General features: G+C 68.4%; 101 protein-coding genes (2 of these 101 running past the window's edge). 50 read left to right on the top strand and 51 right to left on the bottom strand.

What is annotated here, in order from left to right:
* Positions 1-499, bottom strand: partial view of a response regulator transcription factor gene (locus tag PYV00_RS06395; RefSeq protein WP_275227445.1) — the 5' portion only. Its footprint begins 104 nt before the window's first position; 499 of the gene's 603 nt are visible here — the first part of the coding sequence; it begins with the start codon at positions 497-499; its stop codon lies beyond the left edge, outside the window.
* A gap of 219 nt (positions 500-718) precedes the next feature.
* On the opposite strand from PYV00_RS06395, the gene PYV00_RS06390 reads away from it, so the two are divergent.
* The 3 genes from PYV00_RS06390 (at position 719) to PYV00_RS06380 (ending at position 2981) form a co-directional block, all read left to right on the top strand.
* Positions 719-1093, top strand: coding sequence for a hypothetical protein (locus tag PYV00_RS06390; protein ID WP_275227444.1), 375 nt, complete (start codon positions 719-721; stop codon positions 1091-1093).
* 2 nt (positions 1094-1095) lie between these two features.
* Entirely contained in the window at positions 1096-2424 is a 1329-nt protein-coding gene (locus tag PYV00_RS06385; protein ID WP_275227443.1) for a FecR family protein, read from the top strand.
* 104 nt (positions 2425-2528) lie between these two features.
* Positions 2529-2981 carry a hypothetical protein gene (locus PYV00_RS06380; RefSeq protein ID WP_275227442.1) on the top strand — a complete coding sequence of 151 codons (453 nt, stop codon included), beginning with the start codon at positions 2529-2531 and terminating at the stop codon, positions 2979-2981.
* Between the two features lie 106 nt (positions 2982-3087).
* Here PYV00_RS06380 and PYV00_RS06375 read toward each other — a convergent pair whose 3' ends face one another.
* The 3 genes from PYV00_RS06375 to PYV00_RS06365 all read right to left on the bottom strand — a co-directional run bounded on the left by PYV00_RS06375 (position 3088) and on the right by PYV00_RS06365 (position 7952).
* The gene (locus tag PYV00_RS06375) at positions 3088-5565 is read right to left on the bottom strand and encodes a PhoX family protein (protein WP_275227441.1); all 2478 of its coding nucleotides are present in this window, start codon (positions 5563-5565) and stop codon (positions 3088-3090) included.
* Between the two features lie 147 nt (positions 5566-5712).
* Complete coding sequence (locus PYV00_RS06370) at positions 5713-7068, bottom strand: aromatic ring-hydroxylating oxygenase subunit alpha (RefSeq protein ID WP_428981610.1); 1356 nt, start codon at positions 7066-7068, stop codon at positions 5713-5715.
* A gap of 188 nt (positions 7069-7256) precedes the next feature.
* Complete coding sequence (locus PYV00_RS06365) at positions 7257-7952, bottom strand: Crp/Fnr family transcriptional regulator (protein ID WP_275227439.1); 696 nt, start codon at positions 7950-7952, stop codon at positions 7257-7259.
* Positions 7953-8159: 207 nt separating this feature from the next.
* Between PYV00_RS06365 and PYV00_RS06360 the strand changes: the two genes are divergently transcribed.
* Positions 8160-8642 (top strand): hemerythrin domain-containing protein, encoded by a 483-nt coding sequence (locus tag PYV00_RS06360; protein WP_275227438.1) that lies wholly within the window; start codon positions 8160-8162, stop codon positions 8640-8642.
* A gap of 37 nt (positions 8643-8679) precedes the next feature.
* On the opposite strand, the gene PYV00_RS06355 is transcribed toward PYV00_RS06360, so the two are convergent.
* From PYV00_RS06355 to PYV00_RS06345, 3 genes are all read right to left on the bottom strand, one after another.
* Positions 8680-8949, bottom strand: coding sequence for a hypothetical protein (locus PYV00_RS06355; protein WP_275227437.1), 270 nt, complete (start codon positions 8947-8949; stop codon positions 8680-8682).
* Between the two features lie 97 nt (positions 8950-9046).
* Entirely contained in the window at positions 9047-9466 is a 420-nt protein-coding gene (locus tag PYV00_RS06350) for a response regulator (RefSeq protein WP_275227436.1), read from the bottom strand.
* A gap of 18 nt (positions 9467-9484) precedes the next feature.
* Complete coding sequence (locus PYV00_RS06345) at positions 9485-10123, bottom strand: sigma-70 family RNA polymerase sigma factor (RefSeq protein ID WP_275227435.1); 639 nt, start codon at positions 10121-10123, stop codon at positions 9485-9487.
* Between the two features lie 433 nt (positions 10124-10556).
* On the opposite strand from PYV00_RS06345, the gene PYV00_RS06340 reads away from it, so the two are divergent.
* On the top strand, positions 10557-11348 hold the full coding sequence (locus PYV00_RS06340) for a response regulator (protein WP_275227434.1): 792 nt from the start codon (positions 10557-10559) through the stop codon (positions 11346-11348).
* Positions 11349-11354: 6 nt separating this feature from the next.
* Here the strand turns inward: PYV00_RS06340 and PYV00_RS06335 are convergent, their stop codons facing one another.
* Positions 11355-13016 (bottom strand): CHASE domain-containing protein, encoded by a 1662-nt coding sequence (locus tag PYV00_RS06335; protein ID WP_275227433.1) that lies wholly within the window; start codon positions 13014-13016, stop codon positions 11355-11357.
* Between the two features lie 152 nt (positions 13017-13168).
* Between PYV00_RS06335 and PYV00_RS06330 the strand changes: the two genes are divergently transcribed.
* Positions 13169-13408, top strand: coding sequence for a NepR family anti-sigma factor (locus tag PYV00_RS06330; protein ID WP_275227432.1), 240 nt, complete (start codon positions 13169-13171; stop codon positions 13406-13408).
* On the top strand, positions 13398-13925 hold the full coding sequence (locus tag PYV00_RS06325; RefSeq protein ID WP_275227431.1) for a sigma-70 family RNA polymerase sigma factor: 528 nt from the start codon (positions 13398-13400) through the stop codon (positions 13923-13925). The genes PYV00_RS06330 and PYV00_RS06325 overlap by 11 nt, the downstream gene beginning before the upstream one ends.
* Positions 13926-13945: 20 nt before the next feature.
* On the opposite strand, the gene PYV00_RS06320 is transcribed toward PYV00_RS06325, so the two are convergent.
* The 3 genes from PYV00_RS06320 to PYV00_RS06310 all read right to left on the bottom strand — a co-directional run bounded on the left by PYV00_RS06320 (position 13946) and on the right by PYV00_RS06310 (position 17493).
* Entirely contained in the window at positions 13946-16159 is a 2214-nt protein-coding gene (locus PYV00_RS06320; protein ID WP_275227430.1) for an EAL domain-containing protein, read from the bottom strand.
* A gap of 221 nt (positions 16160-16380) precedes the next feature.
* Positions 16381-16983: a superoxide dismutase gene (locus PYV00_RS06315; protein ID WP_275227429.1), complete on the bottom strand. Its 603-nt coding sequence runs from the start codon at positions 16981-16983 to the stop codon at positions 16381-16383.
* 240 nt (positions 16984-17223) lie between these two features.
* Positions 17224-17493, bottom strand: coding sequence for a GlsB/YeaQ/YmgE family stress response membrane protein (locus PYV00_RS06310; protein WP_275227428.1), 270 nt, complete (start codon positions 17491-17493; stop codon positions 17224-17226).
* 195 nt (positions 17494-17688) lie between these two features.
* On the opposite strand from PYV00_RS06310, the gene PYV00_RS06305 reads away from it, so the two are divergent.
* Both PYV00_RS06305 and PYV00_RS06300 read left to right on the top strand, forming a co-directional pair.
* Positions 17689-18228: a CoxG family protein gene (locus PYV00_RS06305; protein WP_275227427.1), complete on the top strand. Its 540-nt coding sequence runs from the start codon at positions 17689-17691 to the stop codon at positions 18226-18228.
* A 233-nt stretch (positions 18229-18461) separates the two neighbouring features.
* Positions 18462-19349: a TauD/TfdA dioxygenase family protein gene (locus PYV00_RS06300; RefSeq protein WP_275227426.1), complete on the top strand. Its 888-nt coding sequence runs from the start codon at positions 18462-18464 to the stop codon at positions 19347-19349.
* Between the two features lie 284 nt (positions 19350-19633).
* Here the strand turns inward: PYV00_RS06300 and PYV00_RS06295 are convergent, their stop codons facing one another.
* The 3 genes from PYV00_RS06295 to putA form a co-directional block, all read right to left on the bottom strand.
* Positions 19634-20233: a hypothetical protein gene (locus PYV00_RS06295; protein ID WP_275227425.1), complete on the bottom strand. Its 600-nt coding sequence runs from the start codon at positions 20231-20233 to the stop codon at positions 19634-19636.
* Positions 20234-20399: 166 nt separating this feature from the next.
* The gene (locus tag PYV00_RS06290; RefSeq protein ID WP_275227424.1) at positions 20400-21173 is read right to left on the bottom strand and encodes an SDR family NAD(P)-dependent oxidoreductase; all 774 of its coding nucleotides are present in this window, start codon (positions 21171-21173) and stop codon (positions 20400-20402) included.
* 14 nt (positions 21174-21187) lie between these two features.
* The gene (gene putA / locus PYV00_RS06285) at positions 21188-24790 is read right to left on the bottom strand and encodes a trifunctional transcriptional regulator/proline dehydrogenase/L-glutamate gamma-semialdehyde dehydrogenase (protein WP_275227423.1); all 3603 of its coding nucleotides are present in this window, start codon (positions 24788-24790) and stop codon (positions 21188-21190) included.
* Between the two features lie 98 nt (positions 24791-24888).
* Here putA and PYV00_RS06280 point away from each other — a divergent pair, with 98 nt between their 5' ends.
* Complete coding sequence (locus PYV00_RS06280) at positions 24889-25362, top strand: Lrp/AsnC family transcriptional regulator (RefSeq protein ID WP_275227422.1); 474 nt, start codon at positions 24889-24891, stop codon at positions 25360-25362.
* Positions 25363-25416: 54 nt separating this feature from the next.
* Here the strand turns inward: PYV00_RS06280 and PYV00_RS06275 are convergent, their stop codons facing one another.
* The 17 genes from PYV00_RS06275 to PYV00_RS06195 all read right to left on the bottom strand — a co-directional run bounded on the left by PYV00_RS06275 (position 25417) and on the right by PYV00_RS06195 (position 44715).
* On the bottom strand, positions 25417-26430 hold the full coding sequence (locus PYV00_RS06275; protein ID WP_275227421.1) for an adenosine deaminase: 1014 nt from the start codon (positions 26428-26430) through the stop codon (positions 25417-25419).
* 30 nt (positions 26431-26460) lie between these two features.
* The gene (gene guaD, locus PYV00_RS06270) at positions 26461-27759 is read right to left on the bottom strand and encodes a guanine deaminase (RefSeq protein WP_275227420.1); all 1299 of its coding nucleotides are present in this window, start codon (positions 27757-27759) and stop codon (positions 26461-26463) included.
* Positions 27756-28676, bottom strand: coding sequence for a xanthine dehydrogenase accessory protein XdhC (gene xdhC / locus PYV00_RS06265; protein ID WP_275227419.1), 921 nt, complete (start codon positions 28674-28676; stop codon positions 27756-27758). Before xdhC ends, guaD begins: the two co-directional genes overlap by 4 nt.
* On the bottom strand, positions 28673-30982 hold the full coding sequence (gene xdhB / locus PYV00_RS06260; RefSeq protein ID WP_275227418.1) for a xanthine dehydrogenase molybdopterin binding subunit: 2310 nt from the start codon (positions 30980-30982) through the stop codon (positions 28673-28675). The genes xdhC and xdhB overlap by 4 nt, the downstream gene beginning before the upstream one ends.
* Positions 30975-32408 (bottom strand): xanthine dehydrogenase small subunit, encoded by a 1434-nt coding sequence (gene xdhA, locus PYV00_RS06255; RefSeq protein ID WP_275227417.1) that lies wholly within the window; start codon positions 32406-32408, stop codon positions 30975-30977. Before xdhA ends, xdhB begins: the two co-directional genes overlap by 8 nt.
* Positions 32405-33598 carry a urate hydroxylase PuuD gene (locus PYV00_RS06250; RefSeq protein ID WP_275227416.1) on the bottom strand — a complete coding sequence of 398 codons (1194 nt, stop codon included), beginning with the start codon at positions 33596-33598 and terminating at the stop codon, positions 32405-32407. The genes xdhA and PYV00_RS06250 overlap by 4 nt, the downstream gene beginning before the upstream one ends.
* The gene (gene uraH / locus PYV00_RS06245; protein ID WP_275227415.1) at positions 33598-33933 is read right to left on the bottom strand and encodes a hydroxyisourate hydrolase; all 336 of its coding nucleotides are present in this window, start codon (positions 33931-33933) and stop codon (positions 33598-33600) included. Before uraH ends, PYV00_RS06250 begins: the two co-directional genes overlap by 1 nt.
* Complete coding sequence (uraD, locus tag PYV00_RS06240; protein ID WP_275227414.1) at positions 33930-34373, bottom strand: 2-oxo-4-hydroxy-4-carboxy-5-ureidoimidazoline decarboxylase; 444 nt, start codon at positions 34371-34373, stop codon at positions 33930-33932. Before uraD ends, uraH begins: the two co-directional genes overlap by 4 nt.
* Positions 34370-34762: an oxalurate catabolism protein HpxZ gene (gene hpxZ, locus PYV00_RS06235; RefSeq protein WP_275227538.1), complete on the bottom strand. Its 393-nt coding sequence runs from the start codon at positions 34760-34762 to the stop codon at positions 34370-34372. Before hpxZ ends, uraD begins: the two co-directional genes overlap by 4 nt.
* 8 nt (positions 34763-34770) lie before the next feature.
* Positions 34771-35658 (bottom strand): allantoinase PuuE, encoded by an 888-nt coding sequence (puuE, locus tag PYV00_RS06230; protein ID WP_275227413.1) that lies wholly within the window; start codon positions 35656-35658, stop codon positions 34771-34773.
* On the bottom strand, positions 35655-36893 hold the full coding sequence (locus PYV00_RS06225) for a pyridoxal-phosphate-dependent aminotransferase family protein (protein WP_275227412.1): 1239 nt from the start codon (positions 36891-36893) through the stop codon (positions 35655-35657). Before PYV00_RS06225 ends, puuE begins: the two co-directional genes overlap by 4 nt.
* A complete protein-coding gene (locus PYV00_RS06220) occupies positions 36893-38128 on the bottom strand; it encodes an allantoate amidohydrolase (protein ID WP_275227411.1) in 1236 nt (411 codons plus the stop codon). The genes PYV00_RS06225 and PYV00_RS06220 overlap by 1 nt, the downstream gene beginning before the upstream one ends.
* Before the next feature lie 145 nt (positions 38129-38273).
* Complete coding sequence (locus PYV00_RS06215; protein WP_275227410.1) at positions 38274-39857, bottom strand: gamma-glutamyltransferase family protein; 1584 nt, start codon at positions 39855-39857, stop codon at positions 38274-38276.
* A gap of 4 nt (positions 39858-39861) precedes the next feature.
* Positions 39862-40806 (bottom strand): 5'-methylthioadenosine/S-adenosylhomocysteine nucleosidase, encoded by a 945-nt coding sequence (locus PYV00_RS06210; protein WP_275227409.1) that lies wholly within the window; start codon positions 40804-40806, stop codon positions 39862-39864.
* A complete protein-coding gene (locus PYV00_RS06205; protein WP_275227408.1) occupies positions 40806-42215 on the bottom strand; it encodes an NCS2 family permease in 1410 nt (469 codons plus the stop codon). The genes PYV00_RS06210 and PYV00_RS06205 overlap by 1 nt, the downstream gene beginning before the upstream one ends.
* On the bottom strand, positions 42215-43552 hold the full coding sequence (locus PYV00_RS06200; protein WP_275227407.1) for an AtzE family amidohydrolase: 1338 nt from the start codon (positions 43550-43552) through the stop codon (positions 42215-42217). The genes PYV00_RS06205 and PYV00_RS06200 overlap by 1 nt, the downstream gene beginning before the upstream one ends.
* Positions 43549-44715 (bottom strand): bile acid:sodium symporter family protein, encoded by a 1167-nt coding sequence (locus PYV00_RS06195; RefSeq protein ID WP_275227406.1) that lies wholly within the window; start codon positions 44713-44715, stop codon positions 43549-43551. Before PYV00_RS06195 ends, PYV00_RS06200 begins: the two co-directional genes overlap by 4 nt.
* 188 nt (positions 44716-44903) lie before the next feature.
* Between PYV00_RS06195 and PYV00_RS06190 the strand changes: the two genes are divergently transcribed.
* Together PYV00_RS06190 and PYV00_RS06185 are read left to right on the top strand one after the other, a co-directional pair.
* A complete protein-coding gene (locus tag PYV00_RS06190; protein WP_275227405.1) occupies positions 44904-45185 on the top strand; it encodes a DUF6916 family protein in 282 nt (93 codons plus the stop codon).
* A gap of 163 nt (positions 45186-45348) precedes the next feature.
* On the top strand, positions 45349-45669 hold the full coding sequence (locus tag PYV00_RS06185; RefSeq protein ID WP_275227404.1) for a DMT family transporter: 321 nt from the start codon (positions 45349-45351) through the stop codon (positions 45667-45669).
* On the opposite strand, the gene PYV00_RS06180 is transcribed toward PYV00_RS06185, so the two are convergent.
* The 5 genes from PYV00_RS06180 to PYV00_RS06160 all read right to left on the bottom strand — a co-directional run bounded on the left by PYV00_RS06180 (position 45644) and on the right by PYV00_RS06160 (position 48425).
* Positions 45644-46165: a GNAT family N-acetyltransferase gene (locus PYV00_RS06180; RefSeq protein ID WP_275227403.1), complete on the bottom strand. Its 522-nt coding sequence runs from the start codon at positions 46163-46165 to the stop codon at positions 45644-45646. The two genes, PYV00_RS06185 and PYV00_RS06180, sit on opposite strands and share 26 nt — an antisense overlap.
* Positions 46166-46170: 5 nt before the next feature.
* Positions 46171-46647, bottom strand: coding sequence for a hypothetical protein (locus PYV00_RS06175; RefSeq protein WP_275227402.1), 477 nt, complete (start codon positions 46645-46647; stop codon positions 46171-46173).
* A gap of 95 nt (positions 46648-46742) precedes the next feature.
* A complete protein-coding gene (locus PYV00_RS06170; protein WP_275227401.1) occupies positions 46743-47285 on the bottom strand; it encodes a phage tail protein in 543 nt (180 codons plus the stop codon).
* Positions 47286-47327: 42 nt separating this feature from the next.
* Positions 47328-47870 (bottom strand): phage tail protein, encoded by a 543-nt coding sequence (locus tag PYV00_RS06165; RefSeq protein WP_275227400.1) that lies wholly within the window; start codon positions 47868-47870, stop codon positions 47328-47330.
* 39 nt (positions 47871-47909) lie between these two features.
* Positions 47910-48425, bottom strand: a complete 516-nt coding sequence (locus PYV00_RS06160; protein WP_275227399.1) for a phage tail protein — start codon at positions 48423-48425, stop codon at positions 47910-47912.
* Between the two features lie 397 nt (positions 48426-48822).
* On the opposite strand from PYV00_RS06160, the gene PYV00_RS06155 reads away from it, so the two are divergent.
* From PYV00_RS06155 to PYV00_RS06135, 5 genes are all read left to right on the top strand, one after another.
* Positions 48823-57201 carry a cadherin domain-containing protein gene (locus PYV00_RS06155; RefSeq protein ID WP_275227398.1) on the top strand — a complete coding sequence of 2793 codons (8379 nt, stop codon included), beginning with the start codon at positions 48823-48825 and terminating at the stop codon, positions 57199-57201.
* A 146-nt stretch (positions 57202-57347) separates the two neighbouring features.
* Positions 57348-59012, top strand: a complete 1665-nt coding sequence (locus tag PYV00_RS06150; protein WP_275227397.1) for a glycine--tRNA ligase — start codon at positions 57348-57350, stop codon at positions 59010-59012.
* A gap of 419 nt (positions 59013-59431) precedes the next feature.
* Positions 59432-61381 (top strand): TadE/TadG family type IV pilus assembly protein, encoded by a 1950-nt coding sequence (locus PYV00_RS06145; RefSeq protein ID WP_275227396.1) that lies wholly within the window; start codon positions 59432-59434, stop codon positions 61379-61381.
* Complete coding sequence (locus PYV00_RS06140; protein WP_275227395.1) at positions 61378-61995, top strand: TadE/TadG family type IV pilus assembly protein; 618 nt, start codon at positions 61378-61380, stop codon at positions 61993-61995. The genes PYV00_RS06145 and PYV00_RS06140 overlap by 4 nt, the downstream gene beginning before the upstream one ends.
* Positions 61995-62681, top strand: a complete 687-nt coding sequence (locus PYV00_RS06135; protein WP_275227394.1) for a TadE/TadG family type IV pilus assembly protein — start codon at positions 61995-61997, stop codon at positions 62679-62681. Before PYV00_RS06140 ends, PYV00_RS06135 begins: the two co-directional genes overlap by 1 nt.
* 42 nt (positions 62682-62723) lie before the next feature.
* Here the strand turns inward: PYV00_RS06135 and PYV00_RS06130 are convergent, their stop codons facing one another.
* The 4 genes from PYV00_RS06130 to PYV00_RS06115 form a co-directional block, all read right to left on the bottom strand.
* A complete protein-coding gene (locus PYV00_RS06130; RefSeq protein WP_275227393.1) occupies positions 62724-63314 on the bottom strand; it encodes a hypothetical protein in 591 nt (196 codons plus the stop codon).
* 210 nt (positions 63315-63524) lie between these two features.
* Positions 63525-64796: a spinster family MFS transporter gene (locus tag PYV00_RS06125; protein WP_275227392.1), complete on the bottom strand. Its 1272-nt coding sequence runs from the start codon at positions 64794-64796 to the stop codon at positions 63525-63527.
* Between the two features lie 13 nt (positions 64797-64809).
* Positions 64810-65670: an alpha/beta fold hydrolase gene (locus PYV00_RS06120; RefSeq protein WP_275227391.1), complete on the bottom strand. Its 861-nt coding sequence runs from the start codon at positions 65668-65670 to the stop codon at positions 64810-64812.
* Positions 65671-65723: 53 nt separating this feature from the next.
* Positions 65724-68057 carry a TonB-dependent receptor gene (locus PYV00_RS06115; protein WP_275227390.1) on the bottom strand — a complete coding sequence of 778 codons (2334 nt, stop codon included), beginning with the start codon at positions 68055-68057 and terminating at the stop codon, positions 65724-65726.
* A gap of 110 nt (positions 68058-68167) precedes the next feature.
* On the opposite strand from PYV00_RS06115, the gene PYV00_RS06110 reads away from it, so the two are divergent.
* A complete protein-coding gene (locus PYV00_RS06110) occupies positions 68168-68791 on the top strand; it encodes a TetR/AcrR family transcriptional regulator (protein WP_275227389.1) in 624 nt (207 codons plus the stop codon).
* A 194-nt stretch (positions 68792-68985) separates the two neighbouring features.
* On the opposite strand, the gene PYV00_RS06105 is transcribed toward PYV00_RS06110, so the two are convergent.
* From PYV00_RS06105 to PYV00_RS06090, 4 genes are all read right to left on the bottom strand, one after another.
* A complete protein-coding gene (locus PYV00_RS06105; protein WP_275227388.1) occupies positions 68986-70401 on the bottom strand; it encodes an aromatic ring-hydroxylating oxygenase subunit alpha in 1416 nt (471 codons plus the stop codon).
* 43 nt (positions 70402-70444) lie between these two features.
* Positions 70445-71287 (bottom strand): TauD/TfdA dioxygenase family protein, encoded by an 843-nt coding sequence (locus PYV00_RS06100; RefSeq protein ID WP_275227387.1) that lies wholly within the window; start codon positions 71285-71287, stop codon positions 70445-70447.
* A gap of 135 nt (positions 71288-71422) precedes the next feature.
* A complete protein-coding gene (locus PYV00_RS06095; RefSeq protein WP_275227386.1) occupies positions 71423-72835 on the bottom strand; it encodes an aromatic ring-hydroxylating oxygenase subunit alpha in 1413 nt (470 codons plus the stop codon).
* Between the two features lie 72 nt (positions 72836-72907).
* Complete coding sequence (locus tag PYV00_RS06090; RefSeq protein WP_275227385.1) at positions 72908-74764, bottom strand: flavin-containing monooxygenase; 1857 nt, start codon at positions 74762-74764, stop codon at positions 72908-72910.
* Between the two features lie 240 nt (positions 74765-75004).
* Between PYV00_RS06090 and PYV00_RS06085 the strand changes: the two genes are divergently transcribed.
* A complete protein-coding gene (locus PYV00_RS06085; protein WP_275227384.1) occupies positions 75005-75148 on the top strand; it encodes a hypothetical protein in 144 nt (47 codons plus the stop codon).
* 203 nt (positions 75149-75351) lie between these two features.
* Here the strand turns inward: PYV00_RS06085 and PYV00_RS06080 are convergent, their stop codons facing one another.
* Complete coding sequence (locus tag PYV00_RS06080) at positions 75352-75495, bottom strand: hypothetical protein (RefSeq protein WP_275227383.1); 144 nt, start codon at positions 75493-75495, stop codon at positions 75352-75354.
* Between PYV00_RS06080 and PYV00_RS06075 the strand changes: the two genes are divergently transcribed.
* Together PYV00_RS06075 and PYV00_RS06070 are read left to right on the top strand one after the other, a co-directional pair.
* Positions 75476-76798, top strand: coding sequence for an amidohydrolase family protein (locus PYV00_RS06075; protein ID WP_275227382.1), 1323 nt, complete (start codon positions 75476-75478; stop codon positions 76796-76798). The genes PYV00_RS06080 and PYV00_RS06075 overlap by 20 nt on opposite strands.
* Before the next feature lie 158 nt (positions 76799-76956).
* The gene (locus PYV00_RS06070) at positions 76957-77655 is read left to right on the top strand and encodes a Crp/Fnr family transcriptional regulator (protein WP_275227381.1); all 699 of its coding nucleotides are present in this window, start codon (positions 76957-76959) and stop codon (positions 77653-77655) included.
* A 295-nt stretch (positions 77656-77950) separates the two neighbouring features.
* Here the strand turns inward: PYV00_RS06070 and PYV00_RS06065 are convergent, their stop codons facing one another.
* A complete protein-coding gene (locus PYV00_RS06065) occupies positions 77951-78625 on the bottom strand; it encodes an OmpW/AlkL family protein (protein ID WP_275227380.1) in 675 nt (224 codons plus the stop codon).
* A gap of 246 nt (positions 78626-78871) precedes the next feature.
* Here PYV00_RS06065 and ccoN point away from each other — a divergent pair, with 246 nt between their 5' ends.
* From ccoN to PYV00_RS05990, 15 genes are all read left to right on the top strand, one after another.
* Positions 78872-80524: a cytochrome-c oxidase, cbb3-type subunit I gene (ccoN, locus tag PYV00_RS06060; RefSeq protein ID WP_275227379.1), complete on the top strand. Its 1653-nt coding sequence runs from the start codon at positions 78872-78874 to the stop codon at positions 80522-80524.
* 26 nt (positions 80525-80550) lie between these two features.
* The gene (gene ccoO / locus PYV00_RS06055) at positions 80551-81300 is read left to right on the top strand and encodes a cytochrome-c oxidase, cbb3-type subunit II (protein WP_275227378.1); all 750 of its coding nucleotides are present in this window, start codon (positions 80551-80553) and stop codon (positions 81298-81300) included.
* Positions 81297-81470: a cbb3-type cytochrome c oxidase subunit 3 gene (locus tag PYV00_RS06050; RefSeq protein WP_275227377.1), complete on the top strand. Its 174-nt coding sequence runs from the start codon at positions 81297-81299 to the stop codon at positions 81468-81470. Before ccoO ends, PYV00_RS06050 begins: the two co-directional genes overlap by 4 nt.
* On the top strand, positions 81460-82434 hold the full coding sequence (gene ccoP / locus PYV00_RS06045; protein ID WP_275227376.1) for a cytochrome-c oxidase, cbb3-type subunit III: 975 nt from the start codon (positions 81460-81462) through the stop codon (positions 82432-82434). Before PYV00_RS06050 ends, ccoP begins: the two co-directional genes overlap by 11 nt.
* 36 nt (positions 82435-82470) lie before the next feature.
* Positions 82471-83931 carry a cytochrome c oxidase accessory protein CcoG gene (ccoG, locus tag PYV00_RS06040; RefSeq protein WP_275227375.1) on the top strand — a complete coding sequence of 487 codons (1461 nt, stop codon included), beginning with the start codon at positions 82471-82473 and terminating at the stop codon, positions 83929-83931.
* Positions 83931-84377, top strand: a complete 447-nt coding sequence (locus tag PYV00_RS06035) for a FixH family protein (RefSeq protein WP_275227374.1) — start codon at positions 83931-83933, stop codon at positions 84375-84377. Before ccoG ends, PYV00_RS06035 begins: the two co-directional genes overlap by 1 nt.
* Positions 84374-86500, top strand: coding sequence for a heavy metal translocating P-type ATPase (locus PYV00_RS06030; protein WP_275227373.1), 2127 nt, complete (start codon positions 84374-84376; stop codon positions 86498-86500). The genes PYV00_RS06035 and PYV00_RS06030 overlap by 4 nt, the downstream gene beginning before the upstream one ends.
* Complete coding sequence (gene ccoS, locus PYV00_RS06025) at positions 86497-86652, top strand: cbb3-type cytochrome oxidase assembly protein CcoS (RefSeq protein ID WP_275227372.1); 156 nt, start codon at positions 86497-86499, stop codon at positions 86650-86652. Before PYV00_RS06030 ends, ccoS begins: the two co-directional genes overlap by 4 nt.
* Positions 86649-86870, top strand: coding sequence for a hypothetical protein (locus tag PYV00_RS06020; RefSeq protein ID WP_275227371.1), 222 nt, complete (start codon positions 86649-86651; stop codon positions 86868-86870). Before ccoS ends, PYV00_RS06020 begins: the two co-directional genes overlap by 4 nt.
* 31 nt (positions 86871-86901) lie before the next feature.
* The gene (locus tag PYV00_RS06015; RefSeq protein ID WP_275227370.1) at positions 86902-88215 is read left to right on the top strand and encodes a radical SAM protein; all 1314 of its coding nucleotides are present in this window, start codon (positions 86902-86904) and stop codon (positions 88213-88215) included.
* Positions 88216-88338: 123 nt separating this feature from the next.
* Positions 88339-89373 carry a 2-oxoadipate dioxygenase/decarboxylase family protein gene (locus PYV00_RS06010; RefSeq protein WP_275227369.1) on the top strand — a complete coding sequence of 345 codons (1035 nt, stop codon included), beginning with the start codon at positions 88339-88341 and terminating at the stop codon, positions 89371-89373.
* Positions 89370-90788 carry a succinylglutamate-semialdehyde dehydrogenase gene (astD, locus tag PYV00_RS06005; protein WP_275227368.1) on the top strand — a complete coding sequence of 473 codons (1419 nt, stop codon included), beginning with the start codon at positions 89370-89372 and terminating at the stop codon, positions 90786-90788. Before PYV00_RS06010 ends, astD begins: the two co-directional genes overlap by 4 nt.
* Positions 90785-91990, top strand: a complete 1206-nt coding sequence (locus tag PYV00_RS06000) for a hydrolase (protein WP_275227367.1) — start codon at positions 90785-90787, stop codon at positions 91988-91990. Before astD ends, PYV00_RS06000 begins: the two co-directional genes overlap by 4 nt.
* On the top strand, positions 91987-93003 hold the full coding sequence (locus PYV00_RS05995; protein WP_275227366.1) for an arginine N-succinyltransferase: 1017 nt from the start codon (positions 91987-91989) through the stop codon (positions 93001-93003). The genes PYV00_RS06000 and PYV00_RS05995 overlap by 4 nt, the downstream gene beginning before the upstream one ends.
* A 14-nt stretch (positions 93004-93017) precedes the next feature.
* Positions 93018-94280, top strand: a complete 1263-nt coding sequence (locus PYV00_RS05990; protein ID WP_275227365.1) for an N-succinylarginine dihydrolase — start codon at positions 93018-93020, stop codon at positions 94278-94280.
* 18 nt (positions 94281-94298) lie between these two features.
* On the opposite strand, the gene PYV00_RS05985 is transcribed toward PYV00_RS05990, so the two are convergent.
* A complete protein-coding gene (locus PYV00_RS05985; RefSeq protein WP_275227364.1) occupies positions 94299-95165 on the bottom strand; it encodes an alpha/beta fold hydrolase in 867 nt (288 codons plus the stop codon).
* A gap of 126 nt (positions 95166-95291) precedes the next feature.
* Here PYV00_RS05985 and malQ point away from each other — a divergent pair, with 126 nt between their 5' ends.
* Positions 95292-97301 carry a 4-alpha-glucanotransferase gene (malQ, locus tag PYV00_RS05980; protein WP_275227363.1) on the top strand — a complete coding sequence of 670 codons (2010 nt, stop codon included), beginning with the start codon at positions 95292-95294 and terminating at the stop codon, positions 97299-97301.
* A gap of 10 nt (positions 97302-97311) precedes the next feature.
* Entirely contained in the window at positions 97312-98064 is a 753-nt protein-coding gene (locus PYV00_RS05975) for a dienelactone hydrolase family protein (protein ID WP_275227362.1), read from the top strand.
* A 4-nt stretch (positions 98065-98068) separates the two neighbouring features.
* Here PYV00_RS05975 and PYV00_RS05970 read toward each other — a convergent pair whose 3' ends face one another.
* The gene (locus PYV00_RS05970; protein ID WP_275227361.1) at positions 98069-102799 is read right to left on the bottom strand and encodes an NAD-glutamate dehydrogenase; all 4731 of its coding nucleotides are present in this window, start codon (positions 102797-102799) and stop codon (positions 98069-98071) included.
* A gap of 333 nt (positions 102800-103132) precedes the next feature.
* On the opposite strand from PYV00_RS05970, the gene PYV00_RS05965 reads away from it, so the two are divergent.
* From PYV00_RS05965 to PYV00_RS05950, 4 genes are all read left to right on the top strand, one after another.
* Positions 103133-103558, top strand: coding sequence for a DoxX family protein (locus tag PYV00_RS05965; RefSeq protein WP_275227360.1), 426 nt, complete (start codon positions 103133-103135; stop codon positions 103556-103558).
* Positions 103559-103653: 95 nt separating this feature from the next.
* A complete protein-coding gene (gene fumC, locus PYV00_RS05960; RefSeq protein WP_275227359.1) occupies positions 103654-105054 on the top strand; it encodes a class II fumarate hydratase in 1401 nt (466 codons plus the stop codon).
* A gap of 14 nt (positions 105055-105068) precedes the next feature.
* Complete coding sequence (locus PYV00_RS05955; RefSeq protein WP_275227358.1) at positions 105069-105314, top strand: DUF4169 family protein; 246 nt, start codon at positions 105069-105071, stop codon at positions 105312-105314.
* Positions 105314-105517, top strand: a complete 204-nt coding sequence (locus PYV00_RS05950; RefSeq protein WP_275227357.1) for a hypothetical protein — start codon at positions 105314-105316, stop codon at positions 105515-105517. Before PYV00_RS05955 ends, PYV00_RS05950 begins: the two co-directional genes overlap by 1 nt.
* Before the next feature lie 44 nt (positions 105518-105561).
* Here the strand turns inward: PYV00_RS05950 and PYV00_RS05945 are convergent, their stop codons facing one another.
* Both PYV00_RS05945 and PYV00_RS05940 read right to left on the bottom strand, forming a co-directional pair.
* Positions 105562-106842 (bottom strand): ATP-binding protein, encoded by a 1281-nt coding sequence (locus tag PYV00_RS05945; protein ID WP_275227356.1) that lies wholly within the window; start codon positions 106840-106842, stop codon positions 105562-105564.
* Entirely contained in the window at positions 106835-107545 is a 711-nt protein-coding gene (locus tag PYV00_RS05940; RefSeq protein WP_275227355.1) for a response regulator, read from the bottom strand. The genes PYV00_RS05945 and PYV00_RS05940 overlap by 8 nt, the downstream gene beginning before the upstream one ends.
* A gap of 204 nt (positions 107546-107749) precedes the next feature.
* Between PYV00_RS05940 and PYV00_RS05935 the strand changes: the two genes are divergently transcribed.
* The 8 genes from PYV00_RS05935 (at position 107750) to PYV00_RS05900 (ending at position 114111) form a co-directional block, all read left to right on the top strand.
* A complete protein-coding gene (locus PYV00_RS05935; RefSeq protein WP_275227354.1) occupies positions 107750-108256 on the top strand; it encodes a hypothetical protein in 507 nt (168 codons plus the stop codon).
* A 92-nt stretch (positions 108257-108348) separates the two neighbouring features.
* Positions 108349-108792, top strand: a complete 444-nt coding sequence (locus PYV00_RS05930; RefSeq protein WP_275227353.1) for an EF-hand domain-containing protein — start codon at positions 108349-108351, stop codon at positions 108790-108792.
* Positions 108793-108797: 5 nt separating this feature from the next.
* A complete protein-coding gene (locus PYV00_RS05925; RefSeq protein WP_275227352.1) occupies positions 108798-109610 on the top strand; it encodes a sterol desaturase family protein in 813 nt (270 codons plus the stop codon).
* Positions 109611-109661: 51 nt separating this feature from the next.
* Positions 109662-110825, top strand: a complete 1164-nt coding sequence (locus PYV00_RS05920) for an aminotransferase class I/II-fold pyridoxal phosphate-dependent enzyme (RefSeq protein WP_275227351.1) — start codon at positions 109662-109664, stop codon at positions 110823-110825.
* Positions 110822-111457: an alpha/beta fold hydrolase gene (locus PYV00_RS05915; protein WP_275227350.1), complete on the top strand. Its 636-nt coding sequence runs from the start codon at positions 110822-110824 to the stop codon at positions 111455-111457. The genes PYV00_RS05920 and PYV00_RS05915 overlap by 4 nt, the downstream gene beginning before the upstream one ends.
* Positions 111454-112224 (top strand): methyltransferase domain-containing protein, encoded by a 771-nt coding sequence (locus PYV00_RS05910; protein ID WP_275227349.1) that lies wholly within the window; start codon positions 111454-111456, stop codon positions 112222-112224. The genes PYV00_RS05915 and PYV00_RS05910 overlap by 4 nt, the downstream gene beginning before the upstream one ends.
* Before the next feature lie 7 nt (positions 112225-112231).
* On the top strand, positions 112232-112867 hold the full coding sequence (gene bioD / locus PYV00_RS05905; protein WP_275227348.1) for a dethiobiotin synthase: 636 nt from the start codon (positions 112232-112234) through the stop codon (positions 112865-112867).
* Entirely contained in the window at positions 112864-114111 is a 1248-nt protein-coding gene (locus PYV00_RS05900; RefSeq protein ID WP_275227347.1) for an adenosylmethionine--8-amino-7-oxononanoate transaminase, read from the top strand. The genes bioD and PYV00_RS05900 overlap by 4 nt, the downstream gene beginning before the upstream one ends.
* A 36-nt stretch (positions 114112-114147) precedes the next feature.
* Here PYV00_RS05900 and PYV00_RS05895 read toward each other — a convergent pair whose 3' ends face one another.
* Positions 114148-114327, bottom strand: the 3' portion of a protein-coding gene (locus PYV00_RS05895) for a fumarylacetoacetate hydrolase family protein (protein WP_275227346.1). 828 nt of this gene lie beyond the right edge of the window; 180 of the gene's 1008 nt are visible here — the last part of the coding sequence; the start codon falls outside the window, past its right edge; it ends in the stop codon at positions 114148-114150.

Below are 114327 nucleotides of genomic sequence, written 5' to 3'. Positions count from 1 at the left end.
GGCTGATGCCCAGGCGATCGGCGATGGCCTTGTTGGTCAGCCCTTCGGCAACGCCCGAAAGCACTTCGGCCTCGCGCCGGGTCAGGCCGCTGAGGCGCGCCCGGGCGGCGGCGGCGCGGTTCTTGCGCCGGGTGAGCGCGGCCAGTTCCTGCGCGGTGGACGAGAGGAACGCGTCCACCAGATCGCGCGAGACCGGCGCCGGGATATAGGCCACCAGCCCATCGAACATGACGCGGGCGCTGCGCAGCGGGTCCACCACATCGGAAAAGCCGATGATCGGCAGCCAGGCGCCGCGCGCGCGCAGCCCTTCCAGCACGCTGGCGATGCAATCGTCGTTATCGGCGACCAGCAACACGCTGTCGAACGGCCAGTCGGCGAAGAATTCGGCCGGACTTTCATAGGGTTCGACGTGAAAGCGGCCTTGCGCGAAAGACATCGTCGTTTCCGCGCGGCGGCGCGTGTCGGGATCGATCAGCGAGAGGGTTCGGAATCGTTCCATGGCTAATGGGTAAAGCGCGACTACCTAGGTTATAACCCCTAGTCTGGTCCAAATAGACGCATAAATCGAGCCGATTTGACGCGATCTTGCGTCACTCCGTCGTGCGCCAGCCACGGCTGGTCGTGTGATTTAAATCACAGGCCGCGCATTTCCTTGGGTGCGATCCGGCCGCCATGCTATTTCTCCTGCATTAATTCCCGAGGGGGTGGAGGGAAGCACATGGGATGGATTCCGCAGGCAGGAAGCATGGCGCTCGCCGCGCTCGCGCTGGGCACGGCCCCGGCCGCGCCGGCCGAGACGCCGGCCCAGCTCGACGCGCTGTCGCGCGCGGGCGAAAGCGAGACCGCGGGCCTGGCGCTGGCGCGGCGGCAGGCCGATGCCGGCGATCTGCTCGATGCCCTGGCGACGCTGGAACGCGTCATCCTCAACCAGCCCGAACACTCGTATGCGGCGCGGCTCTATCACGCCGCGCTGCTGTGCCGGGTGGACGACCGGCGCGGCGCGCTGATCGAGCTGGACGGGCTGCGCGGCCATGACATCGATCCGGGCCTGCGCGACGAAGTGCAGGATGCCTGTTCGGGACCGGGGAATTGACCATGCCCCGCTCGCTCCGCCTGCGCGCGCTTGCGCTGGTGCCGCCGGCGCTGGCCATGGCGACGTCGCCGCTGGCCTGGGCCGCACCCGCGCCCGCCGTGGGCATCGCCGCCGTGGTGGTGCGCGACGTGCGCATCCGCCCGACCGGCGGCGGCTTCGGCCCGGCCAAGGTCCGGCAGCGCGTGGCGCTGGCCGATCAGGTGCGCACCGGCACCGGCAGCGGCCTGCAGATCCTGCTGCTGGACAAGACCAAGTTCACCGTGGGCGCCAATGCACAGCTCACCATCGACAAGTTCGTCTATGATCCGGCCGGCGGCACGGTATCGGCCACCGTGGCCAAGGGCGCGTTCCGCTTCATGTCCGGCGGCGGCCGCGCCAAGACGGCATCGGTGCGCACCCCGGCCGCGACGATCGGCATCCGCGGCACGATCTTCGATGGCGCGGTGGGCGAACTGGCCGCCGCCATCGCCGTGGGCGAACGCGCGATCCCGCGCGACGTGCAATCCGATCCGGCCACCGCGACGCTGATCGTGCTGCGCGGCCCCGGCCCGCGCACGCAAGGCCGGGTCAATGCCGGCGCGGTCGATGTCACCGGGGTGAACGAGACGGTGACGCTCGACCGGCCGATGCTCGCCGCCTACGTGCCTTACGCGGGCGCCGAGCCGATCGGCCCGTTCGAGATCTCGTCCAGCGGGCTGGTGCGGCTGGATGACTTCATCCTGCCGCCCGTGGCCCCCATCGCGACCGATTCGGCGCCGCTGCCCGTGCCCCGGCGCGATCGCGATCGCCCGCCTCCGCCTTATTACGGCGGCGGCTATCCGGGCGGCGGAGACCCCGGCGGCGGGCCGGTTCCCGGCGGCAGCTATATCCCCGATCTGGGCGGCCTGCCCCGCCCGACGCGCGAGCAGCCGAACAGCGATGCCCCGCGCCCGCGCCAGTCGGCGCCCAATGCCACCCCGACGCCGACCGGCGGAACCAGCGTGCCGATCGGCCGGGGCACGGGAACACCGGCGCCCACGCCCACGCCGACGCCGACCTCCACGCCGCGCGGCACGCGCCTGCCGATCAGCCAGCCGACGTCGACGCCCTCCCCCGCCCCTTCGCCACCGCCGAGCCATGCGCCCACGCCGACACCGACGTATTCGCCCACGCCCAACGGCACGCCGCCCGGCACCCGAGGGCCCGGCCAGACACCGACGCCGTCGCCTGCACCAACGCGCGCGCCCCGGCCGACCGTGCAGCCCGTGGGCACCGTTAACCCGAACACGGTCCAGCTCCCGCCCAAAGACCCCGCGCAGGTTTCCGATCCGCCGCCCAAGATCCCACGCTGAGCCCGCCCGCTTACGTAACACTACACAAGCGGTCGTTCGTCGATCGTCAGCCCATTCCGGTTAGCCTGCTGGCACTGATAGTCGTTAGCAACGAGGCGGACACGATGGCGGACAGGTTCCACGACGGTATGACGCGCGGGGAGTGGCGACGACGTCTGCACGATGTAGCCATGGCCTGCGCGGGCTCACGCCCCGGCGAACAGGCCGAGCGGCTGCGCGAGATACGCGCGCTCATCGCGTATGTCCCCGGAGACACCCTGATCGACGGGCTGGCCACTTACAGCGCGGCCCGGCTGGAAATGCTGATCGAGGCGCGCGCTTATGAAACCGCCGCGCTCAGCCTGATCGACGATGCCGGCTACATGATGTCGCGCGGCAGCGACGGGCATTTCCTCGTCTCGGTGGTGCTGCCGGGGCAGACTTCGGAGCGGATGGCCGGCGGCCCCACGCTGGCGCTGGCGATGGTCGGCGCGCTGGCGATGGCGCTGATCGAGCTGGCCGGCGGCAAGGCAGCCGTCCTGCCGCATACGATGCAGCACGCGGCGCTGCTGCATTAACGGTTCGATCCGGCGCGGCTGAATCGCGCCGGCGCCGCATCCACGCCAGTGGATTGAAATAAAAAACGGAGAGGCGCCATCGCGCCTCTCCGCCTTTCCTTGCCGATCAGAGGGCGATGATGCCGCCGTCGTTCTTGGTGACCGCCACGACCGCCGAACGCGGGCGGGTGGTCGCCGGAGTCGCGCCCGCCTGGCTGGCCGGCCAGTGGCTGCTGGGCGCGGCCGGCGTGCCTTCCTCGCCGGGGTGCTGGATGCCGACGAACAGCGTGCGACCGTCCGGCGTGCTGTCGATGCCGGTGATCTCGCACTGGACCGGGCCGATCAGGAAGCGGCGCAGGCTGGCGGCGGTCGCCTTGGCGCCGGCGATGGTCGCCTGCGTGGCAGAGCCGTTCTGGCCGACATTGGTGATCGTCACCGGGCCACCGTCGCCCACCGTGCCCGGGATCGCCGCGAGCATCTGGTTGTTGGTGCGATCGGTGAAGGCGCCATCGTCGGTCTGGATCCAGAGCACCGGGTGCACCTTGCCGGCGGCGTTCTCGGTGCGCGAGAACCACAGGCCGTCAGGGCTCGACAGGTCGTTGTCGGCGGTCAGGCCCGAGATGTTGACGTTGGTCGGATCGGCGTCGATCGAGTCGGCGGCGAACAGGTAGATGTCCCAGGTGAACGTGGTCGCGGCGGTATCGTCGCCGGCTTCGCGCAGGCGGATGATGTGGCCGTTGGGGTTGCCGTAGCTGGCGGTGCCGTTCTTGGGATCGTTGTAATGGCGCGGGTTGGCCGCGTCGGTGCCGTTCAGCGGGCGGACCGAGGCGCTGTTGTTGGTCAGCGTCAGGTAGACCTCGCCATTGACCGGGTTGACCGCGGTCCATTCCGGGCGATCCATCGGCGTCGCGCCGACCGCGTCGGCGGCCAGGCGCGTGTTCACCAGGATGTCGGCCTGATCGGCGAAGGCATAGGCCGGCGCCGAGCCGGTGGCGGCGCGGTTGGGCACCTGGTCGAAGACCAGCGGCAGCCACTGGCCCGAACCGTTGGCATTGAACCTGGCCACATAGAGCGTGCCGGCATCGAGGTACTTGTCGCCCATCGCCAGGCGGTTGGCCGCCTGCGCATCGGCCGGCGCCCAGTTCGCGCTCGACACGAACTTGTAGAGGTATTCGCCGCGCGAATCGTCGCCCATGTAGACGGCCACCTTCTTGCCATCGGCCAGGCGGCCAAAGCACGCGCCTTCATGGCCGAAGCGGCCCAGCGCGGTGCGCTTGCGCGGGGTCGAGGCCGGATCGTAGGGGTCGATCTCGACCACCCAGCCCAGCTGGTTGGGCTCGTTGCGATAGTCGGTCGTCGCGGTGCCGCCCACGGTCGCGCGCGCGTCCCAGCGGCGGAACACCGGGTTGCTGGTGCTGGCGCTCGACCAGGCATAGCTGCCGGTATTGCTGGTCACGCCATAGCGGCGCAGCGCGGTCAGCTCCCGGTCGGTGCGCTGCGCGTTGTCGGCGCCCGCGCCGGAATCGTCGCGGCGGAAGTAGCCGGCCCAGTTCTCCTCGCACGTCAGGTTGGTCGCCCAGCCCGAGATGCCGTTGGCGCAGTTGTTGATCGTGCCGCGGCCCTGGGTGCCGTCCGTGGAGAAGACGGTGCGCAGCAGCGCCGATCCGCGCGCCGGGCCGCTGAAGGCCATCGGCGTGTTCGGCGTGATGCGGCGGTTGAACGTGCTGTCCTGCACATAGCTCCAGTTGCGGCCGCCCGCGTCCTTGTATTCGGCGACGCTGACGCCGTGGGCCTCGATCTCCTTGAGCGCTTCGGCTTCGGGGCGCGGGCCGGTGCTGGCGTTGGTCGGGCCGTTGGGGTGCAGGTACTGGATATTGATGTTCTCGTGGTTCTGCACGAGCAGGCCGCGCGTCGAGCTGGCATCGTCGCGCGCGCCCGCGGCGCTGAGCCCGAAGAAGTGCAGCGCATCACCATGATCGCCGATACGCTGGGCGAAATTGGTGTCGGTGCCGTCGTTGGCATAGGCGGCGACGCCGGCGGCGATCGGATCGCCCAGCCGCGTCATGACCTTGACCGAATAGCCATCGGGCACGGTGACGACGTCGTTCTTGTTCTTCGGCACGGCGGTGAAGCCGAGCGCGGCCGGCGCCACGGTGATCACCGTGCGCGCGGTGGCCTTTTCGCCCTTGGCGTCGCTGGCCGAGAATTCGAAGGTCAGATCGGTGTTGCTGGCGACGCTGGGGGCCAGGAACGTGATGGTGTTGTTGGTGCCTTCGGCCAGCTGGACGGTCGGGCCACTGACCTGGGTCCAGCCGGCCTGGGTCACTTCCTTGTCGTCGGTGGCGGTGGCGGTGAGCGTGACCACGCGGCCCGAATTGGTGCTGGCATTGGCGCCGGCGGTGACGACGGGCGCTTCGTTGTCATCGCCGCAGGCGGCGAGCAGGCTGGTGCCGAAAAAGGCCAGCGCGGTGGCGCCCAGGCCGCCGAACAGCGTCTGACGGCGCGAGTAGCGCTCGTCGATGATGCTGCCCAGAGTGCGCGCACCCGAATCGTTGGTGTCGATGTCGCCGTCGGTGTAGCCGTAGCTGGCCTTGATGTCGCCCATGATGGTCCCCGCATGGTTTGTTGTTGCGAGGGCTTGCTAGGGGGCGGCTATGGCATTCCCGTGCCAAATCAATGACAATTCAGTGAATTATACGCGACAGTTTCGCGACAGGCTCCCCGCCGGGGCGGCAAAGCCCGTCGCGGCCGGTCAGACGTCGAGCAGGTTGGGCGCGCCGCGCCCTTCCATGAATTCGGCCAGGTTGCGATGCAGGTTGATGACCTTCTGTTCCTGGTGCGGATTGGGCAGCGGGCCGCGGAACCCGCTGGACTTCATGCCCTTCTGAACAAACTCCATATTGGAGAAGTCCTGCGCCAGCACCGAGCCCCAGTTCTCGCCCGTGGGATCGGCATAGACCCATTCGGTCTCGGGCACTTCGCCTTCGGGAAAGCGCTCCAGCGCATAGCTTTCGAACACGCACTTGTCGGGATCGTCCTTGTACGGGCGCACGCGGTAGCACAGCGCGAAAGTGACGCCGTGGAGGATGTTCTGGTTGGGGAACAGGCCCCAGGCCAGCCCCGCCTCGGCCATGATCTCGGGCGGCACCTCGGGCCAGATCACGCCGCGCGCGGCATCGTCGCGCTTGGCCGAGGCCATCCAGTGGGCGATCACTTCCTGCGGCGGCGTGCCTTCGGGCAATTCGTCGACCAGGCGGCTGGCGGCGGCGACCAGCGTTTCGGTGGAGGCCGAATAGTTCACCGTCTCATAGTTCTCGCGGATCAGCTCGTAGGTCGATCGGCGGGCATCGTCGCCCTTGCCCGCGCGCGTCGTGCCCGAGCTTTCGCTCATCTGGAATTCGGGCGCGCGCGTGTCGTAGCTGCTGACGCTGTGCAGCCCGTACTGCCGGGAAAGCGCGTAGTAGTTGCCATAGGCCAGCAGCTGGGTATGCGTGCCGGCGACGTGATAGGGTTCCAGGAACGCCTCGATCGCGGTCTTCCAGTTGCAGTTGTAGATCGCCCACTGGCGCCACTTGTAGTGCATCTTCGCCAGTTCGAAGTGATCGAGGATCTCGCCCGCGCGGCCCATCCATTCCTTCAGCGAGACGCTGTCCGGGTCCATGTTGATGTAGATGTAGCCGCCCCAGGTATCGACCTTGACGTCGGACAGGCAGGTCATCTCCGGGGTCAGCTTGCCGTGCCAGTCCTGCGGATCGAGGATGTAGATGTTCTGGCCGTCAAGATCGAAGGTCCAGCCGTGGAAGCCGCAGATGAAGGTCTTGCGATTGTTGCCGCGCACCGAATGCACGCCGTCCGGCACCGAGACGAGCTGGCGGCCGCGATGCGGGCAGACATTGTGGAAAGCCCTGAGCGTGCCGTCATCCTTGCGCAGGACGATGATCGATTCGTCGGCCACGTTGTAGGTCATCCAGTCGCCGGGGTTCGGCAGGTCGCTCTCGCGCTCGACCATCTGCCACACCCTGGGCCACAGCAGCCGCTTTTCCGCTTCCAGGTATTCCTTCGAAAGGAAAGCCTCGGTCGGGTACGTGACGAGCCGTTCGGCGTCCATATCCGCCGGAGTGATGTTCGCGGGCGCGAATTTCTCGGGCTTGTTCACCAGCATTTCTCCCTTGGACCGGCGGCGCCTCCTCATCGGGGAGACTCGGGCCGCGACGGCACCGTTATCCAACACATGTGTTTACTACGCGAGCTTAACGCAATTCGCCAGTGCCGCAAGCCGGACCGGGCACGCGAAATTCAGGTCGCGGCGGAGTAGAGCCCGCCCAGCACCGCCTCGCGGTGACGGCTGACCCGCGCGTTGCAGCCGCAGGCGCGCGCGGCAAGGCCATCGGCATCGAGCACGTCCACCCCGCCGCGCCGGGTGCGCAGCAGCCCGTCGCGCTTGAAGCGCTGGATCACGCGGCTGGCATAACTGCGGCCGATGCCCATCATCGCAGCCAGCTGCTCCTGCGTCATGGCGATATCGCACTCGCCCGTGCGCGCGACGGCGGCGTCCAGCCAGCGCGCGGCGCGCTGCTCGATGGTGTGGGTGGCGTTGCAGGCGATCGACTGGAACACTTGCGCCATCAGGCAATCGGCATAGCGCGCGAACAGATCGCGGATCGCGGGCGAGGCCTGTTTGGCGCGCTCCAGATCGGCCAATGCGATGCGCTGGAAGGCGCCCCGGTGCATCACCCGCGAGCCGGCGAAGGCAGGCAGGCCGCCCTCGCTGACGATCCCGCCCAGCGCGCCTTCGCAGCCGACCATCATCACATCCACCGCCTTGCCATCTTCCAGCATGACGGCGAACGCGGCGACCGCGCGACCGCGCGGGAAATAGCAATATTCCATCGTCTCGCCCGGCCGGTGCAGGACATGCCCGCCCCGGAACTGGCAATCGGCGATCAGTGGAGCGAGCAGTGCCAGATCATCGGGCTTCAGATAGTCCAGCAAAGCGCTTCCTTCAGGCATCGGCCACCTCGATCGCGGACAGGGCTCCGCGTTGGAGCGGAAAACGAAGCGGCCGGGATTAGGTTCCGCGCGGGGCATTGCAAATGGACGCCCTGGTCCGTTTCCTGCGCCGGCCATGGTCCCGGGCATCGCGCCGGCAACCTTCCGGGCGGTCCGCTCGTTGCAACCGGCAGCGAAGGAGAGTTCACCATGACGGACGCACGTATCTTCAAGGATCTCAAGACCGATCACGACCGCCATCGCAAGATGCTGGCGCAGCTTGGCGAGACGCAGGGCGACAGCGAAGAGCGCCGCGCGCTGTTCGAGGCGCTGCGCAAGGAATTGCAGGCCCATGCCGCCGCCGAGGAAGAATCGCTCTATGCCGCGATGCTCGCCTGCCCGGACTTGCGCGACGAGGCGCGCCATTCGGTGTCGGAGCACAAGGAGATCGACGATTTCCTGGGCGAGCTGGTCGAGACCGACATGGCCTCGGGCGCATGGCTGACCCGGTTCAAGGCAATGCGCCACCGCTACCTGCACCATATCGACGAGGAGGAGGAAGAGATGTTCCCTTCCGCCGCCAAGTCGCTCAGCGCCGAGGCCGAGAAGCGGATCGCCGGGGTGTTCGAAAAGCGCAAGCCGCAGGAGCTGGAGCTGGCCAGGAAGGAATTGCCGGGCGACGCGCGCGAATAAGCCGGGCCGCAAGGCCGCGATCTGGGCAGGTGAACCCTCAGCTGCCCATTTCGCGGCGGTGGCGCGACAGCAGGTAGCGGTAGACGCCGACGCAGTTGATCACCAGCAGCACCACGTTCTGCACGCCGATCCCCTCGGCATTCTCGTCCAGGAAGCCCCAGGCGATCAGCGAAAGCGAGCTGGTGACGAAGATGACGAAAGCCCAGCCGCTCCACCGCCGCCCCAGATCGAGCGAGAGGATCAGCGCGGCCAGAGCCGCCGCGCCTGCGCCGTAATATTGCAATGCCTGGAGAATGATGGGGTTCATACCCAAGGCAATGCGTCAGTGCGCGCGAGGTTCCGAGTGGCGGGCCGGGCCGGTGCCGCAACGAAATGCGCGCTTGCGCGCATTGCGACAAAGACTCTCAGTGCGGCGGCGTGATGGCTTCGAGTTCGGGCGGGCGCGATGCCTCCGGGCAGCCCAGCATCGCATACTGGATCGCGGCAAGGATCGTCGCGCGCGAGAAAGGCTTGTGCACCACGCCGATCGCGGTCTCGGCCGGGCAGCCGATCTGGCCGGGATTGGCGGTGACGTAGATCACCCGCGCGGCATAGTCGCTGGCGAGGCGGCGCGCGATCTCGGGCCCGGTCAAGCCGTCGCGCAAGTTGAGATCGACCAGCGCGACATCGGGCCGCTCACCCAGCGTGCCGAGCGAGGCCCGGTCGCACACGGTGCCGACGACGGCATGGCCGCCATCGGCGATGATTTCCTCAAGCTGCAGGGCAAGGAGGAATTCATCCTCCACGATCAGCACCTTGGCGACATTATCCTGCTGGACCCACACAGCCGGGAACCCCCATGTTCACGCGGCGATCGCCGCATTGTCCGAAGTGTTGGCGATCTTGGTGAATTCGGCGAAGAAGGCGTCGATCGCCTCGCCGGTCAGCACGAAGTTGTGCCGGAAGTCGGGCAGCTGCCCGGATTCGATGATCTTGCTCAGCATCGCGCGAGCGCGGCAGATGCGGCTTTTCACCGTGCCCAGCGCGATCCCGCAGATATCGGCGATCTCTTCGTAGGAGAGGTTGCCGGCGGCCAGCAGGATCAGCGCCTCGCGGTAGCTGGCCGGGATCGCGGTGAGCGCGCGCAGCACGTCGGCCAGTTCGAGCGCGCCTTCCTGGCTGGCGGGCGCGCACAGGATGCGCTCGGCGGCGACTTCATCGTACTCGCCGTGGAAGCGGGCGCGGCGCGCCTCGCTGTAGAAATGGTTGCGCAGGATCGTGAACGTCCAGGCCTTGAAATTGGTGCCGGCGGCATAGCGGTCCCGCGCGGCCCAGGCGCGCAGCATGGCTTCCTGGGCCAGATCGTCGGCGCGGTCACGGCAACCGCACAGGCCGCGCGCGAAGGCGCGCAAGTGGGGGGCAACTTCGGTAAGGGCACGCTTGAAGTCCCGATCGCCGAGGGTGCGGAACTGCTCGGCTTCGTTGGCTGCTGCTGCCGTCATGTGCTGGCCTCCATTGTGCAACTGGTAGCAAGACAACGAAACCAGAACGCAAATGGTTCCCGGCCACCGGCACGAGCGCGGGCGGGGCATGGATCGCGGCGATTTCGCAAGGGGCCCATTCCTGAGATGCCCATTCGCAAGGGCCCCAAAACCATTGAGGCCTCCGCGCCCTGTTGAGCGTGCGGAGGCCTCGGGGATCGGATCACCACCGGGTTCGCGGGGGGGTGGGAGGGCCAGTGGTGATATTGGGAAAACACGGTCCATCGAAAAGCGTTCCCGCGACTCGCGATTTTTTTTGATCGGCCACGCGGCGTGACCGGATCGCGACGGCGGACGGCGCGCCAGGCTCCGCAATCGGTGGTTGGCACGCGTGCCGAAATCGTTCAGATCAGGAGGGAGCCAGCCCCCCAGCCGAGCCTAACCCGAGGTTTCCATGTCCCTTTCCGACCAGATCAGCGCCCAGTTGCCCTATCTCCGGCGATATGCCCGCGCGCTTACCGGATCGCAGCAGTCGGGCGATGCCTATGTCCGCGCCACGCTGGAGGCCGCGCTGGCCGACCGGGCGCTGCGCGCCGAGATCGCCGGCAGCCGCACCGCGCTTTACGGCGCCTTCACCCGGATCTGGTCGTCGGGCCAGGTGCCGCAGACGCAGGCCGAGGATGCCGCCAGCCTGCCCGAGCAGGCCGCGCGCACCCGCCTCGCCACGATCGCGCCGGCGCATCGCCAGGCCCTGCTGCTGACCACGGTGGAGGAATTCTCCCGCGCCGATACCGCCGCGATCCTTGGCCTCGACGAAGCCGAGGTGGACCAGCTCGTCGCCCAGGCCTTCGCCGAGATCGAGAACGAGACATCGACCGACGTGCTCATCATCGAGGACGAGCCGCTGATCTCGATGCAGCTCGAAGGGCTGGTGAGCGAGCTGGGCCACACCGTGACCGGCACGGCCGCGACGCACACGCAGGCGGTCGAGCTGTTCGCGCGGCATCCGGCGGGGCTGGTCCTGGCCGATATCCAGCTTGCCGACGGCAGCTCGGGCATCGACGCGGTGGAGGACCTGCTCAAGTTCGGCAGCGTGCCGGTGATCTTCATCACCGCCTATCCCGAACGCCTGCTGACCGGCGAGCGGCCCGAGCCGACGTACCTTGTCACCAAGCCGTTCCGCGAGGCCACGGTGCGCGCCGCGATCAGCCAGGCGCTGTTCTTCCACCCGCACGGCCAGGGCTAAGCGCCCTCAGGCCCGCCGTTCGCCGCGCAGAGCGAAAGCGGCGCGCAAGGCGCGGACCGGGACTTGCAGGCGGCATTCGACACCGCCGGGCAGGAAGCGCAAGTCCACTTGCGAACGCAGTTCGTGCGCCACGATCTTCTCGATCAGGTCGCGCCCGAAGCCGCGCTTGGTCGGCTCGACCACGGGTGGCCCGCCCTCCTCGCGCCAGTCGATCTGGGCCAGGCCCGAACGCAGCAGCTTCCAGGTGACGTGGATGCGCCCCTCTGCCGTGCTGAGCGCGCCATACTTGGCCGCGTTGGTCGCCAGTTCGTGAATGGCCAGGCCCAGCGACATGGCATCGTTGGGCGCCAGCTTGATCTCCGGCCCGGCCAGCACGACGTGCGCCTCGCTGCCTTCCATGTATGGCGCCAGCTCGCTGCGCACGACATCGCCCAGCGGGGCATCGGTCCAGTTGCTTTGCGACAGCAGGTCGTGCGTCGCCGAAAGCGCGCGGATGCGCGCGGTCAGGCTTTCGGTGAAATCGTCGATATCGGTGGCGCGCCGCCGGGTCAGCGCCGCGATCGACAGGACATTGGCCAGCGTGTTCTTCACCCGGTGGTTCAGCTCGCGCGTCAGCGAATTGCGGATCGAGGCTTCGCTGGTCAGCCATTCGAGCACGCGCCGGTCCTCGGCGGCGCGCCGGGTGATGAGCCGGCCGATGGCCATGACCATCAGCGAGGCGACCGCGCCGAAGAACAGCGTGATGCGCGACAAGGTGGAAAGCACCCCGGCCTTCTTGTCGCTGACGCGGATCACCCAGCCGTGATTGCCCACGTCGATCCGGCGTTCCATGGTCGTGCCGCTGACCCCTTCGACGCGGCGCTCGACCAGCAGGTTGTCGGGATTGTCGTCCTCGTCGAAGACTTCCACCTCGATATCGTCGTTGCGGTAAAGCTCGGCGGCCGAATCGAGGAAATCGGAGGCGCGGAACGGGCTGTAGACGAAGCCCTTGACGATGCGCCGCCCGCCACGGTTGTTGATCACCGGCATGTAGATGATGAAGCCCGCCTCGCCCGCATCCGGCTCGTCCTGGATCAGATGGAGCTTGCCCGTCGCCACCGGCTTGCCCAGCTGGATCGCCAGGTTCATCGCGCGGCGGCGCACGCTTTCGGAATACATGTCATAGCCGATCGCCTCGCGGTTGCGGCGCGAAAGCGGCTCCAGATAGACCACCGGCGTGGCGAAGCGCTGGTCGCTGGGCGCGGGGCGGATGTAATAGTTCTCCTCGCCATTGTCGCGCATCCACACTTCGAACGAAGGCACCCTGCTGGCCGCCAGCAGCGGCGCCCAGCCCATGCCGAGCGAGCCGTAGAGGTTGCCGTTGGCCTGGAGATCGGCCGCGAATTCGGCGAACTGGCGCCCCGATACGCCATCCTGCATGGCGAACAGCGCGCTGCCGGCGCGCAGCAGGGCAATGTTCTCGGTCACGCGGCGCTGGAGCGCGGAGGCGATCTCGGTCAGGTTGCGGTCCAGCTCGATCTCGCGGGTCTGCCGGTCGGCCCGCTCGATGGCGATCACGCTCACCGCCGTGCCCAGGCTGGCGATCAGAAACAGCAGGAACGGCCAGCCACGCGGATACTTGTGGAACCATGCCTGCTTCTGCACTCTGCCCAGCAGAGCCTCATCCATTACCCCTGAACCTTTCGGCTGGCCTTGCGGCCTTTGCTGGCCCCGCCGCATCGGTGTGCGGATTTCTCCGTTTTGGCAACCGATTGCGGGAAAGGGAACCATGGCGCCCACCAAATGTTCCACCGCAAGACAGGTAAAAATCGCCTTGACGCTTGACCCGCGATCCGTCTCGCGCGCATGGCTTTTCCGCAGAAAGGGAGTTCGTGTTGTCTCAGCCGAATGGATCAGGGGGCGGCGGGCACAAGCCCGGTTTGCCGCCGGCTGTCCGCAGGAATGGCGAGCCCGGCTGGGCCGACGGGCTGAGAAAGCTGTACAACTCCGTCGTGGACGAACCACTGCCGAACAGCTTTGAGGATCTGCTCAAGAAGCTGGACGACGGTGATGACGACTGACAGCAGCGCGACGACCTATGCCGACGAGGATTTCAAGCGGGAACTGGTGGCGACGCTGCCGCACTTGCGCGCCTTCGCGCGCGGGCTGTGCGGGCGCCCCGATCTGGCCGACGATCTGACGCAGGAAGCGGCGATGAAGGCCTGGGCCGCGCGTGACCGCTTCACCCCCGGCACCAGTATGCGCGCCTGGACTTTCGCGATCCTGCGCAACCACTACCTCAGCGAGCTGCGCCGGGGCCGGCGCCACACCGATATCGACGACGAGGCGATCGAGCGGATGCTGGTGATGGAGGCCGGGCAGGAAGGCGGCCTGCACCTGGCCGACATGAACACGGCGCTGCAGAAGCTTTCGCCCGAACGGCGCGAAGCGGTGATGCTGGTGGGCGCGGGCGGCTTTACGTATGAGCAGGCGGCCGAGATCGCCGATTGCGCCGTAGGCACGATGAAAAGCCGCGTCGCCCGCGCGCGTGCCGAACTGGCCCGGCTACTGGACGCCGAGCCTGCTCCACCGCGATAGCGCGCGGCCCGCCACTGGCCTCACGCGTCGGCCAGCGCGCCGGAAATGATCGGGTTCTGGCCGAAGATCGAGGCGAACAGCGGCAGCGAGATGCGCCCGTCCTTCTGGCCGATCAGGCTGGCATCGCCGGTCGCGCCGGGCGCGGTGGGCAGCCCCGCCTCGGCCAGCAGGTAAAGCGAGATGCGGCTGCGCGTGCACAGGCCGCCGCTGCCGTCGTTCACCAGCGTGCGTTCGAATTGCAACCCCTGCTGCGCCTTCATGCTGCGCCGCACGGTCGCCACCTCGATCTGCCCCTGCCCGAAATCGAGCACGAACTGCGTGCCGACGGGCACTTCCAGCAGCCCCTCGATCAGCGCGCCGGTGGCCGAAAGGTTGCGCAGCACCACGGTGTAGTAATGGTTGTCATGGATCGCGCCGATCTTGCGGTACATGGTCACGCGGTCATAACGCTGCCTGGCATAGCCCGAAGGCTCGATCCCCCAGTCCGCCTGCGTCGCATTGGCCAGGAATTCGGCCTCGGGCATCGGCCGGGCATAGATGTAGCCCTGGACGTGGCTGACCTCGAGCCCGCGCACCATGTCGAGCTGGTCGAACGTCTCGACCCCCTCGGCGGTGGTTTCCATGTCGAGCGCCCGCGCCAGCGCGACGATGGCGGTGATGATCGCGCGGTTGCGCGCGCCGTCCACGGTGGCGCCGCGCACGAAGCTCTGGTCGATCTTGATCTTGTCGAACGGCGCGGACTTCAGATAGGCGAGCGAGGAATAGCCGGTGCCGAAATCGTCGAGCGCCAGCCGCACGCCCAGCGACTTCAGCGCGTTGAACGTCGCCTCGGTGGTGGAGCTGCCGGCCAGGAACACGCCTTCGGTGATTTCCAGCTCCAGCCGCTCGGGCGCGAGCCCGCTGGCGGCCAGCGCATTGGCGACGAGCGCGGGAAAGCCCGGCTCGATGAACTGCACCGGCGAGACGTTCACCGCGATGCGCAGCGGGCCGGGCCAGGCGGCCGCGTCCGCGCAGGCCTTGCGCAGCACCCATTCGCCGATCCGGCAGATCAGCTTCGATTCCTCGGCGATGCCGATGAAGCTAGCCGGCGCAACCAGCCCGATCGTCGGGTGGTTCCAGCGCAGCAGCGCTTCGGCGCCCGAGACGGTGTTGGTCCGCGCTTCCACCATCGGCTGGTAATGCAGCGCGAACTGCCCGCGTTCGAGCGCGTCGTGAAGGTCTTCCTCCAGCGTCTTGCGCTGTTCGGCCGCCTGCAACAGCTCGCGCGAGAAGAAGCGGAAGCCGCCCCGGCCGCCGTGCTTGGCCGCGTAGAGCGCCAGATCGGCGTTGCGCACCAGCTGCTCCACGTCCGCGCCGTCGAACGGGCTTACCGCGATGCCCACCGAGGCGCCGATCAGGCAGCGGCTGCCCTCGATCGTATAGGGCTGCGAGATCATGGCGATGATCCGCTCGGCCAGCTCGCCCAGCTCGCCGCGATCTTCCTTGTCGGGCAGTATGACCTGGAATTCGTCGCCGCCGATGCGGCCGACCTTCTCCTTGTCGCCCACGATCCTGACCAACCGCTCGCCCACTTGCCTGAGCAGGGCGTCGCCGGTGGAATGGCCCAGCGTGTCGTTGACCTGCTTGAACCGGTCGAGATCGATCAGCATCGTCGCGCAGGGGCGGTCCTGCAGCTTGTAGGCCGCGATCGTGCGTTCGAGTAGCGCGGTGATCCGCCGCCGGTTGAGCAGGCCGGTGAGCGGATCGCTCATCGCCATCTGCGAATTCTCGTCGGCGACACGGCGATCCTGCGTGATATCGGCGCACAGCCCGCGAAAGCCGGTGAACGTGCCCGAGGCATCGAACTGCGCCTCGCCCGAGATCGCCCACCAGGTGGCGGTATCGCCGGTATTGCCGCGCAGCACCATGCGATCGAACCGCGAACGGCGCGACAGCGCCAGCCGCAGGCTGCGCGAGGCATTGCCTTCGGCATCCGCGCTGAGGAACAGGTCGGCAATCGGCCGGCCCAGACAATCGCCGCCATCGGGCAACAGCCTGGCCGCGGCGTGCGCGGACAGATAGGTCAGCCGCCCTTCGGCATCGGCCGCCCAGAAGCTGCCCTGGCCCAGACCCTCGTAAGTGCGGCAGAACGCGATCGCATGGTCGCCGTCGATCTCACTCCCGCCGCTGCCGGACGCCCGCGCGGCCGGGGCCCGGCGGGCCAACTTCGAGAGCAATCCGGTGCTGGCTGCCATGGGATGTCCGTTCAGGCTCTCGCGGTATGGTTAAGGAGGATCGCGGGCTTTCTCTTAGGGTTAAATCCTTAGCATTTCGTATCGCGCCGCCCGGCCCGCCTTTCGCCACGGGCAAAATCGCCCCGCCCCAAAAGCAAGGCCCCCCGCTTCACCAGGGAAGCGGGGGGCCAGGCCCGTGTGGAGCCGGAGGCGGCGCCCGGACAAGGCCGGGCGCGCCGCAATCAGGCCGGGTAGATCCAGGGCGTGCCGCGATCGAAGTTGTCCGAGGCGAACTTCCAGTTGATCAGATTGTCCAGCACCGCCTTCACATAGGCCGGGCGCTTGTTCTTCTGATCGACGTAATAGGCGTGTTCCCACACGTCGATCGTGACGAGCGGGTTGACGTCCTCGGTCACGGTGGTGCCGGCATCATGGGTGGAGATCACCTTGAGCTTGCCGCCATCGACGACCAGCCAGGCCCAGCCGCTGGCGAAGTGATTGACCGCCTCGTTGGTCAGCGCTTCCAGCAGCGCGTCGAGCGAGCCGAAATCGGCGGTGATCGCGGCGGCCAGGCTTTCGCTCGGCGCGGTCTTCTCGGGGCTCAGCGAGTGCCAGTAGAAACCGTGGTTGTAGACTTGCGCGGCATTGTTGAACTTGGGGCCGCTGGCGCTCTTGATGATGTCCTCAAGCGGCTTGTCGGCATCATCGGTCCCTTCGATGGCCGCGTTCAGCTTGTCGACGTAAGTCTTGTGGTGGGCACCGTGGTGGACTTCGAGCGTGTCCTTGGAGATGTGCGGCGCCAGCGCATCGAGCGCGTAAGGCAACGGCATGAGGGAAATGGTCATGGCATTTTTCCTGTTATGGTTGGCGAAACGGGTGCGGTGGCAACGCCCGAGGGGATTCGGGCGACCAAAGGTCACGCGGTGTTAATGTTTGCCCTCACCCGTGACAATTCAATCCGCGCCGCGTGGCAAATTGATGGCGCCCGACAGGAAACGGGGCGCAAGGCAAAAGGACGGCGGGGGTTTCCGCCGTCCTTCCCTTGGCCTGGCCGCGCCGCCTGGCGGGCGGCCTGCCGGATCGGCCTAGCGCACCGAGCCGCGACGGAACAGGTTGACGATCGCCAGCAGGATCACCGCGCCGAGGAACGACGCCAGCAGCGAGAGGATATCGAACGATCCGCTGGTGACGGGCGCGCCGCCGATCAGGGGCGTCACCACCAGCCCGGCGACGAGCGAGCCGACGACGCCGACGACGATGTTGAGGAAGATGCCCTGCTGCGCGTCAGTGCGCATCACGATGCTTGCCAGCCAGCCGATGACGCCGCCGACCAGAAGAATGAGGATAAGGGTCATGTCACGATCTCCAAATGGCCTGTGTGACTCTAACAACGGGCCGATCGGGCGTTGGTTCCCGCGTCCATCGCCGCGCCGTGCGGCGGCCGGCCGGGACGGTCAGCGCCGATTGCCATTGAAACGAACGAGGTGATAAATTAGGGCTCGCGCTCGGAACCGGCCGGCGCGGGCGGGAAGGCGAGAGGCGATAACGACGTGATCGAAACGACGCAGACGGTGACGATCGCGGCCCCGATCGACCGGGTCTGGGACTATGTCCGGGATGTCGAGCGCTGGGCCACGATCATGCCCGGCTACCAGTCGTGTCAGATCGTCGATGCGGACCATTCGCTCTGGGTGCTCAAGATCGGCGTCGGCGGGCTGGTGCGCACTGTCCGGGTCGAAGTCGATGTCGCGGAATGGGCCGGGCCGGAACGGGTGCGGTTCGCCTTCCGGCTGAAAGGCGATCCGGTGCAGGGAACCGGATCGTACCGCGCGGTGGCACGGGGCCCGGCCGAAACGCGGGTGGAGCTCCACGTCGCGGTTGCCGGCGGCGGCCCGATGGCGCCGATGTGGGAAGCGATGGGCGGGCCGGTCCTGCCCAAATTCGCGGCGAGCTTCGCCGGCGAACTCAAGGCCAGGATCGAGGGGCTTGGCGGTCCCGCCGATCCGACTCCGGCGGCGCAGGCGGCAAGGCCATCGCCGCTGGCCCGCCTGCTGGCCCGCTTGCGGACATGGCTGCGCGGCCTGTTCTGATCGAATCGAGCGCCGCGCGCGGAGCGATTCGGCCAGCCGTGCCGCTGCCCGGATCACTGGCCGGATCGCTGGCCGGATCGCTGGCCGGCCCGCCGCCTGCCCGCGCCCGCCAATGCAAATCCCGCCGTTTCGCGGCATGGGCTGAGCGCGCGTCAAAAAGGCATGGACAGCCTTGCCGGCCTGTGGCCATGCTGCGCGGCAGTTCAGCCAAGAAACGAATGAGGATGCCCGCAATGTCCATCACGGTAGAAGCCGCAAAGCCGCGCATCGGCGGCATTGTCCATGTCGACAAGGACCACCTGCTCGACGATGAAACCATCGAGACCGTCCGCCATGAGCTGGAGCAGCGCGGCGTGCTGGTGTTCCCGCAGATCAACGCCAGCGACGAGCTTCAGCTCGCCTTCACCGACAAGCTGGGCGACCGGGTGAACTTCACCCGGCAAGTGCCCGGTTCGGACGCCAGTTCGCCCGACGTCTACAAGATCACGCTCGACCGCGCGCTCAACAGCGAGCCCGACTATGTGCTGGGCACCTTCTTCTGGCACATCGACGGCATCACCATCGACCAGCCGCTGCCCAAGGCGACCGTGCTTTCGGCGCGCAAGCTGTCCGACAGCGGCGGCGCCACCGAATTCGCCAACCTCTATGCCGCCTGGGATCTGCTGCCCGAGGCCGAGAAGCGCGCGCTGGAGAACCTGACCGTGATCCATTCGGTGGAGGCCGCCGTCCGCCCGGTCCACGGCCATCCCAGCGAGGAACGCCGCGCCCGCTACAAGGCGATGGCTGCGGTGATGGAGCAGCCGCTGGTCTGGACGCACGAGGACGGGCGCAAGTCGCTGCTGCTCGGCACCCATGCCGACGGCATCGTCGGGATGCCCGGCCCGCATGGCCGCGCCCTGCTCACCCGCCTGCAGCAATGGGCCGCCCAGCCCGAACTGGTCTACACGCACAACTGGACGGTGGGCGATCTGGTGATCTGGAATAACCAGGGCGTGATGCACCGCGTGGTGCCCTACACCGACGAAGGCCGCGTGATGCACCGCACGACGATCGCCGGCAAGGAAAAGCCCGGCCACGCGGCGACCGAGGAACATATCCAGCGCATCTTCGAGATCGCGTAAACCGGCGCCTCCTTCTCCCGCGACGGGGGAAGGAGGCAAAGCCCTGGCCGCGCGGACAATGCCGGCCGTGGATGGGCCTCGCGTTTGGGGCGGCGGACCTGTGTGTCGGCGGTTGGGGGGAAGAGGACGTTTGCTTATTTGGACAAACGCGACTTCATTCCGCTCCGATTATAGAAAATCGTGATCTTCCCGGTACTTCTCACGGAGCAATTCAATTGTTCTCCAGAAATCCACGATCGAGTTCTTGAATATGCGGAGTTGATCGAGCGAAAGGTCTAGTTTGTTCACCGAATGAACTTCTTCTCCCCCCCCAACGTGAAGTAGGCAAAGTAACGACTACGAACATCGCAATCTGCAAATAGATCAGGCCGTTGCTTATGAACCCACTCGGCTGCAGGCCCTGTTCCGTGGCGAACGGCCGACGTAACCTTGTGAAGCAATTGTAGCTCCTGACACATCGGGAAGGCGGTCAGCGGAAAACCTCGGATACGCCTAAATGCTTTGCACATTCCCTCCCATTTGCCCGCCCCGCTTAGCTTTTGAACACTAGGACGTTCACTGGCTGGAACGAGGATTGCCGAGTGCCACAGCACTTGGCTGAAATGTCTTTCCCACATACCACCAAGTGCGAGTGCAAATGATCGATGCATCTCCAGTTCCGCCGTGCGGAGACCTTCCCAAATATCAAGCTTCGCATTGGTCCGTTCTTCCGGCGTGGAGGGCTCCGCGCCGACCTTTAGCCTCAGTGCTTGGCACGCAGGTTCTATCGCCTCACGAAAGAAGATTTCGGTAGCGTCTGCAAATCCAGAGCAATGCCCTTCGAAAAGAACCGGTTTCCAAGTTGGCGCCAAAAGTAGCTTCGGAGACAACTCTTCTGCGCTCATCACGGTCAACTCTCTTTACAAACCACTGCATTTTTCGATTTTCGTAAAAACGATGATTGTCCGCAATGTCGGTTCGGCGAAGAAAACGTATGACACAAGGCAGAATCTGCCCAGCGATTTATCCACGTGAAGCTGGATGATCATTAATCAACCGCAAGTGCCGCGCCTATCCGCCCACCAGATGCAGCCCGGCATCGGCCAGCAGCGTCTCGCCGGTGACGTGGCGTGATGCCGGGGAGCCGAGGAACAGCGCGCTGCCGGCGATGTCCTCGGGCGTGGAGGCGACTTGCAGCGGCGTGCGCTGGGCGATGCCCTCGCGGATGCGGGCGCGGGCGCTGCCCAGCTTGTCGAACCACGGGCTGTCCATGAAGCCGGGGCACAGCGCGTTCACCCGGATGCGCGGCGCCAATGCGCGGGCGAGCGCGAACGCCAGGTTGTTGAGCGCGCCCTTCGAGGCTGAATAGGCGATCGACGAGCCGCCGCCGGTCACGCCCGCGATCGAGGAGATCATCACCACCGCCGCCCGGTCAGACGTTTCCAGCAAGGGCCGCGCCGCGCGCGTCATCTGATAGGGGCCGACCACGTTGACCCGGTAGATATCGAGGAAGTCGTCCGCCCCCAGCGCGTCGAGATCGTCATACCTGGCCGCGCGTGTCTTGCCCGCGTTGTTGAACAGCGCGTCGATCCGCCCGAACGGCGCGGCCGCCGCGACGATGCGGCGGCAATCCTCGTCCGTGCCGACATCGCCTTGCACCGTCACCGCCTGGGCACCGTATGCGCGCACCGCCTCGGCGGTCGTTTCCGCGCCCTCGGCATTGCCGGCATAGTTCACGATCACCGCGCGCGCGCCCTGCCCGGCCGCGCCCGTGGCGATCGCCCGCCCCAGCCCCGACGAGGCGCCGGTGACACAGACGATGGCATCTTCGTAAGGCCGCTGCATAAGCTTTTTCTCCCTCAGCCGATCATCATCAGGCTGGCATTGCCGCCGGCGGCGGTGGTGTTGATCGAGGTGGATACTTCCTCGACCAGCCAGCGTGGATCGCAGGTGTCGAGCGTCAGCACCGGCACGATCGCCCCCGGCCATGCCGCAACTTCGCCCAGCACGGCAAGCACTCCTGACGCGTCGCCCTCCACCAGCACGGCGGCGACCGGGTGCTGCCCACGCGGCTGCACCCGCGCGGCGACCAGCGGGGGAAGGCCGGGCAGATCGGGCAGCAGCATCGTATCCTCGACCAGCGCGGTGCAGCCGGCCGCGAGCACGGCGGCAAGCTGGCGGCACAGCCCTGCGCGCGTCATCGGCCGCAGCAGGACATGCCCGCGCGGATGCAGCGCATAGAGATTGCGCTCGCCCACCGGCCCCGCCAGCTCGACCTGCCAGCCGTGGGGCGATGCCGCCGCGCAGCGCCGCGCCTGCTCGGCGCCTTCGGCATTGCCCTGCCTCGCCAGCCATTCGACAAAGGCGGCCAGCGCCGGATCGGGCGCGGCATCGCCCACCGGCAGCGGCAGCGGCGCGTCATGCGCCAGCCGGCCGAGATAAAGCGGCCCGCCCGCCTTGGGTCCGGTGCCCGAAAGCCCCCGCCCCCCGAACGGCTGCACACCCACCACCGCGCCGATGACATTGCGGTTGACATAGACATTGCCCACCGCGACCCGGCTGGTGACATGCGCGATCGTCGCGTCGAGGCGGGTGTGCAGGCCGAACGTCAGGCCATAGCCGGTGGCGTTGATATCGGCGATCAGCGCGTCGAGCGCCTCGCGGCGCCAGCGTATGACGTGGAGCACCGGGCCGAACACCTCGCGCGTCAGCTCGGCCATGCCGGCGATCTCGATGATCGTGGGGGCAACGAACGTGCCGTGCACGGCCTCGGGCGGCAGCGCCAGTTGCTCCACCGGGCACCCGGCGGCGCGCATCGCGGCGATATGCGCCTCGATACTGGCCTGCGCCTCGGCGGTGATCACCGGGCCGATATCGACCGCCAGCCGCACGGGATTGCCCACGCGCAGCTCGGCCAGCGCGCCCTTCAGCATCGCCAGCGTGCGATCGGCGATGTCTTCCTGCAGGCACAGCACGCGCAGCGCCGAGCAGCGCTGCCCGGCGCTGTCGAACGCGGAGGCGAGGACATCGGCCACCACCTGCTCGGCCAGCGCCGAGGAATCGACGATCATCGCGTTCTGCCCGCCGGTCTCGGCGATCAGCGGGATCGGCCGGCCTTCGGGCGAAAGCCGCGCCGCCAGTTGCCGCTGGATCATCCGCGCCACTTCGGTGGAGCCGGTGAACATCACGCCCGCGGTCACCTCCGCGCCGACCAGCGCCGCACCGATCGCGCCATCGCCGGGCAGCAATTGCAGCGCGTGTTCGGGTACGCCCGCTTCGTGCAGCAGCCGCACGCCCTCGGCGGCGATCAGCGGGGTCTCCTCGGCGGGCTTGGCCAGCACCGCGTTGCCGGCGGCCAGCGCGGCGGCGACTTGCCCGGTGAAGATCGCCAGCGGGAAGTTCCATGGGCTGATGCAGACCACCGGGCCCAGCGGCGCGGCCCCGCCCAGGGTGGCGCGCGCCTGCGCGGCGTAATAGCGCAGGAAATCGATCGCCTCGCGCACTTCGGCAATGGCGTTGGCCGCCGATTTGCCCGCCTCGCGGATGATGAGGCCCATCAGCAGCGGCATACGCGCCTGCATCGCATCGGCGGCGGCCTCCAGCATCGCCGCGCGCGTCGCCACGGGCACATCGCGCCAGGGGCTCGCCGCCGCGCGCGCCACCGCCGCGCGCGCATCGGCCGGAGAGACTTCGAACACCGTGCCCACCCGATCGTGGTGATTGGCCGGGTTGCGCAAGTCGCGCGCGGTGCCGGCAAAGCCGGTCGGCCGCGCCTGCCACGCCATGCCCGCGCTTTCGACCAGCGCCGCGCCCAGCCCGGCCAGCGCGCTCTCGTCGGAAAGGTCGATGCCGGCCGAGTTGCGCCGGTCGGGATAGAGCGCCGCTGGCGCCGCGATCCGGTCATGCGGCGCGCCGGGCCGGGCCATGGCGCGCACCACCTCCACCGGATCGGCGATCAGATCCTCGACCGGGACCGCCGCGTCGCCGATGCGGTTGACGAACGAGGAATTCGCCCCGTTCTCCAGCAGCCGGCGCACCAGATAGGCCAGCAGCGTCTCGTGCGTGCCCACCGGCGCATAAACGCGGCACGGCCGGTTCAGCTTGGCCGGATCGACCACTTCCTCGTAAAGCGGCTCACCCATGCCGTGCAGGCACTGAAACTCGTAGTCGCCCACCGCGAAGCCGGGCCCGGCCATCGCCAGCACGCTCGCCAGCGTCTGCGCGTTGTGCGTGGCGAATTGCGGGAACACCGCGTCGCGCGCGCGCAGCAGCTTGCGCGCGCAAGCCACATAGGCGACATCGGTGTGGACCTTGCGGGTATAGACCGGATAGCCGGCCAGCCCGTCGACTTGCGCGCGCTTGATCTCGGCATCCCAGTACGCGCCCTTGACCAGCCGCACCATGATGCGCCGCGCCGCCCGCCGGGCCAGATCGACCAGCCAGTCGATCACCATCGGGCAGCGCTTGCCGTAAGCCTGCACCACGAAGCCAAGCCCGTCCCAGCCGCTCAGCTCGGGATCGAGCGCCAGGCTTTCGAGCAGGTCGAGCGAGAGATCGAGCCGGTCGGCCTCCTCAGCATCAATGTTGAAGCCGATGTCGTATCGCTTGGCGAGCAGCGCCAGCATTTTCACTTGCGGCAGCAGTTCGGCCATCACCCGCTCGGCCTGCGCGCGTGCATAGCGCGGATGCAGCGCCGAAAGCTTGATCGAGATGCCCGGCCCTTGGTAGATCCCGCGCCCGGCGCTGGCCTTGCCGATGGCGTGGATCGCGCTTTCGTAATCCGCGTAATAGCGCGCCGCGTCAGCCATGGTCGTGGCCGCCTCGCCCAGCATGTCGTAGCTGTAGCGAAAGCCCCTGGCTTCCCGCTCCTGCGCCCGCTTCAGCGCTTCGGCGATCGTCTCGCCAGTGACGAACTGCTCGCCCATCAGGCGCATCGCCACTTCCACGCCGCCCCGGATCACCGGCTCGCCCGCGCGCTGGACCAGCCGGGTCAGCGCCGCCCCCAGCCCCCGGTCATCCACGCTGTTCACCAGCTTGCGCGTCACCACCAGCCCCCAGGTAGCGGCGTTGACGAACAGCGAGCGGCCGCCGCCCAGATGCGCCTGCCAGTCGCCCCCGGCGATCTTGTCGCGGATCAGCGCATCGCGCGTGCCATCGTCGGGAATGCGCAGCAACGCTTCGGCCAGGCACATCAGCGCGACGCCTTCCTGCGTCGACAGCGAATATTCCTGCACCAGCGCTTCGACCCCGGTGTGCTGCGCCTTGCCGCGTAGCGCCAGGATCAGCCCGCGCGCCGTCTCGCGCGCTTGCGCGCGGAGCGCGGCGGGCAGGCTGGCGGCAGCGAGCAGCGGCGCGAGGCATTCGGCCTCGTCGCGGCGGCAGGCGGCGGTGATCGCGCGGCGCAAGGGCGTGGGCTCGCGCAGGGCGGGCGCGAAGGCGGCGAAGGGCGTGGAATGTGGCATCCCGCCAATATAGGGCATCACCGCGCGGCAATCCGCCTGTCTTGCCGTTCCTGGCAGGCCGGATTACCCTATTTCATGGGCAACCAAAGGTCACATCGGTGAAAAATCCGCCTTCCGAAGTCCAGCTGGACGAATTCGACCGCAAGATCCTGCGCGAATTGCGCGAGGATGGGCGCATGGCGGTCACGCGGCTGGCCGAGCGGGTCGGCCTGTCGAAAACCCCGTGCCAGATGCGGCTCAGGCGGCTGATCGACAGCGGCGTGATCCGGGGCTTTCGCGCCGTGGTCGATCCCGCGCGGCTGGGCCTCGATCACATCGCCTATGCCGAAGTGAAGCTGTCCGACACGCGCGAGGCGGCGCTGCACGCCTTCAACCAGGCGGTGCGACGCATTCCCGAAGTGGAGGAATGCCACATGATCGCCAGCAGCTTCGACTATCTGCTCAAGGTCCGCACCGCCGATATCCGCCGCTACCGCGTGGTGCTGGGCGAGGCGATCTCCAACCTGCCGCATGTGGCCAGCACCTCCACTTTCGTGGCGATGGAAACGATCAAGGATCTGGGCGGCGGGTGAGCCACGGCCGGATGAGGACCGCGCGCTCCCCCTCGGGCGAGCGCCGCGACCGCATCAATGCGCCGCCACCCATTCGTCGAGACGGTCGATATGCGCGGCGATCACTTCGGGCGGCAGGAACGACCCGGCGAAGCTGTTGCGCGCCAGCGTCGCCAGCTCCGCCTTGCCCAGCCCGCGCGCCCTGGCCACCGCGCGGTAGTTATCGGCGATATAGCCGCCGAAATAGGCCGGATCGTCGGAATTGACCGTGGCCCGCAGGCCCCTGGCCAGCATCGTGTCGATCGGGTGATGCGCCAGGTCGTCCACCACGCAGAGCTTGAGATTGGACAGCGGGCAGACCGTCAGCGTCATGCCCTCGCGCGCCAGCCGATCGACTAGCGCGGCGTCTTCCAGCGCGCGGTTGCCATGGTCGATCCGCTCGACATGCAGCAGGTCGAGCGCTTCGCGGACATATGCGGGTGGCCCTTCCTCGCCGGCATGGGCGGTCAGGCGCAGGCCCTTCGCGGCGGCGGCGGCATAGACCCGGGCGAACTTTGCGGGCGGGTGGCCGACTTCGGAAGAATCGAGGCCGACGGCGGCGATCCGGTCCAGCCAGGGCTCGGCCTCGGCCAGCGTGGCGAAGGCGGCCTCCTCGCTCAGATGGCGCAGGAACGAGAGGATCAGGCGGCTGGACAGGCCATGGCGCGCCTCGGCCTCGGCCATGGCCGAAAGCAGCCCCTCGATCACTTCGGCAAAGGCGATGCCGCGATCGGTGTGCGTCTGCGGATCGAACATGATCTCGGCATGGACCACCCCGTCCGCCGCCGCGCGATCGAAATAGGCGAGCGCGAGGTCGTGGAAATCCTGCCGTTTCAGCAGCACGGCGGCGCCGGCATAGTAGATGTCGAGGAAATCCTGCAGGTTGCCGAAAGCATAGGCGGCGCGCACTTCCTCCACCGAGGCGTAAGGGATCGTCACCCGGTTGCGCCGGGCCAGCGCGAACATCAGCTCGGGCTCAAGACTGCCTTCGATGTGCAGGTGCAGCTCTGCCTTGGGCAGGCCAGTGATGAAGCTGTCAAGGTCGGTCATACCATCACATCCCGTTTGCCGGGCACCCGCTCATGAGTCCCGCGCCCAGGCGCATTGCCCCATGATGTAAGTGCGCGCCACCGCGCGATCATCCCCCAGGATCTGCAATGCGAACAGGCGCTCGGCAAGCCCGGCGCCTTGCGTGCGGCGCGCCAGCAGCGGCGTGGCGGCGCTGTCCAGCACGACGAAATCGGCCTCCTGCCCCGGTTCCAGCGCGCCCACCCGCTCACCGATGTGGAGCAGCGCGGCGCTGCCCGCCGTCGCCAGGTAAAGCGCGCGGAACGGATCGAGCCGGTCCTCGCGCGCCAGCGCCGCCTGATAGGCAAGGCCGGCGGTGTGCAGCAGCGAGAACGAGGTGCCCGCGCCGATATCGGTGCCCAGGCCCAGGCGCAGCCGGTGCCGGTCCGCCTGCCCGAAATGGAAGCAGCCCGAGCCGAGGAACAGGTTCGAGCTGGGGCATACCGCGATGCCCGCGCCGCTTTCGTGCAGGCGCGCGCAGGCCCGGTCCGACAAGTGGATGCCATGCGCGAAGACCGATCGCTTGCCGACCAGGCCGAAGCGATCGTAAGCATCGAGGTAGTCGATCGCCTGGGTGAAGCGCGCCGCCACCGCCTCGCATTCGCGCAGGTTCTCGGCCAGGTGGGTGTGCATCAGCACGTCGGGATGCTCGGCCAGCAGCGCGCCGGCATCGGCCAGCTGCGCGTCGGTGGAGGTGAGCGCGAAACGCGGCGTCACCGCATAGCCCAGCCGTCCGCGCCCGCGCCAGCGGCGGATCAGCGCCTCGCTCTGCGCCCGGCCCGATGCCAGCGTATCGCGCAGGCCCTCGGGCCCCAGGTCCATCAGCACCTTGCCCGAAACGATGCGCATGTCACGCGCCAGCGCCGCCTCGAACAGCACGTCGACCGAATGCTCGTGCACCGTGGGATAGACCAGCGCGCTGGTCGTGCCGTTGCGCAGCAGCTCGTCGAGGAAGGCGGCGGCGACAGCGGCGGCGTAGGCCGGATCGGCAAAGGCCTTTTCCGCCGGGAAGATGTGGCGATCGAGCCAGTCGAGCAATTGCTCCCCGTGCGAGGCGATCTTGTCCATCTGCGGATAGTGGACATGGGCATCGACGAAGCCCGGCACGATCAGTCCCGGCAGCGCTTCCACCGGAACCGCGGCGTAGCGCTCCGCCAGATCGGCATAAGCCCCGCGCGCGATGACCACGCCGTCCTCCACCACGATGAGCCCGTCGGGCTCGTGCCGCACCGCATCGGGATCGTCGCGCGGATCGCGCGCCACCGACAGCAGCTCGCCGCGAAAGGCGCGAATGGTGATGTCCCTGGTCATGCCGCGTCCAGCGCCAGCAATTGCGCAAGCGTGGAGATCGCGATGACATCGGGCTCCTTGCCGCGCACGCCGGCGATGCCGATCGGCGAGGTCAGCCGCGCGAGCCTGTCGGGCGCGATGCCGTCGCGCGCCAGCCGCGAGCGGAAGCGCGCGCCCTTGGTGGCCGATCCGATCAGGCCGACGAAGGCCACCGGATCGCGCCGCAGCGCCGCCAGCGTCAGGTGATAATCCAGCCCATGGTCATGCGTCAGGATCAGGATCGCGGCATTGCCCGGCGCATCGGCGACGCATTGCTCGATATGCTCTTCATCCACCACCGTCACCCCGTCGATCGCTTCCTGCTCGGGCCGGGTATCGAACCAGGCGAGGTGCAGCGGCAACCCGCGCATGTGCCGCGCGATCGCCTGCCCGACATGGCCCGCGCCGAACAGATAGACCGGACGCGGCCGGCGGCCCACCGGCTCGGTGAACACCGCGCCCGCGCCGGGCCGCTCGCCCCGCGCGGAAACCACGCCCGGCGTCGCCTTTTCCAGCACTTCGCGCGCGATCCGATCCTCGCCCAGCCGCGTCACCAGCATCCAGCCGGGCTCGACATCGCGCAGCCAGCCGAGCGCCGAGGGATCGACCCGTTCCACCAGCAGCCGCACCCGCCCGCCGCAGCACTGGCCCAGCAGCGGTCCCAAGGGATAGTCCTGCACGCGCCAGGTGCCGGGCGGATGCGCCAGCAGGGCGCGCGCCTGCTCCACCGCGCGATATTCCAGCGCGCCGCCGCCGATCGTGCCTTCCTGCCCATCGGCCCGCACCAGCATCCGCGTGCCCGCGCCGCGCGGCGCCGATCCCTCGCTGGCCAGCACGCTGACCAGCGCCGCCGGCGCCTCGGCCGAGACCGAGCGCAGCCAACCGACCCATTGGGTCATGTCGCGCGATGCCCGGCGATGGCGCGCAGCACGTTCTCGGGCGTCGCCGGTGCATCGAGCGGGGGCAGCGCGCGCTTGTCCGGCACGGTGGCGGCGATCGCCCGGTTCAGCGCCGAGAACACCGAGATCGCCAGCATGAACGGCGGCTCGCCCACGGCTTTGGAACGGTTGATCGTCGGCTCCACGTTCTCGCCGTCCCACAGGCTGACGGTGAAGCGGGCCGGCCGGTCGGACGCGGTAGGGATCTTGTAGGTCGCGGGCGAATGGGTGAGCAGGCGGCCCTTGTCGTCGAACACCAGTTCCTCGGTGGTCAGCCAGCCCTGCCCCTGGATGAAGCCGCCCTCGATCTGGCCCAGGTCGATCACCGGATTGAGCGAACGGCCCACGTCATGCAGGATATCGACCGCCAGGACCTTGTGCTCGCCGGTCAGCGTGTCGATCGCCACTTCGGCCACCGCCGCGCCATAGGCGAAGTAGTAGAACGGCCGGCCGTGGTGCGCGTCGCGGTCATAGGCGATGTCGGGCGTGGCGTAGAACCCGGTCGAGGACAGCGAGACGCGGCCGATATGCGCCTTGCGGCAGAGCTGGCCGAACGTCAGCCGCTCGCCCCCCGCGATCACGCCTTCGGGAGTGAAGCGCACTTCCCCCTCGTCGCAGCCGAAAGTGCGGGCGGCGAAGGCGGTGAGCCGGTCGCGCACCGCCGTCGCCGCATTGTAGGCCGCCATGCCGTTGAGGTCCGCGCCCGAACTGGCGGCGGTGGCCGAGGTGTTGGGCACCTTGTCGGTGCGGGTGGCGGTGATGCGCACTTGCGTGACCGGCACGGCGAAGACATCGGCCACCACTTGCGCCACCTTGATATAGACGCCCTGCCCCATCTCGGTGCCGCCGTGGTTGATCTGGATCGAGCCGTCGGCATAGACCAGCACCAGCGCGCCGGCCTGGTTGAGGTGGGTGGTGGTGAAGCTGATGCCGAACTTCACCGGGGTGAGCGCGATCCCCTTCTTCAGCACCGGGCTTGCGGCGTTGAACGCCGCGACCGCGCGCCGCCGCGCGTCATAGTCCGAGGTCTGGCGCAGCCGGGCGATCATCTGCGGGGCGATATTGTCGGCCACGGTCATGCCGTATTGCGTCACGTCGCGGCCCGGACCGTAGAGATTGGCGATGCGCACATCGAGCGGATCGAGCCCCAGCCGCGCGGCGACGTCGTCCATGATCCGCTCGATCGCCAACATGCCTTGCGGCCCGCCGAAGCCGCGAAACGCGGTGGCCGAAACGGTGTTGGTGCGCAGCCGTTCGGACAGGATCTCGACATGCGGCAGGAAATAGCAGTTGTCGGCGTGGAACATCGCCCGGTCGCAGATCGCCGGCGACAGGTCCGCCGTCGCGCCGCAGCGCGTGGCGAGGTGGAGCGCCAGCGCGGCGATCCGCCCGGCATCGTCGAAACCGACATCGTAGCGCACTTCGAATTCGTGGCGCTTGCCGGTCATCACCATGTCGTCGTCGCGATCGCAGCGGAACTTGGCCGGGCGGCCGGTCTTTTCCACGACCAGCGCGGCGGCGGCGGCGAACAGCGCGGCCTGCGTCTCCTTGCCGCCGAACGCGCCGCCCATGCGGCGCACTTCCACGGTCACGTCCGAGGACGGCTTGCCGAGCATATGCGCGACGAGATGCTGCACTTCGCTGGGATGCTGGGTGGAACTGAGCAGGTGGATCTGCCCGTCCTCGCCCGGCGTCGCCACCGCGATCTGGCCTTCGAGGTAAAAGTGATCCTGCCCGCCCATCGCGAAAGCGCCCGATGTCCGGTGCGGCGCGCTTGCCAGCGCGCCGGCCGCATCGCCGCGCGCCATGCGCTGGGTCGGCTCGATCAGCGAATCGGCCGCGCGCGCCTGCTCGATCGTGACGAGCGCGGGCAGCGGCTCGTAAGCCACCTTGCCCAGCCGCGCCGCCATCCGCGCCGCGCGCTGGCTGGTCGCGGCGACGAGGAACACCGGCTGGCCCACGCTGATGACCACGCCATCGGCCAGAAGCTGGTCGTCATGCGCCACCGGACCGACGTTGTTCTCGCCGGGAATGTCGGCGGCGGTATAGACCGCGATCACCCCTTCGGCCGCCCGCACCGCCGCCAGATCCATCGCCACGATGCGCGCATGGGCTTCGGCGCTCTGGCCGAAGGCGAGGTGGAGCATGTCCGGTTCTTCCACCCCGTCATCGGCATAGCGCGCGGCGCCGGTGACGTGGAGGTGCGCGCTGTCGTGCGGGTGGGCGGGCTTGGCCAGCACTTTCCAGGCGGGATCGCGCTCAGCCATCGCGGCCGTCCAGTTCCAGCACGCTGACCCGTGTCCCTTGCGCGCGGTGCCACAACCGCAGCAGCAGGTTGGCCGCCGCTTCCAGCCGATAGCCGGCCGACCCGCGCACGTCGCTGAGCGGGGCGTAATCGCGCTTCAGCGCGGCGGCGGCCGCCTCGATCGTGGCCAGCGTTAACGGCTGGCCGACCAGCGCCGCCTCGCACGCCGGCGCGCGTCGGGGGGTTGCCGCCATGCCGCCGAAGGCGACGCGCGCGGCGGTGATCGTGCCGTCCGTCACGGTCAGCGCAAAGGCGCCGCAGACCGCGGAAATGTCGCTGTCGAACCGGCGCGAGAGCTTGGAGATATGCACCATGTCGTCGGAGCCCGGCCGGGGCACGAACAGGCTTTCGACGAATTCGCCCGGCCGCCGGTCCTGCTTGCCGTAATCAAGGAAATAGGCTTCCAGCGGCAGCGTGCGCCGCCCCGCGGCACCGCGAAGAGTCACTTGCGCGCCGAGCGCGATCAGCGCGGGCGGGCCGTCGCCGATCGGCGAGCCATTGGCGATATTGCCGCCCACGGTGCCGGCATTGCGCACTTGCAGCCCACCGATCCGCCGGACCAGTTCGCCCAGCTCGGGATGAAGCCGCGCGAAAGCGGCGTGCGCCTCGGCATAAGTGACGCCCGCGCCGATGGTGAGGCCCTCGGGCCCGTCCTCGATGGCACGCAGCTCGGCGATGTCGCCCAGGAAGATCAGCTTTTCGAGAACGCGCAGGCCCTTCGTGACCCACAGGCCGACATCGGTGGCGCCCGCCACCAGCCGCGCGTCGGGATGCTCGGCCAGCAGTTCGGCCAGTTCCCAGGCGGTGCGCGGGGCGAACCAGCACCGATCGCCGTATCGCCCCGAAGCGCTGCCGCCCGCCGCCAGCTCGCGCAGCACCGCAACCAGCGCCCCGTCATCGCGCGCCAACCCGCCGACCGCTTCGCCCGCTTCTAGAATCGGGCCATAGCCGGTACAGCGGCACAAGTTGCCGGCGATCACATCCGCTACCGGCAAGTCCGCGCCGCTCGCGCCGATCGCCCGGCCATAAAGCGACATCACGAAGCCCGGCGTGCAGAAGCCGCATTGCGAGCTGCCGTTCGCCGCCATGCAGGCCTGCAAGGGGTTGAGCGAATCCGCGCGCGAAAGGCTCTCCACCGTCAGCAGCGCCTTGCCGTGGAGCATCGGCAGGAACTGGATGCAGGCATTGACCGCGCGCCAGCGCACCGCCGCGCCCGCCGCGTCGAGATCGCCGACCAGCACGGTGCAGGCGCCGCAGTCCCCTTCGGCGCAGCCTTCCTTGGTGCCGGTGCGGCCCATGCGGTAGCGCAAGTGATCGAGCAGCGTGCCGGTGGGATCGACATCCGCGAGTTCGACCACCTCGCCATCGAGGACGAACCGCACGCTCATCGCGGCGTTCCCTGCGCGATCCAGTCTCCCAATTTCTGCCGTTCCTCCCTGGTCATGCCGGTGAGATTGCCGAGCGGCATGACCTCGGCATCGACCGCGACCTTCCTGATCCGTTCGGCCACCGCGCGGGCATGGTCGTAGCTGTCCAGATGCACGCCCAGCGGCGGCGCGGTGAAGGCGGGGTTGGTCGGATGATCGCTGTGGCAGGACACGCAATGCCTGGCGAAAATCGGCTGGACGTCGGCGAAGGCGAGCCGGGGCGCGCCCGGCGCGGGCCCGCCGCCGGTCCTTTCCAGCGACACATACGTCACGCTGACCAGCGCCAGCGCCGCCGCGACCGCCATCGCCGCGCCGGTCGGCCGGGCGCGATGGCGCAAGTTGAACACATGGCGCACCGCCACCCCGGTCAGCCCCAGCAACGCCAGCACCAGCCACGGGCGCTGCGCCCCGTAAGTCATCGGGTAATGATGGCTGATCATGATGAACAGCACCGGCAGCGTCATGTAATTGTTGTGCACCGAGCGCTGCTTGGCGGCATAGCCCAGCGCGGGATCGGGTTGCCGCCCGGCGACGAGATCGGCCACCACCTTGCGCTGGTTGGGGATGATGACGAAGAACACGTTGCCCACCATCGCCGTGCCGAGCATCGCGCCGATGTGCAGATAGGCCCCGCGCGCGGTGAACAGATCGTTGAGCCCGATCGCCATGCCGACGAGGAACGCGAACCAGACCGCGCCCAGCAGCAGCGGATGATTGGGCAGCGAGCGGCACAGCAGATCGTAGAAGATCCACCCGCCCGCCAACGCCATCAGCCCGAGCGCGATCGCCTCGGCCGGGCCGAGATCGGACTTGGCCGGATCGATCAGGAAGCTCTGCGCGCCGACGTAGTAGACCAGCACCAGCAGCGAAAAGCCGCTGAGCCAGGTGAAATAGGCTTCCCATTTGAACCAGTGCAGCTCGTCCGGCATGTGGCCGGGCGCGACCTGGAACTTCTCGTTGTGATAGAAGCCGCCGCCATGGACCGACCACAGCTCCCCCGAGGGCGTATCCGGCCCCGGCTCGCGCGCTGGCGGCTTCAGGTGGTTGTCCAGCCAGACGAAATAGAACGAAGAGCCGATCCAGGCGATGCCGGCGGTCAGGTGCAGCCAGCGCAGCGCAAGGTTGAGCCATTCGGAGAAGTCGAAATTCATCAGCTTCCCCGGTACGTCGAATAGGACCAGGGCGAGACGAGCAGCGGCACGTGATAATGCCCGCCGCCCTCGGCCATGCCGAACGCGATCGTCACCACGTCGAGGAACGGCGGATCGGGCAGCATCACGCCCGCCGCGCGAAAATAGTCCGCCACCATGAAACGCAAGGTATAGGCACCCGGCGCGAGCGGGCCGGGCACAAGATCGGGACAGCGCCCGTCGCTGTTGGTCATGCCGACCGCGATCTCGCCGTCGGGCCCGGCCAGCGCCAGCGCGAGGCCGGCGGCGGGCCGCCCGTGCATGGTATCGAGCACATGGGTCGAAAGCGTGTTCATGCCGCCTGATCCTCCAGGCGCAGGCGAACGATCTCGCCGATCTGTTCCAGCGCGGCAGCGACTTCCTCGTCGCGCCCGTTCGCGAGCCGACGTTCCATGGCGGCGAGAATACCAGCCTTGTCGGTGAGGCGCACGCAGATGATGAACGGAAAGCCGAACCGCTCGCGATAGGCCGCGTTGAGCGCGTGGAAGCGCGCGAATTCCTCGGGCGTCAGCCGGTCGAGCCCGGCGCTGGCCTGTTCGGCGGCGGAAGCCTCGGTCAGCGTCTTGTCGATCGCCGCCTTGCCCGCGAGTTCGGGATGCGCGCGGATCAACGCGAGCTGTTCCTCCGGGCTGGCTTCATGGAGCACGGCGATCAGGTCGGCGAGCCGGTCGCCCGAGGACGGACGCGCGTCGGCCCGCTCCTCCACCCAGGGGCTGTGTTCGAACAGCGCGGTCAATGGCTGCTCCCTTCGAGGCTGACATGGGCGGAGACGACTTTCCAGCCATCCGGGAATTTCACCCAGCTCTGGGTCTGGCGGCCGCGCCGGTCGACGTTGTCGCGGAAGAATTCGGCATCGGCAGTGGCGAAGGCCGGTCCATCGGGCGCGCCGTAGACGGTGATCGCCACTTTCCCCAGCCTACGCCGCGGCGATCCGCCGCGCCCCTTGCGGAATGCGCGGATCGCCTCGATGCCATAGAGCACTTCGCCCACGCCGAAGCGGTTGGTGGTCGGCGCATGATGGAACAGCGCGTCCATCGCCGGGATGTCGTCGGCCATCAGCGCGCGCTCGTATTCGCGAAAGGCGGCGGTCACTTCCGCAAGCAGCGTGGGATCGTCGATGACGATTTCGGACGTCATGCCGGATGCGCCTCCAGCCAATGGCGGGCGATGTCGATCCGGCGGGCGATCCAGGCATCGCCGCTGGCGAGGACATGATCGAGGAACCGCGCGACCGCGCGGGCGCGCGCCGGCCTGCCGGCGATGCGGCCATGAAGGCCCACCGACATCATCCGCCCGCCTTCCTCACGCAACTGGTCAAAAGTGTCGCGCAAGTAGCGGAAGAACTGCTCGCCCTCGGTAAAGCCGTTAAGCGCGACGATCTTCATGTCATTGGCATCGAGAGTGTAGGGCACGATCAGTTGCAGCTTGCCGTGCCTCCTGTCCCAATAGGGCAGGTCATCGGCGTAACTATCCGCATCGTAAAGGAATCCGCCCTCTTCGACGACGAGCCGCGCAGTGTTGGGCGAGGTGCGCCCCTGATACCACCCGAGCGGACGGCTGCCGGTCAGCCGGGTGTGCAGCGCCACGGCCTCGGCAATGTGGGCGCGTTCCACCTCTTCGGGCACATACTGGTAATCGATCCAGCGCAATCCGTGGCTGGCGATCTCCCAACCGGCCGCGAGCATCGCCGCGACCGCTTGCGGGTTCATCTCCATGGCCTTGGCTACGCCGAACACCGTCACCGGGACGCCGCGCGCGGTGAAAATACGATGCAGCCGCCAGAACCCGGCGCGGCTGCCGTATTCGTAGAGGCTTTCCATCGCCATCGCCCGATCGGGATGACTGCCCGCGCCGACCATCTCGGACAGGAACGCCTCGGAGCCCTTGTCGCCATTGAGCACCGAATTCTCCGCGCCCTCCTCGTAGTTCACCACGAACTGCACGGCGATGCGCGCTCCGCCCGGCCAGCGCGGATCGGGCGGATGCGCGCCGTAGCCGACAAGGTCGCGCGGCAGGCTCATGCCTCCCACGCCTCCAGCGCGGCCGGGACCGCCTCGCCCAGCGGCAGCGCGAACCCTTCGGCGCGCAGGCAGGCTTCCAGCGCGGCGAGCGTGAGCAGCACCTTGTGCTTCATGGCGTTGTAGCCCATCGCGCCGATCCGCCAGATCTGGCCTTGCAACGGGCCGAAGGCGGTGCCGATCTCGATCTCGAACTGGTCGCGCATCGCCTGGCGTACCGCCTCGCCATCGACGCCGCTCGGAATGTAGACGCCGGTGACATTGGTCATGCGGTGGGCATCGTCGCCGAACACGGTGAGGCCCATGGCGCGCAGGCCGGCGGTCATCGCCCGGCCGGCGCTGGCATGGCGGCCATAGCGCGCCGCCAGCCCCTCGCCGAGCGCGATGCGGGCGCATTCGCGCGCGGCATAGAGCATCGAGGTCGCCTCGGTATGGTGGTTCAGCCGCTTCTCGGACCAATAGTCCATGATCATCGCGAGATCGAAATAGTTGGAGCCGATGCGCGGCCCCGCCCCGTCGGCGATATCGTCGCGGCGGATGCCTTTCTCGACATGCCGGCGCTTGCCGATATGCGCGGCGGCGGCATCGGAAATGGTGATCGGCGCCGAGCCCGAAGGGCCGCCGAGGCATTTCTGCAGGCCGCCGGTGACGATGTCCGCGCCCCAGCGGTCGGCGGCGATCTCCATGCCGCCGATCGTCGCGGTGGCATCGACATAGAGCAGCGCGCCCGCCGCGTGGGCGAGGTCGCCCAGCCCTTCGAGCGGCTGCGCCATGGTGGTCGAGGTATCGCCGTGGATCGTCGCGACAAGGCGAGGCGAGGTCCGTTCGATGGCGGTGGCGATCGCCTCCATCGGCACGACCTCGCCCCAGTTCGCGTCGACCGTCTCGATGACGGCGCCGACGCGGGTGAGGATCTCGGTAAGCAAGAGGCCGAAGCGGCCGAAATTGACCACCAGCACGCGCTCGCCCGGCGCGACGAGGCTGACCAGCGCCGCCTCGATGCCGGCCCTTGCAGTGCCGTCGATCAGCATGGTCCATGGGTTGGCGGTGCCGAAGATCGGCCGGTACAGCGCCATCACCTGGTTCATGAACGCGGTCATCTCGGGATCGAACTGGCCCAGCAGGTCGGCCGACATCGCCCGCAGCACGCGCGGATGGGCGTTGATCGGGCCCGGCCCCATCAGGAGGCGCTGCGGCGGGTCGATCTCGCCGAACAGCAGGGGATCGAGTTCAGGCATCACGCGGCGGCTCCCAGACGTTCGATGAAGCCGAGCATGACCCTGAGCGCCACTTCGGCATCGGCGGGATCGACATGCTCGGCGGGATTGTGGCTCACCCCGCCCTTGCAGCGGATGAACAGCATGGCGGTGGGGCACAGCGCGGCCATCACCATGGCATCGTGCCCCGCGCCCGAGACGAGCCGGCGCACCGGCTGGCCGGCATCGGCGAGCGCATCGTCCATCAGGTCCATCAGCGCCGGATCGCAGGGGCTGGCGGGCAGATCGTGGATCAGCTCGGTCGCGAGTTCGAGGTCGCGCGCCTCGGCGATCTCGCGCAGGCGGTCAAGAATGGCGCGCGCCGCCCGGTCGCGGCGCGCCGCGTCGCCCGAGCGCACGTCGATGGTGAAGCGCACTTCGCCGGGAATGACATTGGCCGCGCCCGGCAGTGCCTCGATCCGGCCGACCGTGGCGACAAGATCGGAATTATCGCAGCGCGCCACCTGCTCGATCGCCAGCACCATCGCCGCCGCCCCGGCCAGCGCATCGCGGCGCAGGCGCATCGCGGTGGTTCCCGCGTGCCCGGCCATGCCGCGCACGGTGACTTCGTAGCGCAATTGCGCGGCGATGCCCGTGACCGTGCCCACCGCGAGGCCGTCCGCCTCCAGCACCGGCCCCTGCTCGATATGCGCTTCCAGATAGGCCATGGCCGATCCGGGCGCGCGCGCGGCATCCAGATAGGCGGCCACATCCACCCCGGCATCGGCCAGCGCCACCCCCTCGCCATCGGCCAGGTCGAGCGCGGCGGGATCGAGCGTGCCGGCGACCGCGCGGCTGGTCAGCATCGCGGCGGGAAAGCGCGATCCTTCCTCGTCGCCAAAGGCATAGACCTCGATCGGAAACGCCATACGCCGCCCGCGCGTGCGCAGGGCATCGACGCACTCGATCCCCAGCATCACGCCAAGCGGCCCGTCATAGCGGCCGGCATCGCGCACGCTGTCGATATGGCTGCCGATCAGCAGCGCGGGCGCATCGGCCACCTCGCCGGGATAACGGCCCACGAGATTGGCGGCGGGATCGCGCCGCACGGCCATTCCCGCCGCTTCCATCCAGCCGGCCAGCGCCTGCTGCGCCGCCGTGTAGGCCGGTGTCAGATAACCGCGATAGAGCCCGCCCGCCATGTCGCTGTAAGGCGCCACGCCCAGCGCATCGCAGCGCGCCACCGCGCGAGCGCCGCCGGGAGGGAGATCGTTCATTGCTCTCTCCCCTTGAGGGGAGAGATACGCAGGCTTGCTCGCTGGCGAGCTAGCCGGAGTTGAGAGGGGAGTGCGCGGCGCCCCCCTCTCCCCACCCTCTCGCCTGAAGGGGAGAGGGCTCGTCCCGGCGTGCGAGGTGACACGATCACCATGCCACCGCCGCGCCGTCGCTGCGCGGATCGGTGGCACCTTCGCAGTGGCCGTCGGCATGGCGCACCACCGCGCCGGCGTGGCCCATGGTCGCCGTCAAGGGCCCGACCCGCTCGACATCGTGCCCGGCCTCGGCAAGCCGCGCGTACAGCGCTTCGGCGAACCCGTCCTCCAGCTTGAGCGTGGTCGATTGCTCGCCCCAGGTGCGCCCCAGCAGCCAGCGCGGCGCGCTGATCGCCGCCTGCAAGTCCATGCCGAAACGGGCGTAGCGGCTGAACAGCGCGGCCTGCGTTTGCGGCTGGCCCTCGCCGCCCATCGTGCCATAGGCCATCACGCGCCCGTCAGCGAACCTGGCCAGCGCGGGGTTGAGCGTGTGGAACGGCTTGCGCCCCGGCTTCAGCGCATTCCAGCCGGCTTCGGCCAAGCGGAACGAACTGCCCCGGTTCTGCCAGGTGATGCCGGTGCGCGGCAGCACCAGCCCCGATCCGAACTCGAAATAGGTCGACTGGATCGCGCTGACCACCCGGCCCTCGCCATCGGCCGCGCCGAACCAGCAGGTATCGCCCCATTGCGGCGGCTGCGGCCAGGGCAGTGCCTTGGCCGGGTCGATCCGCGCGGCGATTTCGTCAAGCGCGGCGGCATCGTCCAGCAGGCGCTGGAAATCGAACCCGGTGTAGGCCGGATCGCCGACATGGACATCGCGCAGCAGGAACGCCTGCTTGGTCGCCTCGACCAGCCCGTGGACGTGTTCGAAACCCTCCGGCGCGTCGGCCGCCAGCCGGTCGAACAGCGCGAGGATCATCAGCGAGGCGAAGCCCTGCGTCGGCGGCGTGCTGTTGTAGAGTGTGGCCCCGGCGATCGCGGTGGAGAGCGGCGCGGGCCGCGTCGCCCGATGCGCCGCAAGGTCGGCCAGCGCCACCGGGCTGCCCAGCATTGCCAGATCGGCCGCGATGAGGGCGGCCAGATCGCCGCGATAGAAGCTGTCGAGGCCATCGGCCACAAGCTGGCGCAGCGTCGCGGCGAGCGCGGGCTGGCGCAGCATATCGCCTTGCGCCAGCGGCCTGCCATCGGGCTCGAAGATCGTGCCGTAAGCGCCGGGCTGGCCGCGCAATTCGCCGCCCTTGGCCGCCGCGATGCCGGCGCCGCCCGCCGTCACGGCCACGCCGTCCTCGCCATGCCGGATCGCATCGCGCAGCAGGCGTGCGAGCGGCAGCGCGCCGCCAGCGCTGGCCAGCGCCGCCGCCCAGCCCGAGATCGTGCCCGCCACGGTGTTCGCCGCCAGCGGCCCGCGCGTCGGCACGGCGTCGAGCCCGGCGTAGAGCGAAAGGTCGGCCTTCGCCGCCGCGCCGCCGCAACCGTGGATCGAATGGACCCGGCCATCGGGCTCGGCAATCACCCAGAAGCCGTCGCCGCCGATCGCGGTCATGTGCGGATAGACCACCGCCAGCGTCGCAGCGACCGCGACGGTCGCCTCCACGGCATTGCCGCCATCCGCCAGCACATCGCGGCCCGCCTTCGCCGCGAGGTGGTGCGGCGCCGTGACCATGCCCTTGCCGCCCGTGACGGTGCGCAGCGTCATCGGCTCAGTCCGGCAGCGCCGCGAGGAAGGCGCGCACGACATGCGCCGAATTGACCGAGGCGAGATGTTCGAACGTGTCCTCCATGTTCTTTTCCCGGTCGCCGCCGGCCAGATCGGACAGGCTGCGAAAGACGATCGCCGGCACCTGGTTGGCAAAGGCGACTTGCGCCACGGCGGCGCTTTCCATGTCCAGAACGCGCGCTTTCCATTGCGAATGCAAGTATTTGCGGAACCGGGCGTTGTCGGCGAAGACTCCCGCGCTCACCCCGGTGCCGCCGACCACCACCCTGGGATCGCGCGGCAGGCACAGTTCCGATCCGGGCAGCGCGGTGGCCGATGGCGGCACGCAGCGCGCCATGGCGATCGTCGGCGCGAGCTTGCGGGCCAGCGCCAGCAAGTCCGGGTCCATCGCGAATGTGTAGTGCCGGCCGGGCGGCGTGGCGGCATTGCCCACGCGCACGCCGCGCGGGAACATGAATTCCCAGTTGCCCGGCGCCCCGGGATCGACCGGCTCGGGCGGGAGCCAGCCCTTCCGGGTCTTGCGCGCGAAGGAGACTTCCAGATACTGCGCCCAGTCCTCGGCCACGATCACGTCGCCGATCGACAGGCCGGGATCGACCCCGCCGGCAATGCCCGAAAAGACGATGCGCTTGACGGTGAAGCGATCGAGCACGAGCTGCGTGTTCATCGCCGCGTTGACCATGGAAACGCCGCTCTGCATCAGCAGCACGGGTTTGCCCTCCAGCACGCCGGCGGTGTAGGTCATGCCGTTGATCCGGTATTCCCGTGGCTGCTGCACCGCGTGGGCCAGCGCGTTCCATTCGGGCTCGTACGCCGTCATCACCAGCGTGCGCGGCGTCGTATCGAGCCGTTCGGCATGGGCCCGGGCCGGCCCCGGCACGCAGGCCAGCGCCAGCACCGCCCAGAACAGCGCGCGCAAACGGCCCATCAGGCGGCCCCCATCCACACGAACCGGGCCACGAACAGCAGCGCCAGCACCAGCAGGAACCAGTCGCTTTTCCTGATCGTGCCGCGCACCAGCTTGAGCGCGGCATGGGCGGTGATGCCAAAGGCCAGGCCATTGGCGATCGAGAAGGTGAGCGGGATCATCGCCACGGTGAGGAAGGCGGGGATCGCCGAAAGCGGATCTTCCCATTCCACCTCGGTCAGCGGCAGCAGCATCAGCCCGCCCACGATGATCAGCGCGGGCGCGGTGGCGGCCAGCGGGATCACTTGCGCGTAAGGCGCCACGAACATCATCGCCAGGAACAGCAGCCCGGTGACGATCGCGGTCAGCCCGGTGCGCCCGCCCGCCTGCACGCCGGCCGCGCTTTCGACATAGCTGGTGACAGTGCTGGTGCCCGCCATCGAGCCGATAATGGTAGCGGTGGCATCGGTGATGAGGATGCGGTTGAGCGCGGGAATGCGTCCTTGCGCGTCCATCAGCCCGGCCCGCTTGGTGACGGCGACGAGGGTGCCGATATTGTCGAACAGATCGACGAAGAGGAAGACGAACAGGATTTCCAGCAGGCCCAGGCCATGGCTGCCGGTAAGGCCGAAGACGCCCGGCAGGTCCAGCTTGAAGGCGGTCCCGGTCAGCGCCGAAAGCTCATAGGGTTCGGGCTTGATCTGCACTTGCCCGGTCAGCCAGCCGACCAGCGTGGTCACGACGATGCCCACCAGCATCGCCCCGCGCACGTTCCACACGCTGAGCGCGCCGATCAGCGCCAGCCCGAACAGCGCCAGCGCCGCGCCCGGCGCCTTGAGATCGCCCAGCGCCACGAAGGTCGCCGGATTGGCCACGACGATGCCCGCGTCCTTGAAGCCGATGAAGCCGATGAACAGGCCGATCCCGCCCGCCACGGCCGCGAACAGGTAATGCGGGATCGAAGCGACGATAAGCTGGCGCACGCCGGTGAGCGTCAGGAACAGGAAAGCCACGCCAGAGATGAACACGCAGCCCAGCGCCACCGGCCAGGGCACGCCCATCTGCTGCACCACGGTGAAGCTGAAATAGGCGTTGAGCCCCATGCCCGGCGCCAGCGCCAGCGGCGTGTTGGCGACCAGCCCCATCATGATCGAGGCGAAAGCGGCGGCAAAGCACGTCGCCGCCGCCACCGATGCCACCGGCAGCCCGGCCGTGCCCAGGATCGCGGGATTGACCAGCACGATATAGGCCATCGTCAGGAACGTGGTCATGCCCGCCAGCACTTCGGTGCGCGCGGTGGTGCCGCGCGCGGTCAGCGAGAAATAGCGATCGAGCGCGCCCGAAGGCGGCGGCGGGGGCGATGGCGGCGGCGGCGGCGGGGCTCCGGTAGCATCCGCCCCCGGATCGATCGGTATTGCCTGTGTCTGCATCACGCTTGTGCCCCCTGTGTCGCCCCGAACGGCGTACTCGCCCCGATTACGCCCCGTTCCTCCAGCCCGGCGGCGAAGCGGAACAGCGCCGGCTCCCCATCCGGCCCGCCGATCAGCTGCAACCCCAGCGGCAATCGTCCCGGCCGGTGCAGCGGGACCGAAAGCGCCGGCAGGCCGGTGAAGCTGATCGGCTGGGTATGAATGCCAAGGTCCGCGCGGGCGGGCACCATCGCGCCGTCGATCAGAATGCGCGGATCGGCGATGGGCGGCGCGACGCAAGGGGTCGCCGGCGCCAGCAGCACGTCGAACTCGGCGACCAGCGCGGCGATGCGTTCGCGAAAGGCGCGGCGGAAGGCCTGCGCTTCCTGGTAAAGCGCATCGGGCAGCAGCGCACCCGCCAGCAGCCGGTCGCGCGTCGCCGGATCGAAGGCCATGGCATCGCGGGCCAGCGCGGCCCGGTGCAGCCGGCCGCCTTCATAAGCTGTGATGAGGAACGCGGCCGAGCGGGCGCGGGCGATATCGGGCAAATCCACCAGAGGCGCGCCGGGGGCGATGGCGTCGATCGCGGCGATCTGGTCGGGATCGGCATTCTCGCGGAAACGCCCGCCCAGCCGGCCGACGCGGAACGGCCCGGCCGCCGCCACCGTCCGGCCGGCGAGCACTTCCCAGCAGGCCTGCAAATCCGCGACCGAGCGCGCGAACGGCCCGACATCGTCGAAGCTTTCGGCGAAGGGGAACACGCCCCCCATCGGCAAGCCGCCATGCGTGGGCTTGAGGCCATAGACGCCGGTCAGGCTGGCGGGAACGCGCACCGATCCATTAGTGTCCGACCCCAGCGAGAGCGGCAACAGCCCGGCCGCCACCACCGCTGCCGAGCCGCCCGAGGAACCGCCGGCCAGCCGCGCGATATCGTGCGGGTTGCGCGTGGTGCCGTGCGTCGCGTTGATCGTCGCGAAGCCATAGGCGAACTCATCCATGTTGAGCGTGGCGACCAGCACCGCGCCCGCCGCGCGCAGCCGCGCGATCGCCTCGGCATCGTGGGCGGCGGGCGGCGCCTGCGCATGGATCGCCGATCCCGCCGTGGTCGGCAGGCCGGCGACATCGAACAGGTCCTTGACGCCGTAAGGCACGCCCGCCAGCGGGCCGGGATCGCGCCCGGCGGCGATCGCGGCATCAACCTGGGCGGCCTCTTGCCGGGCGCGATCGGCCAGCAGCCGCGTCACCGCCAGCAGCGGGCGATCGCCTTGCGCCAGCTCCGCCAGGCATTGCTCGATCGCGTGCGCGGCGCTGATCCGGCCGGTCCGCACCGCCGCCGCGATCTCCAGCGCGGACATCATGCGCCGTCCGCCTCCGGCGCGGCGCGCAGGCGCTCGGCATGGCGCGCCAGCAGGTCCAGATTGGCCGCCACCCCCGGCGCGCAGGCATCGGGGACCGCCAGCCCCTGCACCGCCGCAGCCGCCGCGATCGCCGCAGGGGTGCGCGGGATCGCGGCATCGGGCCCGGCCGGCGCGGCGGCGGCCTGCGCCAGATCGTATTGCCGGGCGAAACGCGCCGCCAGCCAGGCGCAGACGAACAGCTGGAGCTGGTGGAAGATCATCAGCGGCAGCACGATCATGCCCACTTGCGCCGGCGCGAACAGCGCGCCCGCCATCGGCACGCCCGAGACCAGGCTCTTCTTAGAACCGCAGAACAGCAGCACCACCGCATCCTCGCGCGACAGCCCGGCCAGCCGCGCCGCCGCGACGTTGACCGCCATGATCACCGCGAGGATCGCCGCGCTGAGCACCAGCAGCACGACAAGGTCCGACAGGTCCAGGATATGCCAGATGCCGTTCACCACCGCCGCGCTGAAGGCGGAATAGACCACCAGCAGGATCGAGCCGCGATCGACCGGCATCAGGATCTTCTTGTTGCGATCGACAAAGCCGCCGATCAGCGGGCGCAGGAAATGCCCCGCCAGGAACGGCAGCAGCAACTGCGTGACGATGCTTTGCACCGCCTGCCAGTCAGACCCGGCGCCGCCCTTGCCGGTCTGCAGGAACAGGCCCACCAGCAGCGGCGTCAGCAGGATGCCCAGCAGGTTGGACAGCGAGGCGCTGCACACCGCCGCCGCGACATTGCCGCGCGCCATCGCGGTAAACGCGATCGACGATTGCACGGTGGACGGCAGCAGCGTGAGGAACAGCAGCCCGGACACCAGCAGCGGATTGATCCAGCCCGCCGCCAGCCGCGCGGTCGCCAGGCCGGCGGCGGGAAACAGCAGGTAAGTCGATGCCAGCACCAGCCCATGCAGCCGCCAGTTGCCGATCCCCTGCACGATCGCCTGCCGCGAAAGCTTGGCGCCATGGAGGAAGAACAGCAGCGCGATCGCCAGATCGGCGAGAAGGCCGAACGCTTCCGCCGCGGCGCCGCGCACGGGCAGCAGCGACGCCGCCGCCACGACCGAGATCAGCCACAGCAGGAACGGGTCGACGGACGGGAGGAACGACGGGCGTCGCATGGGCCCAGTACCTGCCCGTTAATCCCCTACCGATCAAACGCAATCAACCGCACGGATCATTGCAAAAATGAGCGTACATCACGCAAAAGGGCCACTTGCCGCCGGCTGGCCGCCGCACGCGCCCGATTGAGGCGCTGGCGCTTTGCCCCTAAGGATCGGGACGGAACGGCTTTTTGGGGAGCAATGCGATGCGCGCGCTGACGTGGGAAGACTTCGCCGGGGGCAGCGGCCGCAGCTATCGCCTGCGGCTGGGCGAGGAGGCGTGCGAACTGCAACTCGCCAAGGCCGAGGAACTCGCCGGCGCGGGCCGCTCGGGCGGGTCGTTCCGGCTCGAATTCGTCGGGCCGCAACAGCCGATCCTGCCGCAAGCGATCTACGCGCTGGAGCGGGACGGCGAAAGCTTCGACATCTTCATCGTCCCCGTCGCCAGCGGGCCACGGGGGACCACCTACGAGGCGATCTTCAACTAGGCGGCGCCCCCCGGCGGCGAACCGATGGACCGTGCCTGAAGAGGCCGGCGGCAGTTGAACGCGCGGCCGATCCGGCCTAGATCATCCGAGCGGAGATCACGTTCCCGCCCCCCGCTCAGGGTATCAAGACCGGGACGGCCCGGCAGTTCTCGGGGAGGCTGCCGTGGCCTGGATCTATCTTGCGATTGCCGGTGTGCTGGAAGTCGTCTGGGCCTTCTACATGAAGCAGTCCCAGGGCTTCTCCCGGATTGTGCCGTCGGTCATCACGATCGTCGCGATGATCGCCAGCTTCGCGCTGCTGTCGATTGCCATGCGCTCGCTTCCGCTTGGCACGTCCTATACCATCTGGACCGGGATAGGGGCGGTTGGCGCGTTCCTGGCCGGCGTGATCGTGCTTGGCGAGCAGGCGAGCCCCCTGCGGATCGGCGCGGCCCTGCTGATCGTGAGCGGGCTGGCGCTCATGAAGCTGTCAAGTCCGGGCTAGCCGGCGCGGCGGTCCGCATCAGGTCGTGCACGCCGCGGTCCGCGATCATCGCGAAGCCCAGCCGCGCATAGAGCCGGCGGGCCGGATTGGTCTTTTCGACATGGATCGACACGGTCTGGCCCGCCGCGCCGGCCATGGCGATCACGTCCGCCAGGATCGCGCCGCCCAGCCCCGCCCCGCGATGGACCGGGAGCAGCGAGATATCGACGATGTGCAGGTTGCTCGCCCCCGGCAGCAGGTAGAGCCGCCCGATCGGCTCCCCCCGCGCCTCGATCACCAGCCACTCGGCATCGGTGTAATGCTGCGTGTAATGGCGATGCTGCGCTTCGTGCTGCTGCCTGAGGAACGCTTCGCGCATGGCTTCGGGCCAGCCGGTCCGCGCGACTTCCTCGCGCCGGGTGGAGGCATAGAGTTCGGCGATGAACGGCAAGTCTGCATCGGCCAGGGCGCGATAGGATATGCCGAAGCCGGCCGCGCTCGCGATCGGCGGCGGCATCGCGCTTAGCCGAAGACCGCGAGCTTCTGCCTCGGGTTGGCGATATCGCCCGCGCTCAGGAAGATGCTGAAGGTTCCGCCCTGGGGGTGCGACACGCGATAGATGCGGTCCGCCTCGGGCACGCCGCGCGACAGGAGCGTGGACACCTGATCGAAGCGCGCGACGAACGCCTTCTTGCGCAGGCCCTGCGGCGGCGGGCCATCGGAATCGGCGAATTCGGCAACGCTGCCCAGCTTCAGGACATGGCCGGTTTCCAGCGTGAACAGCGTGCCGATCTGCGCCCGCCAGTCCGCCACTTCGGCCGTATCCAGCTTCACCGCGCGGCCGCTGCTGACCTTGCCCTTGCTGAAGAAGGCATCGACCGCGTCGGTGGAAAACCCGCTGCCGCCGTTGGTTGCGGCATAGGTTCCCACCGTCGCGGCGCCGCCGGCCATGGTTGCCAGGATGCTGCGGCGCGAGAGGAGCGACACGAGGTCAGCCATGAACTTTCCTTCCAATCGACCCGCGAGGTCCGCCATGGCCCCGCTCTCTTGTTATCGTTTGCGCCCCTGGCGGGCGCCCGGCAATAGGCCTGTGATCAATTCTGCGACGGGAAAATACCCTGAAGCGCGATGCAGAAGCTGAGCGTGACGAACGGCTGCATGTTCTGGTGGGGCTGGCTGCCGCCGATCCCGCCGATCGCCGCGGCATTGAGCGCGCCGTTGGGCGATGCGTTGCTGAAGCGCGAAACCGGGGTGGTCGCGCCGCCGGGCTGGACCGCATAGGCCTGCGCCAGGCTGTTGCCGGTCGGCGGCGTCGCCGCGGCGCCCGGCGTCGCGGTGCCGCCATAGGCACTGAGCGTGTGCATGTGGACCGGCAGTTCCTGGATGGTCAGCGTGTGCGCCTGCTCGCCCGCCCGCTCGCCCAGGGTATGCCCTGACCCCGTGTGCATCGGCACGCGACCGCGCAAGTCGGGCAGCGCGAAATTGACCCGGCCGTCACCGCCGTAAGTCGTCCCCAGCAGCGAGAACAAGGCCTGGTTCTGATTGATCGACAGAAGCTGCCCGTTGCACAGCGCCCAGCCCTTGGGCGCAAAGACGAACGAGAACAGCGTGATTTGTCCGAGGAACGGTTCAGCCATGTTCGTGGACTCCCAGGCGGGGCGAGAGATGTGGCGGTTGCATCACGGCCGCGGCGGAAACACGCCTTGCAGCGCGATGCAGAAGCTGATCGTGAGGTAAGGCATCATGTTGTTGTGCGGCAGGTTTCCACCAGCGGAAGCGATCGCCTGCGGATTCATCGCGGTATCGGGCGCGTTGGTGGCGTAGGCTTGCACCACGCCGAACTGGGCGCCCTGCACCCAGCTTGCGTTGGACGGCAGGTTGTTGGTCACCGCCGGCGTCGATCCCGCCGCGACCCTGGCATTCAGGCCATGGTTGTGATTGGGCATTTCCGTCTGGAGCAGCGTGACGTTGTCCACGCCCTCCACCTGGCCCAGATCCCACAGTTGCAGCCCCGGCCCCTGCCCCTGGTGGACCGCCACGGAGCCTTGCAGGTTGGGCAGCGCGAAAGTGGACCTGCCGTCCCCGCCGTATGTCGTGCCCAGCAACGAGAACAATGCCGTGTTCTGCGACAGGGGCAGAAGCTGGCCATCGCAGAAAGCCCAGCCGGTCGGCGCGAAATTGAAGCAGAACATGCGAATTTCCGCAACGAAGGGATCAGCCATGGGCGTTCTCCATAGTATTCATGCCATCTTCTCCCCCGCTCAGGTCGGGCTCGGGAAGATACCGAACAGCGAAATGATGTAGGAAACGGCCAGCGTGGGCTGGATATTGCTATGCGGCTGGCTGCCGCCCGTCGTACTTACCGAGGCGGGGTTCATCGCCGAAAGCGGCGTCGTCGTGGCGTTGTACGTCCTCACGCCGGCCTGCGCGCTGGTGGCATCGGCCAGAATCGCGCCGCCCGGCGCGGCGACTTGTCCCGTGGTCGTCGAAAGCAGCGCGTGGGAATGCACGGGAATCTGGTTGACGATCAGCGTCACCGATTCGGCGCCGCCGGTTTCCGCCAGGATGAAGCCGTTCCCTTGATGGAGCGGCACGCGCCCGCGCAGATCCGGCAGGGCGAACGTGCTTTCCCCATCGCCGCCATACGTCGTGCCGATAAGCTGGAACAGCGTCTCGTTCTCGCTGATGGGCATGAGCTGGCCTTCGCAGAACATCCAGCCAGCGGGCGCGAAGTTGCCCGCGAACAGGCGGATTTCGCCAACATAAGGTTGTGCCATCGCTTCAGGCTCCCGTCAGCGCAGATGCTGGAAGAAGACGCCCGTGGCGCCGCGCGCGTGACTGGACCAGGCGTGAATCGGCCGAAAATGCCCAGGCCGCCCCTACGGCCAGACCGCGTTCGATGCGCAAGGCAACGTCCCCCCTTTGCTTACATGCTTAACTGAACCACTGGCCATGCCCTGTCAAAGCAAAACCACGCACAATTCCGCCAAAGCGCGGCCAGAATGGCAGCCAAGTCGAGGCCTTGTGAATTAAGCCTCAGTTGTTCTACGTGCTTTGACAAAAAAGGGCTGGTTTAACTTTTGGTCTTGGGTACTTCTCACGTGGGCGAATCGCATTGATGCGGAGCGCATTTTGCCGGGCGGACGCGCCGATGGCAGTCTGGGGAGAAATTCGATGCCAAGCACCACTCTCCGAGCAGGTGAAGCCGCGCTCATTTCCTACGAGACCGATGCGACAACCGGCGGCAGCCCCGATGCGCTGCGCTTCGTGCTTCTGGCCGATATCGTCGCGGGCACGACGATCTACATCACCGATCGCGCCTGGAACGGTTCGGCCTTCACCACCGCCGCCAACGACGGCACCTATACTTATACCGCCGGGGCCGATCTTGCCGCCGGCGCGGTGATCACGCTGTCCGCCAGCCAGCTTTCCGGCGTGGGCATCACGCTGTCGGACCTGGGCGAGACGATCTATCTCTATCAGGGCACCGACGCGAACACGCCCACGCAGTTCCTGTTCGCCGCCGACGTGGCCGATGGCAATGCCACTTTCAACGGCACGCTCACCGGAACCGGGCTGACCAACGGCGTCAACGCCGTGGCGCTGGGTGGCGACAACGCGGTCTACAGCGGGATGCCGACGCAGATCCAGCAGTCGCAGATCCTCGATATCGCCAATTCCGGGCACTGGTTCGGCTCGAACACGGACGACAACCCCGGCACGCCCTATTCCGAAGTCCTCGACACCGCGAGCGACAACGCCTTCGTCAATCCCGACATGGTCATGATCGCGGCGATGGCCGGCGGCGGCCAGTCGGACGCGATCCTGCGCGTGGGCAATGACGAGGCGTCGAACGTCGGCTCGGGCCTGGCGCGCCTGTTCCGTGACAACCCGGCGTTCAACCACCTGTCGGACATGGCCTTCGATCTTGAGAACGGCTATTTCTTCGCCGTCGATTCCGATGGCAACGACATCAACCGGATCATCCGGGGCGACATCGCCGATCTGGCCAGCGGCAATCCCAATCCCACGTTCACGCAAGTCTTCGCCACGGACAACCTGAGCAACGGCGGCGGCTCGGCGACGCCGGGCGAAATCATCGTCAACATGGAGATCGATAAGGCCGCCAACAAAATCTACTGGATGGATGGCGACATCTTCGGAACCTACGAAGGCGGGTTCCAGCTTTGGGAAGCCAATTACGACGGCTCCGGCATGAGGCTGGTGCAGACCATCGATGCCGAGAATGTCGATCCCAACTTCAGCTTCCCCGGCGGCGTCGGCGATTTCGCGGTGGCGGGCGGCTTTGCCTATGTCGTCGCCTCGACTTCGAGCATCGACGGCCTGGGCAATGCCAACGTGCTGCAGAACCACATCCTCAAGATCAATCTCACCAGTGGCGCGGTGCAATGGCTCGATCTGGGCGACGGTGTGGGCGAAGGCTATCACGATGGCCGGCTCGATCCCACCCAGGGCCAGATCATCGGCATCGACGTCGATACCGCCACGGGCAATGTCTGGTTCGTCACCCAGCCGATCTCGCCGACCGACCACGGCGGCATCTTCCGCTTCGCGCAAGGCGGCGCGGTAGGCGATACGGTGGGCGGCGTGCTGACCGAGATGTGGGACCAGCCGGCCGAAAGCGCCTATTCCTCGATCCAGGCGTTCCCCACGTCCAACATGACGCATATCGAGGTCGATGAGATCGGCGGGCGCTATTACGTTTCGGACGGGTCGGACACCACCATCGCCGAATCCGACGCCTCGATCTTCACCGGCAGCCTGTCCGCCGCGCCCGGCACCGCGCCGACGCTGTTCGTGCGGGTTTACGAGCCCACGGCCAACGGCGCGCCGCAAGGCATGGAAATCGATTACGCGCCGGTCAACTCGGCCACCGGGGCGGGCGCCACTTTCACCGAAGGCGGCGCGGGTGCCGCCGTCTTCGCCTCGGCGACGCTGACCGATCCCGACAATACCGTGATCCAGAGCGCGACGATCGCGATCACCGACAAGTTCCTGGTGGGCGACACGCTCAGCACCACGGTGCCCGGCGGCTTCGCCTCCAGCTATGACGCGGCGACCGGCCTGCTCACGATCACCGGCCCCGGTTCGGCCGCGCAGTACCAGGCGATGCTGACGGCGCTGACCTTCAGCAATTCGGGCGACAATCCCACGCTTTACGGCGCCAGCCAGACGCGCGAGATCAGCTTCACCACGTTTGACGGCCTCGCCCATTCCGATCCGGTCTCGGCCACCGTCACGGTCGTCGGCGTCAACGACGCGCCGGTCAACACCGTGGGCGCCGCCGCCCCCGGCGCCGAAGATGCCGCCTCGATCGCGGTGACGGGGATCTCCATCGCCGATGTCGATGCCGATCCGGCGAACCAGGCGCTGCAAGTCACGCTGTCGGTGCCCAAGGGCACGCTCACGTTCGCCAGCACCACCGGCCTGTCGTTCAGCACCGGCGACGGCACGGCCGATGCGAGCATGACCTTCACCGGCACGGCGAACGCGATCAACACCGCGCTCGCCGGCCTGTCGTTCACCCCGCCCGCCGATTTCAACGGCAGTGTCAGCCTGACCGTCACCACCAGCGACCAGGGCCATACCGGCACTGGCGGCGCGCTGGAGGACAGCGACACCAAGACGATCACCATCAGCGCGGTGAACGACGCGCCGACGATCGCGGGTGACGGCAGCGAGACCATCCCCTCGATCTTCGAGGACCAGCCGAGCGCCACCGGCCAGACGATCAACACGCTGTTTTCCGGCCAGTATTCGGATCAGGCGGACAACCAGATCCCGAACGGCGGCGCGTCATCGCCCGGCGCGTTCAGCGGCATCGCCGTCACCGGCAACGCGTCCTCGCCCAGCACCGGGCAGTGGCAATGGTATGACGGCACCAACTGGAACCTGATCGGTCCGGTGTCCGACAGCACCGCGCAACTGTTCAACAACATCACCGCGCTGCGCTTCAACCCCTTCGCCAACTACAACGGCCCGATCCCGACGCTCACTGTCCACCTGATCGACAATTCGTTGCCGTTCAGCATCATGGGCGGGCAGGTGGTCGATCTTTCGGGCCCCGGCGCGACCGGCGGCACCACCGCCTATTCGGCCGGCACGGTGACGCTGGGCGGCACGATCGACCCGGTGAACGATGCCCCCTTCGTCACCGCGCTGAACACCGATTCGGTCAGCTACACCGAACAGCAGGGCAGCCCGGTGCAGCTCGATGCGAGCGGCAATGCCGGCATCACCGATATCGACAGCCCCGATTTCAACGGCGGCTCGCTGACCGTGGAGATCACCGGCGGCCTGCAATCGGCCGAAGACCTGCTGACGATCGACACTTCGGGCACCGTTTCGGTCAGCGGCAACGCGGTTTCGGTCAGCGGCACGCAGATCGCGACGTTCACGGGCGGCAGCGGCACCGCGCCGCTGGTCTTCACCTTCGATGCCGATGCGACGCCGGCCGCGGTGCAGGCGCTGGTGCGCGCCATCGGCTATGACAACAGCGCGGACGACACGCCCACCGCGGGCGCGCGCACCATCACCTGGACGCTGACCGACAACGACGGCACCGCCAATGGCGGCGCCGAGACGACCACGGTGACAAGCACGGTCACGGTCGTGCCGGTGAATGACGCGCCGGCGGGCGCCGACGATACCGTCACCGGCGCGCAGGACACCGCCTATACCTTCGCGGCCGCCGACTTCGGCTTCAGCGATGTCGACGGGGACGCCTTCGCCGGTGTCAAGATCACCGCCCTGCCGGCCGATGGCGAGCTGCGGCTTTCGAACGTCGCGGTCACGCTCAACCAGGTCATCGCGATCAGCGACATCACCGGGGGCAACCTCACCTTCGTGCCGGTGGCGGGCGAATCGGGCACGGGCTATGCCTCGTTCGATTTCGCGGTGATCGACGATGGCGGCACGGCCAATGGCGGCATCGACACCGATGCGACGCCCAACACGATCACGATCGACGTCACCCCGGCCGATCTCGCCCCCGCCGGCGCCGACAACACGGTCACGCTCAACGAGGATGCCGACTACACCTTCTCGGCCAGCGACTTCGCGTTCACCGATCCCGATGTCGGCGACACGCTGCAAGCGGTACGGATCGACACGATCTCGCTGCCTTCGGGCAGCACGCTGCAGTTGAACAACGTCGATGTGGTCGCCGCGCAAGTGATCGCCGCCAGCGATATCGCGAACCTCGTCTTCACCCCCGCGCCGGACGGCAGCGGCAGCGCTTACGCCAGCTTCACCTTCTCGGTTTCGGACGGCACGCTGTTCGATCCCACGCCCAACACGATGACCTTCGACGTGACCGGCCTGCCCGACGCGCCGACGATCACCTCGAACGGCGGCGGCGCGAGCGCTTCGGTGAACGTCGCGGAAAACACCACCGCCGTCACCACCGTCGTCGCGACCGATCCTGATGCCAGCACCACCCTGACCTATTCGATCAGCGGCGGCGCCGACGCGGCCAAGTTCACCATCGACGCCAGCACCGGCGCGCTCGCCTTTGCCGCCGCGCCGGACTTCGAGACGCCGACGGATGCCGGCACCAACAACGTCTATGACGTACAGGTCACCGCCTCGGACGGCACGCTCACCGACGTACAATCGATCGCCGTCACCGTCACCAACGCCAACGAAGCGCCGACGATCACTTCCAACGGTGGCGGCGCCAGCGCTTCGGTGAATGTCGCGGAGAACACCACGGCGGTGACCACCGTGGTCGCGACCGACCCCGATGCCAGCACGACGCTGACCTACTCGATCTCGGGCGGCGCCGATGCGGCCAAGTTCACCATCGACGCCAGCACCGGCGCGCTCGCCTTTGCCGCCGCGCCGGACTTCGAGACGCCCACCGATGGCGGTACGAACAACGTCTATGATGTGCAGGTCACTGCCTCGGACGGCACGCTGACGGACGTGCAGGCGATCGCCGTCACCGTCACCAACGTCAACGAGACGCCGACCATCACCTCGAACGGCGGTGGCGCGAGCGCTTCGGTGAACGTCGCGGAAAACACCACCGCCGTCACCACCGTCGTCGCGACCGATCCTGATGCCAGCACCACCCTGACCTATTCGATCAGCGGCGGCGCCGACGCGGCCAAGTTCACCATCGACGCCAGCACCGGAGCGCTCGCCTTTGCCGCCGCGCCAGACTTCGAGACGCCGACGGATGGCGGCACCAACAACGTCTATGACGTGCAGGTAACCGCCTCGGACGGCACTTTGACCGACGTGCAGGTGATCGCCGTCACCGTCACCAACACCAACGAAGCGCCGACCATCACCTCGAACGGCGGCGGCGCCAGTGCTTCGATCAACGTCGCGGAGAACACCACGGCGGTGACCACCGTCGTCGCGACCGACCCCGATGCCAGCACGACGCTGACCTACTCGATCTCGGGCGGTGCTGACGCGGCCAAGTTCACCATCGACGCCAGCACCGGCGCGCTCGCCTTCGCCGCCGCGCCGGACTTCGAGACGCCCACCGATGGCGGGACCAACAACGTCTATGATGTACAGGTCACTGCCTCGGATGGCACGCTGACGGACGTGCAGGCGATCGCCGTCACCGTCACCAACGTCAACGAGACGCCGACCATCACCTCCAACGGCGGTGGCGCGAGCGCTTCGGTGAACGTCGCGGAAAACACCACCGCCGTCACCACCGTCGTCGCGACCGATCCTGATGCCAGCACCACCCTGACCTACTCGATCTCGGGCGGCGCCGATGCGGCCAAGTTCACCATCGACGCCAGCACCGGCGCGCTCGCCTTTGCCGCCGCGCCAGACTTCGAGACGCCGACCGATGCCGGCACGAACAACGTCTATGACGTGCAGGTCACGGTATCGGACGGCACGCTCACCGATGTGCAGGCGATCGCCGTCACCGTGACCGATGCCAACGAAGCGCCCGTCATCACTTCCAACGGCGGCGGCGCCAGTGCCGCCGTGAATGTCGCGGAGAATTCCACGGCGGTCACCACCGTGGTCGCGACCGATCAGGATCTCGACACCGTCACCTATTCGATCAGTGGCGGTGCCGATGCGGCGAAGTTCACCATCGACGCCAGCACGGGCGCGCTCGCCTTCGCAGCCGCGCCGGACTTCGAGACGCCGACCGATGGCGGTACGAACAACGTCTATGACGTACAGGTCACCGCCTCGGACGGCACGCTCACCGACGTGCAGGCGATCGCCGTCACCGTCACCAACGTCAATGAGACGCCGACCATCACCTCGAACGGCGGCGGTGCCACTGCCGCCGTGAATGTCGCGGAAAACACCACCGCCGTCACCACCGTGGTTGCCACCGATCCCGACGCCAGCACGACGCTGACCTACTCGATCAGCGGCGGCGCCGACGCGGCCAAGTTCACCATCGACGCCAGCACCGGCGCGCTGGTGTTTGCCGCCGCGCCCAATTTCGAGAGCCCGACCGATGCTGGCGGCAACAACGTCTATGACGTGCAGGTCACGGCCAGCGACGGCACGCTGACGGACGTGCAGGCGATCGCCGTCACCGTCACCGATGCCAACGAAGCGCCGGTCATCACCTCGAACGGCGGCGGCGCCAGCGCATCGGTCAACGTCGCGGAGAACACCACCGCCGTCACCACCGTGATCGCGACCGATCAGGATCTCGACACCGTCACTTATTCGATCAGTGGCGGCGCCGATGCGGCCAAGTTCTCGATCAATGCCGCCACCGGCGCGCTCGCCTTCGTGTCGACGCCCAATTTCGAAAGCCCCACCGATGTCGGCGGCAACAACGTCTATGACGTGCAGGTCACCGCCAGCGATGGCACGCTCACCGATGTGCAGGCCCTGGCCGTCACGGTCACCAACGTCAACGAGGCGCCCACGGTCGCCAGTCCGATCGCGGACCGCAGCTCGCCCGAAGACACCGCGGTCAGCTTCACCCTGCCGGCAGGCACCTTCACCGATCCCGATGGCACCCCGCTGGCGCTCACCGCCAAGTTGGCCGGCGGCGATCCGCTGCCGTCCTGGCTTTCATTCAACGCCGCGAGCGGCACGTTCTCGGGCCAGCCGCCGCTCAATTTCAACGGCAGCCTCGATATCCGCGTGACCGCCAGCGACGGCAGCCTGGTGGTGTCTGACACCTTCACGCTGACGATCACGCCGGTGAACGACGCGCCGGTCGCGGGCGACGACACGCTCAGCACGCAGCGCGACGTGCCGGTCAGCGTCTCGTTCGTCTCGCTGCTGTCGAACGATTTCGATCCCGATGCGGACCCGATCTCGCTGGTCAACGTGCTGGGCGCGGAGCACGGCTCGGTCGCGCTTTCGGGCGGCTTCGTGGTGTTCACGCCCGAGGCCGGCTTCGCCGGGCAGGCGCAATTCAGCTATACGATCACCGACGGCAACGGCCTGACCGGCATGGCCACCGTGCTGGTCAACGTGATCGCGCCGCCGCCGGTCAATCACCCGCCGGTGATCGATCCCGATACCGAAACGCTTGACACGCTGGTCAACACCGCGATCGCCTTCGCGGTCGATGCGACCGACGCGGATGGCGATGCGCTGGCCTATGCGCTGGGATCGGCGGCGCATGGCGATCTTTCGCAGGATGGCGCGGGCGCCTTCGTCTACACCCCCGATGCCGGCTTCATCGGCACCGACACGTTCACCGTCACGGTGAGCGATGCCAAGGGCGGCACCGACACTTATACCGCCACGGTCCACATCCTGCCGCCCGACACGGCGGACGACTGGAGGCTGCTGACGACCGACGGCTGGTTCGGCGAGATCGGCGGCAGCGGCACGGTGTTCGGCACCGAAGGCTTCCAGGACGTGACCGTGCTCGATCTGGCCGGCCACGTCGCGTTCGATCCCTCGTTCAACAACGGCGGCGACCTGATCCACCTCGCCGGCAGCGCGGCCGACTGGCACATCGCCCGCAACGGATCGAACGCGATCCTGTTCGATGGCGATACGCTGGTGACAGTGCCGGTGGGCGTGGTCGGCATGGGCATCGTGTTCGATGACGGCGCGCGCACGCTGGTGTTCGATACCGAGGACGGCGTGATGATGATCGGCGGCCAGGCGTTCGGCCAGACGCTGGAACAGGTCCTGGCCGCGCCCGAGGCGGGCGAGCCCGACGACAGCGGCGCCGATGGCGATGCCGTGGCCAGCCTGCTGCTCGACGATGGCCGCTCGGTGGAGGCCGGCGGCCATATCGACGTGTTCGGCACCGGCGATGGCGAGGAGACGGTGCTGCTCACCTATGGCGATATCAGCTTCGATCCCTCGTTCAACAACGGCGGGGACCGGATCGTCCTCGATGCCGATGCCGAAAGCTTCAGCGCGGTGCGCTTCGGCTCCTCGATCCTGCTCGACGGGCCAGGCTATGATCTGGCCATTCCGGTGGGCATCGCCGGCATGGCCATCGAGTTCGCCGACGACACGCGCACCTTGGTCTACAACCCGGATAACGATACCGTGATGCTGGGCACGCAGGCCATCGGCCTCACCGCGGTTCCGGTCAGCGAATTCGCCTGATCGCGCACGGGCGCGAAACAGGCTGAGGTCAGGCGGGGCGTCCCGGCGGCGCCCGCCTGCCTTGCGCTTCCCGCGCCGCGCCCGGTTCCAAGCTTGCCGTGGGCGGGCCCATTGCCTATGGCGCAGCGCCAGTTTCCGCTTTCAGCATGAGAAGTTCCACGCCCATGACTCAAGACGCCGCAGTCGCCACGGCCGCATCGCGCCGCCTCTCCCTTGAGGAGATCGTCTCCTACTGCCGCCGGCGCGGCTTCATCTACCAGGCGAGCGAGATCTACGGCGGCATCAACGGCTTCTGGGATTTCGGCCCGATGGGCGCCGAGCTGAAACGCAATATCAAGCAGACCTGGTGGGAAGACATGGTGACGCGGCACAACCCGCTCGTCGCTCCCGCAGGCACGCCCTCGCCTTTTGAAATGACCGGGATCGACAGCTCGATCATCCAGCATCCGCAGACCTGGCGCGTTTCGGGCCATTCGGACCTGTTCAGCGACATGATGGTCGATTGCCACGAGACCAAGAAACGCTACCGTTTCGACCACCTCGCCGGCCGCTGGATCAAGGACCGCGAGGGCAACCCGCTGTTCATCGCCGCCGCGCCCGACGCGCCCGACGCCGATGCCTTCCTCGACCAGCGGGCGCGCAAGCTGCTGGGCATCTCGAAATCGCGCGAAGTGGTCTGGGACAGCCCGCTCACCGATCTGGCCGAGCTGGACGACTTCGCCAACGTGCTCGCGCCGCATGCCAGCGAAAAGGGCACGCTGACCGAGCCGCGCGAATTCAACCTGATGTTCAAGACCTACATCGGCGCGATGCAGACCGCCGCCGATGCGGCCTTTCTGCGGCCCGAGACCGCGCAGGGCATCTTTCTCAATTTCCGCAACGTGCTCGATTCCGGCCGCTTCGCGCTGCCGCTGGGCATCGCCCAGATCGGCAAGAGCTTCCGCAACGAGATCACGCCGCGCCACTTCATCTTCCGCTCGCGCGAATTCGAGCAGATGGAAATGGAATTCTTCTGCCCGCCCGAGACCTCGCACCAGTGGTACAAGTACTGGCAGCAGCGCCGGCTCGACTGGTATCTCGATCTCGGCCTGCGCCGCGAGAACATCCGCGTACGCGAGCATGAAGCGAGCGAGCTGAGCCACTATGCGCTGGGCACCACCGACATCGAATACGCCTATCCGTTCATGGCCGACGGCGAGTTCGGCGAGCTGGAAGGCATCGCCAATCGCGGCGCGTTCGATCTCAACAGCCATTCGATGGGTCGGCTGGCCAAGGCCGATCCGCCCGAGCTGGCGCTGGACGAGAACGGCGCCCCGCTCCATCGCGGCAGCGGCAAGAACATGGTCTACAACGACGTGGCGCGCGGGGAAAAATACGTGCCTTACGTGATCGAGCCGGCCGCCGGCGCCGACCGCGCCCTGCTCGCCTTCCTGTGCGACGCGCTGGAGATCGAGAAGCTGGGCGAAGGCGGCGGCGAGGACAGCGAACGCGCGGTGCTGCACATCCATCCGCGCCTGGCCCCGGTCAAGGCGGCGATCTTCCCGCTGGTGAAGAAGGAAGGGATGCCCGAGGCGGCCAGGGACCTGTTCGGCGCGATGAAGCGCAAGTGGAACGTGACTTACGACGAGAAGGGCTCGATCGGCCGCCGCTATCGCCGCGCGGACGAAGTGGGCGTGCCGGTGTGCATCACGATCGACGACGAGACGATCAGCCAGGGCACCGTCACCGTGCGCGATCGCGACACGCTGGAACAGCAGCGGATCAAGCTGGACGATTGCCCGGCCTATCTCGACAAGCTGATCGAGGGCTGAGCCCGCGCGGCGCGGGCGCGGGATCGCCCGCGTCCGTGAGCATCCGCAAGCGCGGCGATACCGCGCGTTAACCATATTCCGTCACCAGAGCGCCCCGGCGCGGCCCGCGAAACCGGCCGCGCCGCACCCCGGATTCGCCCGTGCGCGGTGGCGCGGCGAGCCCATGCAACGCGCCTTGACCTTGGCTCCGTCAGGGGAAAATCCCCCGTGATTTCATGATCTTGATTTCCAGGCGCGAGGCCCGCCCGATCATGCCGCGCGCGCGGGATCGCCGCCTGTCGCACCGGCCATCCCACCGCGCGAAAGCGCGCGGGCCATGGCCGCCGGGCACGCAGCGGATCGTGGTCCACGCGTAAGAGATCCTTAACTCGACAGGGACTATCTCTGCGCAAGCATGGCTTTGCCAGGAAAGCGGACTTATGATGTGGGGTGATAGGGTCAAGGCGATCGTGCGGCGCGTGCGCCCGTTGGCGGGCGATGTCGCGGGCAATGTCCTGCCGCTCGCGGCGGTGGGCTTCCTCATGCTGGCCGCGCTGATCGGCGGCGGCCTCGACATGAGCCGGGGCTACATGGCGCAAAGCAAGCTGCAGGAAGCCTGCGATGCCGGCGTGCTCGCCGCACGCAAGGCCGTGGGCACCAACGGCTTCGACAGCACCGTGCGCGCCGCCGGCGAGAAGTTCTTCGACGCCAATTTCGACGACGACGACCAGAAGACGCGCAACACCTCGTTCGCCACGGTCTCGGACGACAACGGCCTGACCATCAACGGCACCGCGCGGACCACGCTGGACAGCGTGGTCATGCGCATCTTCGCTTATAACGAGTTCGACCTGACCACCAAGTGCACCGCCTCGATGGGCGTGGGCAACAGCGACGTGACTTTCGTGCTGGACACCACCGGCTCGATGGCCTGGACGGCGGGCGGCTCCAACCCCAGGTCGGGGCAGACATCGCGCATCCAGGATCTCCAGGCCGCGATGAAGAACTTCTACACCACGCTGAAGAACGCCAGCGCCGGATCGAACGCGCGCATCCGCTATGGCTTCGTGCCCTACAGTTCGTCGGTCAATGTCGGGCGGCTCATCGTCAATCTCGATCCGTCCTATCTGGTCGATTCGATGACGATCCAGTCGCGCCGGGGCGTCGCGACCTGGAAAGTCACCAAGACCGAGACCGAATCGGGCAGCGGCCAGACCACGTACGACGCCTGGGCGAAGTACAAGACCACCAGCTACAACAGCCTCAGCGCCTGCCAGGCCAAGCAGCCGGCGGACGATACCACCTGGTCGAACTATGGCAGCCCACGCGCCACGACCACGACCACCTATGACGAGAACGGCAACAAGATCGTCGAATCCGTGACGACGCAGACGAAGTACAAGGCCGAATATACCTGCACCAAGAGCGGCTCCAAATATTACGTCTATGATCGTAACGCCTATCAGGATTTCTATAACGGCACGGTCAAGACCAGCCAGCCGATCTATTCCACCGGATCTTCGGATTTCACCGAATGGATGTATCGCCCGATCACGTATGACGTGAGCAATTACAAGCTGTTCAACACGGTCCGGGTGAACAACGCCTCGAACGGCGGATCGGCGAGCTACACCTGGAACGGCTGCATCGAAGAGCGCGAAACCTCGCCCGAAAGCACCTTCGCCTATTCGCCGCTCACCGGCATGTCGCCCGATACCTGGGATCTCAACATCGACGATGCCCCCGACGGCAGCGACGAATCCAAGTGGCGCCCGATGTGGCCGCAAGTCGCCTATGACCGGCTGGACGATGCCGGCAACATGACCATGGAGCCGGTCGCGCCCAATGGCCGCCAGGCGGATTCCTATTGCCCGAAAGCGGCGCAATTGCTGGCCGAGATGACGCAGAGCGATTTCAACGCCTACGTCAACGGCCTCTCGCCCGACGGATCGACCTATCATGACCTGGGTATGTTGTGGGGCGCGCGGATCAGTTCGCCGACCGGGATGTGGCAGGACAACGTCAACGCGGAGCCGTCCAACGGCGGCACCGTATCGCGCCACATCCTGTTCATGACCGATGGCGAGATGGACAACAACGTCAGCATCCAGACGATGTACGGCATCGAGTTCTATGACCGGCGCATCACCACCGACGGGACCAAGCCCGCCAGCGACGCGCGCCACACCGCCCGCTTCCTGGCGCTGTGCGAAGCGGCCAAGGCCAAGGGCATCCGCGTGTGGGTGATCGCTTTCGGCACCTCGCTGACCGGCGACCTCAAGACCTGCTCGTCGGACAACAGCGCCTATACCGCCGCCAGTTCCTCGCAGCTCAACGCCGCGTTCCAGGAAATCGCCAAGCAGGTGGGCGAGTTGAGGATCACGCAATGACGGCGCCCGAACCAGCCGCGCCGATGCCGATGCCGATGCTCGCCGCGTTGGCGCGCGACACGCGCGGGGTCGCCGCCGTGGAATTCGCGCTGGTCGCGCCAGTCTTCCTGGTGCTGATGCTGGGCGCGTTCAATGTCGGGCAGATGGTCTATGGCCGCTCGCTGCTGAGCGGCGCGGTGGAAAAGGCGGCACGCAGCGCCGCGCTGGAAACCGCCGACACCACCGCGGCCGACGAAATGGTATCGGAAACCGTGCGGCGCATCCTGCCCGGCGCGGAACTGACCAGCGTGCGCAAGAGCTATTTCGATTTCAGCGATATCGACCGGCCGGAAAAGTGGAACGATGCCGACGGCGACGGCGATTGCAACAATGGCGAGAAGTTCACCGACGAAAACCGCAACGGCGAGTGGGACCGCGATGTCGGCCGCGAAGGCAACGGCGGCGCCAACGACGTCGTGCTCTATACGGTGAGCGTGGAATATACCCCCGCCTTCGTCATGCCTTTCGCGCCAGACAGCTGGAAGCGGGCGAAGATCAAGGCCACGGCGGTGCGCAAGAACCAGCCCTTCGCCGCGCAGGAAAAATACGCCACCACCGCGGGAATATGCGACTGATGGAACCGATCGCCACACCGCGCCGGATACCGGGAGCCTACATGGGATCGGGCGCGCGGCGGCTGCGCCGGGCGCTGCGCCGGCTCGATGCGCGCGGCAACGCGACGATCGAGTTCGCGCTGATGCTGCCGATCCTGCTGACGCTGGGGCTTTACGGCACCGAGCTGGCCTATATGGCCAGCGTGCGCATGGAAGTGGGCGAACTGGCTTCGGCCGTGGCCGACAACGCTTCGCGCCTGGGGCAGACCGACAACAGCGGCGTCACCCCGACGATCTCGGAATCGGACATTACCTCGCTGATGGCCGGCGCGAAGGCGCAAGGCGCCTCGTTCGATTTCGCCGACAAGGGCCGGCTGATCCTGACCAGCCTGGAACGCGATCCCGTAACCGGCAAGCAGTGGATCCACTGGCAGCGCTGCACCGGCGCGCTCACCCAGCAGTCGGCCTATGGCAACGAGACGACCCGCAATGGCCTCAACGGCCCGGTGATCACCGGGATCGGCCCTTCCAAGGTGACGGCATCGGCCAATTCGCCAATCATGTATGTGGAAGTGTTCTACGATTACACGCCGCTGTTCGGTTCGATGTATGTGGACGAGGTCTCGTTCAAGCAGGAAGCGGCCTATCAGGTGCGCGACGATCGCAACACCAGCACGCCGCCGGGCGGCACCACCAACCGCTGCTGAACCGGGCCTGGCGGCTGATCCAGCCGCCAGTCGGGCGCGGTTTCAGTCGGTCGCGGTTTCGGATCGCTTCGCGCTGGCGCCGAATTCGCTGGCCCAGACCAGGCACTGCTCGGCCATTTCCAGCGCGGCGGTGACTTCGCCCAGCTCGCCTTCGGGGCCCAGCTCGCCTTCGGGCGCGAAATCCCCGGCATAGCCCTCGCCCTCATCCAGCGCCGTCAGGCGGCGCTGCGCCTCGGCGCGTTCGGCGCGGACCAGCTTCTTGAAGGTATCGAGCGTGATGCGCCCCTGTTCGAACAGATCGAACGCGGCGGTCAGGCGTTCCTCCACTTCCTGGCGGAACGAGGCCCTGACGATCATCCGGTTGCGATGGCTCAGATCGTGCAGCCGTTTCGACATGCGCGCTTCTTCGCCGCCGTCGCGCCGCGCGCGGGGCGTGAGCAACCCGCGCGCGGGCCGGGGCGCTTCGGGCGCGGGATCGGCCGGGGCGGGCTCGGCCACCTGCTCGGGCTCGGGCTCGGGCCGCGGCGCCACGGCGGCGGCGCCCGCTCGCCCGCGCCGGATGGCCAGCACCACGATGGCGACGAGCACGACGGCAAGCACCGCCAGTATCGCTCCCAGTTGGTATAGTTGCATAGCCGTCTCGATGCCTGGACTTCCAAAACCCGCAGGGCCGCGGGCACGACACCCTGGCCCCATGGCCGCCCCCATGGCCGCTCCTTGCCCGGCGATAGCCGGAAGGCCGGTCAGAAGACTACATAAACATGCTTTGCTAAGGGATCGTAAACCATCCCATACCGCCTTGTTTGGCCTTTTCCGGGCCAATCGGTTCACCACCGGGTCGGTTCAGCGTTCCTCGACCCAGTCGCGCGCGAGGAAGCGGCCGGCCAGCGCCATCAGCAGCGCCGCCAGCGCATAGAGCGAGAGGCCATAGAGCATCGAATAGCGCATCGCCTCGATGCCGTAGACCGGCTGCAGCGCGGTCGAAAGCGCGCCGAGCGCATAGATCCCGCCGCCCAGCCCGATCAGGTTGTTGATCAGCAGGAACAGCGCCGAGGCGGTCGCGCGCGAGGCCGGGGGCACGAGGTGCTGGACCGCCGTCAGCACCGGCCCCAGCCAGACGTAGACCAGCGCTTGCGGCAGCAGGAACAGCAGGAAGGCCAGCATCACGCTGGAACTCCAGATCCCGGCGGCGAACAGCGGCGTGCCCAGCGCGAAGGCGATGCCCGGCACCCAGGCGTAGAACGCGCGGTCCCGCCCGCCCAGCCGATCGGCGATCCAGCCGCCCAGCAACATGCCGGCGACCCCGCCGATCAGCAGGATCGCCCCGATGAACCAGCTGGTGTGGATCAGGTCCAGCCCGAAGGAGCGCTGCAGCAGGCTGGGCAGCCAGAAGGCAATGCCATAGCCCAGCATCGAGCTGGACGCCGCGCCGAACGAGAGCAGCCAGAACGAAGGCTTGGCCGCCAGCGCGCGCGCGACCGCGCCGAAGCGTTCGCCCGCGCCGTCGCCGACCGGCGCCGGGCGCGGCCGGTCGCGCACCACCAGCTTGAACAGCGGCGCCAGCAGCAGGCCGGCCAGCCCCACCGCGACGAAGGCGGCGCGCCAGTCCACCCGCGCGGCGATATAGCCGCCCGCCAGCACGCCCGCGGCCGAGCCCAGCGGGATGCCCAGCGAATAGATCGACAGCGCGAAGGCGCGCCGCTCGCTGGGGAAATAGTCGCCGATCACCGCATAGGACGGCGCGACCCCGCCCGCCTCGCCGATGCCCACGCCCACCCGCGCCGCGAAGATCTGCCAGAAGCTGTGCGCGAAGCCGCAGATCGCGGTGAAGAAGCTCCAGATCACGAGCGATCCGGCGATCACCCAGCTGCGGCTGGTCCGGTCCGCCAGCCAGGCCAGCGGCACGCCCAGCGTCGAATAGAGCAGCGCGAAGGCGACGCCGCCCAGCAGGCCCATCCGCGCGTCGTCCAGCCCCAGTTCGGCCTGGATCGGCGCGGCCAGGATCGCCAGGATCTGCCGGTCGACGAAATTGAACACATAGACCGCCAGCAGCATCGCCAGGACCAGCCCCGGCCGGACAGGGCGGGACGGGGCTGGCGCGCGGGCCTGGGTCATGCCGGTGTCCATGTCAGTTCGCGTGGTCCTTCAGGAAGCGGGTGATCGCGGCCAGCGCCGGCGCTTCGTCAAGGATCGGCGCGTGGCCCACCCTGGGCACTTCCACCACGTCATAGGGCCCGGTGTGGCGGCTGGCCATCTCCCGCGCGGTCTCGCGCGAGAGCAGGTCGGAATTCTCCCCGCGAATGACCAGCACCGGCAGCGCCGCCAGCATGTCCCACAAGGGCCACAGATCGGGCGGCACCGTCTGCGGCGCATCGCCGCTGACGCTTTGCGCCACCGCCGGATCATAGGCGAAGACGACGGTGCCATCGGCCTGCTCCACGCACGTGCGGTGGGCGAAGGCCAGCCAGTCCTTGCCCGAGTAATCGGGAAAGGCGACCGCGTTGATCGCCCGGCAGCGCGCCGCCGCATCGCCCCACGACAGCATCGGGCCCGACGGACCGACATAGCCCTGGATGCGCGCGAGCCCCGCCGGATCGAGCACCGCGCCGACATCGTTCAGCACCATCGCCGGCACGGCGGCCGGGCGCATCCCGGCCATCAGCATGGCGATGAGCCCGCCCATCGAGGTGCCGATCGGCGTGGCATGATCGAGGCCCAGCGCCGCGAGCAGCGCGAACATGTCGCCGGCATAGACGTCGGGCCGGTAATTGCCCGGATCGGGGTCCCAGTCCGACAGGCCCCGGCCGCGCTGATCGGGCACGATCAGGCGATAGCGCCCCGCCAGATGCGCCGCCAGCGGCTCGAAATCGGCGCTGTTGCGCGTCAGGCCGTGCATCAGCAGCAATGGCGGGCCGTCCGCCGGATAGTCCCTGGCGGCAAGCTCCAGCCGGCCGCAGGCACTCCGGTAGCGATGGACGACATAGTCCATGCGAAAAAGCTCCCTTCTGTCCCGAAGGGCCGGAGCCCTTCGGAATCGGTGGCTCAGAACTGGACAGTGCCGGTCACGAAGACCTGGCGCGGATTGCCGTAGAACGCGGTCAGCACGCCTTCCTGGCCCAGCGTCGAGGCGCCGGCGGCGTTCTGATAATTGTAGCCCGAGGTGATATACTGCTTGTCGGTCAGGTTCTTGCCGTGGACGCCGATCGAATAGGCGCCACTGTCCGCCGTCCACACCAGGCTGGCGTCCCACAGCACGTAGCCGGGCTGGTCGAGCGCCGGGATCGGCGTTTCGAACTGGTGCGTCAGGCTGCGGTAGGACACCGTCGTCGAAAGGTCGATGGTGCCGCCCATCGCCGGAACGCCCGCGGCCAGCGTGCCCGCCAGCGTCCACTTGGGTGTGTTCTGGAACACGCGCTGATCGGAAACGTCGGTGCCGGCGGGGCCGATGAAGCGCTTGTACTTGGCATCGATATAGCCCAGCGCGCCGTTGAACCGGAACGTGGAGCCCGCACCCACGAAATCGCGCGCGAGGACGGCGTTGACTTCCGCCTCCACGCCTTGCAGCCGCGCCTTGGCCGCGTTGGTGGTGATGCCGCAGAAGCTCTGCACGCCGCCGACAAGGCAGCCCACCGAGCCGGGGATCTGCACGTCCTTGTAGTCCATGTAGAAGCCGGCCAGGCTCAGCGTCAGCCTGCGATCGAGCAGCGATCCCTTGTAGCCCAGCTCGTAGCTGGCGACCTTCTCGGGATCGAAGGCGAGGAAGTCGTAGATATCATCGTACGTACGGCCCACCGCCGGATTGCTGATCGGCGCCGAGGTGCCCGAGCCGCGCGGATCGAAGCCGCCGCCCTTGAAGCCCTTCGAATAGGAGGCATAGACCAGGTTGTCCTCATCGGGCTTGTAGCTCAGCGAGGCGCGCGGGGTGAATTCCTTGAACGTGCGTTCGCCGCGGAAATCGGTTGCCACCGCGATCGCCACCGGGGTCAGCGTGCCGCCGAACTCGGGCGAGAGCCCGGTGATCCGGTTCGCCTTGTAGACGAAGGCCCTGCGCCGGTCGTTGGTGTAGCGCCCGCCCACCGACAGGCTGATCTGGCTGGTGAAATCATAGGTGAAATCGCCGAAGACCGACCAGGTCTTGGTGCGCACGTCGCCGGCGGTATAGCCGTTGAGCCCCGGCAGGCCGAGCGCGGCGCCGGTAAGGCCCAGCAGCACGTCGAACGAGGTCGCCGCCTGGGCATCCAGGTAATAGAACCCGACCAGGCCGTGCAGCCGCTCGCTTTCATAGAGCAGCTGGAATTCCTGGCTCACCTGCTCGTTGCGATAGACCGCCGGCACATCCACATCGACCGACGGCAACGCGTCGAAGTCGATCGGCGTGAAGCTGCGGTCCTTGCGCCAGGCGCTGATCGAACGGAACGTCAGGCTGTCGGTCAGCTCGGCGGTGGCGTTCATCGCCAGGCCGTATGCCTTGACGTCCTGCTTGGGCTGGTTGAGGCCCGCGCGCGTGTCGTAGACGTCGTCCAGCACCGGCGCGCCGGACTTGAGGCCGGGGATCAGGCGATGGCCATTGCGCGGATCGGACTTGTCGCGCGTGTAATCGCCCGAGATGCGGATCATCACCGGCTCGCCGTTGCCGCCGAACTCGATCGTGCCGCGCCCCGCCCAGACGTCCTTGTTGTAGTTTTCCAGGCCCGGGATGTTGAGGTTGTCACCAAAGCCGCCGCGCGACAGGCGCGCGACCGATCCGCCGACGCGGAACATGTCGCCCAGCGGGGCACTGCCGGTGACGACCAGGTCGGCCTGGTCATACGTGCCGTACGTGCCGCGAATGCGCAGCTCGGCCTTGTCGGGATTGAGGTTGCGCGTGACGTACTTGACCGCGCCGCCAATGGTGTTGCGGCCATAGAGCGTGCCTTGCGGCCCGCGCAGCACCTCGATCCGCTCGACATCGTAGATGTCCAGCACGGCCGCCTGCGGACGGTTCAGGTAGACATCGTCAAGATAGATGCCGATGCCGGCCTCGAAGCCGGGAACCGGGTCCTGCTGACCGACGCCGCGAATGAAGGCGGTGAGCGTCGAATTGGTGCCGCGCGAATTTTCCAGCGTGGTGTTCGGCGTCATGTTCGCCACGTCGGTGATATCCAGCGCGCCGCTGCGATCAAGCGCCTCGCCCGAGATCGCGGTGACGGCGATCGGCACGTCGATCAGCCGTTCCTCGCGGCGGCGGGCGGTGACGACGATCGCCCCGGCATCGTCGGTCTCGCTGGCGGCCTCGTCCTGCGCGGCGACAGGCGCGCTCCATCCGAATCCGCCCGCGAGGATCGCGGCCAGAACGAAGGCGCTCGAACGATTGGCGGATTTATGCCCCTTGTGCATCCCTCTCACTCCCAAGTGCGTTGCTTATGGGCGATTCTTTATTGATAGTTGAACCAAGTTTCAACTTTGAAAATTTGCCAAGCGGCGGACCAGCGGTTAGCTGTTGCGCAATGTCCACAGGTTCCGCTCCGCACCACCGCCTTTCCGACAAGGTGCCGCGCACCGAACGGGGGCGGCGAACCTTGCGCAAGCTGCTCGACGCGGCGGCGATCGAATTCGGCGAGCGGGGCTTCCACGAAGCCTCGATCACCGGCATCACCCGGCGTGCCGGCACCGCGCTCGGCAGCTTCTACACCTACTTTCATTCCAAGGATGAGATCTTCCGCGCGCTGGTGAGCGACCTGAGCGGCAAAGTGCGCGAAGCGGCGAAAAGCGCGCTGGCCGAAGACCATGCCGCGCTGGAGACCGAGCGCATGGCGCTGGAGGCGTTCCTCCACTTCGCGCGCGAGCACAAGGAGATCTACCGGATCATCGACGAGGCCGAATTCGTCGATCCCACCAGCTTTCGCGCGCATTATGAAACCACCGCCAGCCGCATCCACGCGCGCCTGCTGGCCGGCGCGGAAAAGGGCGAACTGCGCGAGGGCCTGGACGAAGCCCACGCCTGGGCGATCATGGGGATGAACGTGTTCCTGGGCCTGCGCTATGCCGTCTGGTCCGAAGACACCGCGCCCGAACGCGTGGCCGAACTGGCCAACGAAATCCTGCGCCACGGCATCGCCCGCGAGGGGTGAGGCTCCACCACCGCACCTCTCTCCCCGCCGGGGAGAGATACGCAGGCTTGCGCCGGCGAAGCAGGGGTTAGCCGGAGTTGAGAGGGGTTGGGATACGCTCCCCCTCTCCCACCCCTCTCCCCTGAAGGAGAGAGGGCTTTGGCTTTATGCGCCGGCGGGCGGAAATTCCCCCGCGGAAGAACGCGGCACCGCGATCAATCCCACAGATCGACCACCGGCCCGTCGAAATTGCCACCGAGCTTCTGGTTCGCCCGGGCCAGATCGGCCTTGTCGCGGCCGGCGATATAGCCGTCGATCAGGCGCTGGTAATTGCTGATCAGCCCTTCGACCTGCCCCGACAGCCGCATGTAGTCGAAGCCTTCGGAATGCAGGCCCTTCTGCTGGATCGGGATGTTCGAATAGTCCTGCCGGGGGATCATCGGGAAGTCCTGGCTGTTGTAGGGCAGCACGGTGGGCTCCATCGGCGGTTCCCGGTCATCGCCCGGCGCGAAGTGGGTGAGCGACCAGATCTCGAACATGCAGCTTTCCGGCCCCAGCGGGCGGATGCGATAGCTGGCCATGCTGGTGAAGAACGGCAGCAGGAAATAGTGCGGGAACAGGAACTCGACCGCGTTGACCGGGTCGGACTGGCACACCGCGTTGAGATCGGGCACGTCCTCGCCGCGCTCGCGCAGCTTGCGGCTGATCGCTTCCTGGACGATGCCGAACCACAGCGGCACCGCCTCGGCCACGTTGTCGGGCAGATCGACATCGGCCAGCTCGCGTGCGATCGCCACTTCCTTGGCATGGCACATGCCGGCCATGCCCGAGCTGAGCAGCTCCAGGTTCTCGATCTGCGCGCGGATATTGTCGCGCACCGACTGGTCGGGGTCGATCGGCAGGCCGATGCCGCCGGTGTCGTTGCCGTAGCGCGCGTTGTAGAGCCCCGGCACCGAGCGCTGGAGCTGCGGGTGCGTCATCATCACGTGGTAGCCTTCCATGAAGGCTTCCATCGCGATCTTCCAGTTGGCCGGCAGCACCGTGCCGAACCACCATTCGGCGCGCAGCTTGCTCATGCCGTGGGCGTCGAGCCGGTCGAGCACCGGGCCCAGGCTTTCGCGCAGCGAAGGCGCCTCGTCATCCAGGTTGATGAAGGCGCAGCCCCCCCAGGTCTCCACCCGCACCGGCTTGAGCGCCAGCTCGGCATGGGTGAGCTGGTCCTCGTCGAACAGCTGGCGGCCGTAGACGAAAGTGTTCTCGCCATCCATGTTCCACTGCCAGCCGTGGAACGGGCAGACGAAGCCGCTCTTCGCGCAATTGCCAAAGGCATTGCCCGATCCGCCCGCCACCGGCACGCCGCGATGGCGGCAGTGGTTGTGATAGGCCTTCACGCCATCGTTGGTGCGCACCACCAGCACCGACTTGCCGACATTGGTGTATTCCACCCAGTCGCCCACATCGGGAATCTGTTCCAGCCGGCAGGCCATCTGCCAGACATGCGGCCAGAGCTGCTCGCATTCGAGCTGGTAGAAGCCCTCGTCGTAATAGCGCCGCGAAGGAATCTGGCGCGGATCGGCGATGGCGAGCGGATTGCCCGCCCGCACCGCTTCGGCGAAATCGAAATCAGCCACAGGACACCTCTCTTGTCTTATCGTGCGCGCTTGCCGGGGCGGCTCAGGCGAAAGTCTCGTCGCCCATCAGGATGGTGCGGTGGAGCAGGCGGCCGCAATCGGGATCGTAAGGCATCGCGCGGTGGAGCGAGCCGGTGTTGTCCCACATCACCGCATCGCCCACGCTCCATTCGTGGCTGTAGTGATAGGGCTCGCTGGTGGCGAATTCGCGCAGGCCGTGCAGGATGCGCGCGCTTTCGGCCAAGCTCTTGCCCACCACCTGCTGCGCGGTGTTGCCCAGCACCAGCGACTTGCGGCCCGACTTATGCTTCCACACCAGCGGCAGTTCCGCCTCGCCTTTCGACTGCCAGTCCTCAAGCTGCTTCAGCGTCGGTTCGGGGCAGTGGTAAAGCTGCGAGACCCACATCGAGTGCGTGACGGTGAGATCCTCGATCTCGGCCTTGGTCTCCTCGGGCAGATCGTCGTAGGCGGCATAGCAGTTGGCGAACTCGGTATTGCCGCCCCAGGTCGGCAGCACCTTGCTCGACAGGATCGAGCCGCGGATCGGCACCGGGTTCATCGTGCCGTCGATATGCCAGAACAGCGATCCCTTGAGGTATTCGACCGCTTCTTGGTTGACGTTGCGGTCAAGCGAGATCGGGAACACGTCCTGCCCCCGGATCTCACGCGCGAAGCCGCCCAGCGTGTTGGTGAACTGGATCTGTTCCTCGTCGGTGAAATGCACCAGCGGGAAGACCAGCACGCCGCGCTGTTCCAGCAGGTCGTTGATCTCGGCGGCCAGCTCGCCCGAAAGGAGCTGCTCCTTGGGATTGAGGATACGCGCGCCGATCTTGGGCTTGATCGTTTCGGCTTCGAGCTTCAGGCGATTGAACTGGGCGACAGTCATGGCGTTACTCTCCGTTCGCGGCCACCCGTCTCGTTTTTCGCGGGCGGCGATTGCAGCAATTGCGGCCAGATTGATCGCGCGCCGGGGTGCAAGCTTTGATCTTGCGCAAAAACGCGAAATCGCCGGCCGGGCGGGTCAGTCGAGCGGCACCGGCCGGCCCGTGCCCATGAATTTCGCCAGCCCCCGGTGCAGGTTGGTGACCTTGCGCTCCTGCCACGGGTTGGGCAGGTTGCCCCGGAATCCCCGCGATTTGAGGCCGCGCTGCACTTCGACCATGTTCGAGATGTCCTGCGCGATGACGTGCGGCCACTTCGTCAGATCCTGCTCGGCGAACGTCCATTCGGTCTTCGGCTCCTCGCCTTCGGGGAAGCGATCGAGCGCGACGGCCTCGTAGATGCACTTGTCCGGGTCGGTGCCGTAAGGGCGCACGCGGTAATAGAGCAGGAACGTGGGCCCGGGCAGCAGGTTCATGTTGGGAAACACGCTTTGCGCCAGGCCGGCGGTCGCCATCTCGGCATCGCTGATCTCGGGCCAGGGCACGCCGCGCGCGGCATCGTCGCGCTTGGCCGCCTCGATCCAGTGGTGGTGCACGTCGGCGGGCGGCGTGCCTTCGGGCAGCTCGTCGACCAGGCGCTGCGCCGCCTTGACCAGCGTCTCGCTGGTGCCCGCGCCGATCGTGTCCCAGAACTCCTGCTGCATCCGGGCGATCGAGACGCGCGCGTCCTCGCCCTTGGCGGCGCGGTGGACCGAGGTGTCGGCCGAAGTGCCCTCGCCCTCGCCCTTGTGTTCCTTGGTGTCGTAACCGTCGTTGCCGTGAAGGCCCAGCGCCTTGGACCAGGCGTAGAAATCGCCGTACTTGCACAGCTGCGGATGCGTGCCGGCGACGTGGTAAGGCTCCAGGAAGGCTTCGAGCGCGACTTTCCAGTTGCAGTCGAACACGCCCCAGAAGCGGAAGCGGTAGCGCATCCTGTCGAACTCGAACGGGTCGAGCAGCGTGGCGATCGGCTCAAGGTAATCGCGCAGCGGCTCGGCCTCGGGGTCCATGTTGATGAATATCCAGCCGCCCCAGGTATCGACCTTCACCGGCGTCAGGCCGGTGCGCTCCGGGGTCAGCGTGCCTTGCCAGTCCTCCTTGTCGAGGATGTAGGTGGCCTTGCCGTCCAGATCGAACGTCCAGGCGTGATAGGGGCACACGAAGCTGCCTTGCCGGCCGCAGGCGCTGTGCTCGCCCTTGCCTTGCGGCAGCACCCCGTTGCCGCCGCCGCAATTGTTGGCGACCAGCCGCCGGCCGCGGTGCGGGCAGACGTTGTGGAACGCCTTGATCGACGAATCGTCGGCGCGCACGATCAGGATCGAATCGTGGCCGATGTTGTAGGTGATGTAATTGCCGACTTGCGGGATTTCCTCCACGCGCCCGGCCTGCTGCCACACCTTCGACCACAGGCGATCCGCCTCTGCCTCGGCATATTCGCGGCTGACATAGGCGTCCACCGGGAAGGTCAGCGGTTCGGAAAGCTCTTCGGAAACGATCTTTTCAGGCTTGTTCATGACATCCTCCGGCCCGGCGCGTCCGGGCTCTGATGGGCGGAAGGCCAAGGCCCCCCGCCCCGTGCGACGGACTTACTCGGCGGGTTCGAGCGCGGTTTCGGGCGTCAGCACCAGGCCGCGCATGGCGCCTTCGGCGCGCCAGCCCTCGATCATGGCCTCGAAGGCGTAATAGCCCTCGCCCCACGGCTCGCCGAAGATGTGGCGCTTCTTCGTCTCGTCGCCTTCGTTGTTGAAATAGGACGGCGTGCACTCGTTGACGAAGGCCGAGTTATCGACCGCGACCGAACGCAGATGCGCGATATAGGCATCCTGCGCTTCCTGGCTGGGCTCGACCACCGCCGCGCCGCGCTTCAGCGCCTCGCTGGCGATATAGCCGATGTGGCGGCCCTGATCGATGAAGGTCTTGGAATTGGTCGCGTTCGCCCCGGCCTGGGTGAAGCCGGTGAAGAACATGTTGGGGAAGCCCGCCGCCATCATCCCCTGGAAGGTCTTGAAGCCATCGCGCCAGTAATCATAGATCGACAGGCCGTCACGGCCCTCGATCGCGTCGATGCCCCAGCGGCGGTCCAGATCGTTGGTCACTTCATAGCCCGAGGCGAAGATCAGGCAGTCGATCTCGAACTCCTCGCCCTTGTGGACGAAGCCCTTCTCGGTCAGCCGCTCCAGGCCCTGGGTCTCGGCGACGTCGATCAGCTTGACGTTGGGCCGGTTGAACGTCGGATAGAAATCGTCGTTCGAGCAAGGCCGCTTGCACAGGTAGCGGTAATAGGGCTTGAGCGCCTCGGCCGTCGCCGGGTCCTCGATCATGGCGTCGACGCGGGCGCGCAGGCGCTCCATCACGCGATAGTCCATCTCCTCGCGGCGGCGGGCATATTCCTCCGGGGTGATGTCGGGCCAGCCTTCGGCCTCCAGCTCGGCATTGCAGTTGCGGCTGAGCTCGGTCCAGATATCCTCGATCATGTCCGGCTCGCGCGGGGCAAGGCGCTCCATCGCGGCATGGTGGAAGTTGCGGATGCGCTCTTCCTGCCAGCCGGGCTTCTGCGCCTTGAACCATTCGGGATCGGTCGGCCGGTTGTTGCGGAAATCGATCGTCGAGGGCGTGCGCTGGATGACGTAGAGCTGCCTGGCGTACTTGCCGAGATAGGGCACCACCTGCACCGCCGTGGCGCCGGTGCCGATGATGGCGACGCGCTTGTCCTTCAGCTTGTCCAGCTCGGGCTTGCCCCAGGCGCCGCCGGTGTATTCATAGTCCCAGCGGGCGGTGTGGAACATCTTGCCCCTGAAATCGTCCATGCCGGCAATGCCGGGCAGCTTGGGCTTGTTGAGCGGGCCCATCGCCAGCACCACGAAGCGCGCCTTGATGTCGTCGCCGCGATTGGTGCCGACGTGCCAGCGGTTGATCGCCGGGTCCCACTTCAGCGTCTTGATCAGCGTGTGGAACAGCGCGTTGTCGTAAAGCCCGAAGTGCTTGGCGATGATCCTGCAATGCGCCTGGATCTCGTGCCCGTCGGTGAACTTCTTCGAGGGCATGTAGCCCGTTTCCTCGAGCAGCGGCATATAGCACAGCGCATCGTTGTCGCACTGGATGCCGGGATAGCGGTTCCAGTACCAGGTGCCGCCGAAATCGCCGCCGTGATCGATGTTGTGGAAGCTTTCGATCCCCGCCAGCTTGAGCTGCGCGGCCACCATCATGCCGCAATAGCCGCCGCCCAGGATCACCACGTCGGTCTCGCCCAGGATCGGCTCGCGCGGCTCGACCGGATTATAGGGATCGTGCTCGTAGATTTCGGCGTACTTGCCGCTGGTCGGCACGTACTGGTCGTTGGCTTCCTTCTTCAGCCGCCGGTCGCGCTCGGCGCGGTATTTCGCGCGGATCGCCGGAATGTCGATCTCGGCGGCGGGCGGGCACTGGGTGGGGTTGTACATCATCGCGGCATCCCTCGGGTTCGTCGGCCGGCCTTTGCGGCGCGGCCTTAATCAACAGTGCTGTTGATTTATCCACGCCGAACGCCCCCACGCCTTGATCTCGATCAAATGGCGGGAAAGCGCACAGTCAAATCGCGCCGGCAAATCGCGCCGGCAAATCGCGGGGGCAAATCGCGGGGGCACGCGTCGCGTCGCGCGCGGCGGAAAATTCGGGAACATCGTTTCCGCAATTGATCGGGATCAATGTCGACTCGTTCCGACCGTGCCATCAAAGCATTTGCCGGTCTGGCGAAGGATCTGTTCTTTCAGTTCCTTCGCAAACCGCTTCTCCCCAACTTCAAGGGGCGGCCGAACCTCGTGACCGGCCGCCCTTTTTTTCGCCTGTAAGGATCGCAGGCGGGAATTGAGTCCTGGCTGGAACGCGATCCTCCCCGTTGAGAGGAGGTGGCAGCGCGCAGCGCTGACGGAAGGGCCTCCACGCAGGCGGTGATCCCCCTTCCACCACCGCTGCGCGGCGATCCCCCTCGCCCGGCCGGGGAGGATGGAAACGACACAATCGCCTTTCCCCGCCCTTCGGCCGCGTAAACCGTTCAGGTGAAAGGTTTGACGCCGATCAATGGCACGCGGCCCGGCTCCACACAGGCTGGAAAAGCAATGCTGCCGGGATTCGGCACGCAGGCCATTTGGGAACTGAAAGGCAAAAGCATCATGCAAATGAACGACATGGTGGTCATCAGCACGGACGACCACATCTGCGAGCCGCCGACGCTGTTCGACAACCAGCTTTCGGGCGATCTGCTCGCTTCCGCGCCGAAGCTGCGCACCGACGCGCAGGGCAAGAACTTCTGGCAGTACCAGGGCTATATCCGCCCCTCGGTCGGCCTCAACGCGGTCGTCGGCCGGCCTTTCGAGGAATACGGCATGGAGCCGACCTCGCTCGACCAGCTGCGCGACGGCTGCTGGGACGTGCACAAGCGCATCGACGACATGGACGTCAACGGCGTCGCCGCGTCGATGTGCTTCGGCAACTCGATCGGCTTCGATGGCCAGACCTTCCACAAGGCGCCCGACAAGGCGCTCTCGCTGCGCCACATGCAGGCCTATAACGACTGGCACTATGACGAGTGGTGCATGGCCTATCCCGGCCGCTTCATCCCGCTCGCGATCCTGCCGACCTGGGATCCCGCGGCCACTGTCGCCGAGATCGACCGCTGCGCGAAGAAGGGCTTCAAGGTCGTCTCGATGAACGAGAACCCGACCGTGCAGGGCCTGCCCTCGATCCACAACGACTACTGGAACCCGGTGTTCAAGGCGCTGATGGACAACGACATGACCATCGCGCTGCACATCGGATCGGGCAACCCGGCGCCGCACGCCTCGATGGAAACGCCGATCGAGGCGTGGATTTCCACCATGCCGATGTCGGTGGCGCAAGGCGTGGCCGACTGGCTGCAGCTGGAAGAGCTGCACCAGTATCCGAACATGCGGATCATCGTTTCGGAAGGCTCGATCGGCTGGGTGCCTTACCTGATGGAGCGGGCCGACTTCTCGAACTGGCGGCACAAGGCCTGGACCCGCTCGCGCTTCCAGGACATCAAGCCCAGCGAACTGATGAAGCGCCACTTCGCCCATTGCTTCCTGTGGGATCCCTATGGCCTCAAGAACCTGTCCGAAGTGGGCGAGGACAACGTCACGTACGAAGTCGATTATCCGCACTCCGACGCGCTGTGGCCCGATGCCGCCGAACTGCTGTGGGAGCAGGTCAAGAACCTGACCGACGAGCAGATCGACAAGGTCACGCACCGCAACGCGATCAAGTGGCTGCGCCATGACGCGCTGTTCGCGCACAACCGGCGCGAGGACATGACCGTGGGCGCCTGCCACGCCCGCGCGGCGGCCAAGCACGTCGATACCGCGCCCAAGTCGTCGGGCGGATCGGTGCCCACCACCGAGACGCGCCCGGTCACGTCGGGCGACATCATGGAGATGTTCAAGGCGCACGCCGAAAAGCGCGCCCGCGAAACCGAGATGGCCTGAGCGTTCAGACCGCCTGGCAAGGTCTGGTTCCAGGCCAGCGACAGGTCCGTGGCGGCGCCCTTGCGGCGCCCGCCATGGGCTTGTCTGCGCCTGGCCCATGCCAGATCGGGGCCAAATCCTGCGTTGTCAGGCCGGGCCGGACCTGATAGGCGCCGCGCATGGGTTCCTGCGACTCTTGCCTGGTTCGAAATCGCGCGATTTGCGCGGCGCTCGACGCGAAGGAACTGGAGACGCTCAATGCGATCGGCCGGCGGCGTGAGCTGCACGCCGGGGAATCGCTGATCTGGGAAGGCGAGGAATCGATCCTCGTCGCCAATGTCATCGAAGGCGTGCTGAAGCTTTCCACCGGCACGCAGGACGGGCGCGAGCAGATCGTCGGCGTGGTCTATCCATCCGAATTCTTCGGCCGCCCCTTCGGCACGACCTCGAACCATGGCGTCACCGCGCTGACCGACGCGCGCGTCTGCGTGTTCAGCCGACGGGATTTCGATGCTTTCGCGCGCGGCCACCCCGCGCTGGAGCACAAGCTGCTCGAACGCACGCTGGGCGAACTGGATCGCACGCGGCGCTGGATGCTGCTGCTGGGGCGCAAGTCGGCATCGGAAAAGATCGCCAGTTTCCTGCTGGAAACGGCCGACCGGCTGGTCGAGCCGGGCTGCAAGGTCCACCCCGACGCGCACGCCACGCGCATGACGCTGCCCTTCTCGCGCCAGCAGATCGCCGACGTGCTGGGGCTGACGATCGAGACGGTGAGCCGCCAGTTCAGCCACTTGAAGCACGAAGGCGTGATCGACCTGCCCTCGCGCCGCGATGTCGTGATCCTCGATCGCGAAGCGCTGGTCGCCGAAGCGGGCTGACGCGCGCTCGCGAGCCGGGGCAGGTCAAGCTGGCCCCCTACTTCCGGCCCGCCCTGTCTTTCCGCCCTGTCATGCCGAACCTGTTGCAGCATCCATCGCGCCGCGCGAACCGGCAGGGGGAGATGGACACTGAGCCCGGTTCAGGGGAAGGCCAAAAAAGGGGGCGTTTCACCGATGGCCCGGCAAAAGTGACGCCATCACCGGCCCAAGCCGTGTGCCACCCCAAGCCACCTGCCATCCCAAGCCGTCTGGAAGTGCGCCTTCCGGCGCATTTCCAGACAGATGCGGGTTGGTCTCAGAAGCGGAAGTAGACACCCGCGCTGAGCACCCAGGGATCAAGCTTGTGCTTGGTCTCAAGCGCCTTGACGCCGCCGGCGGTGTAGAACTTGGCGGTCGTGCCCATCCAGTACTTCTTGGCATCGAGCGTGACGCCCATGCCCGTGTCGTTGACCGGGACATCGACACCGCCTTGCACCGCGACGCCGACCTCGTTGGTCATCTTCACCTTCGAGGCGCCGAGCGCCTTGGCATCCGCGCCGGGCTTTTCGCCGAAGATCAGGAACATCGCCGGGCCAACGCCGACGTAGGGTTTGATCGGGCCGGCATCGAGGTGATACTTCAGCGTGACCGTGGCCGGCAGGATCAGCACGTGATTGACGATGCGCGCGCCATCAAGGGGGCCGTCGCCGCTGACGTGGTGCTGCGTGAAGCAGCAGATCGTTTCCACCGAGACGTTGGGCGTCGCGTAGTATTCGATGGCGAGCGTCGGCACGACATTGTTGTTCGCCTTGGTCTGCGAACCGGCGGGAAGGCCGATCAGATCGGTCTTCACCTTGTCGATCTTGCCGTCGGGCAGCACGCCCGTGGCAAGGACCTTGACCTGGAGCTTGCCGTCGGGGCTGCCCGCGAAAGCCGGAGCCGACAGCGCCAGCGCCGTGGTTGCGGCGAGTAGGCAGGTGATCTTACGCATGTCTTCAGTTCCCAGCACCGCAGCGGCCACCCCTTGCGGCCAGGATTTTACGGAGCTTGCATGGTGCCAATGGCCCGTTCCTGGCTTGTGAACATTGATTTCGCGCAAACGCGGACTCAGGAATATTGCCAATAATCTCGAGACAATACGGATAGACACTGACCAATTGATCTGTCTCAATGTTCCCGCCGTGAATCCGGCACAGGGGGCACACGGTAGTCAGACAACTGGGAAGGGAGGGCTTCCGTGGAAGCGGTCCTCACGCGTGCGGGCATTTGGCTCGCGATACTGTTTATAGCCGTCATCGCGGTGGCCGCGGCCGCCGATACCGGATACGCCATCCACATGGGGATCATTGCCCTGGCGGCCATGATCGGCCTGTGGGTCACGGTCAGCACGACCGATTACGGCGCCATCGCGCGGGGCATCCTGCGCACGCCGGCCGATCAGGGCCGGTACGATGACGATCCGATCCGCTGGGGCGTGATCGCCACGGTGTTCTGGGGCATGGCGGGCTTCCTGGCGGGGCTGTTCATCGCCCTGCAGCTCACCTGGCCGGTGCTGAACCTTGAGCCTTACCTCAATTTCGGCCGGCTGCGCCCGCTGCACACCTCGGCGGTGATCTTCGCCTTCGGCGGCAACGCGCTGATCGCCACCAGCTTCTACGTCGTCCAGCGCACCTGCCGCGCGCGGCTGGCCTTCCCCGGCCTCGCGCGCTTCGTGTTCTGGGGCTACCAGCTGTTCATCGTGCTCGCCGCGACCGGCTACCTGCTGGGCGTCACCCAGTCGAAGGAATACGCCGAGCCCGAATGGTATGTGGACTGGTGGCTGACGATCGTCTGGGTCGCCTACCTGATCGTCTTCGTCGGCACGATCGTGAAGCGTTCCGAACCGCACATCTACGTGGCCAACTGGTTCTACCTCGCCTTCATCCTGACGGTGGCGATGCTGCACCTGGTCAACAACATCGACGTGCCGGTCAGCCTGGTCGGATCGAAGAGCTATCCGCTGTTCGCCGGCGTCCAGGGCGCGCTCGTCCAGTGGTGGTACGGGCACAACGCGGTCGGCTTCTTCCTCACCGCCGGCTTCCTGGCGATGATGTACTACTTCGTGCCCAAGCAGGCCGAACGCCCGATCTACAGCTATCGCCTGTCGATCATCCACTTCTGGTCGCTGATCTTCCTCTACATCTGGGCCGGCCCGCACCACCTGCACTACACCGCGCTGCCCGACTGGGCGCAGACGCTGGGCATGGTCTTCTCGGTCATGCTGTGGATGCCGAGCTGGGGCGGCATGATCAACGGCCTGATGACGCTGAACGGCGCCTGGGACAAGGTCCGCACCGATCCGATCATCCGCATGATGGTGATGGCGGTGGCCTTCTACGGCATGAGCACGTTCGAAGGCCCGATGCTGTCGATCAAGAGCGTCAACTCGCTGTCGCACTATACCGACTGGACCATCGGCCACGTCCACTCCGGCGCGCTGGGCTGGAACGGCATGATCACCTTCTCGGCGATCTATTTCCTGACGCCGCGCCTGTGGGGCCGCACGCGCCTCTACAGCCTGCGCATGGTCAACTGGCACTTCTGGCTCGCGACGATCGGCATCGTCTTCTACGCCGCCAGCATGTGGGTCGCCGGCGTGACCCAGGGCCTGATGTGGCGCGAATACGGGCCGGACGGCTACCTGGTGAACACTTTCGCCGATACCGTCGCCGCGCTGCACCCGATGTATGCGCTGCGCGCCTTCGGCGGGCTGCTCTACCTGGCGGGCGCCACACTGATGGTGGTCAACGTCTGGCGCACGATCCTCGGCCACCTGCGCGAAGAGGCACCGATGCGCGATGCCGCCTACGACGCGGCGGCCGACCGCCCGATCCTCGCCCCCGCCGAATAATCCCTGCCCGAACAGGATACCAAGCCATGACTTCCATCACCGAACGGCACAAGACGCTCGAACGAAACGTCACGCTGCTGGGGGTTGCCGCGCTCGTCACCGTCGCCATCGGCGGCATCGTCGAGATCGCGCCGCTCTTCTGGATCGACAACACGATCGAGAAGGTCGACGGGATGCGGCCCTACACCCCGCTCGAACAGGCCGGGCGCGACATCTACATCCGCGAAGGCTGCTATGTCTGCCACAGCCAGATGATCCGCCCCTTCCGCGACGAGGTGGAGCGCTACGGCCACTACAGCCTCGCGGCGGAATCGATGTACGATCATCCGTTCCAGTGGGGCTCCAAGCGCACCGGGCCGGACCTGGCGCGCGTGGGCGGCAAGTATTCGGACAGCTGGCATGTCCAGCACCTGACCAATCCGCAGTCGGTCGTGCCCGAAAGCGTGATGCCGCAATACGGCTTCCTCAAGGAGAACGATCTCGATCTGGGCGATCCGGCGGCGCGGCTGAAGACGCTGCGCGAAGTGGGCGTGCCCTATTCCGACAAGGACATCGAGCTGGCGATGGCCGATCTCAAGGCGCAGGCCGATCCCGACGCGGATGCCGGCGACCTGGCCAAGCGCTATCCCAAGGCGCAGATCCGCGACTATGACGGCGATCCGGGGCGGATCACCGAGATGGACGCGCTCGTCGCCTACCTCCAGATGCTCGGCACGCTGGTCGACGTGAACAGCGCCGCCGCGCAGGAGGAACTCGCGACGGAGAAGGGTCGGTGAGCGACCATTCGACATACGAGGCGCTGCGGCACCTGGCTGACAGCTATGGCCTCGCGGCAATGCTCATCGTGTTCCTGGTGCTGGTCGCCTGGCCGTTCCGGCCCGGTGCCCGCAGCAGGAACGACAATGCGGCCAACATGATCTTCAAGGACGAGAACGATGGCGAATAGGCGCATCGACGAAGCGACGAACACCGAAACCGTCGGCCATGAATGGGACGGGATCGAAGAGCTGAACACGCCGCTGCCACGCTGGTGGCTGTGGACCTTCTATGGCTGCATCGCCTTCGCGATCGGCTATAGCGTGGCCTATCCGGCCTGGCCGATGCTGACGCGCGGCACCGAAGGCACGCTGGGCTGGACCAGCCGCGGCCAGCTCGACAAGGATCTGAAGGCGCAGGCGGCGGAGCGGGCCCAGACGGTCGCGGCGCTGGCGCAAGTGCCGATCGAGAAGCTGCCCGAAGACCCCGAACTGATGCGCGCGGCGGTGGCGGGCGGCGCGGCGGCCTTCAAGGTCAACTGCGTGCAGTGCCACGGTGCCGGCGCGGCGGGATCGAAGGGCTTCCCCAACCTCAACGACGACGACTGGCTGTGGGGCGGCGATCTCAAGACCATCGAGGTCACGCTGACGCACGGCATCCGCCAGCCCGGCGACAAGCAGACCCGGACAAGCGCGATGCCCGCCTTCGGCAAGGACGGCATCCTCACCCCGCCGCAAGTGCAGGACGTGGCCAGCTATGTCCTAACGCTGTCGGGCAAGGAAAAGGCCAGCGCGGCCGCCCAGCGCGGCGCCGGGCTGTTCCAGGCCAACTGCGCGATCTGCCACGGCCCCGACGGCAAGGGCCTGCGCCAGTTCGGCGCACCCAACCTGGGCGATGCGATCTGGCTCTATGGCGGCACCCGCGATGACGTGGTGGCGCAAGTGACCAATCCCAAGCACGGCGTGATGCCGGCCTGGGGCGGCAAGCTGAGCCCGGTGACGATCAAGATGCTGGCGGCCTATGTCCATTCGCTGGGCGGCGGCGAGCAGGCACCGCAGCCGGCCGCTCCGGCGGCCGCACCGGCGCCGGGCGCGACGGCCACGCCAACCACCACCGCCACGCCGGTCGCGACACCCCCCACCGCGCAGCAATAAGCGCCGCCGGTCGGGCGGCGCGCAACAGGCAGAACGATGAACAATCCCGAGAAGATCATTCCGGTCGAAGACCAGCCCCTCTCGCTCTATGCCAAGCGCGAGCCGGTCTTCAACCGACGGATCGATGGCAAGTTCCGGCGGCTCAAGTGGGCGATCATGATCGTGTGCCTCGCGGTCTACTGGATCACCCCCTGGATCCGCTGGGACCGCGGCCCCTATGCGCCGAACCAGGCGGTGCTGATCGATCTGGCGCATCGCCGGTTCTACATGTTCGGGATCGAGATCTGGCCGCAGGAATTCTACTTCGTCGCCGGCCTGCTGATCATGGCGGGCATCGGCCTGTTCCTCGTCACCAGCGCGGTCGGCCGCGCGTGGTGCGGCTATGCCTGCCCGCAGACGGTCTGGACCGACCTGTTCCAGCATATCGACCGGCTGATCGACGGCGATCGCAATGCCCGCTTCCGGCTTTACAAGGCGCCGTGGGGCCCGGCCAAGATCGCGCGGCGGCTGCTCAAGTGGTCGATCTATCTCGCGATCAGCTTCGCCACCGGCGGCGCCTGGATCTTCTATTTCGCCGACGCGCCGACGCTCCAGCATGAATTCTGGACCGGCACCGCCGCGCCGGTCGCCTATGCGACCACGTTCGTGCTGACGATGACGACGTTCGTGCTCGGAGGCTTCATGCGCGAGCAGGTGTGCATCTACATGTGCCCCTGGCCGCGCATCCAGACGGCGATGCTCGACGAGAAATCGCTGCTCGTCACGTATAAGGACTGGCGCGGCGAGCCGCGCGGCAGCCTCAAGAAAGCCGAGAAGAACCCCGGCCAGTTCGGCGACTGCATCGATTGCAACCAGTGCGTCGCGGTCTGCCCGACCGGCATCGACATCCGCGAAGGGCCGCAGATCGGCTGCATCACCTGCGCGCTGTGCATCGACGCCTGCGACCGGGTGATGAAGGAAACCGGCCGCCCGCGCGGGCTGATCGACTATGCCACGCTGGAGGATTCCGAGCGCGAGAAGGCCGGTGAGCCGCCCACGCGCCACCTGAAGCTGATCTGGCGCCCGCGCACGATCCTCTATTTCTGCGTCTGGGGCGGCATCGGCCTGGCGCTGCTGTTCATGCTCGGCACCCGCGTGCACACCGACCTGACCGTGGCCAAGGACCGCAACCCGCCCTATATCCTGATGAGCGACGGCTCGGTGCGCAATGCCTACACCTTGCGCCTGCGCAACATGGAAGGGCGCCCGCGCGTGATGGAAGTCTCGATCGAGGGCCTGCCGGGCGCGGTGATGTGGAGCGAGGATACCGGCCGCGACAATGCCGCCCGCACCTTGCGCCGCACGGTCGCCGCCGACGAGACGCAATCGATGCGCGCCTATGTGGTGGTGCCCGCCGGCACCCCCTCGCAGGAATTCCGCTTCCGCCTGCAATCGCTGGACGAGCAGCGCGAGACCGATACCACCGAAGCCAAGATCGACACTCCCGGAGGCGAATGATGAGCGGCACTTTCACCGGCAGGCACATGCTGGCCATCCTGGTCGTCGGCTTCGGCATCGTCATCGCGGTCAACTTCACCATGGCGACATTCGCGGTCCGCACGTTCGGCGGCGTGGTGGTGGAAAACTCCTATGTCGCCAGCCAGGAATTCAACGGCTGGCTGAAGCAGGCGGCGCGATCGCAGGCGCTGGGCTGGTCGGTCGGCGCGACGCACGAGAAGGACGGCCGGGTCGCGCTCGCTTCCACGACGATCCCGGCCGACGCGGTGATCCGCGTCGAGGCGCGCCATCCGCTCGGCACCCTGCCTGACCGGATGCTGACGTTCGCGCCGCAAGGCCAGGGCCGCTGGGTCAGCCGCGAGCCGCTGCCGTTCGATCGCTGGACGCTGCGCTTCGAAGTGTCGCAAGGGCCCCATGCCTGGCGCGAGGAACTGCCGCTGTCATGAACGTGACCACCGCCATCGCGCCGGACGGCACGCGCGGGGCCTGCGTCGATAGCCGGCTGACGGTGCCGGGAATGCGCTGCGCGGGTTGCATCGGCAAGATCGAGCGCGGCCTTTCCGCCCTGCCCGGCGTCGCCGCCGCGCGGGTGAACTTCTCGGCCAAGCGCGTCGCCGTCAGCCACACGCCGGACCTGGGCATGGACGATCTGGTCATCGCCCTGCAGGGGCTGGGTTTCGAGGCGCAGCCGGTCGCGGCCAATCCGCTGGCGCGCGACGATGCCGAAACCCGGCGCCTGCTGCGCGCGCTGGCGGTCGCCGGCTTCGGCATGATGAACATCATGCTGCTTTCGGTGGGCATCTGGTCGGGCGCGGACGGCATCACGCGCGAGATGTTCCACTGGATCTCGGCGCTGATCGCGCTGCCGGTGGTCGCCTATGCGGGCCGCCCGTTCTTCACCTCGGCAGCGATGGCGCTGCGCTATGGCCGCACCAACATGGACGTGCCGATCGCCATCGGCGTGCTGCTGACCACCGCGCTCAGCCTTTACGAGACCGTGACCGGCGGGCCGCATGCCTATTTCGACGGCACGGTCATGCTGCTGTTCTTCCTGCTGGCGGGCCGCGTGCTCGATGCCGTGATGCGCGATCGCGCGCGCTCGGGCATCGCCGCGCTGCTGGACCGGATGGGCCGGGGCGCCAGCGTGATCGGGCCGGATGGCGCCGCGCGCTGGACCGCCGCCGAGGATCTCGTCCCCGGCATGACGATGCTCGTCGCCGCGGGCGAGGCGCTGGCCGCCGATGGCGAGATCGAGCAGGGCAAGACCATGATCGACGCCTCGCTGCTGACCGGCGAGAGCGAGCCGCGCCCGGCCGGGCCCGGCGACATGGTCCACGCCGGCATGATGAACCTCGATGCGCCGGTGCGGGTGCGCGTCACCGCCGTCGGCGGCGACACCGTGCTGACCGAGATCGCGCGGCTGATGGACGAGGCCGGACAATCGCGCTCGCGCTATGTGCGCATCGCCGATCGGGCGGCGCGGCTCTATGCGCCGGCGGTGCATTCGCTGGCGCTGCTCAGCTTCGCGGGCTGGATGCTGGCCGGCGCCGGAGTGCACCAGGCGCTGCTGATCGCGGTCGCGGTGCTGATCATCACGTGCCCTTGCGCGCTGGGCCTGGCGGTGCCGGTGGCGCAAGTCATCGCCGCCAGCGCGATGATGAAGCGCGGCCTGCTGATCAAGGACGGCAGCGCGCTGGAACGGCTGGCCGAAGCGCAATGCGTCGCCTTCGACAAGACCGGCACGCTCACGCTGGGCGAACCGCTGCCGACGACGCTCGCCAGCCTCGGGCCGGGCGAGCGCGGCGTCGCGCTGGCGCTGGCGCAGGCCAGCCGCCATCCGCTCAGCCGGGGCCTCGCCTCGGCCCTGCGCGCCGATGGTGTCGTGCCCGCGCGAGTCGAGGCGATCGTCGAGACGGCGGGCATCGGCGTGCGCGGCACGTTCGCGGGCGAAAGCGTCGGCCTGCTGCGGCCCGAGGACAGCCAGGGCCTGGGCGTCGATCTCGTGATCGGCCAGCGCCGCCGCCGCATCGCCTTTGCCGACCGGCTGCGCGGCGATGCCGCCGCGACGATCGCCGAACTGCACGCGCTGGGGCTGGAATCCTCGATCATCTCGGGCGATGGCGCCGCGATGGTGGCCCAAGTCGCCGCCCGGCTCGGCATTCCGGGGCGCGGCGAACTCTCCCCGGCGGAAAAGCTGGTCGAGCTGGAGCGCATGAAGGCCGCGCAAGGCCGCGTGCTGATGGTCGGCGACGGGCTGAACGACGGGCCGGCGCTGGCCGCCGCCTATGTCTCGATCGCGCCCGGCGGCGCCAGCGACGTAAGCCAGCAGGCGGCGGACGCGGTCTTCGTCGGCGAGCCGCTGATGCCGGTGGCGATCGCGGTGCGCGGCGCGCGCGAGACGATGCGCGTGGTGCGGCAGAACTTCGTGCTGGCCATCGGCTATAACGCTCTGGCCGTGCCGCTGGCGATCGCCGGGCAAGTGACGCCGCTGATCGCCGCGCTGGCGATGTCGGCCAGTTCGCTGATCGTCATCGGCAATTCGCTGCGCCTAGCCCGGTGCGCGCGATGAACGGGCTGGCTTTCCTCATCCCGATCGCGCTCGGCATGGGCGGGCTGGGCCTCGTCGCCTTCTTCTGGGCGATGCGCCATGGCCAGTTCGAGGATCTGGACGGCGCGGGAATGCGCATCCTGATCGACGAGAACGAGGACGAGGCACCGTGAAAGCCAGCCTGGGCCTGTTTTCCGCCTGCGCGCTGATCCCGGCGATGATCGGCCCGCTGGAAGCCGCGCAGGCGCGCATCACCGTCGCGCTGTGCGGCGGCGGCGCGATGACCATGCCGGTGGAAGCGCCGCAGCTTCCCGGCAACGCGCAATCGCCCTGCTGCGCCAAGGGCTGCCAGCCCGACAGGAGCCGCAAGCGGATTGATCGAACGCAATGATGCGGCGAAGCGAGCGCGCTAGTCCGTCAGCATGTGGCCGTATTACCCAGATCTGCTTGCCAAGCCGGTGCCGCGGTACACCAGTTACCCGACGGCGGCCGAGTTTGACGCCTCGGTAGGGGCAGAGCGTTTCGCCGCCGCGCTGCAAAACGTGCGCGGCGAGATCTCGCTCTATGTCCATATCCCGTTCTGCGAGAAGATCTGCTGGTATTGCGGCTGCAACACCAGCGTCGCCAACCGGCAGGAACGGATGGCCAGCTATCTGGAAGCGCTCGACAGCGAGATCAGCCTGGTCGCTAGCCACTTGCCGCCCGGCGTGCGCGTGGGCAGCGTCGCTTTCGGCGGCGGCAGCCCCAACGCCATCTCGCCCACCGATTTCGTCCGCCTGGTCAGCAGCCTGACCGCGCATTTCGGCGTGATCGACGCGCGCTGGTCGGTCGAGCTTGATCCGCGCGGGCTGACCCCGGCGTGGGAATCGGTGCTGGCCGCCGTGGGCGTGACCCGCGCCAGCATGGGCGTGCAGACGTTCGCGCCGCACCTTCAGTATGCGATCGGCCGCGTGCAGCCCGAGGAAGAGATCGTGCGCGGCACCGAACTGCTGCGCCGCGCGGGCGTGACCTCGCTCAATTTCGACCTGATGTACGGGCTGCCCGGCCAGGCCATCGCCGATCTGGAAGCCAGCCTGCAACGCACCGTCGCGCTGGGCGCGAACCGCATCGCGCTGTTCGGCTATGCCCATGTCCCGCACCTGATCGCGCGCCAGCGCAAGATCGACGACGCCCGCCTGCCCGGCCAGACCGAGCGCTTCGCCATGGCCGCTTTCGGCCACCGCTACCTGACCGACGCGGGCTATGTCCCGGTGGGCTTCGATCATTTCGCGCTGCCCGGCGATCCGCTGGCGCAGGCCACTTGCGCGGGCCACTTGCGGCGCAATTTCCAGGGCTTCACCGAAGACCGGGCCCAGGTGCTGATCGGCCTTGGCGCATCGGCGATCAGCAGCTTTCCCGAACTGCTGGCGCAGAACGAGAAGAACACCGGCCGCTACCGCATGATGCTGTCGCGCAACCGCTTCACCGCCTCGCTCGGCGTGGCGCGATCGGCCGAGGATCAGGCGATCGGCACGATTATCGAGCACTTGCTGTGCCAGGGCTCGGCCCGGACCGAGCGCGGCCTGCCGCCGGGCGTGACGGAGCGGCTGCAACCCTTCGTCGCGCGCGGGCTGGTGCAGATCGAGGATGGCTGGGTGCATATCCCGCCCGCCGGGCTGCCTTATGCCCGCTCCATCGCCGCGCAGTTCGATCCCCACCGCCAGCACGCCCCGCGCCGGTTCAGCTCGGCGGTCTGACCGCCCGCGTTTCGCGCCCGCCTCGCCCGGCCGGTCCGCTCCGATGGACTTGCCCCGGCCGGCTTTCTATATTGCGCGCCGAGGCGGCAGTGAAACGCCGCACGCCAATAGGAAGGGACAGCCATGGCCACCGCAGGCAGGTCGATCGAAACGCACGGCGCCGGCCCTCTCCCCGCCCTGCTCGCGGCGGTCATCGGCGCGGATCGGGCCGGTTTCGCACTGGCGACACTTGCCATCGCTCCCTCGCTCGCCGCGCCAACGCCGCGCATCACGCGCGCGCAGCTGGCCATGGCGCTCAACGCCGCGCTGTTCGTCGACCTGCTGGACCGGGTGCCCACGGCCGCGCGCTATGTCGCGGCGCGGCGCGAGGCGGGCGAGGCGATCGTGTTCGATCACGGCGCGCTGCGCACGATCGACGGGGCCACCGGCGCGCTGCCGCGCGGCCATGGCGCGTTCGCGCGCATCCTCGAGCCGCTGGGATACGCAGCGGGCGGGCTCTACCCTCTGCCGCGCCTGACCATGACCGGCCGGGCCTTCGTCCACCGCGACTTGCCCGAGGCGATCCCGCAGTTCTTCGTCAGCGAACTGCATGTCGCCGAGCTGCCGGCGGCGGCCAGGGAGGCGGCGGCGCGGATCTTCGGCGCCTCGCACGATCCGCTGGGCGCCGAAGAAACCCATGCGCTGGACGCGCTGGCGCGCGACGGCGCGGCCTCGCCCGCCGATGCGGCAACGATCCTGCGCGGCGCGCTGCGCGCTTTCGCCCGCCAGCATCCGGTGCCGGCGCTGGACGATTACGCGGCGCTGCTCGGCCATTCGAAGGAAGGCGCCTGGATCGCCACGGAAGGCAATGCCTTCAACCACGCCACCACCCGCGTACCCGACGTGGTGGCGCTGGCCGATGCGCTGAAGGCGCAAGGCTATCCGCTGAAGGACGCGGTCGAGCATTCGGCCAACGGGCAAGTGCACCAGACGGCCTTTCTGGCCGACAAGGTCATGCGCCCGTTCCGCCTGCCCGACGGCGCCCTGGCCGAGCGTGAAGTGCCCGGATCGTTCTATGAATTCATCACCCGCGATGTCGATCCCGCCACCGGCACGCTGGACCTGACGTTCGACAGCGGCAATGCCACCGGCATCTTCGCGGTGACGAGAAGCGCATGAGCGTGCTGCAATCGATCGATCCGGCCAGCGGCGAGGTCGTGTGGGAAGGCGCCGAGGCCGATGCCGGCACGGTCGCGGCCGCGCTGGCCCGCGCGCGCGCGGCGTTTCCGGCCTGGGGCGCCTTGCCGCTCGAACGCCGCATCGCCTGCGCCCGCGCGTTCAAGGCCGTGCTCGAAACGCGCCAGGACGCCATCGCCGAAATCATCGCGCGCGAGACCGGCAAGCCCCTGTGGGAAACCCGCGCCGAACTTGCCTCGATGATCGGCAAGGTTGATATCTCGATCCGCGCGCAGGCCGAGCGCGCGGGCGAGCGGCGGGCCGAGATGTCGTTCGGCGCGGCGGTGCTGCGCCACCGGCCGCACGGGGTGATGGCGGTGCTGGGCCCGTTCAACTTTCCCGGCCACTTGCCCAACGGCCACATCGTCCCGGCCCTGCTCGCGGGCAACACGGTGGTGTTCAAGCCTTCGGAGATGACCCCGGCCACCGGCGAGGCCATGGCCGCCGCCTGGGCCGACGCGGGCCTGCCCGATGGCGTGTTCAATCTGGTCCAGGGCGGGCGCGCCACGGGCGAGGCGCTGGTCGCGGGCGAGATCGACGGGCTGCTGTTCACCGGATCGGCCGGCGCGGGCGCCTATTTCCGCCGCATCTTCGCCGATCGGCCCGACGTGATCCTGGCGCTGGAGCTGGGCGGCAACAATCCGCTGGTGGTGTGGGACGGCGATATCGCCGAAGCCGCCTCGATCGTCGTGCAGTCCAGCTTCGTCACCACCGGGCAGCGCTGTTCCTGCGCGCGGCGGCTGATCGTGCCCGACAGCGCGTTCGGCCGCGATCTGATCGAGGCGGTGGACGCGTTGTCGCGCCGCATCCAGATCGGCCGGTGGCACGATGATCCCCAGCCCTATATCGGCCCGCTGATCTCGGACGCCGCCGCCAGCGCCGCGCGGGCGCGGGTCGCGGGGCTGATCGCGCGCGGCGCCACCGCGATCCGCGATTTCAAGGTGCTGGACTGCATGGGCCCGGCCTTCGTCCGCCCGGCGATCCTCGACGTGACGGGGATCACGGTGCCTGACGAGGAGATCTTCGCGCCCGTGGTGCAAGTAACGCGCGTGGCCGATTTCGACGCGGCGCTGGCGGCCGCCAACGCCACCCGCTTCGGCCTTTCGGCAGGGCTTGTTTCGGCCGACGACGGGCTGTGGCGACGCTTTCTGGTGGAAGGCCGCGCGGGCGTGGTCAACCGCAACCGGCCAACCACCGGCGCGGCCGGGGCGATGCCGTTCGGCGGGCTGGGCGAAAGCGGCAACCACCGCCCCAGCGCTTACTACGCCGCCGATTATTGCGCCTATCCGGTCGCCAGCTTCGAAGCGGCGAGCGCGGCGGGCAACACCGGCGCGCTCGCCGCGATGCTGCGCCCGTGAACGGACTGGCCGGCGAGGAGCGCGCCTTTCTCGAAACCATCGAACGCGGCCCGATCCTGGACCGGACGCTGGCCTGGTCCGAAGTGAACAGCGGCACCGGCAATATAGCCGGCGTCACCGCGATGGCCGGACTGCTGGCCGATGCCTTCGCCGCGCTGCCGGGCGAAATCGCGCTGGCAGAGCCCGCGCCGGTCGAGAAAGTCGATGCCGAAGGCCGCCCGCGCCCGGTCGAGGCCGGGCGCCACCTGGTGCTGCGCGTGCGGCCAGGCGCCGGGCGGCGCGTGATCCTGACCGGGCACATGGACACCGTCTACCCCGCCAGCCATCCGTTCCAGCATTGCGACTGGCTGGATGCCGACACGCTCCACGGCCCCGGCACCGCCGACATGAAAGGCGGCCTCTCGCTGCTGCTGGCCGGGCTCGCCGCTTACGAGCAGGCCGGGCCGACGCTCGGCTATGACGTGCTGATCAACAGCGACGAGGAGACCGGATCGCTCTCCTCCGCCGCGCTGATCGCCGAACTGGCGCAAGGCAAGCTGGCCGCGCTGACCTATGAGCCGGCGCTGCCCGGCGGCATCATGGCGCGCGCGCGGCCCGGATCGGGCAATTTCGCCGCCGTCGTCACCGGCCGCTCGGCCCACGCCGGGCGCAATCCCGAGGACGGGCGCAACGCGCTGGTCGCCGCCGCCGACCTTGCCCAGCGCCTCCACGCCGCGCGGCGCGACGGCCTTACCGTCAATCCCGCGCGGATCGAGGGCGGCGCGCCCAACAACACCGTGCCCGACCTGGCCGTGCTGCATTTCAACATGCGCCCGCGCGGGCCGGCCGATCTTGCCGCCGCGCAAGCGGTGATCGACACTGCCGTGGCCGATGTCGCCGCCGCGCATCAGGTGGCGATCCACGTCCACGGCGGCTTCTCCCGCCCGCCCAAGCCGATCGCCGCGCCGACCGAGCGGCTGTTCGCGCTCGTCTCGCGCGCCGCCGCCGATCTGGGCGAGCCGATGACATGGCAGGATACCGGCGGCGTGTGCGACGGCAACAACATCGCCGCCTGCGGCGTGCCGGTGATCGACACGATGGGCGCCTGCGGCGGCGCGATCCATTCGCCCGGCGAGTTCCTGCTGGCCGGCTCGCTCGCCGCCCGCGCGCGGCTGACGGCTCTGGTCATGTACCGGCTGGACAGGCATGGTGCGCCGGTATGACGTTCCTTCTGCGCACCGCCCGCGAAAGCGATCTCGACTCGCTCTACCGCATGGCCAAGGGCACTGGCGGCGGCTTCACCAACCTGCCGCCCAGCAAGCCGACGCTGAAGACCAAGCTGGAACGCACCGCCGCCTGCTTCGCCCGGACCGAGGACACGCTGGGCGACGATCTGTTCGTGTTCATCCTGGAGGATACCGCCAACCGCAAGGCGCGCGGCACTTGCCAGATCTTCTCGCTGATCGGGACGGCCTGGCCGTTCTATTCCTATCGCATCGGCGCGATGACGCAGTATTCCAAGGAGCTGGACCGCACGTTCCGCGCCGAGATGCTGACGCTGTGCACCGATCTGGACGGATCGAGCGAAGTGGGCGGCCTGTTCCTCGACGCGGCCGAGCGTTCGGCCGGGGTGGGCAAGCTGCTGGCGCGCAGCCGCTACCTGTTCATCCGCCTGCACCGCGCCCGCTTTGCCGATCGCATGATCGCCGAGTTGCGCGGCGCGCATGACGATGCCGGCAACTCCCCGTTCTGGGACGGGCTGGCCGGCCGGTTCTTCGACATGACCTTCCACGAGGCGGACGAGTTCAACGCGGTCCACGGCAACCAGTTCATCGCCGATCTCATGCCCAAGCACCCGATCTATACCGCGTTGCTGAACGAGCACGCGCGCGCGGTGATGGGCCAGCCGCACGTTTCGGGCCGCCCGGCGATGCGGATGCTGGAGGACGAGGGCTTCGCGTGGGAACGCTATGTCGACATCTTCGACGGCGGCCCCTCGATGACGGTGCGGACCGACGCGATCCGCACCGTGCGCAATGCCCGCGAGGCGGCGATCGTCGCCATCGCGGAAGAGGTGCCCGGCGTCCACCACATCGTCGCGCATGGCCGGCTGGCCGCGTTTCGCGCCTGCCTGGCCCACATCGCCGAGACTGGCGAGGGCATCACGCTCGACGCCGCCGCCGCCGACCTGCTGGGCGTGACGCCGGGCGATGTCGTGACGTACGTGGCGACTTAGGGTCAGGACCGGTCATGCTCACCGAGATCAATTTCGACGGGATCGTCGGCCCCAGCCACAACTATGCCGGCCTGAGCCTGGGCAACCTCGCCTCAGCGCGCAACGCGGGCAGCGTCGCCCGCCCGCGCGAGGCGGCGCTGCAGGGCATCGCCAAGATGCGCGCCAATCTGGAACGCGGGCTGGCGCAAGGCTTCTTCCTGCCGCAGCGCCGGCCCGACGAAGGCTGGCTGGCCCGGCTGGGCACCACCATGGCCGGGGCGGACGCGGCGCTGCGCTATGGCGCGATGTCGGCTTCCAGCATGTGGGCGGCCAATGCCGCCACCGTCAGCCCCGCGCCCGATACGGCGGACGGGCGCTGCCACCTGACCGTCGCCAATCTGGTGACGATGCCGCACCGCAGCCACGAATGGTACGAGACGCTGGCGCAAGTGCGGCTGGCTTTCGCCGATCCGGCCCATTTCGCGGTGCACGCCCCCGTCCCGCCCCCGTTCGGCGACGAAGGCGCGGCCAACCACATGCGCCTGTGCGCCGGGCACGGCGAAGCGGGCATCGAGGTGTTCGTCTTCGGCAAGAGCGGCGGCCCCTTCCCCGCCCGCCAGCACCGCGAGGCGAGCGCGGCCGTCGCCCGGCTGCACGGCCTCGATCCGGCGCGCACCGTCTTCGCGCAGCAATCGGAAGAGGCCATCGCCGCCGGCGCGTTCCACAACGATGTCGTCGCCGTGGCGAACGAGACCGTGCTGTTCGCGCACGAGCTGGCTTTTGCCGACAAGGCCGGGCTCTGCGCCGAGCTGCGCGAGAAATTTCCCCGCATCGAGATCGTCGAGGTGCCGGCCAGCGCCGTCAGCCTGGCCGATGCGATCGCCTCGTACCTGTTCAACGCGCAGCTCGTCACGCTGCCCACGGGCGACATGGCGCTGGTCCTTCCGGGCGAAGCGCGCGAGAACGCCAGCGTGTGGGCATGGCTGGAAGCGCATGTCGCGGGCAACGGGCCGATCCGGCACCTGTTCGTGCACGACTTGCGCCAGTCGATGGCGAACGGCGGCGGCCCGGCCTGCCTGCGCCTGCGCGTCGTGGCCGATCCCGCCACGGTCGATCCGCGCTTCCTGGCCGACGCGGCCGGGCTGGCGCGGATCGAGGCGGTGGTGCGCGCGCGCTGGCCCGAGGAAGTGGCGCCCGACGATCTCACCCGCCCCGCGCTGTGGCGCCAGGTGCTGGATGCGCGCGCGGCGCTGCTGGCCGAAACCGGGCTGGCCGAAATCGACCGCGCACCGGGCTGAACGCCCCCGCCCCCCCCTTTACCCGGCCAGGAATTCCAGGATCTGCGGCACCAGCCGGGGCCAACTGCGGAACAGCGTGTGGCCATCGGTGCCGGCCATGGTCTGGCCCGAGCGGTAGTTCCACTCGTTGTCCTCCCACGGCGGATCGAGCATCAGCGAATGCGGGATCAGCCGGTGGACCCATTCGCTGGTCGCGCGGGTGTGCGACAGGTCGCTCCGGCCGCTGCGGAACACCAGCGTGGGCATGGTCAGCCGGGCGAAATCGCGCGGGGTCATGCCCGGCACCGGCGAGATATCCGAAGGCACATAGGCGGCCGCCCAGCGCTGCATCACTTCTATGAACTTGTCCGGGTCCTGCGCGCGGATGAATGCGCGCGCCTGATCGCTCTTCTGGAAGTTTTCCGCCCACGAAGTGGCGGTCAGCACCGCTTCCATGCCGCCGACGCTGGCCAGCGTTCCCGCCTCGCCGCAATAGTAGGTGGCCAACTGCATCAGCCCGATCGGATCGCCCGAGATCCACCAGATCGCCAGGTGCGAGCAGATCTCCGGGTCGCGCGCCGCCGCCAGCAGCGACACGCGCGATCCGCCCGATCCGCCGGCAATCACCACCGGGCCCAGGTCCAGCTTGCGGATCAGGCCCGACAGCGCTTCCGCCTGCATTTCCGATTCGCTCGCCCCGCGCAGGCAGGCGTCGGACAGGCCGCAATTGGGCCGGTCGTAGATCAGCACGCGCCGCCCGGCCCTGACCAGTTCCTCGGCCATTTCGCGCAGGCCCGGCACGTCCATGGTGAAGCGCCCGCCCGGCGTCAACGCGATCGCCGGATCGCCTTCCCGGCCCAGCAGCTCATAGGCGATTGCGATTCCATCGACGTCTATCTTCGGCATGAATTTCCTCCCCTCGCCACGCCGCGCGCGTGGCTTTGGCGCCTATCCTCGACTGCCGCCGCCGGCCCGGCAAGCCCTTTTCTCGGGAACCGGCCAGCATGATTGCCGCGCCTCCGGCGGGCGGCTATGCAAGGCGCAAGGGCTTCAGCGCTGGAGGCGATTATCAAGCAGGTGCACGCGCTCGCCGAGGCTCTCGGCGTCGCCCGGACGTGGTGGGATGTCGACGGGGCCGAGCAGACCGTCGCCGACGAGGCCCTGATGGCGATCTGCGCGGCGCTGGGCTTTCCCGCCTCCAGCGAGGCCGATATCCTCGCCAGCGTGGAGCAACTGGCGCGGGAGCGTCGCCGCCCGCCCGCGATGATCGTGACCGAGGCCGGCAGCCCCACCCCGCTGCCCGCCAGCCTGGCCCGCGCCGAGATCGTCGCCGAGGACGGGACCGCGCGCGTGCTCGATGTCGCGGGCTGGACGCTGCCGCCGATCGCGGAGCCGGGCTACTATCGCCTGACGCTGGGCGGGCACGAGTTGACGCTGGCGGTCGCCCCGCCCGCCTGCCCCACGCTGCCCGCGCTGGCCGAACGGCGCCTGTGGGGGCCGGCGATCCAGATCCCGGCGCTGCGCGGGCGCGAGCCGCAGCCGTTCGGCCATCTTGGCCACCTTCACGAAGCGGTCGAGCTGTTCGCCGCGCGCGGCGCCGATGCCGTGGCGATCAACCCGGTCCACGCGCTGTTTCCCGGCGACGGCCTCGGCTTCAGCCCCTATTCGCCATCGAGCCGGATCTATTTCAACGGCGCGATGGGCGATCCCGCGCTGCTCGGCCTGCCGCCGCTGCCGCCGCGCGAAGGCGGCGCCTTCATCGACTGGGAAGGCGCCCTGCCCCACCGCCTGGCCGATCTGCGCGCGGTCTTCGCCGGGCTCGACAAGCACGTCCGCGCGCGGATCGCCCGCGACAACGCCGGCGAAGGCGAAGGGCTGCGGCGCCAGGCGATCTTCGATGCGCTGGACACGCGGCTGCGCGCCAAAGGCGCGCGGAGCTGGCGCGATTGGCCGAAGAAATACCGCGATCCGCAAGGCAAGGCCGTCCGCCGCTTCGCCGAGGAGGAAGCCGAGGAAGTGGAATTCCACCTTTTCGTCCAGTGGCTCGCGCGCGAGGGGCTGGGCAAGGTGCAGGCCAGCGCGCGCGCGCTGGGCATGGGCATCGGCCTGCTTGCCGACCTTGCGGTGGGCGTCCACACCGGCGGCAGCGATGCCTGGACCATGCGCGATGTCATGCTCGAAGGGCTGACCATCGGCGCCCCGCCCGATCCGCTGGGCCCGCAGGGGCAGAACTGGGCGCTGACCAGCTTTTCGCCACGCGGGCTGGCCGCCAGCGGCTATGCCCCGTGGATCCGCACGCTGCGCGCCGCGCTGACCCGGGCCGGCGGCCTGCGCATCGACCATGCCTTCGGCCTCTCGCGGCTATGGGTCGTGCCCTCAGGCGGCCAGTCGAGCGACGGGGCCTATCTCGATTATCCGTTCCAAGACCTGCTGCGGCTGGTCGCGCTGGAAGCACACCGGGCGAACGCGCTGATCGTCGCCGAAGACCTGGGCACCATGCCGCACGGCTTTGGCGAGGCGATCGCGGCGAACCACATGCTGGGTATGCGCGTGCTGTGGTTCGAGCGCGCGGCGGACGAAGGCTTCATCGGCCCGCAGGACTATGCGCCGCAAAGCGTGGCGATGACCGGGACGCACGATACCGCCACGGTCGCCGGCTGGTGGACCGGCCGCGATCTCGACTGGGCCGACCGGCTGGACCGCTTCCCCGCCGATGCCACGCGCGCGCAGGAGGAAAGCCGCCGCGAGTGGGACCGGGGGCTGCTGTGGTCCACCATCGGTGACGGCGCGCCGCGCCCCGCGCCCGAAGAGCCGGCCCCGGTGGTCGAGGCCGCGCTGCGCCACATCGGCCGCGCCCGGTCGCGCCTTGCCATCGCCCCGCTGGAAGACCTGCTGGCGCTGGAGGAACAGCCCAACCTGCCGGGCACCACCACCGAACACCCCAACTGGCGCCGCCGGCTGGACGCGCCGCTCGACGAATTGCTCGACGCGCCCGAAACCGCCCGGCGCATCGACACGCTGGCCGCCGCCCGCCGGGATTGACGATGGGGAGATGAAAGCGATGCACGAACAGGTCACGATCCGCACCGCCGATGGCGATTGCCCGACGCATGTGTTCACGCCCGACGGGTCGGCGGGCGGCCCCTGGCCCGCCGTGATCTTCTTCATGGACGGGCTGGGCATCCGCCCCGTGCTGTTCGCCATGGGCCAGCGGCTGGCGGACCTGGGCTATCTCGTGCTGCTGCCCGACATGTTCTATCGCGGCGGCGCCTATGATCCGCCCGACGTGCGCGCGATCTTCGCCACCGGCACGTTCCGCGAAAAGCTGGGCCATCTCTTCGCCACGATCGACAATGCCCGCGCCGCCTCGGACACGGCCGCGTTCCTGGCCCATATCGACGCGCGCACCGATGTCTCGGGCCGGAAGGTGGGCGCCACCGGCTATTGCATGGGCGGCGCCATGGCCCTGGCCGCTGCCGGCACCTATCCTGACCGGATCGCCGCCGCCGCCAGCTTCCACGGCGGCAACCTGGCCACCGACGACGCGCTCAGCCCGCACCGGCTGGCGCCCGCGATGCGGGGGCGCATCCATGTCGCCGGGGCCGATGCCGACGCTTCCTATCCGCCCGAGATGGCCGAGCGGCTGGAGCGCGCGCTGGCCGATGCCGGGGTCGATCACCACTGCGGGATCTACCCCGGCGCGCTCCACGGCTGGACCATGGCGGACTTTCCCGTCTACGACGAGCCCGCCGCCGAACGGCACTGGGCGGAACTGGAAACGCTCTTCGCCACTGCGCTGAAGTAGCCGCCTACCGCGCCAGCAGGTTGCGCGCCTGGCTGGCGATCTGCGCCAGCATCGCCGGGGCAACGGGCAGCGTCGCCTCGGCGCGCTTCACCATGGCGCGGAAGGCGCGGATCGAGGCGAGGTGGGCCTGTCCCCACTGCTCCACCGCGCGGACCGGATCGGCCTTGGCCGCCTTGCCGCGCGCCAGCCCCTTGAGGAAGTCCAGCCGCATCTGCTGGAAATCGCGCGCCAGCCCGGCGACCAGCAGCCGCTCCCACGGGTCGGACGGATTCATCAGCGCCGCCGTGGTCTGCGCCCAGTCCAGTCCCAGCCCCGCCCCGATGCGCGTGAAGGCGGCGACCAGCCGGCGCGGGGCGATGGCGGTCGTCGCGGCCAGCTCGGCGATGCCGGCGGCGCCGTCCATGTCGAACAGGTGGACCACCGCCGCCGCTTCGGCATCGGGCGCGCCTTCGGCGACGAAGGCCGCGCGCAGCTTTTCCGAATGGGCCCGCGCGCCTTCGCCCAGCAGGTCCGCCAATTCGCGCGAGAGCGCGGTGACGCTGCCCGCCAGCCGTGCTTCCAGCTCTGACGGGGTGATCCGCCCGGCGCCCGCGCGCAGCAGGTCGGCCATGTGGCCGCGCACCGCCACGGCCAGCCGATCGAACAGCGCCAGGCGCGCGCTCTCGGGCATGTCGGCCTGTTCCAGCCGGGTCCACAGCTCGCCCAGGCCGAACAGCCGCTCGGCCAGGGTGAAGGCGGCGGCGACTTGCGCGATATCGACGCCTTCCTCCTCGGCCAGCTCGAACGGATGGACGATGCCCAGGCGATTGACGATGCGGTTCGCCAGCTTGGTGGCGATGATCTCGCGGCGCAGGCGATGGCCCTTGATGACGCGGGCGAACTTGTCCTGCATCGCTTGCGGGAACGTGGCGAGCAGCAGCGCGGCCAGGCCGGGGTCTTCGGGCAGCGTGCTTTGCTCGATCGCTTCCTGCAGCACCAGCTTGGTGCTGGACAGCAGCACGGCCAGCTCGGGCCGGGTCAGCCCGCGCCCTTCCAGCGCCCGGCGCGACAGCGCCTCGCTTTCGGCCAGCCCCTCGGTGCGCCGGTCCAGGTTGCCCGAATCCTCCAGCAGCTCGATCAGGCGGATGTGCGAGGGCATGGCCGGCGCGCCGCCCCGCTCGGCGATCGAGAGCGCGAGCGCCTGGTGCCGGTTGTCCTCCAGCACCAGTTCGGCGACGTCGTCGGTCATGGCGCGCAGCAAGGCGACGCGCTTGGCTTCGGACAGCTTGCCCGCGCGGCGCGCGGCGGCCAGCGCGATCTTGATGTTCACTTCGTTGTCGGAGCAATCGACGCCGGCCGAATTGTCGATGAAATCGGTGTTGATCCGCCCGCCGTGGCTGGAAAACTCGATCCGGCCCGCCTGCGTCACGCCCAGGTTGGCGCCTTCGCCGATCACGCGGGCGCGCACCGTCGCGCCGTCGATGCGCAGCGGATCGTTCGTCGGATCGCCGACCGCGGCGTTGTTCTCGGCCGAAGCCTTGATGTAGGTGCCGATGCCGCCGAACCACAGCAGGTCCACCGGCGCGGCCAGGATCGCCGAGATCAGCGCCTCGGGCTCCATCTCGGCCGCGTCGGTATCGAGCAGCGCGCGCATCTGGTCGGACAGCGGGATGCGCTTCAAGGTGCGCGGCCAGACGCCGCCGCCCTTGGAGATCAGCGCCTTGTCATAATCGTCCCAGCTCGAATGCGGCAAGTCGAACAGGCGCTTGCGCTCGGCCCAGCTCCGGCCCGCGTCGGGATCGGGATCGATGAACACATGGCGATGGTCGAAGGCGGCGACCAGCCGGATCGAGCGCGACAGCAACATGCCGTTGCCGAACACGTCGCCCGACATGTCGCCGCAGCCGGCGACGCGCACCGGATCGGCCTGCACGTCCACGCCCATCTCGCGGAAGTGGCGCTGCACCGAGATCCACGCGCCGCGCGCGGTGATGCCCATGGCCTTGTGGTCATAGCCGTTCGAGCCGCCGCTGGCGAAGGCATCGTCCAGCCAGAAATCGGCGGATTCGGCAATGCCGTTGGCCACGTCGGAAAACTTCGCGGTGCCCTTGTCGGCGGCGACGACGAAATAGGGGTCTTCGCCGTCGCGGATCACCATGCCTTCGGGATGGACCACCTTGTCGGCCACGATATTGTCCGTCACCGAAAGCAGCGCGCGGATGAAGATCTCATACGCGGCCTGCCCCTCGGCCGCCCAGCCGGCGCGATCGCGCGCGGGATCGGGCAATTGCTTGGGGTAGAAGCCGCCCTTGGCGCCGGTCGGCACGATCACCGCGTTCTTCACGCGCTGCGCTTTCATCAGGCCCAGGATCTCGGTGCGGAAATCGTCCCGCCGGTCGGACCAGCGCAAGCCGCCGCGCGCGATCGGGCCGGCGCGCAAGTGGATGCCTTCCACCCGGCGCGAATAGACGAAGATCTCGCGCCACGGCACCGGCCGGGGCAAGCCGGGCACCAGCGCGGAATCGAGCTTGAAGGCCAGCGCTTCCTTCGCGGCCGGGGTGAAGGCATTGGTGCGCAGCACGGCATCGACGATGCTGCGGAACAGGCGCAGCACGCGATCGTCGTTGATCGCGGCGACGGCGGCCAGCCCCATGCGGATGGCATCGGCGGCGTTTTCCTCGGCCGCTTGGCGATCGCGCGCATAGGCCGGATCGTGCCGCGCGCGGAACAGGTCGACAATGCCCAGCGTCACTTGCGGCGCATTGTGCAGCGCCTCCACCACGGTGCCGATCGTATAGCTGGTGCCCGTCTGGCGCAGATAGCGATACATCGCGCGCAGCCAGGTCGCCTCGCGGGTGGACAGGCCCAGGCCGGGGATCAGCCGGTTGAACGCATCATCCTCGCCCGTGGCGTTGAGCACGCCGCACAGCGCGTCCTCGATGATCGGCGCCAGCTTGAGCACGGCGTCCGCCTCGCGCCCGGCGGGCAGGGCCAGGAGGAAATCGTGGATCGTGCCGATCCGCCCGTGATCGAGCGGGGTGGGCATTTCGGCCAGCACGCGGAAGCCGAAGTTCTCCAGCGCGGGCACCGCGTCGGACAATGGCAGGCTGCCTTCGTACTGATAGATCTTCAGCCGCAGGCGGCCCGGCTCATCGGCCGCATGGCGATAGAGCCGCGCGTCGCGACGGCCGGCGCGCGTCTGCGCATCCTCGCTCTCGCCGCCGGCCAGCCGGCGCATGTGGCGGATGTCGATCGCCGCCTCGGTGGCGCCGTAATCGGTGCGATAGGCCAGCGGGAACGCCTCGGCATAGCGCGCGGCGATCGCCACGGCGCGCGAGGCTTCGCCCTCGGCGGCGATCGCGGCTTCCACCGCCTCGCCCCAGCCGCGCAGCATGGTCTGCAGGTGGGCGTCCAGCTCCTGCTCCGAAGGCAGGCCGGACACGTCGCGGATGTCGAGCACATAGCGCAGCATGGCCAGCGTGCCCGCTTCCACCTGCAAGCTCCAGTCGAGCGTCGGGGCGCCCACCGCTTCCTCGACCATGGTCTGGATATTGTGGCGCATCTCGGTCGAATGCATGTCGCGCGGCAGCCAGACGAAGGCCAGCAGGTGGCGCGCCAGCGGCGCTTCCACCAGCAGCAGGCGCGGGCGCGGGCGATCGACCAGGCTGGTCATCGCCGTCGCCACGCGCTCGACATCGGTTTCGCTGAAGCTCACCACCAGATCGTGCGGCAGGCTGGTGAGCGCGTGGGTCAGCGCCTTGCCGGTGTGGCCATTGGGATCGAAGCCCAGCTTGGCGCTGAGCCCGGCGAGCTGCTGGCGCAAGTAGGGCACCCGATCGGGCGGCGTGCTGAGCGCGGCGCTGGTCCAGATGCCGGCGTGGACCGACAGCGCGGCGACCTTGCCCTCCTCGATCACCGGCACGATGAACAGGTCCAGCGGGACGCGGCGGTGCACCGTGGCGATGTGGTTCGCCTTGACGATCATCGGCGCGCGCAGTTCGCCTTTCGCCAGCGCCTCGTCGAACCAGGCGAAGGCGCGGGCATAGCTCTGATCGGCCAGGATCGCGCGCGCGCTGCGCCGGCACACGCCCAGCAGCTGCGCATGGCTGCCGTCGCGCCGGCGCGTGACGTGGCCAAGCTGGGTCAACATGCCGCCGCAGAACCACTTGAGCAGTTGCGCGCCCTCGCTGTCGGCCAGGCTGGCGGCGTCCAGCGTCATCGCCTCGACCATGCGCGGCCAGTCGGCCACGGCCGCGCGCACGTCGGCCAGCGTGGCGCTGATCGTCTGGAGCAGCGCGCGGCGCTCCTTCGCATCGACGCGCGCGGTCTCGATATAGATCATCGATTCGTCGGTGCTGTCACCATCGCGCGCGGGCGGCAGCGCGACAAGCTGGCCTTCGCCGTCGCGCCGCACCGGCATGACCGGGTGGACCAGCCGATCGATCACCAGCCCGCTGGCGGAAATGGCCGAAGCCACCGAATCGACCAGGAACGGCATGTCATCGTTCACCAGCGCGATGCGCAAGTGGCGGTGGCCTTCGCTCACCGTCGCCATCTCGATCGCCGGCTCGCCCGGCTGGCGGGTGCGCGCGGCGGCGAGCAGGAACGCGGCGGCGTCCTCCACCCAGCCCGGTTCGAACGGGCCATCGCCCGGCAGCAGCGAGTCGCGGATATTGGCGGCGATCTCCGCCTCAAGCTCGGGCGCGCCGGCGGCCTTGCGGCGCCGCGCGGCGGCGGTGGTCTGGGTAGCGGTCATCGTCTTCTCCGCGAAACTGTCTGCATCGTCCGGGCCTGGAGCCGCCCGGCCTTGCCGATTCCGTCCATATAGGACGCTCGCCAAGAAACCGACACCATCGCGCGTCCGCATTTTTCCCTGCGCGGTTTCCCTGTCCCGCATGGCGGCAGGCAACCCGGCACGCGCGTGGAAGTTCCCCGGTTCGGCCTTATTCGGATTTTTCGAACATCTTGGCCGATTTTATCCCAATTTCTTGGAGTGCGCTTGCCGCTTATCCAGCAAGCCAACGGCGGGAAACCTCCCGCCGACCGCATCCACGCCTGTTACCCCCGACAAGACCGAAAGGACATCTCCATGACCCAGACCACGCTCGATTTCGCCCCCCGCCCCGCCACCGACAGCCATGCGCGCGATATCGCCGCGGTTGCCGGCCGCGTGCTGATCGCCACGATCTTCCTGCTGAGCGGCCTGTCCAAGATCGCCGACCCGGCCGGTTCGATCGGCTATATCGCCTCGGCCGGCCTGCCCTTGCCCACGCTGGCGCTGGCCGGCGCGATCGCGGTGGAAGTGCTGGGCGGCATCGCGCTGGCCATCGGCTATCGCACCCGCATCGTCGCGCTGGTGATCGCCGCGTTCAGCGTCGCGACCGCGGTGTTCTTCCACGCCGCGCTGGGCGACCAGAACCAGTTCATCCACTTCTTCAAGAACCTGGCGATCGCCGGCGGCCTGCTCAATGTCTTCGCGCTGGGCGGCGGCCGCTTCGCGGTGACGCGCGACTGATCGCGCCGGACTTTGGCTGCCGGCTTCGGCGGGACGGGTGAAACCGTTCCGCCGAATGCCTATCTGCCGCGCACAGGCAGCAAGGAGGACGCAGCGTGACGCAGACCCGGATCGAACGCGACACCATGGGCGAGATCGCCGTTCCGGCGGATCGGCTGTGGGGCGCGCAGACGCAGCGCTCGTTCGAGAACTTCAGGATCGGCGAGGAGAAGATGCCGCGCCCGGTGATCCGCGCGCTCGGCGTGATCAAGCGGGCGGCGGCGCGGGTCAACGCCCGGCTCGGCGAAATCCCGCCGGAGATCGCCGATGCCATTGCCCAAGCGGCCGGCGAAGTCGTGTCCGGGGCGCTCGACGATCATTTCCCGCTGGTCGTCTGGCAGACCGGATCGGGCACGCAAAGCAACATGAACGCCAACGAAGTGATCGCCAACCGCGCCAATGTGCTGCTGGGCGGCGCGCCGGGCGCGAAAAGCCCGGTCCATCCCAACGATCACGTCAATCGCGGCCAGTCCTCCAACGATACCTTCCCCAGCGCGATCCATGTCGCGGCGATGACCGAGATTGCCCACCGCCTGCTGCCGGCGCTGCGCGCGATGGCGGGCGAGCTGGATGCCAAGGCGATGGCCTGGCAGGACATCGTCAAGATCGGCCGCACGCACACGCAGGATGCGACGCCGCTGACGCTGGGGCAGGAGTTCTCCGGTTATGCAAGGCAAGTCACCGCCGGGATCGCGCGGATCGAGATGACCCTGCCGGGCATCTGCGAGCTGGCGCAAGGCGGCACGGCGGTGGGCACCGGGCTCAACGCGCCGGCGGGCTTCGCCGCCGCCATCGCCGCCGAGATCGCCCGCGACACCGGGCTGCCGTTCGTCACCGCGCCGAACAAGTTCGAAGCGCTCGCCGCGCAGGACGCGCTGCTGTTCACCCACGGCGCGATCGCCACGCTGGCCGCCGGGCTGTTCAAGATCGCCAACGACATCCGCCTGCTCGGCTCGGGCCCCCGCTCGGGCCTTGGCGAACTGGCACTGCCCGAGAACGAGCCCGGCTCCTCGATCATGCCCGGCAAGGTCAACCCGACGCAGTGCGAGGCGATGACGCAAGTCTGCGCGCAAGTCTTCGGCAATCACGCGGCGCTGACGTTCGCCGACAGCCAGGGGCATTTCGAGCTGAACGTCTATCGCCCGGTGATGGCCTACAACGTGCTGCAATCGGTGCGCCTGCTGGGCGACGCGGCGGAAAGCTTCACCGCGCATCTGCTTGTCGGCCTGGAGCCGCGCCGCGACAATATCGCGCGCGGGCTGGCCAATTCGCTGATGCTCGTCACCGCGCTGGCGCCCACGATCGGCTATGACAAGGCGGCGAAGATCGCCAAGACCGCCCATGCGCAAGGCACCACGCTGCGCGAGGCGGCGATCGCCAGCGGCTATGTCGATGGCGAAACCTTCGATCGCGTCGTCCGCCCCGAAGACATGCTCGGCCCGGCGGCCAAGATCTGATAAGGCAGCACGCCATGGCCAAGATCATCAACCTCCGCACCGCGCGCAAGGCGAAGAAGCGCGCCGAAGCCACCGTTCACGCCGATGCGATGCGCGCCAGGCACGGGCGCACCAGGGCCGAGCGCACGCTGGCCGAGCACGAGGCCCGGCGGCTGGACCGGCTGGTGGACGGCGCGAAGCTTGACGGAGCGCGGCTTGACGGCGCGAAGCTTGACAGTGCCGGGCTCGAGGGCGCGAAGCGCGAGCGGGGCGAGGACTGATGCGCACCACCTTCGGCACGGCCGGCGTGCGGCTCTATCACCTTGACGGCGGGCCAGAGGGCGGCGCGGCGACCACGCTGTTCTACGGCCCGCTGGAACAAGCCATGGCGATCGCCGCGGCCGAGCCCGAACATGTGCAGGACGGCCTGTTCATCGCCACCGACAACGACGTCGTCGCCTATCTCGACCTGTTCGAAGGCTGAACCCGCGCGCCCTGCCCCGGCGGGGAAGGCGGCGGCATCCGCCATCACCCCGGCCTGAGCCGCAGCACGGCGGCGAAGCGGCCGGCGCGCCGTTCGAACGCCAGCGTTCCGCCATGCGCCGCCGCGACCCGGTCGGCGATGGCCAGGCCCAGCCCGGCGCCGTCGCCGCCGCGCGCGCGATCGCCGCGCGCGAACGGGCGCAGCAACCCGGCGGCGCTCTGCGCATCCATGCCCGCGCCCGCGTCGCTCACCGCGATCTCCAGCATGGCCCCCGCCCGCCGCGCCGCGATGGCGACGGGCGGCGCCCCGTGCTTGAGCGCGTTGCCCACCAGATTGCCCACCGCCCGCGCGCAGGCATCGCGCCGCAGCGAAACCACCAGCCCCTCGGGCGCATCGACCGCGATGGCTCCGGCGGGCGCGGCATCGTTCGCCACTGTCCGCAGCAATGCGCGCATGTCGATCGGCGCGGGCAGTTCGTTCTCGAAGCCGCGCGCGAAATCGAGGAACTGCTCCAGCATGGCCTCGATCCGGTCGACCTGCCGTGCGGCGGTGGCTTCCAGCTCGGGATCGCGCGCGTCCATCATTTCCAGGCAGAGCCGCAACCGCGTGAGCGGGGTGCGCAGATCGTGGCTCACGCCCGCCAGCATCAGCGAGCGCTCGGCCTCGTCGCGCCGCAAGCGATCGGTCATGCGGTTGAACGCGCCCGCCACCGCCGCCACTTCCTCAGGCCCCGACGTGTCGAGCGGCGGCCCGGCATGGTCCGGCCCCCAGCTATCGACCGCGCGCGCCACGCGCATCAGCGGCGCGTTCAGCCGGCGCTGCAGCAGCAGGCCGCAGATCACCGCGATCACGAAGGCGGTGAAGAACGCCAGGACCAGGCTGGTCAGCGCGCCGCGCCGGGTCGGCGGGGTGACGCTGACCCAGTAGGGCTCACCGCCCAGATCGAGCCGGAACCACAGCCGCCGCCCGCGATCGCTGCGCCATTGCAGCCGGTCCGCGCCCGCCAGCCGTTCCGACAGCGCGCGCATGAACTGCCGCTCGATGAAATTGGGAAAGCGCCGGCCGCCAAGGGGCGCCTGGGCATCGCGGCGGATCGCCAGCTCGCCGCTCCGCTCGATCCGCGCGATCAGCACCGCGCGCCGATCCTCGGGCAGATCGCGCATGATCTGCGACAGCGCCAGGATGGTGTCGGCAGTGACGCTGGCGACGCGATCGACTTGCGGGCGCACCACCAGCGCCATGACCAGCAGCCCGGCGATCACTTGCCCGGCCAGCACGACGCCGACGATCAGCGCGACATTGCGGTGGACCAGCCGGCTAAACATCGCCGCCGGCGGTCAGCACATAGCCCACGCCCCACACCGTGCGCACGAAGCGCGGCTGGGCCGCGTCATCGCCGATCGCGCGCCGCAGCCGGGCGATCTGCACGTCGATGGCCCGATCGGTGACTTCCGCGTCGCGCCCCAGCGCGCGGTCGATCAGCTGCGCCCGGCTGAGCGGCCGCCCCGCGCTTTGCGCCAGCGCGGCGAAAAGCGCGAACTCGCGCGAGGACAGCGTCAGCACCGCGCCATCGCGCGTCACCGCCATCGCCGGGAAATTGATCGCGAAAGGGCCGATCTCCAGCGTCTCGTCCAGCGCCGCCGCGCGGCCCGGGCCCAGCCGGCGCATCAGCGCGGCGATGCGCGCGACCAGCTCGCGCGGCAGGAAAGGCTTGCCCAGGTAATCGTCCGCGCCCATCTCCAGCCCCAGCACGCGATCGACCGGATCGCCGCGCGCGGTGAGCATGATCACCGGCGTCTGGTCGCCGCCCGCGCGCAGCCGGCGCAGGATCGCCAGGCCATCCTCGCCCGGCATCATCAGATCGAGCACGATCACATCGGCCGGATCGCGCTGCAGCGCGATGTCCATCGCCTTGCCGCCATCGACCGCGCGCACCGCGAAGCCATGCTCGCCCAGGAAGCGCTGGAGCAGCGAGCGCAATTCGGGATCGTCATCGACGACAAGCACGCGGGCGGGTTTCTCGCTCATGCCCGCCTCACTGCCAGCGCCCGCGCGGCGCGGCCAGACCGGAAAATGTGACAAGGCGTGACGCGCGGGCGCGCCCGTCATAAAATGCCACGCTTTCCCGCGAATGCGACATCACCGCGATGCAGCTCCCCGCCAGAAGGATGCCTGTCCACCGGGCCTTCCCTGAAGCCCGACAGACCGCAGACCCATCGGGAGTAACACGAAATGCGCAAGACCCATCACACCGCGATCGCGCTGGCCGCCATGGCCATGCTGTTCGCCACCACCGCCGAAGCGCGCCGGGGCGTGGTCCACGTTCGCGGCGCCAATGGCGGCGCCACCGCCGCCGCCGGCGCGCGCGGCGCCGCGATCCGGGGCCACGGCACCGTCCAGAACGCCGACGGCTCCATCACCCACGCCAGCGGCCGGGCCTTTGCCGGCGCCAACGGCAGCCGGGGCGCGCGCGCCTCGTCCACCACGGTATCGCCCGACGGCAGCGTGACGCGCCAGGGCCGGCTGGCGGCAAGCGGCGCGAAAGGCAGTGTCGCCAGCAGCGGCAGCGTCACGCGCGATGCCGATGGCACATGGTCGGGCGGCCGCTCCACCAGCGCGACCAACAACCAGACGGGCACGAGCTATTCCGGCTCGACCACGATCGACCCGGCAACCGGCAAGCCGGTCCATTCGGGCACTTGCACCGATGCCGCCGGCAATGTGATCCCCTGCCGCTGAACACCCTCGCGGCGCGATGCGGCCCGCCCCTTCACCCCCCCCCCCCCCGCCGCATCGCGCCGCGCCTTTTCATAAGGCCAAGGATACCGATCATGATTCGCTTGCCCCACCTTGCCCTCGCTCTGGCCCTCGCTCCGACCCTCGCCGTCGCGGCGGGCACCCCCGCGCTCGCTGCGACGGCGCGGCTGGGCGGCGGCGATGCCGCCGAGCGGCTGCGCGATGCCGATACCAATGGCGACGGCGCCGTCAGCCGGCCCGAGATGCTGGCGATGCGCCAGTCGCAATGGTCGCGCTTCGATCGCAATGGCGACGGCTATTTCAGCCAGGCCGACTTGCCCGGCTTCGCGCGTGACCGCTGGAACGGCGACAAGCTTGCCCGGCTGCGCCAGGCGTTCGACCAGAACCGCGACGGGCGCATCAGCCGCGCCGAATACGTCGATGGCCCGACGCCCGCTTTCGACATGGCCGATGCCGACAACAACGGCCTTGTCACCAGGGCCGAGTTCCAGTCGCTGGCCGAGCTGGCGGGCAAGTAGCCGCGATGCAGCTGGCCGCCCGCCACCCCTGGATTCTGGGCGTGATGCTGCTCCTCGCCGCCGCCGAGTACTTGTGGCACCGGCGGCGCGGCGGCACTTACGATGCGCGCTCGGCCGCCGCGAGCCTGGGCGTGGCGGTGGGCCAGTTCGCCATCCGGCCGCTCACCGCGATCATGCTCGCCGCGATCTTCGGCTGGCTCGCCGGGCTCGCCCCGGTCAGCCTGCCGGCGGATGACTGGCGCACCTGGGCGGCGGGCTTCCTCGCGGTCGAGTTCGCCTATTACTGGTTCCACCGCGCCAGCCACCGCGTCCGCTGGCTCTGGGCGACGCACGCGGTGCACCACAGCTCCAGCCAGATCGTGCTGCCATCGGCGATCCGCCTGGGCTGGACCGAGTTCGTCTCGCTCGGCTGGATCTTCTTCGCCGCGCTGATCCTGATCGGCTTTCCGCCGCTGGTGGTGGCGGTGCTGCTGGGCCTCAACCTGATCTACCAGTTCCCGCTGCATACCGAGGCGGTGGGCCGGCTCGGCCCGCTCGAACGCGTGCTCAACACGCCCTCGCACCACCGCGCGCACCACAGCAGCGAGGCGGACTACCTCGATTGCAACTTCGGCGGCGTGCTGATCGTGTTCGACCGGCTGTTCGGCACGTTCCGCGCCGAGCCGGCGCAAGGCGGGCTGCGCTATGGCCTGGTCCACGGGCTGGAGAGCGCCAATCCGGTGCGCATCGCCTGCCACGAATGGCTGCGCCTGTTCCGCGACATGCGGGCCGCTGCGGGCATTTCGGCCAGGCTCAGGGTGGCGCTCGGCCGGCCCTGAGCCGCAACGGGGCATTGTGCCCGGCCGCCACATGCCATACCGGCACGCGCGATGAGCACGCTGGATTCCCTGCTGCACGCCGCGCTGGACCGGATCGCGCGCGCTGGCCAGCGCCGCGTGCTGCGCCCGGCCGAGGCCACGCCCGAAGGCGCCATCACGCGTGACGGGCGCGCGCTGATCGACTTTTCCAGCAACGATTACCTGGGCCTGTCGCGTCATCCCGTGCTGGCCGAGCGTGCGCGCGAATGGACCGCGCGCATGGGCACCGGCGCGGGCGCATCGCGGCTGGTGACGGGCACGCGCGAGGCGCATCTGGCGCTCGAAGCGCGCGTCGCGGCGTTCAAGGGCACCGAGGCGGCGCTGATCTTCGCCAGCGGCTGGCAGGCCAACGCGGCGGCGATCCCCGCCCTGCTCGCCGCCGCGCCGGGCACCGCCGTCTTCGCCGACCGGCTGGTCCATGCCTCGATGCACGGCGGGATCGCGGCGGCCGGCGCGCGCCAGCACCGCTTCCGGCACAACGACCTCGATCATCTCGAAACGCTGCTGGCCGAAAAGGGCGCGGCGGCGCCCGCGCGCCTGATCCTGACCGAAAGCGTGTTCAGCATGGACGGCGACGTGCCCGACCTGGCCCGCCTGGCCGCGATCGCGCGCCGCCATGACGCGGCGCTCTATGTGGACGAGGCCCATGCCACCGGCGTGCTCGGCCCCGGCGGCGCGGGGCTTTCGGCCGGCGTTCCGGGGCAGGTCGATGTGATCATGGGCACGTTCAGCAAGGCGCTGGGCGGATTTGGCGCCTATGTCGCCGGCTCGCGCGCGCTGATCGACTACCTGGTCAACGCGGCCAGCGGCTTCGTCTTTTCCACCGCGCCGCCTCCGGCCGTGCTCGGCGCGATCGACGCCGCGCTCGATCTGGTGCCCGGCATGGACGCCGAGCGCGCGCATCTGGCCGCGCTGGGCGACCGGCTGCGCGGCGGCCTTGCCCGGCTCGGGCTGGACCACGGCGCCTCGGCGACGCAGATCGTCCCCGCCATGATCGGCGCCGAGGATGCGGCGATGGCGCTGAGCGCGCGGCTGGAACAGGCCGGTATGCTCGCCTCGGCGATCCGCCCGCCCACCGTGCCGCCCGGCACCAGCCGCCTGCGCCTCGCGCTCAAGGCGACGCAGGGCGAGGCGCAGGTCGACGCGCTGCTCGCCGCCATCGCGGCGTGCCGGTGAAGCTGCTCTACCGGCACGGCTGGGGCTTTGACGCCGGGTTCTGGGCGCCGCTGGCCGCGCTGCTGCCCGAATGGCCGGCGCTGATCGACGACCGGGGCTATTTCGGCAAGCCTGCCGCGCCCGCTGTCGATGGCCCTTGCCTGGCGGTGACGCACAGCTTCGGGACGATGCGCCTGCTGCGCGATCCGCCGCCGGGCCTGCGCGCGCTCGTCGCGATCAACGGGTTCGACCGCTTCACCGCGCGCGAGGGCCGGCCGGGCCTGCCCGCGCGCGTGGTCGATCGCATGATCGCGCGCTTTGCCAGTGATCCGGCGGCGGTGCTGGCGGAGTTCCGCGAACGCTGCGGCTGTAGCGAGCCGGCCGGCCGGTTCGACGCGGCCTTGCTCCACCGTGACTTGCTGGCGCTGCGCGACGAGGACGCGTGCGATGCCGCCGGGCGGCTGGGCGTGCCGATCCTCTCGCTGCAAGCCGCGCGGGACGCGATCCTGCCCGAAGCGCCGCGGCAGGCGGTGTTCGCCACGGCGCCCGCGCTGACCCGGCTGACGCATCCCGGCGCCGGCCACCTGTTGCCCTGGCAAGACCCGCGCTGGTGCGCGGATGCGATCCGCGACCTGATCGGGCGCCTGGCATGAGCAGCGCAAGCCGCGATGCCGTGCGCCGCGCCTTCGCCCTGGCCGAACGCTATGACAGCCACGCCCGCGTGCAGCGCGCGGTCGCCGAGGCGCTGGCCGATCGCATCGCCGCGCTGCCGTTGCCGGCCTGCCCGCGCGTGCTGGAGATCGGCTGCGGCACCGGGTTCCTGACGCAAGCGCTGCGCGATCGCGGCATCGGCGGCGAATGGTGGATCACCGATATCGCGCCCGAGATGGTCGAACGCTGCCGCGCGCGCATCGGCGAGGCGCCGGGCCGGCACTTCGCGGTGCTCGATGGCGAACACGGCACGCCGCCGCAGGGCCCGTTCGACCTGATCTGCTCCAGCCTGGCGATGCAATGGTTCGACGATCAGGGCGCGGCGATCACGCGGATGCTGGATTGGCTCGCGCCCGGCGGGCATTGCCTGTTCACCACGCTGGGCCAGGGCAGCTTCGCCGAATGGCGTGCCGCCCACGCCGCCGAGGGGCTGGAAGCGGGCACGCCCGGCTTCATGCCCGTCGCGCGCTTCGCCGCGCTGCTGCCCGCGCGGCAGGCCGTGCCGCCCGAAGTCACCGCGCGGATCGAGCATCACGCCGGCGCCGCCGCCTTCCTCCACGCGCTCAAGGCCATCGGCGCCCGAACCCCGGCGCGCCGGCACCGCCCGCTCGCGCCCGCCGCCTTGCGCAAGGTGATGCGCCGGTTCGAGGCGGGCGGCGCCAGCGTGACGTATGAAGTGGTGACCTGCCACTACACCCGCGCTACCTGATGGCGGCATGAGCATTGCGCGCCTGATCGTCACCGGCACCGATACCGGCATCGGCAAGACCGTGTTCGCCGCCGCGCTGACCGGCGCGCTGGGCGCGCATTACTGGAAGCCGGTGCAGGCAGGGCTGGACGAGGACGGCAGCGACAGCGAGCGCGTGGCCCGGCTGAGCGGCCTTGGCGCGGACAAGGTGCTGCCCGAGGCGCATCGCCTTGCCACCCCCTGCTCGCCCCACCGCGCCGCCGAGATCGACGGCGTGAGGATCGTCCCCGATGCCATCGCCGTTCCCGGCGTGGAGGGCCCGCTGGTGATCGAGGGCGCCGGCGGCGTGCTGGTGCCGCTGACTCGCGAGGTGACTTATGCCGATCTCTTCGCGCGCTGGCGCCTGCCGGCGGTGCTGGTGGCGCGCACCGCGCTGGGCACGATCAACCACGCCCTGCTGAGCTTCGAGGCGCTGCGCGCGCGCGGCGTGCCGATCCTGGGCGTGGCTTTCGTGGGCGAGGCGAACGAGGACAGCGAGGCGACCATCGCGGCGATGGGCCGGGTCCGCCGCCTGGGCCGGCTGCCACCGCTCGATCCGCTGACACCCGAGACGCTGCGCGCCGCCTTCGCCGCCGCGTTCCGCCTGGAGGACTTCGCGCCATGAGCTCACCGATCTGGCACCCATTCACCCAGCACGGGCTGGGCGAACCGATCCCGCTGGTCGCGCGGGCCGAGGGCGCCTTGCTCCACACCGCCGACGGGCGCGCGGTGATCGACGCGATCTCATCGTGGTGGGTGACGACGCACGGCCACTGCCACCCGCGCATCATGGCCGCGATCGCCGAACAGGCCCAGCGGCTGGACCAGCTGATCTTCGCCGGCTGGACGCACGAGCCGGCCGAAGCGCTGGCGCGCGGGCTGCGCGCGCTGATGCCCGAGGCGCTGACGCGGGTGTTCTTCTCCGATTCGGGCTCGACCAGCGTCGAGGTCGCGCTGAAGATGGCGCTGGGCTATTGGGCGGCGCGCGGCGAGGCGCGGCACCGCATCGTGGTGATGGCGCATTCCTATCACGGCGACACGATCGGGGCGATGTCGGTGGGCGCGCGCGGCGTGTTCAACCAGACTTATGAGCCCCTGCTGTTCGATGTCGCGCGCATCCCCTTCCCGTTCAAGGAAGGCGAGCAGGAGACGCTCGACGCGCTGGAAGTCTTCTGTGCGGAGCCCGATACCGCCGCGCTGATCGTCGAGCCGCTGGTGCTGGGCGCGGGCGGGATGCTGGTCTATCCGCCGCGCGTGCTGGCCGAGATGCGCGCGATCTGCGCGCGCAACGGCGTGCTTTTCATCGCCGACGAAGTGATGACCGGGTGGGGCCGCACCGGCACGCTGCTGGCCTGCGAGCAGGCGGGGGTGGTGCCCGATATCCTGTGCCTGTCGAAAGGGCTGACCGGCGGCGCGCTGCCGCTGGCCGTCACCATGGCGAGCGAGCCGGTATTCCAGGCGCACTGGTCGCAGGACCGGGCGCGGATGTTCTTCCATTCCTCCAGCTACACCGCCAACCCGATCGCCTGCGCGGCGGCCAACGCCAATCTGGCGATCTGGCGCGAAGAGCCGGTGCTGGAACGCATCGCGACGCTGGCCGGGCGGCAACGCGCCTGCCTCGACAAGCTGGGCCGCTATGCCCATTTCGACCATCCGCGCCAGATCGGCACGATCGTCGCGCTCGATCTCCATGGCGATGGCGGCTACCTCGATACGCTCGCCCCGCGCCTCATGGCTTTCTTCGCCGAACGCGGCGTGCTGCTGCGTCCCTTGGGCAACACGGTCTACGTCATGCCGCCCTATTGCGTGACCGAAGCCCAGCTTGACGAGGTCTATGCCGCGATCGGAGAGGCGGTGATCACGTTCTGAAGCGCGCTTCCCGAACCCGGCTTCGGCGCGGCCGGATCAGGCCTGCTCCACCACTTGCTCGATCCGTCCGAAGATCGAATGGCCGTGCGCGTCGCGCATCTCAATCGAGACGGTGTCGCCCGCGCGCATGAACGGGGTTGCCGGCGCGCCGTCGCGGATCGTCTCGATCGTGCGCAGTTCGGCGATGCAGCTATAGCCCCGCCCGCCTTCGCCGAC

Source organism: Novosphingobium album (ex Liu et al. 2023) (genome assembly GCF_029076845.1).
GTDB lineage: Bacteria > Pseudomonadota > Alphaproteobacteria > Sphingomonadales > Sphingomonadaceae > Novosphingobium.
Note: the sequence above shows the minus strand (reverse complement) of the source record. Positions and strands in the feature narration are given on the sequence as shown.

Excerpts from the sequence above, each read along its gene's own strand:
- PYV00_RS06390 (WP_275227444.1), top strand. The coding sequence starts at position 719 with ATGGGATGGATTCCGCAGGCAGGAAGCATGGCGCTCGCCGCGCTCGCG.
- PYV00_RS06385 (WP_275227443.1), top strand. The coding sequence starts at position 1,096 with ATGCCCCGCTCGCTCCGCCTGCGCGCGCTTGCGCTGGTGCCGCCGGCG.
- PYV00_RS06380 (WP_275227442.1), top strand. The coding sequence starts at position 2,529 with ATGGCGGACAGGTTCCACGACGGTATGACGCGCGGGGAGTGGCGACGA.
- PYV00_RS06375 (WP_275227441.1), bottom strand. The coding sequence starts at position 5,565 with ATGGGCGACATCAAGGCCAGCTACGGCTACACCGACGGCGACATCGAC.
- PYV00_RS06370 (WP_428981610.1), bottom strand. The coding sequence starts at position 7,068 with ATGGACGCCGAACGGCTCGTCACGTACCCGACCGAGGCTTTCCTTTCG.
- PYV00_RS06360 (WP_275227438.1), top strand. The coding sequence starts at position 8,160 with ATGACGGACGCACGTATCTTCAAGGATCTCAAGACCGATCACGACCGC.
- PYV00_RS06355 (WP_275227437.1), bottom strand. The coding sequence starts at position 8,949 with ATGAACCCCATCATTCTCCAGGCATTGCAATATTACGGCGCAGGCGCG.
- PYV00_RS06345 (WP_275227435.1), bottom strand. The coding sequence starts at position 10,123 with ATGACGGCAGCAGCAGCCAACGAAGCCGAGCAGTTCCGCACCCTCGGC.
- PYV00_RS06340 (WP_275227434.1), top strand. The coding sequence starts at position 10,557 with ATGTCCCTTTCCGACCAGATCAGCGCCCAGTTGCCCTATCTCCGGCGA.
- PYV00_RS06335 (WP_275227433.1), bottom strand. The coding sequence starts at position 13,016 with ATGGATGAGGCTCTGCTGGGCAGAGTGCAGAAGCAGGCATGGTTCCAC.
- PYV00_RS06325 (WP_275227431.1), top strand. The coding sequence starts at position 13,398 with ATGACGACTGACAGCAGCGCGACGACCTATGCCGACGAGGATTTCAAG.
- PYV00_RS06320 (WP_275227430.1), bottom strand. The coding sequence starts at position 16,159 with ATGGCAGCCAGCACCGGATTGCTCTCGAAGTTGGCCCGCCGGGCCCCG.
- PYV00_RS06315 (WP_275227429.1), bottom strand. The coding sequence starts at position 16,983 with ATGACCATTTCCCTCATGCCGTTGCCTTACGCGCTCGATGCGCTGGCG.
- PYV00_RS06310 (WP_275227428.1), bottom strand. The coding sequence starts at position 17,493 with ATGACCCTTATCCTCATTCTTCTGGTCGGCGGCGTCATCGGCTGGCTG.
- PYV00_RS06300 (WP_275227426.1), top strand. The coding sequence starts at position 18,462 with ATGTCCATCACGGTAGAAGCCGCAAAGCCGCGCATCGGCGGCATTGTC.
- PYV00_RS06295 (WP_275227425.1), bottom strand. The coding sequence starts at position 20,233 with ATGAGCGCAGAAGAGTTGTCTCCGAAGCTACTTTTGGCGCCAACTTGG.
- PYV00_RS06290 (WP_275227424.1), bottom strand. The coding sequence starts at position 21,173 with ATGCAGCGGCCTTACGAAGATGCCATCGTCTGTGTCACCGGCGCCTCG.
- putA (WP_275227423.1), bottom strand. The coding sequence starts at position 24,790 with ATGCCACATTCCACGCCCTTCGCCGCCTTCGCGCCCGCCCTGCGCGAG.
- PYV00_RS06275 (WP_275227421.1), bottom strand. The coding sequence starts at position 26,430 with ATGACCGACCTTGACAGCTTCATCACTGGCCTGCCCAAGGCAGAGCTG.
- guaD (WP_275227420.1), bottom strand. The coding sequence starts at position 27,759 with ATGACCAGGGACATCACCATTCGCGCCTTTCGCGGCGAGCTGCTGTCG.
- xdhC (WP_275227419.1), bottom strand. The coding sequence starts at position 28,676 with ATGACCCAATGGGTCGGTTGGCTGCGCTCGGTCTCGGCCGAGGCGCCG.
- xdhB (WP_275227418.1), bottom strand. The coding sequence starts at position 30,982 with ATGGCTGAGCGCGATCCCGCCTGGAAAGTGCTGGCCAAGCCCGCCCAC.
- xdhA (WP_275227417.1), bottom strand. The coding sequence starts at position 32,408 with ATGAGCGTGCGGTTCGTCCTCGATGGCGAGGTGGTCGAACTCGCGGAT.
- PYV00_RS06250 (WP_275227416.1), bottom strand. The coding sequence starts at position 33,598 with ATGAATTTCGACTTCTCCGAATGGCTCAACCTTGCGCTGCGCTGGCTG.
- uraH (WP_275227415.1), bottom strand. The coding sequence starts at position 33,933 with ATGAACACGCTTTCGACCCATGTGCTCGATACCATGCACGGGCGGCCC.
- puuE (WP_275227413.1), bottom strand. The coding sequence starts at position 35,658 with ATGAGCCTGCCGCGCGACCTTGTCGGCTACGGCGCGCATCCGCCCGAT.
- PYV00_RS06225 (WP_275227412.1), bottom strand. The coding sequence starts at position 36,893 with ATGCCTGAACTCGATCCCCTGCTGTTCGGCGAGATCGACCCGCCGCAG.
- PYV00_RS06220 (WP_275227411.1), bottom strand. The coding sequence starts at position 38,128 with ATGAACGATCTCCCTCCCGGCGGCGCTCGCGCGGTGGCGCGCTGCGAT.
- PYV00_RS06215 (WP_275227410.1), bottom strand. The coding sequence starts at position 39,857 with ATGACGCTGCGCACCGTCACGGGCGGCAAGGGCATGGTCACGGCGCCG.
- PYV00_RS06210 (WP_275227409.1), bottom strand. The coding sequence starts at position 40,806 with ATGGGCCGTTTGCGCGCGCTGTTCTGGGCGGTGCTGGCGCTGGCCTGC.
- PYV00_RS06205 (WP_275227408.1), bottom strand. The coding sequence starts at position 42,215 with ATGCAGACACAGGCAATACCGATCGATCCGGGGGCGGATGCTACCGGA.
- PYV00_RS06200 (WP_275227407.1), bottom strand. The coding sequence starts at position 43,552 with ATGATGTCCGCGCTGGAGATCGCGGCGGCGGTGCGGACCGGCCGGATC.
- PYV00_RS06195 (WP_275227406.1), bottom strand. The coding sequence starts at position 44,715 with ATGCGACGCCCGTCGTTCCTCCCGTCCGTCGACCCGTTCCTGCTGTGG.
- PYV00_RS06190 (WP_275227405.1), top strand. The coding sequence starts at position 44,904 with ATGCGCGCGCTGACGTGGGAAGACTTCGCCGGGGGCAGCGGCCGCAGC.
- PYV00_RS06180 (WP_275227403.1), bottom strand. The coding sequence starts at position 46,165 with ATGCCGCCGCCGATCGCGAGCGCGGCCGGCTTCGGCATATCCTATCGC.
- PYV00_RS06175 (WP_275227402.1), bottom strand. The coding sequence starts at position 46,647 with ATGGCTGACCTCGTGTCGCTCCTCTCGCGCCGCAGCATCCTGGCAACC.
- PYV00_RS06170 (WP_275227401.1), bottom strand. The coding sequence starts at position 47,285 with ATGGCTGAACCGTTCCTCGGACAAATCACGCTGTTCTCGTTCGTCTTT.
- PYV00_RS06165 (WP_275227400.1), bottom strand. The coding sequence starts at position 47,870 with ATGGCTGATCCCTTCGTTGCGGAAATTCGCATGTTCTGCTTCAATTTC.
- PYV00_RS06160 (WP_275227399.1), bottom strand. The coding sequence starts at position 48,425 with ATGGCACAACCTTATGTTGGCGAAATCCGCCTGTTCGCGGGCAACTTC.
- PYV00_RS06155 (WP_275227398.1), top strand. The coding sequence starts at position 48,823 with ATGCCAAGCACCACTCTCCGAGCAGGTGAAGCCGCGCTCATTTCCTAC.
- PYV00_RS06150 (WP_275227397.1), top strand. The coding sequence starts at position 57,348 with ATGAGAAGTTCCACGCCCATGACTCAAGACGCCGCAGTCGCCACGGCC.
- PYV00_RS06145 (WP_275227396.1), top strand. The coding sequence starts at position 59,432 with ATGATGTGGGGTGATAGGGTCAAGGCGATCGTGCGGCGCGTGCGCCCG.
- PYV00_RS06140 (WP_275227395.1), top strand. The coding sequence starts at position 61,378 with ATGACGGCGCCCGAACCAGCCGCGCCGATGCCGATGCCGATGCTCGCC.
- PYV00_RS06135 (WP_275227394.1), top strand. The coding sequence starts at position 61,995 with ATGGAACCGATCGCCACACCGCGCCGGATACCGGGAGCCTACATGGGA.
- PYV00_RS06130 (WP_275227393.1), bottom strand. The coding sequence starts at position 63,314 with ATGCAACTATACCAACTGGGAGCGATACTGGCGGTGCTTGCCGTCGTG.
- PYV00_RS06125 (WP_275227392.1), bottom strand. The coding sequence starts at position 64,796 with ATGACCCAGGCCCGCGCGCCAGCCCCGTCCCGCCCTGTCCGGCCGGGG.
- PYV00_RS06120 (WP_275227391.1), bottom strand. The coding sequence starts at position 65,670 with ATGGACTATGTCGTCCATCGCTACCGGAGTGCCTGCGGCCGGCTGGAG.
- PYV00_RS06115 (WP_275227390.1), bottom strand. The coding sequence starts at position 68,057 with ATGCACAAGGGGCATAAATCCGCCAATCGTTCGAGCGCCTTCGTTCTG.
- PYV00_RS06110 (WP_275227389.1), top strand. The coding sequence starts at position 68,168 with ATGTCCACAGGTTCCGCTCCGCACCACCGCCTTTCCGACAAGGTGCCG.
- PYV00_RS06100 (WP_275227387.1), bottom strand. The coding sequence starts at position 71,287 with ATGACTGTCGCCCAGTTCAATCGCCTGAAGCTCGAAGCCGAAACGATC.
- PYV00_RS06095 (WP_275227386.1), bottom strand. The coding sequence starts at position 72,835 with ATGAACAAGCCTGAAAAGATCGTTTCCGAAGAGCTTTCCGAACCGCTG.
- PYV00_RS06090 (WP_275227385.1), bottom strand. The coding sequence starts at position 74,764 with ATGATGTACAACCCCACCCAGTGCCCGCCCGCCGCCGAGATCGACATT.
- PYV00_RS06085 (WP_275227384.1), top strand. The coding sequence starts at position 75,005 with ATGTCGACTCGTTCCGACCGTGCCATCAAAGCATTTGCCGGTCTGGCG.
- PYV00_RS06075 (WP_275227382.1), top strand. The coding sequence starts at position 75,476 with ATGAACGACATGGTGGTCATCAGCACGGACGACCACATCTGCGAGCCG.
- PYV00_RS06080 (WP_275227383.1), bottom strand. The coding sequence starts at position 75,495 with ATGACCACCATGTCGTTCATTTGCATGATGCTTTTGCCTTTCAGTTCC.
- PYV00_RS06070 (WP_275227381.1), top strand. The coding sequence starts at position 76,957 with ATGGGTTCCTGCGACTCTTGCCTGGTTCGAAATCGCGCGATTTGCGCG.
- PYV00_RS06065 (WP_275227380.1), bottom strand. The coding sequence starts at position 78,625 with ATGCGTAAGATCACCTGCCTACTCGCCGCAACCACGGCGCTGGCGCTG.
- ccoO (WP_275227378.1), top strand. The coding sequence starts at position 80,551 with ATGACTTCCATCACCGAACGGCACAAGACGCTCGAACGAAACGTCACG.
- ccoP (WP_275227376.1), top strand. The coding sequence starts at position 81,460 with ATGGCGAATAGGCGCATCGACGAAGCGACGAACACCGAAACCGTCGGC.
- ccoG (WP_275227375.1), top strand. The coding sequence starts at position 82,471 with ATGAACAATCCCGAGAAGATCATTCCGGTCGAAGACCAGCCCCTCTCG.
- PYV00_RS06035 (WP_275227374.1), top strand. The coding sequence starts at position 83,931 with ATGAGCGGCACTTTCACCGGCAGGCACATGCTGGCCATCCTGGTCGTC.
- PYV00_RS06030 (WP_275227373.1), top strand. The coding sequence starts at position 84,374 with ATGAACGTGACCACCGCCATCGCGCCGGACGGCACGCGCGGGGCCTGC.
- ccoS (WP_275227372.1), top strand. The coding sequence starts at position 86,497 with ATGAACGGGCTGGCTTTCCTCATCCCGATCGCGCTCGGCATGGGCGGG.
- PYV00_RS06015 (WP_275227370.1), top strand. The coding sequence starts at position 86,902 with ATGTGGCCGTATTACCCAGATCTGCTTGCCAAGCCGGTGCCGCGGTAC.
- PYV00_RS06010 (WP_275227369.1), top strand. The coding sequence starts at position 88,339 with ATGGCCACCGCAGGCAGGTCGATCGAAACGCACGGCGCCGGCCCTCTC.
- astD (WP_275227368.1), top strand. The coding sequence starts at position 89,370 with ATGAGCGTGCTGCAATCGATCGATCCGGCCAGCGGCGAGGTCGTGTGG.
- PYV00_RS05995 (WP_275227366.1), top strand. The coding sequence starts at position 91,987 with ATGACGTTCCTTCTGCGCACCGCCCGCGAAAGCGATCTCGACTCGCTC.
- PYV00_RS05990 (WP_275227365.1), top strand. The coding sequence starts at position 93,018 with ATGCTCACCGAGATCAATTTCGACGGGATCGTCGGCCCCAGCCACAAC.
- PYV00_RS05985 (WP_275227364.1), bottom strand. The coding sequence starts at position 95,165 with ATGCCGAAGATAGACGTCGATGGAATCGCAATCGCCTATGAGCTGCTG.
- malQ (WP_275227363.1), top strand. The coding sequence starts at position 95,292 with ATGCAAGGCGCAAGGGCTTCAGCGCTGGAGGCGATTATCAAGCAGGTG.
- PYV00_RS05975 (WP_275227362.1), top strand. The coding sequence starts at position 97,312 with ATGAAAGCGATGCACGAACAGGTCACGATCCGCACCGCCGATGGCGAT.
- PYV00_RS05970 (WP_275227361.1), bottom strand. The coding sequence starts at position 102,799 with ATGACCGCTACCCAGACCACCGCCGCCGCGCGGCGCCGCAAGGCCGCC.
- PYV00_RS05965 (WP_275227360.1), top strand. The coding sequence starts at position 103,133 with ATGACCCAGACCACGCTCGATTTCGCCCCCCGCCCCGCCACCGACAGC.
- PYV00_RS05955 (WP_275227358.1), top strand. The coding sequence starts at position 105,069 with ATGGCCAAGATCATCAACCTCCGCACCGCGCGCAAGGCGAAGAAGCGC.
- PYV00_RS05950 (WP_275227357.1), top strand. The coding sequence starts at position 105,314 with ATGCGCACCACCTTCGGCACGGCCGGCGTGCGGCTCTATCACCTTGAC.
- PYV00_RS05945 (WP_275227356.1), bottom strand. The coding sequence starts at position 106,842 with ATGTTTAGCCGGCTGGTCCACCGCAATGTCGCGCTGATCGTCGGCGTC.
- PYV00_RS05940 (WP_275227355.1), bottom strand. The coding sequence starts at position 107,545 with ATGAGCGAGAAACCCGCCCGCGTGCTTGTCGTCGATGACGATCCCGAA.
- PYV00_RS05935 (WP_275227354.1), top strand. The coding sequence starts at position 107,750 with ATGCGCAAGACCCATCACACCGCGATCGCGCTGGCCGCCATGGCCATG.
- PYV00_RS05930 (WP_275227353.1), top strand. The coding sequence starts at position 108,349 with ATGATTCGCTTGCCCCACCTTGCCCTCGCTCTGGCCCTCGCTCCGACC.
- PYV00_RS05925 (WP_275227352.1), top strand. The coding sequence starts at position 108,798 with ATGCAGCTGGCCGCCCGCCACCCCTGGATTCTGGGCGTGATGCTGCTC.
- PYV00_RS05920 (WP_275227351.1), top strand. The coding sequence starts at position 109,662 with ATGAGCACGCTGGATTCCCTGCTGCACGCCGCGCTGGACCGGATCGCG.
- PYV00_RS05910 (WP_275227349.1), top strand. The coding sequence starts at position 111,454 with ATGAGCAGCGCAAGCCGCGATGCCGTGCGCCGCGCCTTCGCCCTGGCC.
- bioD (WP_275227348.1), top strand. The coding sequence starts at position 112,232 with ATGAGCATTGCGCGCCTGATCGTCACCGGCACCGATACCGGCATCGGC.
- PYV00_RS05900 (WP_275227347.1), top strand. The coding sequence starts at position 112,864 with ATGAGCTCACCGATCTGGCACCCATTCACCCAGCACGGGCTGGGCGAA.